Below are 112100 nucleotides of genomic sequence, written 5' to 3'. Positions count from 1 at the left end.
CTCCCGCATCCGCGACACGTTCTGCGCGACGTTGACGAATGTGCCTGGATCGGAATTCCCGAGCCGAAACAAGCCGCCCGCAACAGAAATGGCATGAAGCACGGTCATGCCGGGCGTGAAAGGATAGGAGCCGGCTTTTGTCACGTCCCCGGTGACGAAGACGGGGCGCCATTCGACAACGTTCACCACAACATGGCCGGCTGCCTTGCCGGGATCCTGCGAAAAGCGCTCGGAGATTGCCCTCGTCAGTTCGCCGACCGTTTTTCCGGCCGATTGAAAGGTGCCGAGGACGGGCAGGGTGATCGTGCCGTCCGACTGTATGTTCACTTCGCCGGAAAGGTCGGCATTGCCAAAGAAGCTGATGTTCAGCCTGTCGCCAATCCCGAGTTCATCGCGGGAACCGCCTTCCCGGCTCTGGCCCGTCGTTGGCGATGCCGTCGCATCGGCCGCAAATGCATCCAGTCCCTTGAAGTGAAAGATGACAAAAGTTGCGAATAAAAAAGCCAACACTTGACGCATTTTACGCATCCTTAAGTCAAAATTTGCATATATTAACCTCATCTATGCAGGGCCAATGCAAGGTTAACGTCGGTATCCAAATTTTACTGCTATCGTTCTGATGTGAAATAGTCAACTCACTAATTTGAAACCACGTCACGGAAATCGGATAATATTCTTTGTCGTTTTTGATCAAATGGACTAGCCTGCTCTAAACTTAGACAGAGTCTGGGGATGCCGTAAATTGCGGAATTCAGCGAATGTGCGCCTCTTGATCGCAGGAGATGCGGCGAAGTTTTCGCCGGAATGGCCAGACGAAGCCTTGAGGCGGAATGCTAACGGTGTGGTTTGCGTCGAGACCGGTGCCGATCAGCATTTCGGCTCGAAGAGCGATCCGCATGCCGAGGAGGATATCAGCCAAAGCTGGCTTGCGACATGGCTGGCCTGGAGCTTGGGCGCGATGGTTGGCATAGTCTTCTGGGTGTTCGTAGCGTCCCTCTTGCTGTAACCGCATGCCGATAATTCGGTGCGTGAGCAGGCATTCGGCACCGTTAAGTATTCGCTATCGAAAATCTGGTGGTTAATGGGGCGTTCGTTTATGCACGGCCCATGCAACGTCGATCGCCTCAGCTCAACCGTTATCTGCGGGTGGGCCAAAGACGCGTCGAAGGTTGGCTCGACCCCTTCAGCGCGCGATATATAACGGAACTCATCTTCCTTATGCGAGAAAGCGGGCTCTGTGGGCCGTGCGCTGAAATAGGCGTGCATCACGGACGCCTGTTGATCTTGTTACACCTCGCGAGCGGGGCGGATTGCGTCGCCATCGATGTATTCGGCGACCAGCATCTGAACACCGACAAGTCCGGTCGTGGCGACCGGGACAGATTTCTCGGAAATCTCAAGCGCTGGGGCGGCGACCCGTCGAAGATCGCGATCCTTCAGAAATCATCGCTCGAAGTCACCCCCGAAGAGATCCTGTCTGTGGCCGGCCCGGTTTCCGTCTTCTCTGTGGATGGGGGACACACGGTCGAATGCGCGCTGAACGATCTGCGGCTCGCAGAGGCCTCGCTCGATCCCAAGGGAGTGGTTGTCCTCGACGACTTCTTCAACGAAGTCTGGCCCGAAGTCTGTGTCGGCGCGGTCCAGTATTTCGTCGGCGGCGGCCGTCTCAAGCCGTTCGCGGTGGCGCCCAACAAGATTCTTCTGTGCGATCCGCGCTACAACGCGTTTTACCGCACCAACCTGCGCGACCGGTTTCGCTTTTATCACGACAAGGACGCGGAGTTGTTCGGTTCGCCCGTCAGCATCATGGGCGTAGGCCGACATGGCACTTTCGGCAGGCTGAAAAAACGCCTTGCCGCTTCGCCCGCCGGTCCTTTTCTCAAGCACCTTAAAACCGCGCTCCGGCGACCGGCATGAGGGAGAGCCGCACCCTGCTCGGGGTAGACTTCGCGGTGTGTGCGCGCAACGAGGCGGTGGCTCGCATCGACCGCGCTCTCGACGATCGCCGACAGCTCAAGCTCGCCTTCGCGAACGCTCACACGCTCAATCTGGCGACCGAGCGGCCGGATTTCCGCCAGGCCCTTTCGCGGTTTCTCGTGCTGAACGACGGTCTTGGCGTCGACATCGCAAGCCGCATCAAATTCGGCTCATTCTTTCCGGAAAACCTGAACGGCACGGACTTCGTGCCTCATTACCTGAATGCCACGCGCCACGCCCTGCGCATCTTCTTTCTCGGCGGTGCGCCGGGCGTGGCCGAAGCGGCAGCGAAGAGGCTCGTTGCCGCCGGCTCGCGCCACGGTGTCGCCGGCTGTTGTCACGGCTATCAGGACGCTCGCGCGACGGATCATATCCTCGCGGGCATTCGGGCCTCAAGGGCCGATCTCGTCCTTGTTGCCATGGGAAACCCGCTGCAGGAACTCTGGATCGACCGGCACGCCGACGCAACATCGGCTCCGCTCCTGATGGGGGTGGGCGCGCTGTTCGACTTCGTTTCGGGGCGGGTGCCGCGCGCGCCCCGATGGGTGCGGGCAAGCCGGGTCGAATGGCTCTACCGTCTGTCGCACGATCCCCGTCGCCTCGGTCGCCGCTACATCGTCGGCAACTGGCAATTTCTGCACCGCGTCGCCCTAGAACGAGCGCGCGCATCGACTCCCCCGTCGACGTCACCGGAGCCTGAATGATGGATCTGAAGGAAAGCCCGGATTTTTCCCGGGCCGATGCCGAGCCGACCCCCGAAACGGCGCCCCCTCACCGACGCCGATGCATTCTTCACCTGACGGGCGATTATCCGAACATCAACAAGGCGCTTAACACGCTGGCCGTAAAGAACTTCATCGACGCCAATCCAGAGGCGGACCACATCATCGTCACGCTCGACCGGACGTCGCTGCCGTGGCGGGCGCGTGTCACACCCGGAGGCGGCAGCGGCGACAGACGCGTGGTATCCATCCGCTATTGGGGCTTTCCGCTCGGCGTGCAGTTGGCCTCCTCGATGTATCTTGTCGCTCGGCAGATCCGGGACATCCTGAAAACGAGGAGCGATGATTTCGACGTCATCCACGCGCACAAGCTCACTTTCGAAGGGCTCGCGGGCTACTGGCTTTCCCTGTGGCTAGAAAAGCCGCTCGTCTGTTCCGTGCGCGGCGAGGTTGAAAGCAAGGTTCTCGCTGCCAAGCCGCACTACCGTTTTCTTTACCGGCGCGTGGTCGATCGCTGTTCGCGCCTCTATTACGTGTCGGCGTGGTATCGTCCGGCGCTTCAAAAGGCATTTCGCCCTTGTCCCGAAAAGCAGCGGCTCCTGCCCAATTTCGTGCATCTCGACGGCATCGAGCCACACGCGACGAGCCGCCCGAACGCCTTCATTTCCGTGCTGTGCTTCGATGTCTACAAACGCAAGGGGCTGGACCGTCTGCTGCCCGCATTCAAGCGAGCGCTGGAGATTGAACCTGATATGACGCTCGATCTCGTCGGGCGCGGCGATCCCGAGCGGCTGGCTCACATTCAAAGCCTCATCGACAAGGCTGACCTCGGCCGGAGCGTTCGTCTCGTCGGCCCCCTCGAACACTCCGAGCTTCTCAATCGCCTCGGCCGGTATTCCGGTTTCGTTCTGCCCAGCCGAAACGAGACATTCGGCATGTCCTTCATCGAGGCGCTGCTTGCCGGCGTGCCGATCGTCTACTCGAAGGGATGCGGCGTGGATGGATTTGTCGACGGGATCGACGCGGCGGTTCCGGTGGACCCCCGATCCGTCGCGAGCATCAGCAACGGCATCGTTCACGTCGCGGCGCACCAGAGCGAATACCGCGCCTGGCTTCTCCAAAACCGGCGAGACCTCGTAGCGCGCTTCGCGCCGAAAGAGCACATCTCCGGATATAACAGAGACATCTCTGAAATATGCAATGACGAAACATTATGAAGTGGATGGTAAAATGATCAAGGGTGGCGAACAAGTCGAAGTCAGGAGCAAGGCAGAGATACTTGCGACTTTGGACAAGAGCGGCACGCTGGACGGCATGCCCTTCATGCCGCAGATGTTCGATTATTGCGGCCAGAGGTTCACGGTTTACAAGAATGCGTATAAAACCTGTGATACCGTCAGCGGTAAATATATCGGCCTTCACCTCGACGATACCGTGCACCTGCCCATTCGCTGCGATGGGAAGGCGTTTGACGGGTGCCAGGCGGCCTGCCTGCTTTTCTGGCGTACAGCCTGGTTGAAGCCCGTAACCCCATCTGGCGATGCGCCTGCGGCGCCTGTTCCATTTCCGTCCCGCAGCTGTACCGAAGCCGACGTTTCCGCCGCAACCTCCCGCGAAGTCGATGGCCGCAAGCTCTATCGCTGCCAGGCGACGTGCCTGCTCGAATTCACCCGGCCCATGGCGTGGTGGGATGTGCGCCAATATGCGGATGCGTACCGATCGGGGAACTGGAGCATCGCACAGGTTCTGCGAGGGCTGACCTTTCTCGCCTATACCTACGGCACGAGGGCGCATCGCCGAAAAATCGGCGCGCCCGCCCGCTGGCTGTACAACAAGGCCCGCTTTCTCTGGGGAGGCGTCCCTTTTCCTCGCCGTCCCGATCTGTTTCCTCAGAAGAAATCGGCAACCTCGAACGCCGTTCTCGACCTCAAGCCCGGCGAGTTCGTGCGTGTAAAGAGCTTCGAGGACATTCTCGCGACGCTTGGCAAGGACGGCTCTCACCGCGGCCTCATGTTCGACGCCGAACTCGTGCCTTATTGCGGCAAGGTCTTCCGTGTCATGACGCGCGTCGAACGCTTCGTCGATGAAGCCTGCGGCGAGATGCGCTCGCTGAAGACTCCCGCGGTGATCCTCGACGGTGTGGTTTGCCAGTCGAAATACAGCGGTCAGCGGATGTTCTGTCCGCGCGAGATTTACAGTTGGTGGCGGGAAGCGTGGCTTGAGCGTGTCGAGCCCATGGCCCTTGCGCAACATGACGACGAGCAGCGCAAGTCGGCCGCCTGAAGCGTCGCGTGAAGCGCGAGCCTTCGCGGCCTCTCAGGCGAGCGCGAGGATGGACTTGCGAACCGTGAAGGCTTCAGCGAACCCTTCCGCGGCGCGGCACTCCATGCCCCGCAATCGTGCGAGGCCACGGAAAGTCGCAGCGTCGAACCAGTCCTTCGAGCGCTGAGAGCCGAAATGACGCTCAAGAAGCTCGATCTTGCGCTCGACCGTCGCGGCCGGAAGCGGCACGAACATGTTGAGCGGGCGCATGTCGCCGTCCCACTTCGGGATTTCGTATTCGAGGATGGTGTGATCGCGGAAGCTGTTCCAGGTGAGAGCCGACACCTCTCGATGATCCTGATGCGCATCCTCGCGAGCATGGGTGAAGACGATGTCCGGCGACACGCGCCGTTTCAGCCCCTCGAACCAGTCTTTCAGAGCGGCTCCCTCATAGCCGAAGTAGCCGTCGCGAAACGCGTGCACCTCGATCGCAGTCTTCTTCGCGCCGGTCAGGAAGTCCGCGGCGGAGGCTTTCGCCTCGAAGGCGCGCTCGCCGTTCGCTGCCAGAATCGCCCAGTGCACATGCAGTTCCGCCCCGGTCGCGATCCAGTGAAGAAGCGTGCCGCCGACGCCGATCTCGATATCGTCGGAATGTGCGCCGAGACAGAGGATGTGAAGCGGCTGCCTGCGAAGCGCAAGCTCAAGCACGCGAAACCTCCGACAGCGATTGCGACAGCTTGCCCTGTCCCTTGCGCTCGACGCTCCAGGGCATCTGCCCCTTTTCGACCATGTCCTCCAGCGTCTGGCGGTCGCGCAGCGTATCCATCGAGCGCCAGAAGCCTTCATACCTGTAGGCCATCAGTTGCCCGTCGTCGATGAGCCGCTGGAAGGGCTCCAGCACCAGTTCCTCTCCCGGCTGCATATAGTCGAAGATCTTCGGCGTCATGATGAAATATCCGCCGTTGATCCACATTTCGGACCTGTTCGATGACCGAAATTCCCGCACGGTTCCGGCGCTGTCCATATCGACGAGATGATAGGTGAGGGGAGGGCGGGTCGCGAGGAAGCAGGCAACCTTGCCACTCTGCCTGAACTTCTCGATCATGTCGTCGAGATCGACATCGGAGAGACCGTCGCTGTAATTGGCGAGGAACATCTCTTCATGGATGAGATGGGCACGCACCTCCATCAGGCGCTCGCCGATGTTCCGCCAGATGCCCGTGTCGATCAACGACACCGACCAGTCGGCGGGCATGGCATCGAGAAATTCGACCTTTTCACCGTGATTGGACACGACGCAGTCCGTGAAGAGCTGCGGTTTGTAGTTCAGGAAGAATTCCTTGATGATATTCGCCTTGTAGCCGAGGCACAGAATGAAGTCGCGGTGTCCGTAACGGCTGTAATACTGCATGATGTGCATCATGATCGGCTGAGAGCCGACGGGAATCATCGGCTTCGGCACTTTCTCCGAATATTCGCGAATGCGCGTACCAAGACCGCCGCAGAACAGAACGACTTTCATCAATGCACGTCCTTCGGATCGATGATTTGCGGGCTCGGAATGGGCACGATAAATTTGCCGCCCCAGTCTGCGATGTGGCTCATCTGGTGCATGATTTCCGCCTTGAGGTTCCAGGGGAGGATGAAGACATAGTCGGGCTTCACCGCGTCGATCTTCTCGACGGGGAAGATCGGGATATGCATGCCGGGCGTATAGCGGCCGTGCTTGTAGGGATTGCGATCGACGGTGAAATCCAGGAAGTCGGTGCCGATACCGCAGTAGTTGAGAAGCGTGTTGCCCTTCCCCGGTGCGCCGTAGCCGCAAATGCGGCCGCCTGCGTCCTTGATATCGCTAAGGCAGCGCAGGATACCGCGCTTCGTCCGCCGCACCTTCTCGCCGAAACCGGTATAGAAGCCGATGTCCGAAAAGCCCGTCGAAGTCTCGTGCGACTGAAGCGCCTCGACCGCTTCCGTGGCCACGCGCTTCGATGTCTTGCGCGCAAGGTGAACGCGGAGCGATCCGCCGTGCGTCGGCAGTTTCTCGACATCCACGACCTTGAGACCGTGCCTGAGGGCAAGGATCTGGACGGTGGTGAAAGAGAAGTAGGAGAAATGCTCGTGGTAGATCGTGTCGAACTGGTTTTCCTCGATCAGCCGTTCGAGATGCGGAAATTCCAGGGTTGCGACACCTTCCGGCTTCAGCACGATGGCGATGCCGGCGACGAAGTCGTTCAGGTCCGGGACCTGGGCGAGGACATTGTTGCCGATGACGAGGTCGGCCGATCTGCCTTGAGCGACGAGCTTTCGGGCAAGCGCGACACCAAAGAACTCGGTGATCGTCGGAATGCCCTTGTCGATGGCCACCTTGGCCACGTTGATCGCGGGCTCGATGCCAAGACATGGAATATCGAGCGGCAAGAAGTGTTGCAGCAAGTAACCGTCATTGCTGGCCAGTTCCACGACGAGGCTGTCGGGTCCAAGGGAAAGGCGTTTTGCGATCGTGTTGGCGTAGGATCGTGCATGCTCCACCCACGACGATGAATACGATGAGAAATATGCGTACTCACGGAAGATGTCGTCGGGTGAAACATATTCCTTGAGTTGAACAAGGAAGCACTCGCCACATACAAGAGCATGAAGCGGATAATATGGTTCCATGGCGTCTACGCTATCGCCGGCTATGAAACTCTCGCAGAGTGGAGACATTCCAAGGTCGACGAATGTCGTTCTGACAGGCGTTCCACATGAGCGGCACAGAAATATCTTGTCTGGTTCTGAACGTGATTCGCCCATGCGGTTCGCAATCCTTCATAGATCAAAGTTTAATGATCTCTCTAACCCAGGGAAAATATCAAAATCACCCACAACGTGGCCGTTCTCTTGCGCTCATGGTAAACTTAGGCGTTGTTCGTACAAATCCCGAGGCCGAAAATATGCTGTTCCAGCAGGCACTGCTTGAGGGTGCTTTCGTTATCGAACCGGAACCAAGTCGCGATGAAAGGGGCTTTTTCGCCCGAACTTTTTGTACACGCGAATTCGAAGCCAGGGGCTTGGCATCGCATTTCGTTCAGCACTCGATATCGTCAACCGTTCGGAAGGGCACGGTGCGCGGCATGCACTTCCAGAAGCCACCTCACGCCGAGGTGAAAGTGGTGACATGCACAAGGGGCGCGATCTTTGACGCGATTGTCGATCTGCGCCCGGCTTCGCCGACTTTTCGCAGATGGCAGGGCTTCCAACTGACCTCTGACAACCACAGGCGCCTTTACATCCCCGAAGGGTTCGCCCATGGCTTCCAGACCCTGACCGATGAGGTCGAGGTGTCCTATCTCATATCCGCTTTCTACGCGCCGGAAAGTGCCAGCGGCATCCGCCATGACGATCCTGCGATCGGCATCGATTGGCCGCTTTGCGTCAGTTCGATATCGGACAAAGACCGGAGCTGGCCGCCTTTAGACGTCCCGACGGTCCCCATTCCCTCCTGACGAAAGCGTTCCGCCGTCGCTTTATGTCTTGAGAGCGGGTTAGGCGCCCGACTCGATCTCGTCCATGTCGGCGTCGGAGAAGCCGAAATGATGACCGATCTCGTGAATGAGCACGTGGCGGATGACGCGTCTTACCGGCTCTCGGTTGCGGTGGGCGTAATCCATGATGGGAAAGCGATAAAGGAATATCCTGTCCGGCAAACTCACCGGATCCCACACGCTTTTGGAAGGCAGTCCGACGCCATGATACAGCCCGAGCAAGTCGTAAGGATCACGAATGTCCATTGTGTCGAGGGTTTCCGCGTCGGCGAAATCGGCGATTTCCACCGACACATCGCCCAGCGCCGCGCGGAACTCCTCGGGTAGTCCGGTCAAGACCGCCCGAGCGGCCGCCTCGAATTCCTCGTGAGTCCTAGGGCTGCCCCACGGCATCGGTAGCCTCCATTCTCGCAATCGATGTCTGCGCACACGGAATCTGGGCCCTTCTCCCTGAAAACCCAAGATCCCATGCGTGCCTTGTCGCGAGCGAGAGTTCGCGGCCGCAGGCATTTTGGCAGGGAACGCTTCACCCAAAAACCCTTTCTTCCTTCGATGGACCTTAAGCCCGCGAAGGCCGTTATCGGATCGTTGCATCGATCCGTGCACCCCGAAAGGAGCCAGAATGATCGCCGTCAATCGCAGAACCTTTCTCACCGGAGCAGCGGCATTTTCCACGTACATCATGATGGACCGCTCATTCGCTCAAGCGTCCGGCCCGTTCAAGCTCCCGCCGCTGCCTTATGCATTCGATGCGCTTGAGCCGACGATCGACGCGAGGACCATGGAACTGCATCACGACAAGCATCACGCCGCTTATGTGAACAACCTGAACGCCGCGCTGAAGGATCATCCGAAGATCGCGGAATGGCCGCTCTCGCAGATCCTCGCGAAACTCGACGAGATCCCCGACACGATCCGCACGACTGTGCGCAACAACGCAGGCGGCCACGCCAATCACACGATGTTCTGGCAGGTGATGGCCAGAGACGGCGGCGAGCCGCAGGGCGACCTGAAGGCCGCCATCGACCGCGATTTCGGCGGGCTCGACAAGCTGAAAGAAGCCCTCAACACCGCCGGGACCAAGGTCTTCGGGTCCGGCTGGGTCTTCGTCACGGTCGACAAGGACGGGAAGCTGGCCCTCGTCGCGGCGCCCAATCAGGACACGCCGCTGATGAAGGAGACGCGCGTCCTGTTCGGCAACGACGTCTGGGAGCACGCCTATTATTTGAAGTATCAGAACAGGCGGCCCGATTACCTGAAAGCGTGGTGGGACGTGGTGAACTGGAAGGCCGTCGGCGACCGATACGCCGCCGCGAGGGCGGGGGGCCTCGATATCTAGGCGGAGCGGGTTCGACACCTGGTCCCGGTTGCGATCTCTCGCTCAAATGTCGAATTCAAAAGCTCCACAAGGATCATGGTGCTGCTGGTGGTTCTTTCGATCCCGGCGTTTGCTCGCAAAGCTCGTGCTGCGAACGATGCAAATGTCGGAATCGGACCGCTGGCGTAAAACCGCGCGAACGCAGGCCGCTGGCTTCGGCTTCGCGCCTCATCCGCCCACCTCCAAAAGTCTGATGCCGAACGTCGCCCGCGCGGTCTCGCGGAGTGCTATCTATCGCGTGATCCGGCGGTTAATGAGCCTTCAATCAATTTTCTACAATGCTCCGTTGCCTGAGAATATGAGGCGGTGGCGGGCATTCGGCTCATTGCGATCCCTGCGTCCGGCGACTACCTCATGCTTGGAACGAGCGCGTAGACCCCACGCGAAACGGCCCCGCAATGCCGTCCGCTGCGACCGGAAAGGAAATCTCTCATGATCGGCTTTCTGTTCATCGTCCTTGCTGTCGCGGCGGCCTTCGCTCTCGCCATCAGGCGCGAGGCACTCTGGACGTGGGCGGTGTGGCTCGCAGGCGTCACGCTTGTTTGGAAGCTCGGTCTTTTCGACGGGGAATTGCAGGGGCTCGACGTCTCGACATGGGCGCTGCTCGGCTGGCTTCCCTCCGCCTTCCTCGGCCTACTCGCTTGGCGCCCGGTGCGTCGCGCCGTGGTGACGCGCCCCGCGTTCAAGACGGTGAAGCGCGTACTGCCGCCGGTGTCGAAGACGGAGCAGGAGGCACTCGACGCGGGCACGATCGGCTTCGACGCCGAACTTTTTTCGGGGCGCCCCGACTGGAACAAGCTGCGCGCCGTCGATCCCGTGGTGCTTACGCCCGAAGAACAGCATTTTCTCGATCACGAAACCGAGGAGCTTTGCCAGAAGCTCAACGACTGGGACATCCGTCACAACCGCCACGGCATCCCCGACGACATCCTGACCTTCATCCGCGAGAAGGGCTTTCTCGGCATGCTCATATCGAAGGAGCATGGCGGGCTCGGCTTCTCGCCGCAGGCGCAATCGGTCATCCTCGGCAAGGTGTCGTCGCGCAACCCGGACGCGTCCATCGTCGTCATGGTGCCGAATTCGCTGGGGCCCGGCGAACTCATCGAGCAGTTCGGCACGGACGAGCAGAAGAAGCGCTGGCTCGAACCGCTGGCGAAGGGCAAGGAAATCCCGTGCTTCGCGCTGACGAGCCCCTCTGCGGGGTCCGACGCCGCCGCAATGCGCGACGTCGGCTATGTCACGCGCGGCACTCATGACGGCAAGGAGACGCTCGGCATCCGCGTGTCCTTCGACAAGCGCTATATCACGCTTGCGCCCAAGGCGACGCTCGTCGGCCTCGCCTTCCACCTGTTCGACCCCGAGAACATCCTCGGCAAGGGCGACGACATCGGCATCACGCTGGCGCTGATCCCCGCCGACCATCCGGGCGTCGAGATCGGCAACCGGCATCTGCCTGCGGGTTCGTCCTTTCCAAACGGGCCGGTGCGGGGCACCGACGTGTTCATCCCCATCGACTGGGTGGTGGGCGGCAGGGACCGCGTGGGCCAGGGCTGGCGCATGCTGATGTCGTGTCTTGCGGCGGGGCGCGCGATCTCGCTTCCCGCGTCGGCCACGGCGGGCGCGAAGCAGCTTCTGCGCGTCACGAGCGCCTATGCCCGCGTGCGCAAGCAATTCTCGATCCCGATCGGGTGTATGGAGGGCATTCAGGAGAAGCTCGCCGACATCGTCGAGGCGGCTTACACGCTCGAAGCCGCCCGCGCGGTCACGTCGGCCATGATTTCGGCAGGGGCCAAGCCCGCCGTCATCTCGGCCATCATGAAATACCAGTCCACGGAGCGGATGCGGAAGGCTCTCGACGCCGCCCTCGACATCCACGGCGGCAAAGGCATCTGCGACGGACCGAAGAACTACCTTCAGGCCGCGTTCCAGATCTCGCCGGTGTCGATCACGGTGGAAGGGGCGAACATCCTTTCGCGCAGCCTGATCGTGTTCGCGCAAGGGGCGCTGCGGTCGCACCCTTACCTTTATTCCGAAATCGAGGCCGCGCAGAACCCGGATCACGCGAAAGGTTTCGCCGCCTTCGAGGACGCCTTCGAGAAGCACGCGGCCTTTTCGGTGTCGAACGTGTTCGGCGCGCTGTTCCAAAACATAACGGCGGGGATCTTCGCGCGCTCGCCCATCAACGCGCCGGTGCCCTATTACTACGCGCAGCTTGAGCGCGCCGCGACCAACTTCGCGCTCGCGGCCGATTTCTCGGTGATGACGCTCGGCGGCGGCCTCAAGGTCAAGCAGCGCCTCACGGGGAGGCTCGCCGACGCGCTTTCCGAGCTTTACTTCATCGCCTGCCTCTTGAAGCGCTATGAGGACGATGGCGCTCGGCCGACGGAGAGACCGGTGTTCGACTACGCCGTGAAGTCGGCCTTCTATCGGTTCTATGCCGCGCTTTCCGACGCCTTCGATAATTATCCGTCCAGGGGCGGGGGCTATTTCCTGCGCGCGCTCGTCTTCCCCGTCGGCAATCACTGGGCAAAGCCGTCCGATGCGCTCGCGAAGGAAGTCGTGACGTCGGTGCTGGAGCCGGGCGAGCTTCGCGACCGTCTTACGCGCTACATCTATGTGTCGAAGGATGAGAACGACCCGACCGGCGTGCTCGAAGCGGCGTTCCTGAAGACGTTCGTCAGCGAGGAGGCGGACAAGAAGCTCGACAAGGCCGTGCGCGCCGGTCTCGTGAAGCGTTATCTCGGCAACGACTGGTTCAAGGAGGCCGTCGACAAGGCGATTCTGACGCCCACAGAAGCCGACGCGCTGCGCGAGGCGGAGCGGCTCGTGGCGAAGGTGATCGCCGTGGACGACTTCGAGCCCGCCGAGCTTGAGCCGCATTACACGAGGGAGCGCAAGGCAGCAGAAGGCGCGTCGGACAAACGCGCGCCCGACCGCGTCACAGCGGATGCGCCCGCCGCCGAATAACATAGAGGCGCCGCAAGGCCGCCCCAACCCGCCGTTTCATGCGGGGATCAGAGACGAACGAGGGAGTAGGAACGGACATGTCAGCCGATATCGCGAACCTCAAGCACTGGCAGTACACGGTCGATCTCGAAAAGATCGCCTGGGCTACCTTCGACGTGAAGGGTCAGTCGCACAATACGCTCGGCCGCGAGCAGTTCGAGGAACTCGACCGCATCGTGACGGCGGTGGCGCATGGCGCGCAGGATTGCTCCGTGCGCGGCCTCGTCATCCTGTCCGGCAAGGACAAGAGCTTCATCGCGGGCGCGAACATCAAGGAATTCGACGACATCAAGACCGAAGAGGACGTGATCGAGGCGGTCCGCGCAGGAACCGCCGTGTTCGACCGCATCGAGGCTCTGCCGGTGCCTGTGGTCGCCGCGATCAACGGCGCATGTCTCGGCGGCGGCCTCGAATTCGCGCTCGCCTGCCATTATCGCATCGCGACGCGCGAGGACTCGACCCGCATCGGCCTGCCCGAGGTCAAGCTCGGCATCATTCCGGGGCTGAACGGCTCGGCGCGGTGGCTGCGTCAGGCCGGCCCTCTGAGCGCGCTGCCTCCCATGATCGCGGGCAAGCTGCTCCGGCCGGGGCAGGCAAGGGCGGCGGGGGCGGTCGACCAGCTCGTGCCGACCCGCCATGAACTGAAATGGGCGGCGCGCAAGGCCGTGCTCAAGAACGCCCGCTCGCAGCCTTCGCGCGCATGGCAGCCGCTTCTCATGTTCGAGCCGGGGCGCGCGATCCTCGCAAGCCGCATGCGCAAGGAAACCGCCGCCAAGGTGCGCGCGGAGCACTATCCCGCGCCGTTCCGCCTGATCGACCTGTTCGAGAAGCACGGCGGCAGCTTCGACGACATGAAGCGCGCCGAGACGAAATTCTTTGCGCCGCTGATGATTTCCGACCAGTCGCGCAATCTGCGTCGCGTGTTCCGCTTGTCCGAGATGCTGAAGGCCGAGGCGCCGAAGGATGGCTGGCGTCCGGCGCGCGTGCATGTGATCGGCGCGGGCACGATGGGCGCGGATATCGCCATGGCCTGCGTGCGCGAAGGTCTGGAGGTTTCGCTTCAGGACAACTCGTCCGAAGCGGTGGAGAAGGCGTTGAAGCGGGCCGATGCGTTCTTCAGGAAGCGCATGCGTTCGCCTCTCGAAGCGGAAAAGGCGAGGGCGCGGCTTCTCGCCGACCCGCAAGGCGCGCAGATCCATCGCGCGGATGTCGTGATCGAGGCGATCTACGAGAATCTCGATGCGAAACGCGCGCTGTTCGCCGAGGTGGAGCCGAAGCTGAAGCCGGGCGCGCTGCTCGCCACGAACACTTCGTCGCTCCAGATCGAGGACATCGCGAGCGCGCTCAAAGATCTGTCGCGCCTCATCGGGCTGCATTTCTTCAATCCCGTCACCGTGCTTCCGCTCGTGGAAGTGGTGAAGGGCGCGGAGAGCCGCGAGGAGGAAATCCGGCGCGGCGCGGCGTTCGTCGCGCGCATCGGCAAGCTGCCGCTCATCGTGAAATCCTCGCCCGGCTTCCTCGTGAACCGCACGCTCGCGCCCTACATGTTCGGCGCGATGCAGAAGCTTGCCGAGGGCACGCCGAAGGAGAAGATCGACGCGGCGGCGGAAGAGTTCGGCATGCCGGTCGGCCCGATCGAGCTTGTCGATATCGTGGGCCTGGACGTGGCGCTGAGCGTGGCAAAAATCCTCAAGCTTCAGACGCCGGACGATCACCCGCTGATGCAGCTCGTCGCCGAAAAGAAGCTCGGCAAGAAGACGGGCGAAGGGTTCTACAAATGGGTTGACGGCAAGCGCGAGAAACCGGCCACCGCGCCGAATTTCGCAAAAGCCGATTTATCGGTGCTCGGGCGTGAGCTGATCGCGCCGCTGATCGACGAAAGCGAGAAGGCGCTGGCCGATGGCGTGGTGGCAGATGCCGATCACGTCGACGCGGGCGCTGTGTTCGGCGCGGGCTTTGCGCCGTTCAGGGGCGGCCCGCTGCATTACCGCGCGTCGCTGAAGGCGAAGGAAAACGGCGCGGCGAAGACCGGCGGCGAGCCGGTCCACGCGCGTTGACGTGCCAGTGGTCCTTTCGATTCCGACATTTGCTCGCAAGCGTGCTGCAAACGGATGCAAATGTCGGAGTCGGACCACTAGATGGCGAAGCTTTCGGGCGCGGTCGCGCCCTGACCACAACAGATGTGCGGGGAGAGTTCCATGGGTGAGACATTACGCAAGGTGGCCGTGATCGGCGGCGTCCGCACGCCCTTCTGTCGGGGCAATACGGGCTATGACGATCTGACCAACCTCGACCTTCTCACGGCGGCGCTGAACGGACTCGTCGAGAAGTACCATCTTCAGGGCGAGCATATCGACGAGGTGGTGGGCGGCGCGGTCGTCACGCACGCCCGCGACTTCAACCTTACGCGCGAAGCCGTCATCGGCACGAAGCTTTCCGAGGACACGCCCGGCATCACGCTGAGCCAGGCTTGCGGGACGAGCCTGCAGGCGGCGCTCGGATCGGCGGCAAAGATCGCCATCGGCGCCATCGACAGCGCGATCGCTTGCGGCACGGACACGGTTTCCGACCCACCCATCGAGCTGAAGCGCGCGCTTGCGAAGCGGCTCGCCAAGGTATCGAGCGAAAAAACGGTCAAGGGCAAGGCGACGTCGCTTCTCTCCGGCTTTTCGCTGGGCGACATCTCCGTCAGCCCGCCTGCGGTGGCGGAGCCGCGCACCGGCCTTTCCATGGGCCAGCATTGCGAACTCATGGCGAAGGAATGGCAGATCCCGCGCGAGGAGCAGGACAAGCTCGCCTATGAGAGCCACAGGAACGCCGCGGCGGCCTACGACGCGTCCTTCCTCGACGATCTGATCGTGCCGACGGCGGGCGTCTACCGCGACAACAATCTGCGCCCCGACATCAGCCTCGAAAAGCTCGCCACGCTGAAGCCCGCCTTCGACAAGGAGAACGGCACGCTCACCGCGGCGAATTCCACGCCGCTGACGGATGGCGCGTCCGCCGTGCTGCTGGCCTCCGAAGATTGGGCAAAGGCGCATGGGCTCACGCCGCAAGCCTACCTCACCTTCGGCCAGCACTGGGCCATCGACTTCGTGGACGCCGGGAAGGGTCTCCTCATGGCACCGACCGTCGCCGTGTCGAAGATGCTCGACCGCGCTGGCCTCACGCTTCAGGACTTCGACTTCTACGAGATCCACGAGGCATTCGCCGCGCAGGTGCTGTGCACGCTGAAGGCCTGGGAAGATGCCGATTATTGCAAGACGATGCTCGGCAAGGACAAGCCGCTCGGCTCCATCGACCGCGCGAAGCTGAACGTCAAGGGATCGAGCCTCGCCTACGGTCATCCCTTTGCGGCGACGGGCGCGCGCATCATCGCCCAGCTCGCGAAAATCCTCGAAGAGAACGGCGGTGGGCGCGGGCTGATTTCCATCTGCACGGCGGGCGGCATGGGCGTCTGCGCGATCCTCGAACGCCCGAAGGGCGATGTGCGCCCCGAACAGACGAAGCCCGCGCATGAGGGCGAACCGGCCGAACCGAAGGCGACAGCGGGCGAAGCGGCAAGCGCCGAAGTCGCGAACGTTCCGCCGCCGGTGCCGGACGAGCAGCCCGCGCCGCCCGAGGTTCCCGGCGATCCGACGAGCGAGGCCGTCCGCAAACAGCTTTATTGATGGGAGGAGGGCGGCGCTGGCCGCCCTTCGTTCCTGAGGGGCGCATCCCGTTCACCGTGGAAGGGCGGCTTCAAACTTTTCGCGCTTCGCTCTCGAAATTGCGCTTCCGCATAGGCGCATCAACCTTCTTGCCGCGCTTTTGCGTTCGCTCTAATGCTAGGGCAATTTTCCTATGACCTGCGGCGCACGCGCCGCGTTAGGCTATTCGATGACGAAGAAAGACGAGGCCGCCCGGCCGACCAAGAACGGCCCGGCGAAGGAAGACGCTGCCCCTAAGGCGAAGAACGCAGATGCGACCGAGGGCGGGCGCGACTGGTCGAAGACGCTGTTCCTGCCGAAGACCGATTTCGGCATGAAGGCGGGGTTGCCGAATCTCGAACCGAAGCTTCTCGACCGCTGGGAGAAAATGGGCCTCTACAAGCGCCTGCGCGACGAATCGGCGGGCCGCGAGAAATTCGTGCTGCATGACGGCCCGCCCTACGCGAACGGCAACATCCACATCGGCACCGGCCTCAACAAGATCCTGAAGGACGCCATCGTCCGCTCGCAGCAGATGCAGGGCAAGGACGCGAATTATGTGCCGGGCTGGGACTGCCACGGCCTTCCCATCGAATGGAAGGTGGAAGAGCAGTACCGCGCGAAAGGCAAGAACAAGGACGAGGTGCCCGTCAATTCGTTCCGCCGCCAGTGCCGCGAGTTCGCGCAGAAGTGGATCGGCGTGCAGATGGCCGAGTTCAAGCGGCTCGGCGTCGAGGGCGACTGGCCGAATCATTACTCGACCATGGCCTTCGGGGCCGAGGCGGTCATCGCGGGCGAAGTGATGAAATTCGCGATGAACGGGCTACTTTATCGCGGCTCGAAGCCGGTGATGTGGTCGGTGGTGGAGCGGACCGCGCTCGCCGAGGCCGAGGTCGAGTATCACGAACACGCAAGCCCCGCGATCTATGTGAAGTTCCCGGTGGCGCACTCCCTTGGTAAGGGGGAGATCGACGGCGCGTCCATCGTCATCTGGACGACGACCCCGTGGACCATCCCGGCCAACCGCGCGATCTCCTATTCGCGCCGGATCGGCTACGGCCTCTACGAGGTGACTGCCGCGCCGGAGGACAACTGGACGAAGGTTGGCGAACGCTTCATCCTCGCGAAGTCGCTCGCCGAGAATTTCTTCAAGGCCGCGCGTGTTGACGAATGGACGCTTGTCGATGACGTCGATCCGGCTGGCCTCGTCGCCGCGCATCCGTTCCACGCGAGCGAGGGCTACGGCTTCAAGGTGCCGCTGCTCGAAGGCGATCATGTCACCGAGGACGCGGGCACGGGCTTCGTGCACACCGCACCCGGCCACGGCGCGGACGACTTTGAAATCTGGATGGCGAAGGGCCGCGAGATCGCTGCCGCGGGCATCGACACCACGGTTCCCGACACGGTCGGCCCCGACGGCTACTATCGCGCGCATGTCGGCCTGTTCGGCGGCGCGGAGCCGAAACGCGTGGTGGACGACAAGGGCAGCTTCGGCAAGCTCGACGATACGCGCTACGCCAACGCCGCCGTTGTCGAAGCGCTGAAGACGGCCGGCGCGCTCGCGTCCATGAACCCGCGCCACAAGCACGACTACCCGCATTCATGGCGGTCGAAAGCGCCGGTCATCTTCCGCAACACGCCGCAGTGGTTCATCGCGATGGACAAGCCGGTGTCGGTGCCGGGCGAAGTCGCCGCCGGACAGGACGCGACCTTGCGCGCGTTGGCGCTCGCCGCCATCGACGACACGCGCTTCGTGCCGCCGCAGGGACGCAACCGCATCGGCGGCATGGTCGCGGACCGCCCCGACTGGGTCATCTCGCGCCAGCGAGCCTGGGGCGTGCCGATCACCGTTTTCGTGCACAGGGAGACGGGCGAGGTCATCCCGAACGCGGGCTTCAACGGCGCGGCCGAGCTTCAGAAACGCATCGTGAAGGCGTTTACGGCCGAGGGCGCGGATGCGTGGTTCGCGGATGGCGCGGCGACGCGCTTCCTCGACGGCCTCGTCGCCAACCCGGACGAGTGGGAGCAGGTGCGCGACATCCTCGACGTGTGGTTCGACAGTGGCTCCACGCACGCCTTCGTGCTCGAAAAGCGCCCCGATCTGAAATGGCCCGCCGACCTCTATCTCGAAGGCTCGGACCAGCATCGCGGCTGGTTCCAGTCGTCGCTGCTGGAGGGCTGCGGCACGCGCGGGCGCGCGCCCTTCGACACAGTGCTGACGCACGGCTTCGTCAATGACGAGCAGGGCCGCAAGATGTCGAAGTCGCTCGGTAATACGGTCGCGCCGCAGGACGTCATCAAGCAGTCGGGCGCGGATATCCTGCGCCTGTGGGCGCTGTCCTCGGATTATACGGAAGATCTGCGCATTGGGCCGCAGATCATTCAATCGGCGGTCGATGCCTATCGCAAGCTGCGCAACACGCTGCGTTATGTGCTCGGCAACCTCGCGCATTACGAGCCGGGGAACGATATCGCCGTGGCAGACATGCCGGAGCTTGAGCGCTACATCCTCAATCGCGTCGCCGAGATCGACGCCGAGCTTCGCGCGGCCTACAACGCCTACGATTTCCGGAAAGCCTATCGACTGCTCGCGGAGTTCTGCTCGAACGACCTCAGCGCGATCTATTTCGACATCCGCAAGGACACGCTTTATTGCGAGGCATATTCGAGCCCGAAGCGCCGCGCGGCGCTTTCCGTGCTCAACACGCTGTTCGAGGCGTTGACCGCGTGGCTCGCACCGATCCTGCCGTTCACGGCGGAAGAGGCGTGGCTTGCGCGGCACGGCGCGGACGCGGACGGCTCGGTGCATCTGAGCCGCTTCCCGGCCATCCCGCCGGAGTGGCGCGACGACGCGCTCAGCGACAAGTGGGAGAAGATCTTCGCCGTCCGCCGCGTCATAACGGGCGCGCTTGAGATCGAGCGGCGCGAGAAGCGCATCGGGTCGAGCCTCGAAGCCGCGCCCGACATCTACATCGGCAACAAGGAGCTTGCTGCGGTGGCGAAGGCCGCCGACTGGGCCGAGATCGCCATCACGAGCGGTTTTGCGATCAAGTCAGGCAACGCGCCCGCGGGCGCGTTTACGCTCGACGAGGTTGATGGCGTGGCCGTGGTGCCGAAGCGAGCCGAAGGGCGGAAATGCGCGCGTTCATGGCGCATCACCGACGATGTCGGCAGCGATCCGGCCTATCCCGAGCTTTCGGCACGCGATGCGGCTGCGGTGCGGGAGCTAGACGCGCGGGGGTAGGGCGGCCCGCGTCCGGCGACGGACGCGGATAAGCTGCTGTAGCTCTTCAGGGTGATCTAAAACACGCCGCAAACGCGGATATGCCTATCGACGCTTGCAGGCGCGCAATCTAGCCTTGTCGGCTTCAAGAGTGAGCCCCTGTTCTGCGCGTGCAAGTGCATCCTCCGCCTGATGATGGGCCGCAGCGCGGAAATCCTGCGGACCGATGGATGCCAGCGCAAGAAAGCTCTTTCGAAGTCGCAACTGCACTTCGATGTGCGTAGCGCCGTCGCGGCCGAGCGCCATGAAAGCGTCTTCGAGAAGATCTTCGGAGCGGATTGGCGGCACATGCACGCGCGGATATTTCGGCTCGCCCGCTTCCCGTAAGACGCCGTGCGCCCAAAGGGTCATCAGCCGGGACGTTCTGCCGACAATATCGATGGCGGTGCCTGGATCGTTGATGGCGGGCGACAGGGCGCGGGAACCGATTTCGCTCAGCACGGCGAGGCCGAAGCGCGGGTCTTGATCGTAACTGCGCTCGCTGCGGATCGTGAACGCCTTGTGAACGCGCTCCGCGATCTTTTCAGAGTCGCTGGTGCGTTTAAGTCGGGCGAGGGGCGTTTCGCTGTAGACGAAGGTGCCCGGAAGCGCGGTCACGTAGATGTCGGCGTCTGCCTCGTCGGCGCATTCGGCCAGCGCTCCCATGTCGATATGCTGAATATAACCGACGTCATCGGCGGGTACAGCAAGCGTTTCCGAGGGGATCGCAGCTTCGTCCATCAACGGCGCGCCGCCGAGAAAAGGCTCTTCGATCCGGCATTCAAGCGCCAGTCTTGCAGCGCTTTCGACGCGCTCAGTTGTTTCGAGCACGCGTCCGAGCCTCGTGAGATGATCGATCCAGCGCAACAGTGCCACCACGATCAGCATGATGATTGCGATGGTGACGGCGAAAAGCACGCTGCGCCCGTGCTCGCCATAGGCTCCGGTTTGCAGCACCACGAGCCCGACGATGGCGAACAGGAAAGAGCCGATAAAAGTGGAGAGCGTGTTCTGGGTGACGGAGTCCTCCATCAGGAGCTTCGTCGCGCGCGGTGTGACTTGGCTCGTGGCCGCGCCATAGGCCGATGTCATCACGTTGAGCGAAAAGGTCGTCACCGCCAGCATGCTTGATGCGATGATGGTGAGGATGCTTGAGACGGCGTCCTGATTGATCGACACCGGCAGACGCCAGGGGAAGACCTTATCCGCGACCGTCGCCAGCAGTGCCGCGAGAACGCCCGCCGCGCCGATGAGTGTCGCGCGAAACCACAGTTGCCTCGTGATGGTGATTATAATCCTGCGCCAGCGCGACATCGTCCCTCGCGTCCGATTTTCAGCGCGCCCCGACAGCGGCTTCGCAAACAGACTGGCGATCAACACTCAAAATGCCGTTTAGGACGCAGTGCAAAGCGAGCTACCGGCGGCGACGGGGAAGAATACAAAAAAGGCCGGGACATGCCCGGCCTTCGACGCGTCTGCCATGCCTCGCGGCGGTTCAGCCGACGATCTCGCTTTCCTGGAAGACGAGGCCGATTTCCTGCGCGGCGTTGTCAGCGCTGTCCGAGCCATGCACGGAGTTGCGCTCGATATTCTCGGCGAACAGCTTGCGGATCGTGCCTTCGGCGGCGTTCTCGGGGTTCGTCGCGCCCATGATCTCGCGATACTTCGCCACCGCGTTCTCGCCTTCGAGCACCTGCACCACGATCGGGCCGGACGTCATGTAGGTCACGAGGTCGTTGTAGAAGGGGCGGGCCTTGTGCACGGCATAGAAGGCCGCCGCGTCGCCCGCATCCCACTTGACGCGCTTCTGCGCGATGATGCGAAGGCCCGCGCCCTCGATGACGGCGTTGATCTTGCCGGTGAGGTTACGCTCGGTGGCATCGGGTTTCAGAATGGAAAGGGTGCGCTCGACGGCCATGTGCTCGCTCTTGTTTCGGGTTGGTCGGGATGTTGGCGTTCGTCGGATGTAGTGCCGACGGTGCGAATCTTACAGGGCGGTGTATAGCGGAGCGGCGAAAGTCGGGCAAGCCGCTCCCTTCAACGTCCCTTTTGCCTTTTCGCCTTGTTTGAGCCGTGCTTATGCCGCGTCGCCTTGATAGCCAGTTGGCTGCGGGGGTGTGCATCCATTAAACGGGGCAATTATGGATATTTTGCCGTTTTCGTACGATCGCTATTTATGGGTTATCCTTGCTGTGATAACCGGCTGGCTTGTCTTCGACGCGTTCTTCGTCGTCAAACAGCAATCCGCTGGCGTGGTGCAACGCTTTGGCCGATTTGTCCGCGTTGCCCACCCGGGCCTCAACGCAAAAATTCCACTGATCGAGCGCGTGTCCGGCCATGTCAGCTTGAGGGTCGATCAGCTTGAAGTCTCGGTGGAAACCAAGACAGAAGACAACGTCTTCGTTCATCTTACTGTTTCTGTTCAGTATCTTGTCAGGCAAGACAAGGTCTATGAGGCATTTTATAAGCTAAGAGACTCGGATGCGCAGATCACATCTTATGTCTATGACGTCGTTCGAGCGCGTGTGCCGCGCATGAAGCTGGACGACGTCTTCGAGAAAAAGGATGAAATCGCCGACGCCGTCGAGTCCGAGCTTTCGATTACGATGAATGCGTTCGGTTATGATATTGTGAAGGCTCTGGTCACCGACATAGAACCCGACGCAAAGGTGAAAGCTGCGATGAACGAGATCAACGCGGCGCAGCGCTTGCGGGTCGCCGCGTCGGAGAAAGGCGAGGCTGAGCGCATTCTACGGGTGAAGGCGGCAGAGGCCGAGGCGCAGAGCAAGGCGCTTCAGGGCAAGGGTATAGCCGATCAGCGCCGGGCCATTGTCGACGGCTTGCGCGAGTCGGTGAACGACTTTCGGGATAGCGTGCCCGGTGCCACTACGCAGGACGTGATGACGCTGGTGCTCATGACGCAGTATTTCGATACGCTAAAGGAAATCGGTGCTGCCTCGGAAACGAACACGATCCTTCTCCCTCATTCCCCGAGCGGCCTTGCCGACATTGCGGGACAAGTTCGCGAAGCCATAATCGGCGCAGCCCAAGTCCCTGGCGCCGCGCCGCGAAGAGAGGAAGTTTCGGCCTAAAAGTTGGCTTAGTTTGAGAGAAGGCGGTGATCCGCAGACACTACAGCGGAAACACCGCGACCTCGTTCTTCCTGATGCCGAGCGCAAGGCGGCCTTCCTTCAGCGCCAGCGCCTTGTCGCCGAACAGCGGACGGCGCCAGCCCTTCAGCGCGGGCACGTCCGGCTCGTCATATTGCGCGAGCTTTTCGAGATCCTCGGCGCTGGCGAGAAGCTTCGGCGCGATGTCGAGTTCGGCGGACACGGCCTTGAGCAGCACGCGCAGAAGCTCGACCGTGGCGGACGCCGTGGCCGAAAGATCGACATGCGCGGCGGCGTTCACGACATCCCCCGGATCGCGGGCCAGCGCCGCCTCGACAGCGCGCAAAATCGCATCGCCCCGCGACCTCACGCTGTCGCGCACGGAGCGCAGCCGCGACAGGGTTTCGAGCGTGCGCGGCGCGTGTTTCGCCACCTCGTAAATGGCTTCGTCCTTCAGCACCCGCCCGCGCGGCACGTTCTCGTCCTGCGCGGCGCGCTCGCGCCAGGCCGCAAGCTCCATGATGATGGCGCGCGCCGTGCGCGACTTGCCGCCAAGCTTCAGGCGCTTCCAAGCGTCGGCCGGATCGAAGGCGTAGGTCTTTGGATCGGTGAGGACGGCGACTTCTTCCTCAAGCCACGGCTCACGGCCGGTCTGTTCGAGCCGCTGCTTCAGCTTGGCATAGACGTCGCGCAGATAGGTGACATCGCCGAGCGCATATTCGAGCTGCTTCGGCCCGAGCGGGCGCTGGCACCAGTCGATGGCCTGATAGGTCTTGTCGTGGTTCTTCTTGAGCAGCTTCTTGACGAGGGCGCCGTAGGAAATCGCCTCGCCATGGCCGAGCGCCATCGCCGCGATCTGCGTGTCGAACAGCGGCGTCGGTATCACGGACGCTTCCTGCCACACGATTTCGATGTCCTGGCGGGCGGCGTGAAAGACTTTCACGACGGAGGTGTTTGCCATCAGCGCGTAAAACGGCGACAGGTCGAGGTTCGGCAGCGGATCGACGACGGCTTCGATGCCGGGCGCGGCCATCTGGATGAGGCAGAGCTTCGGGCGGTAGGTCGTCTGCCGCATGAACTCGGTGTCGACGGTCACGAAGGGCTGTCGGGAAAGCACATCGCAAAGCGTCTTGAGATCCTTGACGGAGGTGATGACGGGCGGCAGATCGATCATTCTCTTAATGTAGCTCGGGCTGTGGGGCGGCTCTCATGACAGGCTCGCATTCTTGACAAACATCGCGGTCCATGCGCTGGTTTGTCCCGCGATTCAAGCGCTCTGAAACAGTGGGCGACCATAACTGTGTCTCTTTTAAGCCGCTTTGCCGCCATTCGGTCAAGAATTGCTGAACGGCGCCGGCTCCGATCCTGAAGGATGACTTCTGTGGAAAAAACCGCGTCTGGCGGGCGGGCGAAGTCCGCCATCTCCGGCAAGAAAACGAAGCAGGAAACCGACGTGCAGGCGGTCGACGCGAAAGGCGCGGGGTCGAACTCTGGCGCGGCGAAGCTGCATGCCTATCGCTCGACGACCTGCGGGGCGCTTCGCAGAGCCGACGCGGGCAAGACGGTGCGGCTCTCGGGCTGGGTGCATCGCGTGCGCGACCATGGGGGCCTCCTGTTCATCGACCTGCGCGATCATTACGGCCTGACGCAATGCGTGGTCGATCCGTCCGCGCCGGCCTTCAAGGCGGCGGAAGCCGTGCGCGCCGAATGGGTGATCCGCATTGACGGCGAAGTGGTGATCCGCGAGGGCGACACGGTGAACCCGAACCTGCCGACGGGCGAGGTCGAGGTGCGCATCGGCGCGCTCGACGTGCTGTCGAAGGCCGAGGAACTGCCGCTGCCCGTGTTCGGCGAGCCGGACTACCCAGAAGACGTGCGCCTGCGCTACCGTTTCCTCGACCTGCGCCGCGAGACGCTGCACAAGAACATCGTCCAGCGCACCAAAATCATCGCCGACATGCGCAAGCGGATGGTGGATGCGGGCTTCACCGAATATTCGACACCGATCCTTACCGCGTCCTCGCCCGAAGGCGCGCGCGACTTCCTTGTGCCGTCGCGCATTCACCCCGGCAAGTTCTACGCGCTGCCGCAGGCGCCGCAGCAATACAAGCAGCTCCTCATGGTGGCGGGCTTCGACCGCTACTTCCAGATCGCGCCGTGTTTCCGCGACGAAGACCCCCGCGCCGACCGGCTGCCCGGCGAATTCTACCAGCTCGACCTCGAAATGAGCTTCGTCACGCAGGAAGACGTGTGGGACACGATGGAGCCCGTCATCCGCGCCGTATTCGACGGCTTCGCGGGCGGCAAGCCGGTGACCGACGTCTTCCCGCGCATCGCCTATGATGACGCGATCGCGAAATACGGCACCGACAAGCCCGACCTGCGCAATCCCATCGAGATGCAGGACGTGAGCGAACACTTCCGCGGCTCCGGCTTCAAGGTGTTCGCAGGCATGCTGGAGAATGACAAGAAGGCGCGCGTCTGGGCCATCCCCGGCAAGACCGGCGGCAGCCGCGCCTTCTGCGACCGCATGAATTCCTGGGCGCAACAGCAGGGCCAGCCTGGCCTCGGCTATATCTTCTGGCGGAAGGAGGGCGACGCGCTCGAAGGCGCTGGCCCTGTCGCGAAGAACATCGGGCCGGAACGCACGGCGGCGATTGCCGCGCAGCTTTGCCTCGGCGATGGCGACGCGGTGTTCTTCGTCGGCGGCGACCCGGCGAAGTTCTATAAATTCGCGGGCGAGGCGCGCACCCGCGTCGGCGAGGAACTGAACCTCGTGGACCGCGACCGCTTCGAACTCGCCTGGATCGTGGATTTCCCGTTCTACGAATGGAACGAGGACGAGAAGAAGGTCGACTTCGCGCACAACCCGTTCTCCATGCCGCAGGGCGGCCTCGAAGCGCTCGAAACGCGCGATCCGCTGGAACTCAAGGCGTATCAGTACGACCTCGTCTGCAACGGCTTCGAGATCGCCTCCGGCTCGATCCGGAACCAGTCGCCCGAGACCATGGTGAAGGCGTTCGAGAAGGTCGGCCTCACGAAGGCCGACGTGGAAGAGCGTTTCGGCGGCCTCTACCGCGCATTCCAGTTCGGCGCGCCGCCGCATGGCGGCATGGCGTTCGGCATCGATCGCATCGTGATGCTCATCACCGGCGCGAAGAACCTGCGCGAAATCTCGCTCTTCCCCATGAACCAGCAGGCCGAAGACCTGCTCATGGGCGCGCCGTCCGAGGCGAGCGCGCGGCAGCTCCGCGAACTCCACATCCGGCTCAACCTGCCGAAGAAGGATGCTTGACGTAAAGCGCTCTTCTATGGCATCTTTACGCCATGGCTACGGCGGAACAGATCAAGGCGGCGCGCGCGCTCCTGCGCATGGAGCAGGACGAGCTTGCAAGGCGGGCGGGCGTCTCCGTGACGACCGTCCGGCGTCTCGAAGCGAGCGGCGATTATCCGGTCGCCGAAGAAACGGCAAGCGGTGTGCGGGCGGCGCTGGAGGAGGCAGGCGTGGAATTCATTCATGACGGCGTCAGGCTGAAGCCCGCGCATGACGCGGATGCGCTGTTCGCGAAACTCTACGCCATCGCCGAGACAAGCGCAGAGGCGCTTCGGAGAAGGCAGCCGCTCACGGATGCCGACCTCTATGGCGACGACGGGCTGCCCGCGTGATCGCGGTCGATTCGTCGGCGCTCGTTGCAATCCTCCGGCTTGAGTCCGACGCGAAGGCGCTGCTTGGCGCGCTTGTCGCGGCACGGGGGCGTGTCATGTCCGCGCTGAACGTGCTTGAAACGTGGCTGGTGCTTGCGGGCCGCGAAGGCGACGGATCGGTTTTTGCCCCGCTCGATGCGTTTATCGCGGAAGCCGGGATCGAGATCGTCCCCTTCGACGCCGAGCAGGCAGGGCTGGCGCGCGCCGCCTTCCTGCACTACGGCAAGGGACGCCATCCCGCAGCCCTCAATTTTGGCGATTGCGCCGCCTATGCGCTCGCCCGTTCGCGCGGCGTTCCGCTCCTCTATAAGGGCGCGGATTTCGCGAGAACCGACGTCGTGCCCGCGCCTGCGGTCTGAGCCGCGCCCCAGGCTCTCCTGCGCTGCGGCCTTCCGGCGGCAGTGTCGGGGCTATATTGCGCAAAAAGGGATGCGACGGGAAAAGTGTTTTGTCTGCGTGACGCAAAAACGCAAATAAAACGTACAGCCTCGGTTCTTTCCGAAAAGCAACGACGGCTGTGATGCGATTTTTATATTGCGAAGATCCTTCGTATTGCGTAATACGGATCATATCTTCCGTGTACCGTTATCTTTGCATTAGGAGTGTTGCTACATTCAAAGCGTCTCCCGTTTCATAAGCTTCAGTGCTGGAATATCTTGTAAAGACTCGAGGCCCAAAGTTGTCGAAGTAGCGTAGCGCTACGCAACAACAGGGTGAAATTGTATGCGTAAAATCCTTGCTCTGGCGGCTTTCGCCGCCCTTTACGGCCCTGCCGCTTCTGCGGCGCCTGTAGCGGCTCTCGCCGGTATCGACACTGCCGCTGTCACGGAAGCGACGCCTCTCCGTCAGGATGTACAATATGTCTATCAGGCTGAAACCCGCCGGGTGCCGGTTGTGGTGGAGCGCGACGTTGTTGTGTTGCGGCCGGTTCGCGTCCGTCCGGTCGTGGTCGCGGCAGCTCCTGTAACGCCGATCTTCGCGCCCGTCGCGGAAATCGTCGCGCCCGCGCCCGTCCCGGCGCGCGTCGCCGTGGTTCGCGCCCCGCGCCGCGTCTATGCGGCTGCTCCGGTTGCCGTCGTTCCTCGTCCGACCGCTTTCGTTGCGGCCCCGGTTGTGTCGGTTGGCTTCTTCGGCGGCTTCTGACGCATCAGGCTTTCGGTAAGGCGGGGCGGCCTTCGGTTACCCCGTTTTCCTGCCGACCAATGGCGATCTCGCTTGAAGCGCGGCATGGCGGATAGAGCGTTTCCGTATCGCGAATTGCTCTGACTTACGCAATTCCGGTTGGAAAACCGGTTCCAACTTTCCGCTCAATTGCTCCAGGCTATCCGCCACGCTGGCTTTGAAGCGCCTTCGCGATGCGGAGGAAATCCTCCACCGCGAGGCGCTCCGCGCGTTCGGCGGGATCGATGCCGGCTTCGGCCAAGAGACGGGCCGTGTCAGCTCCGAGCGATGCGAGGCTTGACCGCAGCATCTTGCGACGTTGTCCGAACGCCGCTGCCGTCACCTTTTCGAGCCAGAGCGTCGGCACAGCATCGGGCGCTTGCGGGCGCGGCACGATTTCCACCAGCGCCGAGGCTACCTTCGGCGGCGGCGTGAAGACTGACGGCGGCAGGGTGAACAGGATGCGCGGCCGCGCCCGGAACTGGGCGATCACGGCGAGCCGCCCGTAATGGTCGCCGCCGACCTCCGCCGCGAGCCGCTCGGCGACCTCCTTCTGCACCATGACGACGATCCGGTCGAACCACGGCGGCCAGCGTGTCTCGGTCAGCCAGCCTACGATGAGCGGCGTCGCTATGTTGTAAGGGAGGTTGGCGACGATGCGATTTGCGCCCGTCTCGGTGGCGAAAGCGGGGTAGTCGATACTCATTGCGTCCGCAAAGGTGACGCCGAAGCGACCGCCGCTCGCCTCCGCAATCTGGTCGAGGGCGGGACGAAAGCGCTCGTCACGCTCAATCGCGATGGCACGGCTTGCACCTTCGATCAGGAGCGCGCGTGTGAGGCCGCCGGGGCCCGGGCCGATTTCGAGCACGGTTGCGCCATCGAGCGGCCCGGCCGCGCGGGCGATCCTGCGTGTGACATTGAGGTCGAGAATGAAATTCTGGCCGAGGGACTTTCGCGCGGACAGCGAAGCGTCCTTGATGACTTCGCGCAGCGGCGGCAGAGCTTCGATCGCGGCGGCGCTCACGGGCGATCCTCCGCACCGGCTTCAGCCGCGCTTGCGGCCATCCGCCGGGCGAGGTGAAGCGCTTCGGCAAAACTCCGCGGGTTGGCCTGCCCGGTGCCGGCAAGCGCGAACGCGGTGCCATGGTCGGGCGATGTGCGGATGAAGGGCAGGCCGAGCGTCACGTTCACGCCGTCGTCGAAGGCGAGCGTCTTGAACGGGATCAGCGCCTGATCGTGATACATCGCAAGCACCGCGTCATAGGTTTCCCGCGCCGCATCGTGGAAAAGTGTGTCGGCCGGGTGCGGGCCCGAGGCGCGGATGCCCTCCGCCCTGAGGCGCTCGATTGCGGGCGCGACGATGTCCGTTTCTTCGTGGCCAAGCGCACCATTTTCGCCCGCGTGTGGATTGAGACCGCAAATGGCAAGGCGCGGGCGCGCGACACCGAAGAAGCGCGTCAGCCCTTCGGCGGTGGTTCGCGCGGTGTCGATAATGATTTCGCGCGTCAGCGCGGCAAAAACTTCTTTCAGCGGGATGTGCACCGTGACCGGCACCGTTTTCAGGCGTGGCGATGCCATCAGCATGACGGGCGGGCGCGGCGGATGGCCGTGACGCTCTGCGAGTTCGGCGAGAAATTCGGTGTGGCCTGCGTGAGGAAAGCCGGTTTCCATGAGAACGAATTTCGCGATCGGCGCGGTGACGACGGCGGCGGCGCGGCCGGTCAGCGTGAGAGAGACGGCTTCCTCGATCGATTCGATGATGGCGCCGGCGTGAGCCACGGAGGGCTTGCCGGGCACGACAGGAACGAGCGGCGAGCGAAGGGGCAGGACAGGCAGCGCCATGCCGAAGACAGCAGCAGCGTCTTCCGGGCGGGTGATGCGCGCGATGGGCGCGTCGATACCGAGGAGCGCGGCGCGAGCCTCCAGAAGGGCAGGGTCGGCGATGACGAAGAACGGGGGGAGCGCGCATTCCTGGCGCCGCACCCATGCCGCGAGCGTGACGTCGGGACCGATCCCGGCGGGGTCACCCATGGTGACGGCGAGTGGCGAGTCGGGAAACGCGTGGGAAACCGCCAAGGATAGGCTCCGGGCTAGATCAGACTGCGTGAAATCGGACCCGATGTGACGCAGAGGCTGACCGACATTTGAGATATTCAGCGTCGAGCTGCTTCCAGGCTTGCGGCGACGACGCGGCAGGCAAACGGGCGCAAAAAGGCCGCGCGTTTGAAGGCCTCGATTATAGCGTGTTCGGCAGCAGCTTCAAACGACCCTGAGAGAAAACGGCGCCGAATTGCGCGGGCGTGCAGAAGTTATGCCGCGACCTGATTCGGTTGCGCGCGCCCTGCGCATGCATTTTGCGAGCGTATGCGCCTCAGGATCAGGCCTTTCCGAGCCCGACGAGATGCCGTGATCCCTCAGTCTACCTTCGTCCGGTAATCGATCGAAGCCGACTTCTTCAAATCCTGCAGATAGCGGCGCGAGAAGCGTTCAAATTCCTGCTGTCTCGCATCGGGCTTGTTCTCGGCTGCGGCGTTGGGCTTGAGAACGATACCCTTCTTGCAGATCGCATACGATTCCACCGCACCGGAGACGAGGATCGGCGGGGTCATCTGGCCCTCGCTGGCCTTGAGGATGAGAGGCTGCGCGTCCTTGTTGAACGAGGCCAGCTTCGCCTTGTCGACTGCCTTTACGGATGCATCGGCAACAAGCTTCGCGCGCTTGGGCAGGTCCGCGCAGGAGGTGAACTTGCTGCGGAGATTTTCAGCTTCCATCATGCGCTGGCTCACCGCACGTTCGTCAGAGCCCGTGACCGCCAGCCTCAGAACGCGCACGTCGAACTGGATATCGCCATCGGCGGGCTTCTGGTCGTCGGAGGGCAGCGCCGCAAGCATGGCCGCGATACGCGGACCGTACTGGCGACGGATCACGTCACGCCAAGCGAGTTGCGCGCGGATGATATTCTGCACGGTCTTGCGGCTGATGCCGTCGGCCTCGAACTGCTGGTAGAATTCGTTGAGCTGCGGCTTCTTGCCATCGCCGCCGCCGGCGCGCTGCGCCAGAACCTCTTCGACCTCCTTGTCGGTGATCGTGATATCGAGCTTCTTCGCGGCCTGAAGTTTCAGCTTGTCTTCTATGAGCGTTTCAATGACCTGCTTGCGCGAAGTGCCGCCGCCTTCGGACAGCACGCGGCCCTTGGCTTCCTCGATGAGCTGCTTCTTGATGCGCTCGGCGGTCTGCTCAGCCTCGGCCTGCGAGCGGGGATTCGCCTGGATCATGAGCTGCCGGAAACGTTCCTTGATCGCGTCGCCGGTGAGCAGCGCTTTCATGCGATCGCCGAAACCGCTCGTGCGCGCCATCCATCGCGTGCGCTGCGCGATGTCGCCTGACGTGATCGGCTCGTCGTTGACGAGGACGACGATGTTCTGCGCTCTGGCCTCCGGCCCGGCCAGCGCCAGCACCGTCAGACCTGCGGCGACCGCGAGAGCAGCGGCGCGATGAAGCTTTGCGATTCTCATGTCGGAAACTTGGATTTCATTTGCGGCAAGAGTGTGCCTGCCTTTGCCATAATCCCCGCCTCGGTTGCGGCGGCGGGATGTGCCGCCGGGATCGCCCGGACGTATCGCCAAACGCGAATGGCGCCCCGTTTTCCGAAATGACGCAGCCGGGGCGGCCTTTCGCTGTGGCGCCATGCTCGGCGCCAGCCGTCTGGATAAATGTCGAAGCCGGACGGCCGCAGACGCGCGAGAATTCTAGCGGAACGCCGCCGCTTCAGGCGAAAGATCGGCGATCGAACTTGGCGTTGTCTGCTGACCGAAGCCCTTGATGCCGATGCGCACCATCACGGACGTATCCGGCTTCAGGTCGGCATATTCCACGAAGGTCTGCTGATAGGTGACCGAGTAAATGAAGCACTCGTCCGCATACTGGACGCCCACGCTGTTGCGAACGAATTGCGACAATTCGAGGTTGTAGCGCGCATCGCCGAAGACGGTCCACTCGTCCGTCAGCTTGACAGCCGCGAAACCGGCGACTTCCTCGCGTGGCGAAGTGAAGCCAAGCTGAGGCTGTGCCGCCACCGCGACGTAGCTCAGGGCGCCTTCAAAGATGCCAAGCTTCGCTTGAGCGCTGTAATCCTGACGGGCAACGCTGAAGTCGCTCTCGTTGAGACGGAACTGCGTCACGAAGCGGAACATGTTGAGGTAGTCGACGTAGCCGCCAACCACGTAATCCGAGCGCGTGTTATAGAGACCGGTCGTCGGATCGTAGGAGTTCTTTCCCGCAACCTGGAAGCTCTCGCCGCCAACCGCCCGAATGCTTACCCCGTTGTAGGTCTGCATCGTGTACTGCAGGCCCACATTGGCGCGCGTTCCGGTCTCGATTCGGTCGTAGCCGGAGAACTTGTTGATATCGAAAAGAAGCGTGTCGTCGAAGACGAGGCTCTGCGCGTCCTCGTTGGGCACCTTGTCGTTGTTCGCGACATTGGTGCGTGTGATGATCTGCCCAACGGGTTCGATGACGTGCGAAGCCGTGTCGGTATGCGCAACGAAGGGATAGCGATAGTCGAGACCGCCGCCCACCATCTGGCGGGTGAAGGTGTCGCTGTCGCCAAGGTCGCCGTTGACGTTCTGGAAGCTCGATACGTTGTAGATATCGCCACGTCCGAAAACGAACGGTGTGAAACGCTGGCCCAGGTCGTCCGTCAGCGTTCGCCGCCATTCAGCCTGCGTGACCACGTGGTCGGTGCGGCCGAAATAGGGGCTGGTGGTGCCATTGGCATTATAGGTGCGCTGGTCGTTCGAAGAAAGCGCGAGCGCATTCACATCGAACTTGAACTCGCCGCCGAACACCGGTTTGTCGTGGACATAATTGTAGTCGATGCTCGGATAGGCCCATGACGACTGGCTGTCGATGTATTGTCCCGTCGAGTAGTCGTAGGGCTGTCCGCCGAGGTTGCCGTAACGATTCACGGACATGTTGAAGTAGTTACGCTCACCCATGCCGGTCAGGTAGATGGACGACACACGTTCGGTCGAATAGATACTGTCGAGGTGATAGAAGCGGCGGAATGTGTCATCGCTTTCGAGGATCGCATTCCAGCCGACTTTCCAGAACTTGTTCAGCTCGAACTCGCCCTTTGTCGCGATGCTGCCGCGCCACTCGCGCTGGCCGACGAAATCGTTCGCATTATCGTTGTAGACGCCCGCGAACTTCACCTCGTAGGCGCCGTTCCACAAGCGCTGCCGCCAGTCGGCCTCCACCAGATAGCCCGCCTTGGTGGTGAAGGTGGGCGACAGAGTCAGGTCGTAATTCGGCGAGATGGCGTAATAATAGGGAACCGTCAGCGCATAACCCGTCATCGAATCGTGCCGGTATTGGGGCGCGAGGAAGCCGGAGCGCTGTTTCACACTCGGATCTGGAATATAGAAATAGGGAAGCCACGCGATCGGCACGCCGAAGAGTTCGAAGCGCGTGTCCTCGAAATAGATGTTCTGGTCTTCCTTGTCCTGAATGACGCGAGTCGCCTTGATGCGCCAGACGGGCGGACGCTCGGGATTGGCCTCGCAAGGCTTGCAGGAGGTCACCACACCGTTCTCGTAGACGGTCTTGCCGTCCTTGCGGTAAGCGTTCGAGGCGGCGATGCGGCTGTCGTCCTGCGTCAGCGCCTTCATCGACCGGATGAAGCCATCGCGGAAATTCGAGCTGAGTGTAAGCCGTTCGGCGTTCACCACCGAGCCGTCCGCCTCCTTGAGACGGACGTTGCCGATGGCCGTCAGCGTGTTCGCGGACTTGTCGTAGATGACTTCGTCGGCAAGCAGGATGTTCTCGTCGTAATAGATTTCGACGTTGCCGCGCGCAACCACGCGGTTGTTGCGGTGATCGTAAACAAGATCGTCGGCCTGCAGCAGCAGAGGCGATGCCTTGTCGGGCGACACCTTCTTGGCCACGGTGGTTTCGCCACCGCGCGTCTGATTGCTTGGCGTCTGCGCACGCGCGACGCTGCCCAGGCACATCAGGCATGCCAACATTGCTGCCAGCAGTTTGCTAGGCATCGCTCGCCGCTCTCTTACTGAAGACCACCACTCTCAAGCCCCCCGGTCGACTCACACCTCTGCTCCTGATTACCCGTCCTCCTGGTAGAGAAGGACGGTTGCCGAAAGAAGAAGGGCAACAAGCGCCGGTCCCCAAGCCGCCACCGTAACAGGGACTAATCCCGACGCGCCCACCTTTCGCGACAGTTCAGAGAATATGAAAAAACCGAACCCCCCGGTTAATCCCGTCAGAACCATAGTTTGGATTTTGCCAAAACGAAAGGCTTTCAGCGAGCAGGTTGCAGCGATCAACACCATCGCGGCCATAAGAATAGGACGCACGAGAAAAAGCTGGTACTGAAGTTCATACTGTGTCGTTGGAAGACCGGCTTTTTTTGCAAACGTAATAAATCCAGGCAAATCCCAAAAAGACAGGGTTTCCAATGACCCGAGACTATTCATTATCTGAGCAGCACCAAGATATGTACTTACAAAATATTCATCGTAATGCCGAATGGCCTCGCCGGAACCTTGCACAGTTACGTTTTCGAGGCGCCAAAAACCTTGCCGCAGTTCGGCCTTGTTCGCTTGTATTTGTTCATAAAATCTGTTGGCGGGATCAAATTGCAACAGCGTCACGCCAGCCAGCGTCAATCCTCTGTCTGCTGACGTCTTGGCATGCAGGATCGTCGGCCCGTCCACGCTCTCCTGACGCAGCCAGGAGCCCGTGCCGCGGGAGGTCGCGAACGATTTCTCCGACTGGAGAACGTCGGCCAGAAGCTTCTCCGACTTCGCTTTCATGGCGGACGCCACCGGGTTGTAAATGGTAACGGCGAAAATGCCGAAGAGCATCGCGACGACAAGCGCCGGCTGGACGAACTGCCAAACGGAAAGCCCGGCAGCCCTTATGATCGTCAGCTCCGAGGTGCGGCTGAGACTCAGGAAGGCGGCGATGGTGCCGATCAGGATCGCAAAGGGCAGGGTGAGTTCCGCGAAAACGGGAATGCGCAGAAACGTGATCAGCGCGAGTGTGCCCGCGCTCACGTCCTTTCTCGCGCCGCTTCGGAGCACCTCGACGAAGTCCACGAAAAATATGAGAAGCAGCGTCACGAAGAAGACGCCGAGGATCGTCATGGCGAACCGTTTCGCCATGTAGCGTCCGACGGTGGTGAAAATCATCATGACGCAAAATCCTCAGGACGCCGACGCGGCGGGTGCGGAACCGCCGCGTTTCAGAAACGAGGGCAGGCGCAGACTGGGCAGCGCTATGACGGGCGCGCCGATGTCGAACCGCAACATCACAAGCCCTCCAGCGATCACTGCCACGGGTATGCCGTAGATCAGGCCTAGCGCCCATGCCTTCTTTCCCACGATATTCACGCCCGCGATCCCGACGATGCGGATGGCGGCACCGAGCGCGAAGGCCGTGAAAAGATTGCCCGCGCGGCCCTCGCGCGTGGTCTTCGGGCGCCCCAGATACAGCACGGCGATAATGGCGAAGGCGATCGGATAGATCGCACCGGAAAAGCGCTCGTGGATTTCAGAGCGGAACGCTCCCTTGTTGTTCGTATAGGCGGCGCTTTCCTTGTCAGGGTAAAGAAGCTCGCCGATATCGCGCTCTCGCGGCTTTCGTTCGCGAACGCCTTGTTTCGCGGAAAAGTCGCCGATGTCGAAGCCGTAGCTCGTGAAATCCACGATCTGCGCGGCAGTCTTACCGGCCTGCTGGCGAATGATCTTGCCGTCGTGGAGCATCATGGACGCCCGCCCTTCATCCTGAAGGATCTGGCCGCGCTCCGCGATGACGGTCGTCACCGACTTCGGATCGCGCTCGTCGCGCACGACGACGCCCAGAAGCTCCCCGTCGTCGCTCTTTGCGCGCATGTGGAAGGTCAGGCCCGGTTCGAGGTCGGAGAACTCGCCCGGCTGGATCACCTGCGAAAGCACATCGGCGCGTACTTGCGACACCGTATCGCCGAGAAGCCGCGCCGCCTTCGGCAGCACGAACAGATTCGCCGTCAGCACACACATAGACACCACGACCGCGAGGAACAGATAGGGCGAGAGCAACCGCCAGACCGACGAGCCTGCCGCCGACAGCACAATGAGTTCGCTATCGCCCGAAAGACGGTTGAGGCTGTGAAGCGCGGCGATCAGGAAGGCAACGGGAGCCACCGTGACGATCAGGTTCGGGATGGCGAGCGCGGTGATCTGGAGAAACAGAAGGAACGTCTGTCCCTGCGCGGTGAGAAGCTTGATCTCGCGCAAGAGCGACGTCAGCCAGACGATGAGCGTCAGCGAAACGAGGATCATGATGAGCGCCGACGCCGTCTGGCGGAAGATATACCGGCTAATCAGCATTCAACGATCACTCCAGCGGGCGGGGCACGCTCCGGCTTTGCCCGATCAACGAGCGGTCCTGTTTCGGCATCCGGCGCCCGGTAAAGGCGCGTTCGAGGCGATTCAGGTTCGAGGCTTCACTACACATGGGTTCATGGCGCATTTTCGGCGCGATTTCGAGGGATGTTTCCTTTGGACGCGGACTTTGCAACGCCGCGCGTTTCCTGTACGCTTTCCGAACTCGATTTCCCGCCAGAACGGTCCGCTCACTCGATGACAGAACTTCCAGCCGTTTCGTTCGCCTCGTTGCAGCCGGAGCCGAAAGGCTCGACCGTCGTGTATTTCGTGACGGAGGGCGAAGACCTTCCACCTCCGATCAAGCGGCTCGACAAGACGAGCGCCGGCGCCGTTTCGCGCGCAATCGAGGTGTCCGGGTTCAAGCCGAAGCGCAAGAATCTGCTGGAAATTCTGGCGCCGCATGGTCTCAAGGCGGCTCGGCTCCTGCTCGTTGGCATCGGCGACGCCAAGACGCTGACGCATCGCGACTGGATGGACCTCGGCGGCGTGGTGCGGGGCAAGTTGCCGAAAAAGACGACCGAGGTCGACGTGGTATTCGCGGGTGTCGATCACCTGCCGGAAGACGCGCCGCTCGGCTTCGCGGCCGGCTTCAGCCTCAGAAACTACACCTTCAAGAAATACAAGTCGAAGGTCGCCAAAAGTCCGGAAGGCGGCGACGAAAACGAGCCGGACGAAGGCCGCGCTCCGCCGAAGCTTTCTATTTTTTCCTGCTGGGGCGACAAGCTCGCGGCGAAGCTGGAACACACGCAGGCCGAGCTTGCGGGCGTCTATCTCGCGCGCGATCTCGTCAACGAGCCGGCAAATATCCTGACTCCGCCCGAATTCACGGCTCGGCTGCGCGCGCTCGAAGCGCTTGGCCTAACTGTCGAAGTGCTGGACGAGGTAAAGCTCAAGTCGCTCGGCATGAATGCGTTGCTGGCGGTGGGGCAGGGGAGTGCGCAGCCGACTTCGGTCGTCGTTCTGAGGTGGAACGGCGCGGTCGGTCGCTCGGCGGGCGACGGCAATCTCGTGTTCGTCGGCAAGGGCGTCTGCTTCGATTCAGGCGGCATTTCCATCAAGCCCGGGGCCGGCATGGAGGACATGAAGGGCGATATGGGAGGCGCGGCCGCGGTTGCAGGCGCGATGGCAACGCTTGCGCTGCGCAAGGCACCTGTCAACGCGGTCGGCATCGTCGGACTCGTCGAGAACATGCCGAGCGGCACCGCGACGCGGCCCGGCGACATCGTCACCTCGGCTTCGGGCCAGACCATCGAGATTCTCAACACCGACGCCGAGGGGCGTCTCGTGCTGGCAGACCTTCTGTGGTATGCGCAGGAGTATCTCGAACCGAAACTGCTGATCACGCTTGCGACGCTCACGGGCGCCATTCTCGTCGCGCTCGGCAAGGAGTATGCCGGGCTGTTTTCAAACGATGACAGGCTGGCGAACGAAATCATCGAGGCGGGAGCGCAATCTGGCGAACTCGCCTGGCGCATGCCGCTTTCCAAGAAATATAACAAGCTTATCGACGGCAAGTTTGCCGATATCAAGAATATCGGTGGGCGCGACGCCGGTTCGATCACCGCCGCACAGTTTCTGCAGCGTTTCGTCAAGAATGGCACGCCGTGGGCGCACCTCGATATTGCCGGGACAGCTATGGCATCGCCCTCGACCGACATAAATCAAAGCTGGGGGTCGGGTTATGGCGTCCGGTTGCTGGATCGCTTCTCGGCGAAATTCCACGAAACGCCATCGGCAGAGGCGTAACTCAGTCTGAGCCGCCGATCGAGGCGGACAAGCTGTTCCACATCAGCGATCTACGCGCGGTGCCGTCGTCCGATTAATGGCGGCAGCTGTCGGTGCATCTCAAGCTATGGCATTCAGGGAATTCGGAACGCGCTTCAACGGGAGCGCGTTTTTGTTTCTGGCGTCTCGCCTCGGCATGCTCGTGAACGCGACGAGTAAGCCCCGTTGAGAAGGGCAACGGCCAAGCCTCGCTAAAGTGGTGCATATGGCCATCGTCGCTCGCCGAGCCCAGCACCACGCCTGAACCCTTGCATGTGTCGGCAGCCACATTTCCAGGTTCCCTGAAGCCGGAGACGGAAAGACCGCGAACGATGAGCGGGCTTGTGAGAAGTCGCGTCCAGCCTCTGACGGGTCTCAAGGCAATCGACCCGGCTTTGTGCGATTCGCATAAGATGCATTATGGAAAGTTTCCGTAATGCAGCAACGACCGGCCGACAACCCGCGATTTCCCAGCTGGCGCATCCGCTGCACACCGCCACGACATCATCGAGCGTCCTGTCTTTGTTCTCGCCCTGTCTCATGCGCCTGCCATTCACGGGCGCCTGCGCACGGCAGGCTCGTGTTTTCGCGTTGTTTTTTGGCGTGAACGTAGCGGCTGTCCCACGTCGCGGGAACAGAACGGAATTCATTAAAATTTTAAGTGACAAAATGCGGTATACGGAACTTTTCGAGAACCCGGACTCGCCTTTCATAAGGCAAAACGATATCATCTACGTCTCGGATCTCTCCGAAAAATAGGCAACACCTCACCTTCTCGTGCAAACCGCTATTTCAGGCGACGATCCAGGCTGGAAAACCGAATTTTATGGCGAGGGCCCCGCAAGCCGGACCTTTCGTTGGGTCGAATCACCGGGCGCTGACGCGGCTCCGGCGGCGGCTAAGGACAAAAAGTGAACGCGGGAACGGCGGTCCTGTTGTCCTTTGTTCCCATCGAGGAGGGCCGATGGCAAACGGTCCGAAGAAAAAACGTGCGCGGAATGTCTGGGATGCCTGCTTTCCACGGAATGCAAAATCGAGGGAACGCGCGATCGTGGGCTTCAGATCGGCCTCCGCCAAGGCGGCATCGCTTTGGCGAAGGCAAGCTTGCCGGCAACACCAATCGACGGCGTCATGCGGCGTCCGGCTTTCGGGAGGATGCCGCAGGCGGCCTGGGATCGGGATTTCCGGCGTCGTGGCGGGCGCTTCGCCGACGGAATGCGACGGCGCGGCAGCGGGTATGCTCACTCCGTGCGGCCGGGACGCGACGCGCGACAAGGCGGATATCGTCCGCAGACGATGGATCGCCCGATAAAGGAAGCGGAAGATTGATGCGACGACCCGCATGACGCGTCCTTGCACGTCTTTTGCCGAAGGATATAAACCGTAGGGTGATTTGGTCTTGACCGTCAATCGCCCCTGGGCACGGAGGAAGCGTGACGAACGAATCGGAAACTCGGGCGAATGACACCCTAGCGGAGGCGCCCTCTTCCGCCGAGGAGCAGCTTTCGCGGCTGATCGCCATCATGGCGCGCCTGCGCGACCCCGAACGCGGCTGTCCGTGGGATGTGCAGCAGAGCTTCGGCACCATCGCGCCCTACACGATCGAGGAAGCCTATGAGGTCGCGGACGCGATCGAGCGCGGCGACATGGACGACCTCAAGGATGAACTGGGCGACCTGCTTTTGCAGGTGGTCTTCCACGCGCGGATGGCCGAGGAAGCCGGGCATTTCGCCTTCGTCGATGTGGCGCGCGCGATAAGCGAGAAGCTCATTCGCCGCCATCCCCATGTCTTCGAGGGCGCGGGCGGCGCTTTGGACGCGAAAGCGACCTGGGAGGCGATCAAGGCCGAGGAACGCAAGGCGAAAGCCGAGAGGCGGGGCACGTCCGGTGCTGCGGATCCGGAAACTTCGCCGCGCGACCTGTTCGATGGCATCGGCGCCGGTCTGCCTGCGCTCCTTCGCAGCACGAAACTGCAGGGTCGCGCCGCGAGCGTCGGTTTCGACTGGCCGAACGTCGCGCCCGTTCTCGACAAGGTGGATGAGGAACTTGCGGAACTGCGCGCGGAAATAGCCGCACCTGCGGGCCCCGAGACCGACAAGCGCCGCTTCGAGGAATTCGGAGACCTGATGTTCGTCGTCGTCAATCTCGGGCGCTGGCTCGACATCGATCCGGAAGCTGCGCTTCGCTCGGCCAACGCGAAGTTCATTCGCCGCATGGGCGAGGTTGTGAAGGGCGCGGAGGAGGAAGGCCGCAAGCTCGAAGAGATGCGCCTCGACGAGATGGGGGTGTATTGGGACCGGGCAAAGGCCAGGGAACGCGAACAAGGCGGGAAGTAACCGGTTGCTTCACACCATCATACGACGCGACGGGTGTCGTCGAATTGGTCGGCACCTTGTCGCGTGACAGCCGGGCGGGAGAAGCCCTGCCGACAGGGGCAGACTTCTCCATTCCTGAACGACGGAATGACGCACATTACCTGTCGTCCAGCGCCCGTGTGATCGCAGCGCGGGCGTGAATCGTTGTGGTATCGAAGAGGGGCACGGAGCAATCCTCTTCCGAGATGAGAAGCATGATTTCCGTGCAGCCCATTATGATGGCCTGTGCCCCGCGCTCCACCAGACGCGCCATGATTTCACGATACGCTCGACGCGAGGCGTCGTTGACCCGCCCGGCGACAAGCTCGCGATAGATCACGTCATGCACGAGGCTCCGGTCTGTTTCGTCGGGAACCAGCACTTCCAGTCCGAAACGGCTCGAAAGCCGATCCTTGTAAAAGGTCTGTTCCATGGTGAAAGCCGTGCCCAGCAGGCCAATGCGGGTATATCCAGCCGCCCGGACTCTCTCGCCGGTCGGATCGGCAATATGCAAAAGCGGAATGGAAACGCTCGCAGCCACCTCGTCCGCCGTTCGATGCATCGTATTCGTGCAGAGCAACAGGAAGTCCGCGCCTCCCCGCTCAAGGCGCTTCGCCGCATCGATCATCTCGGCGGTCAGCGATGCCCAGTCGCCATCGTGCTGCAGGCGCTCGATGTGGGCGAAATCGACCGAGAACATGAGGATCCGGGCCGAATGAACACCGCCCATCCGTTCTCTGACGCCCTGATTGATGATGCGATAGTATTGGGCTGAACTTTCCCAACTCATTCCGCCGATAAGGCCGATGGTCTTCATAGCGTTTATTCCGCGTGGGCCGGCCCGGCCGAACCGGGCCCCCCTGTTAATCCCCGTCAATGCGGCTTCGCAACCTCCTCCGCCTTCAGCTCCTTCTTCGAGAGCTTGCCGATCAGCGTCTTCGGCAGTTCGGCGCGGAATTCGATGTCGGCTGGAAGCTCGATCTTTGAAATGCGCTCTTTCAGGAAATCGAGCATTTCTTCCTTTGTGACCTGCTGGCCTTCGCGCAGTTTCACGAACGCCTTCGGCGCTTCGCCGCGATACTTGTCCGGCACGCCGATCACGGTCACCTCGTCCACCGCGGGGTGCTCGTAGATCGCCTCCTCGATGCGCCTCGGATAGACATTGAAACCGGAACAGATGATCAGATCCTTGATGCGGTCGACGATGTAGGTGAAGCCGTCCTCATCCATATAGGCGACATCGCCGGTGCGGAAAAAATCGCCGACGAAGGTGTCGGCCGTTTCCTTCGGCTTGTTCCAGTAGCCTTTCATAACCTGCGGGCCGCGAATGCAGATCTCGCCTTTTTCACCGAGCGGCACTTCCTCTTTCGGATCGCCGAGCTTTCTGAGCGACATCTCGGTACCGGGCACCGGCAGGCCGATGGAGCATTCCTTTTTGGGACCGTTCAGCGGATTGATATGCGTGACGGGCGAGGTTTCCGACAGGCCGTAGCCCTCCACGAGGCCGCATCCGGACACGCGTTCGAAATCGCGGCGCACTTCGAGCGGAAGCGCCGCGCCGCCGGAAATGCAGAACTTCAGCGACGAAAGATCGTGATCCTTGATGTCCGGCACCTTTGCCATGGCGTTGAACAGCGTCGGCACGCCCGCCATGATGGTGGGCTTCGTCTGGTCGATGGTCTTCAGAGCGAGTTTCAGTTCAAAGCGCGGCAGCATGATCATCTGCGCGCCCTTGAGGATCGCGAAATTCATGAGGCCCGTCATCGCAAACGAATGAAAGAACGGGATCACGCAGAAAAAGCGCTCTTCACCGGGGATGGCGAGGCCCGGAAACCAGGCGGCCGCCTGCTGCACGTTGACCGAGAGGTTCGCATGGGTGAGCATCGCGCCTTTCGGGGTGCCCGTCGTGCCCCCCGTATATTGAAGCGCCGCGACGGATTGCACGTCGATGGCGCGGCGGTCGTAATTGCCATCGTTGTTCAACAAGTCCTGCGCCGAGACGATACCCTTGCCGGGCGTCCACTTCGCAAGCTCCTTGCCCTTGAAGAGACCGAAGAGGAAGCCCTTCAACCCCGGCAACATCTTCTTGAATGAGGCGACGACCACCGTTTCGAGCGTCCCCTTATCGACGAGCGACTTCGCCTTCGGAAGCGTGGCCGCGAGATCTGCCGTCACCACGATGTTCGCGCCCGCGTCCTTAACCTGATGGGCGAGTTCCGGCACCGTATAAAGCGGGTTGAGGCTCACAACGGTGCCGCCCGCCTTCAGCGTCGCATAATAGAAGATGACGAAGGCCGGACAGTTCGGAAAAAGCAGGCCCACGCGCGTTCCTTCGCGAACGCCGAGGCTTTGCAGCCCCTTGGTTGCGCGGTCGACGGCCGCGCCGAGTTCGGCGTAGGTCATCGTCTTTCCGAAGAACCACGAGGCTGGCTTGTCTGGAAAGCGCGCCACCGTCTCTTCGAGCGTAACCGGCAGGGGCTTCGGTTCGAAGGCTTCAAACCAGTCTACTCCCGGCGGATAGGATCGAAGCCACGCCCGAGACGTCGCCGTCGATTCCTCCTGAATTTCCTTGTCGTTCGTTTCCAAAATATGCGGTTGATCGTGCCCGTCCATGGCCGTTTCCATCCCCTGACAACATGCGTTTTCTTATTTTTTCGACGCGTACGGTATCATCTAAGTAATGAGGCCGAAATGCCTACCAACGGCGAACGTTCATCTCTGCGACATCGACAGCACGCCGCTCGCTCTACACGGGGCGATCCATATTTCCCCAGCCCGGACCGCCCCCGCCGCGAGTTCACTGGACTTGACCCCGGATTGCCGCTAATCGTTCCCGACGCGCCATAAGGAATCGAAACCGCAGCATGAATTGCGGTTCCGCCAGGGAGCCTCGAATGGACGACGTCGCCGAAAAAATCATAGCAATCCTGCGCAAGAACATGCGCCATCCGGAGAAAGAGATAACCCTCGACACCAGGCTGACCGATCTTGAAATCGAGTCGCTGGATCTTGCCGTTATCGTTTTCGATATCGAGGATACTTTCGGAATTCAAATTCCATACAACGCCAACGAGGAAGTGGCAGATTTCGCCACGGTCGGCTCGGTGGTCGACAAGGTCACGGCGGTGCTCGCATCGCAGAACGCGTCGGGCGCGGCGGCTTGACGGCCCAGCGCGGCCGGACCGGGCCGCGCTCCCGCCCATCTGTCAGTCCTGGGGGAGTCCCGAATGAGCGAGAGGAATAGCGGTCGCCGCGTGGCGATCACGGGGACGGGCGTCGTCTCGGCTCTCGGCACGGGCGTGGAGAAATTCTGGGACGCGATCAAGGCAGGCGAGAACGGCATCGCGCCGCTGGCCGGTTTCCCGTTGCAAGACCTTTACATCACCATCGGCGGCGAGGTGAAAAACTTCGATGCGCGCGAGCTATGCAAGAGCCGGGGCGCGCAGCTTTCCGACCGCTTCACCCAATACGCCTGCGCTGCCGCGTGGGAGGCCGTGCGCCAGTCCGGGCTTGAAGGTCCGCTCGGCGAACGGGCAGCATGCATCGTCGGGTCCGGCGGGGGCGGGCTTACGACACAGGAAAAGGCATACGAAGACATCTTCGTTCATAAAAAGAAGGCGACGCACCCTCTCACGCTCCTGAAGACTATCAGCAGTTCGTCGCCCGCGCATATCAGCATCGAGCACGGCATTACGGGGCCGGTGTTCGGCACGGTCAGCGCCTGCTCGACGGCGGCGCATGCGATCGGCCTCGCCTTCCAGATGATCCGCTCCGGCCTGGTGAATGTGGCGGTCGCGGGCGCGTCGGAGGCGTCGCTCAATTACGGCTGCATGCGGGCCTGGCAAGCGATGCGCGTGCTTTCGCCGGAAGGATGCTTCCCCTTTTCCAGTCGGCGCAACGGCACGGTGATCGCCGAGGGCGCGGGCATCCTCCTGCTCGAAGACCTGGAGCATGCGAGAGCGCGCGGCGCGGCGGTGCTCGGCGAAGTGCTGGGCTTCGGCATGACCTCCGACGCCGCCGACATGGTCAACCCCGATATCGAAGGTCCGACGCGGGCGATGCAGATCGCGCTCGACGACGCGAGGCTCTCGCCGGGCGACATCGACTATCTCAACGCCCACGGCACCGCCACGGCCGCGAACGACATCAACGAAACGCGCGCCATTCGCAAGGTTTTCGGCGCGCATGCGGACAGCCTCGCGGTGTCTTCAACGAAATCGATGCACGGCCATTGCCTCGGTGCGGGCGGAGGCCTGGAAGCGGTGGTCTGCGTGCAGGCGATGCGGGACGGCTTCATTCCGGCAACCATCGGGCTCGATGAACCGGGCGAAGGCTGCGACCTCGACTATGTGCCGAACGAAGGACGCCATCGCGCTCTCGGCTACACAATGTCCAACTCCTTTGCCTTCGGAGGGCTCAACGCCGTTCTGGTTTTTGGCCCCGCCACTAATTGACCACAATTCAGCCGATTTCCAGCCTTATTCATCCCATGGTCTGGATAGGTCGCGGTGGAACTGGAAGGTCACCATCGCGGCACCCAATTCAGGGAGCGACAAGACGACCGCCGTGTTAATCGGTGTCTCGCGGATTTGTTCGCCCCGTTCGTCTCGTCCGACCGCCGCGATTTTGCAGGCCCTCAATCCGCGATCCGGACGGCAGTCAGGCGTCGCTTAAGCGCTTCTCGGATAAGACGAACTGAAGCAACCGTGAACGCGTGCCCTTATTAAAGGATCCTCGTTTCGATGTTTGAAGAGCATTCCATCTGGGCGTGGCTTGGATTCACGGCCCTCATTCTCACGATCCTCGCCGCCGATCTCGGCCTGTTCCACAGGAAGGCGCGCGCTATTCCCGTGCGGGAGGCGTTGATCATGACCGCGGGCTATATCGCGCTCGCGCTCTGCTTCAACGCCTGGATCTATTTCGAGTTCGGCAACCAGAAAGCGGTCGAATTCCTGACCGGCTACTTCATCGAATACGCCCTGTCGATGGACAACATTCTGGTGTTCGTCATCATCTTTACCTATTTTCAGGTGCCGTCGCATTTGCAGATGCGGGTGCTCCTGTGGGGTATTCTCGCCGCTCTCGTGCTGCGCGGGGCGTTCATTCTCGCGGGCTATGCGCTGATCGAAAACTTCCACTTCACCGTGCTCTTCCTCGGCGCGTTCCTCGTCTATACCGGCTTCAAGACGATGGCGTCCGGCGAGGAGGCCGTCGACCTCGAAAACAGCCGCATCGTGAGATGGACACGGCGCGTGCTGCCAATGACGACCGAATATCACGGCGAACGGTTCTTCGTTCGGCTCTCCGGCACCGGCAAGCGCGTGGCAACGCCGCTGTTTCTTGTGCTCATCGTGCTGAACATCACCGATATCGTCTTCGCCCTCGATTCGATCCCGGCGATCTTCGCGATCACGCGGGACCCGTTCATCGTCTACACTTCAAACGTGTTCGCGATCCTCGGCCTTCGCGCCCTGTTCTTTGCGCTGCGCGGGATGGTGGACAAGTTCCGCTATCTGAAATACGGGCTCTCCCTCACGCTTGTGTTCATCGGCATCAAGATGATCTTCAACTATCCCGAAGAATTGCCGGACATCCCGACCGAATGGGCGCTTGGCGTTACGGCGCTTCTGATCTTCGGATCGATCGGGCTGTCGCTCGTCAAAAACCGTGCCGAAGAAAAGGCGGCCTCTCAGTAGGCGGCGGCGCAGCAAAAAAACCGCCTGGCGCTCCTCCGCGCGGTTTCAGGGCGTGGCGTCTGACGGTGCTGCCCGCCGATTGAGTCGATCAATGCGGATGCGCCTGGTGGAATTCCGACGTTTGCATCCGTTTGCAGCACGCTGGCGAGCAAATGTCGGAATCGAAAGAACCCTGGCAACCGGTGGAGCTTTTGAATTCGACATTTGAGCGAAAGCAGCAGCAACCAGGTCTCAAATGTCGAATTGCTCAATTAGAAGAAATATTTTGCGGTGATTGCGACGCGCGTGTCGCCCGCGATTTCAAAGGCGCTTTTGGCGAATTCCGGCTTGCCGTAGAGCATCGGGTTGTTAGAAACGCCGATGCCCTCGGTCGGGATGCCGACAATATTGGTGTCGAGCTTGCCGTCGCCGTTCTCATCGTGAATGGACGCCACCGCGTAGACGCCCGGCTTTAGGCCGCTGTACGTCACCACGACCCTGCCGCCGCGAATGATGGCGCTGCCCTGCTTCACCGGCCGCCCCGTGACACAATCGGGAAAAACGGCCTTGTTGGATGTCTCGGCCGAGAAAACGCAGAGCTTGACCTCGCCCCTGTCGGACCGAAGCCCGTCGATGACGATCGTCAGGTCGGCGGCGGCGGCACTCGCCAGACCGCAGCCGAAAAACGCAGCCACGGCCGCCGGAAGAATACGCACTGACATGAAAGACCTTGAAATCGTGAAGGAGGGCCTTCAGCCAAGCCGGATTATCCCCAGAAGTCAAGGTTTGTCGGGTGTCATGTCGCGCAGGTCTTCGCCCGAGCCGGCCCGCCGATAGCGCGTGCGTTGTCGGGAAGTGGACGCCCGGCCGGTGTGGCCCTGCAACGCCGGCAGCGCGCCTCTTTCGCATCCGTCACGCGGCATGGCACGGGATCATGAACGGCCATTCAGCACGCGTTACATCCCGTTACAGTCCGTTGCGCCTTCGCACCGCCGCCAACACGTTTAGCCTTCGTTACGGCGAATTCCAGCCGGAATTTTCTGGCATTCATTACGCTCAGATTCGCTCGCGCCGGTTGAGGCGCGCGCGCCCGGAGACTTCGATGTTCAAGCCCGCAAAATACGTGTTTCTCGCCGGTCTGGTTGCCGGCTCATCGGCGGCCGCCGCAGCCGACCTGCCGCCCGAAATTCTCGACAGCGTCATGCAGACCTGTCGGCCCGATTATCATCGGCTTTGTTCCGATGTTCTTCCCGGCGAGGGCCGGGTTGGCCGCTGTCTGCTCGACAACGAGGCGCAGCTCAATCCCGGCTGCCTCAAGGCGATCAAGTTCGCCTATGCCATTGAAGTGTGCATGCCGGACTATCGCCGCTTCTGCAACGGCGTTCAGCCCGGCGGCGGAAAGATCGTGGAATGCCTCGGCGACCGCATCGAGAGCCTGAATTCCGAATGCCGCCGCGTCGTGATCGCGAACCTGCCTTATTCGTCGCCGCGCCGCGACTACAGCTATTACAGCGGTTACGACCGCTTCTCCCGCGAGGAACGCTTCGGCGGCGAGCGTTATCGGGATGTTACGCCCCCTCCCCCGCCCGCCTACGACTCGGACGGGGATGAAGGGCCGGACGATGACGGCGATCCGATCAAATAGATTTCGCACCGCCGCGCGTTGCGCGGAGCGACCCGATTAGCCGGCTGGGCTGCCGCCCCTTTCTCCCCGCGAGAGGAAGGGGCGGATTTCGTTTTGTTTCATGCATTCCGCTAATGGTCACAAATTATCCTGCAATATCATCGTTATTGAGCCGCGATAGCCGGTTATGGTATGGCTGACGGCACCGACCTAGCCGGGATAAATGTTTACCTTAGAGTGCACCTTGGATGGCTAGGTACACGGCGGAAGCATGGCCATCAAACTCACAGCGACAGCAATCACCGCGCTCAAACCGAAAGATAAAGCCTACGAGCTCAGCGACGTGGAATCGGGTCTCCGCATCGTAGTGCGTCCATCCGGCTCGAAATCGTTCGTGGTGCGTTATCGATTCGGAAAGCGCTTCGGAAAGGTGACGCTCGGGCCGTGCTCTGACCTATCATTGACGGAAGCCCGGGAACGAGCTCGCAACGCCATGAAGCTCGTCCGCCAAGGCGTCGAACCGGCAGAGCAGAAAAAAGCAGAACGGGCCACCCGCCTTGCGGCCATGGAGGAGAGGCGGGCATCGGCGAACCTGATAGAAAATGTGGTCGACGCCTACGTCCAGCGCCACGTCCGCAAATTGAAGTCAGGGGCCGAGGTCGAGCGCACCTTGCGCCAGCATGTGGTGAAGGCATGGGGCGGCCGCCGAATTGAAAGCGTCACCCGAAGAGACATATTGCGGCTTACCGACCCGCTGATGGAACGCGGGCACGCGGCGACAGCAAACCAAGTATTTGCCAAGGCACGCGCGCTCTTCTCCTGGGCGCTCGCCCGTGATCTGCCGGGCTACGAACATTCACCTTTCGAGAAGCTTAGACCCCCCTCCCCTCGATCATCGCGTGAGCGCGTTCTCAGCGACGATGAACTCGGCGCCGTGCTCGCTGCCTCGAGTGCCTTGGGAACTCCTTGGCGTGAGTTTGTACGTTTATTGATCTATACCGGAGCGCGTCGCAACGAGGTGGCATCCGCACCATGGGTGGAGTTCACCGGGCTCGACACGGCCGATCCGCGCTGGGAAATCCCCGGCGAACGCACAAAGAACGGCCGCCCGTTACTTCTTCCCCTGCCCCGCGACGCCGCTAAGATGCTGGCGGACATGCCTCGCATTGGCGAGCACGGGCTCGCGTTCACGGTCACCGGAGGCACCCCCCTTGTTGCTTTTTCCGACGCCAAGGAGCGACTCGACGCGGCCATGCTCGCCATCGCGCGCAAGGAAGCCGCCGAACTCGGGGAAGACCCGGAGAAGATTCAGGCCCTCCCTCGTTGGACATGGCATGACCTGCGCCGCTCGACGGCCACAGGCATGGCAGGCCTCGGCGTGCAGCCTCACGTCATCGAAGCTGTGCTGAACCACGTGTCGGGCGCGAAGGCTGGTGTCGCTGGGATCTACAATCGCCACGCCTACTTCGCTGAGAAGAAGGCTGCGCTCGCCCTATGGGCGAAGCATGTCGCCGAGGTGGAAGGCGTAGCGCCGTCTATGGCAAATGTCGCGCCGCTCCACGGATAATCGTTGACATATGGCAAACCTTGTCACATCTATTTGCAATGGAACGATACAATATGAGGCAGATATGTCCAACCCACCAAAGGGGAACCTGATCACCTCCGCCCGCGTCCGAGAGATTTGCGGCAACGTCTCAGACTCAACGCTCTACCGTTGGCTACGAACCGAATGCCTCGGCTTTCCGAAGCCGTATTATATTCGCAAGCGCCGCTACTGGGATGTTGAGGAAGTCCGCCAATTCATGGGCACCCAGCGCACGGCAACCTGAAAGCGGGCGCCGACTATGCTCGCTTTTTCTTCGCTCTGAAGGTTTACAGTATGCAAACTTTGATGCCTATGGAAAAGCCTACTGTCGTCTCCCACCGCGAGGCCCGCGAAATCGCGCTGCGGCTTATCTCCGGCTCGTTTCGTCGCGACCGAGAGAAACTTCCGCCCGCCAGCAAACCACGCCTCTCGGTGCCAATGCGTGCCGACGACGATGACATGCGGCTGCTCTCCTACATCGAACAGAACGAAGCCGCAGTGCGTCGCTTCCCGTTCGAAGGCGGGCGGACCGAACTTCAAGAAGCCCTTCACCGCGCAGCGGCGGCTGAGGCAAGTCTGGCTAATCTCACCGAATGCCTGCACCGGCGACCGGCGACGAAGGACGCATGACCGTCCGGAGATAGAGACTTATCTCCGGACGGGGTCCATAGACCTCGTTCTGAGGTAGCCCGGAAGAGGCTGAGAACGACATGAAGAATGTTTCGGGGAAGACACGCTTCTTGTTGCTACGGAAGACCAGATCAACCAGAAGCCGCAACAATCCAATTACACAGCCCAAGATGAAAAGGGTTGAATCATACCTTGGTCGTGACATAACAATTTTATGCTCACGAAACGTCCATAGCAGTGGCTTCAAGATTACTCTTGTTTGCATGCAACAAGGTTATGGATCATAATAAATATCAACTTGATCTATGCGCCGCTATCTTAACCAATAACTAGGGCAAAATATCGTGACAGCGAACAAGCCGCGCCGCGCAAAAGGCCCAGGCGCCTCAGACAAGGCTTCATTGATCTCTGAGGAAACCAACTCCCTTCACGCTCCACGGTTCGCCAAGAACTCGTCGTCCCTCATCGTCGGCGTAGGGGCGTCGGTCGGCGGCCTGGAGGCGTTCAAAACCTTCTTCGAAAATATGCCGTCCGACAGCGGCATGGTCTTCGTGCTTGTTCAGCACCTTGCCCCCGACCACAAAAGCATGCTTGCAGACATTCTGGGCAAGACCACCGCCATGCCTGTGACAGAGGCGGTGGACGGAAGCGAAGTCCTGCCGAACCAGGTGTTCGTCATCCCTTCAAACGCCACCCTCACCGTCGCGAATGGACGTTTTGTCGTTATTAAACCTGCGCCGCCACGTGGGATTCGCCGCCCGATCGATACGTTCATGTTTTCCCTCGCTCGCGATCAGGGCGAGAATGCCGTTTGCGTGATCCTCTCCGGAACCGGAAGCGACGGCTCTCTCGGGTTGGTCTCGATCAAGGAACACGGCGGCCTCACGATCGCACAGGGCGAAGTCGAACATCAGGCCAAGCTTGGCATGCCGCGCAGCGCGGCGGCGACAGGCTTCGTCGATTATGTCTTGCAGGTGAAGGACATTCCGGCGAAACTGCTCGAATATAAACATCATCTCGTGAAGGCGAAGGCGCACAAGAATGCCGAAGGCATCCGTGAAGATGCAGCCAAGCATCTGCTTGAGATAGCCGCGTTGCTTCGCAACGCGGTCGGCCATGATTTTTCAGAGTACAAGGAAAAAACTTTCGTGCGACGTATTCAGCGGCGCATGCTTGTACTGCACCTTGATAGCATAGAGGACTATCTCAAAGAACTGCAAGGCAATCCAAAAGAACTTGAATTATTGTTTCGCGATCTCCTGATCGGGGTCACTCAATTCTTTCGCGATCCAGCCGCCTTCGAGGCGCTGGAGACGAAAGTCATACCGGGTCTCGTTGCGGGCAAAGGCGTCGACGATCAGGTGCGTGTCTGGGTCGCGGGATGCGCCACGGGTGAGGAAGCCTATTCGATCGCCATCCTTTTGATGGAAGCCGTCGCAAAGCTGCCCTCCGCCCCGAAAATTATGATCTTTGCGACCGACATCGACGATCGTGCGATAGCGCACGCCCGCGCCGGACGATACCCACGCGCGCTGCTGGACTCCGTCTCGCCGCAACGGCTCCAACGGTGGTTCGTTCGCGAGTGCGATCATTATGCCGTCTCGCCGGAGCTCCGGGAAACCATCGTTTTCTCGGTTCACAACGTGCTTCGCGATCCGCCCTTCTCCAAACTCGATCTGATTTCCTGTCGAAATCTCCTGATCTATCTCGATACAGCGCTGCAAGACCGACTTATCCCGATCTTCCATTATGCACTTCGTTCGAGCGGTTATCTCTTTCTCGGGCCATCCGAAAGTATCGCCCGGCAGGAGCATTTCTTTACCGAGGCAGACAAGAAACATCGTCTTTTCGCGCGACGCAACGACACTCCCGCTGCGCTGCCGAGTCTGCCCTTGTCGTCCGCTGCGTCGAGAGGCATGATCGCCTCTGCGGCTGGCGCACCTAATCGGCCTGCAGTGGAAAGCGGCATCGAAAGAGGCGCGCGGCGTGTGATGGAGAGATATGCTCCGGCCCATCTTCTCATCGACCAGAAACATCAGGTGATCAGTTTTTCGGGACAAACCGGAAAATATCTCGATCCGCAGCCGGGTGCCGCCAGCTTTAACCTCTTCAATCTCATCCAGAATGCTCTGCGTCCGGCGGTTCGCTCTCTACTGCAAAAAGCAGCAGCGACAGGGTTCAGGGCGGTGCAAGAGAACGTCCCGATTGAAATTGCAGGCAAGAGCGATTCCATAAACCTCATTGTGGAGCCGGTTCTTCCTGGCGTGGGTCAGGCCTCGCACTACATCGTCATTTTTCAGGAAATAGAGACACTGAAAGAGCCGGCGGAAGCACGCGACAAGGAAGACCGGAGCAGTGGCAGTCGAGAACTCGAAGCCGAACTAAGGGCCATCAGGGTACGCCTTCAGGCGGCTCTCGACGAGGCGGAGCAGGCGAATGAAGACCTGAAATCTGCGAACGACGAATATCAGTCTCTCAATGAGGAACTGCAATCCTCCAACGAAGAGTTGGAGTCATCAAAAGAGGAAATGCAGTCGATCAACGAGGAGCTGCAAACCGTAAATAACGAACTCAGCGAAAAAAACACCATTTTGCATCGATTGAACAGCGATCTTCAAAATTTGCTGGAAAGCACGGACATCGCCATCCTGTTCCTCGACAACGATTTATGCGTGCGCACTTTTACGGCCGCTTGCACGAAACTTTTCCACCTGCGCGAAGCCGACCGGGGACGCCCCGTTATAGAGATCGCCAGCCGTCTTAGCTATCACGCCATCGAAGCGGATGTTCGGCGCGCCCTGGCGGCGCTGTCCGTTGTGGAGCGCGAGGTTCACATGCCCGATAACGGGACAACGTTCCTGATGCGCGTAAGGCCATATCGGACACTCAATGGTGTCGTTGATGGGGTCGTTATCACGTTCGTCGACATTTTCGAACAAAAGCGCCATCAGGAAACCCTTGCGTTCCTGGCCGCGATTGTCGAATCCTCGGATGACGCGATCATCGGCCATTCGCTTGATGGCATAATTTCCAGCTGGAACACGGGTGCGGAGAAGATTTTCTACTACACTGCGGAGGAGATAGTGGGTAAGCCGCTTTCCACCCTCGTCGCCCCGGGTGAGAAGGACGAGATACCCGGCGTTCTGGAGAGGGTGAAGACTGGCGAGGCGGTCAAGTGCCTTGAAACCCTGCTCGCGGCGAAAGACGGAAGACACATCCCTATGTCGATAACCGTCTCTCCCGTGCGCAACGCGGATGGCAGCATCGGCGCCGCATCGATCGTGGCGCGAGACGTTAGCGAAACGGTTCGCTCGGAACGGCAGCGAGACCTGCTAATGAAAGAACTGGATCATCGAACCAAAAACACTCTTGCGACTGTGGCTGCGATTTCGAGAGAAACCGCGAGACACGCGACGACCCTTGCCGAGTTCGCCGACGCCTTCCAGTCTCGTCTTATGGCGCTTTCGAAAACGCACAATCTTCTTACCGAGAGCCATTGGAAGGGCGCTTCCTTGCGACGCATCTTCGCTTCGGAGCTCTCGCCCTACGATCAAGACTGCGATAACCCACGCTTTACGCTCGATGGCGAGAGCGTGAACTTGACACCTGGGCAAGCCCAAATGCTCGGGATGGCTGTTCATGAACTGACGACGAATGCCGCGAAATATGGCGCGCTTTCCACCAAGTCAGGCAGGGTTGAGGTCACCTGGAGCGTCGACAGGAGCGGGGCGGAAGAGGTCGCGCGGATTCAATGGGTCGAGATTGGGGGGCCGCCGGTGAAGCCGCCGACGCGGTCTGGATTCGGGTCTGAACTGATTGAAGACGGCCTCTCGTTCGAAACAGGAAGTGACGTTCGTCTGGAGTTCGCGTCTGCGGGTCTTAGATGCTCGATCGCGATGCCGCTCATGCGCGCCGAAAAGTGAGGCCAGCCTAACCCCAATTTGACGCTTCGCTATCATTGAGCAGGACGAGACCGGACTCCCTTTTTAACCCGACAATTTCGCGCCGTCGTGTTCGCTCGATCCAAGTCTGAACTCTGTAGAGACGGATGCGACAAGCGCGCGGATAAAAATGCTGCGCAGAGTGCGCGAAGCAAAGGGAAGGCAAACCCATGAGCAGAAGAGAATGAGCAGCCCGGCATAGTGCCGCTTCGGTTAGTGATTTTCAAAATTCGTCATTTTGCGAATGTATTTAAGACGACGCTCAAGATTATGAATTCGCGCGTTGCTCACCTTCTGGGCGGCGTCAAACGCGTCTTTTAGTCGGACGATTTCTTTGTCTAGCCGTGCTTTCGCTCCGTTAAAGCCTTTTTCATAGACGGCATGGCTTGCATTGCGGAGTTGTTCGTTTTCTTCTTCTAATTCCTCACGCGTTTTCATGACGGCTTTCTTTCCAGAAAAATCAGCGAGATTTAATGATTGTTAGGCGGCTTTGTTCCCGGGTGTGGGCGCCCCCAGCTTTCGATTGTTAACTCTGTCCTAATAGCTTTCATAGCAGGCGAACTAAAAAGCGGCTCGCGCGCGACTTTATGAAAACCACCTCCGCCGCCCCTCGATCACACGGTCGAGGCGATCCGCCAGCCGGTTGATCGCCTCCACGACCTCGGAGCGGACGCCGGCGAGCGTCTCGTCGGTCGCAAACCTTTTGGCGGCTTCGATCTTGAATTCGGCCAGTTGCCTTTCGAGCTCGCCCGCTTTCTTGTTGGCCGCGTCGGCTGTTTCCTTCGCCGCTTCTGCCGTCCTCTTGGTCAGCGCCCAGGCAGCCGCCACCGAACAGATGGCGGTTATGAGCGTGAGGAGGATCGTGAGAGGCAGGGTCACTTCCTGCATGGTTACCTCTGTGTGCGGCGGTTCTGGACGGGCGCCTTCTTCTGCGCCTGCACCTGCCGCTCCTTGATCTGACCGGCCTCAAAGCCGCGCTGATGAGCGGTTTCGTCCACGTGCTGCCACGTGAAGAACGCGCCGATAGCAAGCCCCATGCACAAGAGGAGCTTTCGCCCCTGCGGATCCTGAGCCCATCCCGCGAGCACCTGAAGAAACAAATAGAGGACGTTCGTCGCGAAGGTGACGAGCACGAGGACGATCTGGCCGATGGGAAGGCCAAGCCACGACAGTCCGTTGAGCTTGCCGAGCCAGGTGCTGGCCGCGCCAAGGATCGGCAACAGCCACGGGAGCGCTTTCGCGATGGCGATCATTGGCGCACCTCATCCGAAGGGATGGCGCCCTGGTAGTCGTTATTGCGGTAGGCGTCCCTCAGCTCTGTCAGAACCCACCGGATCAGCAAGGCGGCGAGAATGAAGCCCGCCACGATGATGAGCGCCTTGTTGTCGGCGATTATCTGCCATACGCCATTCAGCGCAGAGAACGTGCCGGTGGCTTGGCTCGCCGCGTCCGGCAGAGAGGCCGCCGCGCCTCCGCCTAGGCCGAGCCACATGAGGATCTTCTCCACCCATGAGAGCTTCTTCGCGAGCGGATCCGTGGCCGTAAGCTGTCGCGTCTTCGTGGCGGATCGTTCTGCGGGGATGACAGACTGCGCGGTGTCGAGCGTATCGTCGTAGCGCTCGTACCAAACGCCTGCATCGCCCTCGAGGCCATGGTCGCGCTGGAAAGCAGCGATGCCGCGCGCGGAAGCTCGCCCGTGAAGACCGTCGACAGCGCCGACAGGATAGCCGAGCGCGCGGAGCCGAGCCTGCACCTGGCGGAACCGCGCGTCAAAGTAAGGAGCGGTGGTCGGCCGGCTTACGTAGCCTTCGGAGGCGTCGTCGCTCTCATCCGCGACGCGGCCCGATGCGATGGCGCCAGACTGCCACATCTTGACTTCCTCGCGCCGCCGGCGGGATAGGCCAGAAAGTTGCTTGCCGCCGGTCGTCCGGCTGAACTTCGGCAGATCTCTGACGGGGGCGTCGTAGTCGCCTTTGTTCAGGGCCTTGATGAACGAGGCTTGCTTGCTTCCACGCCGCCCCGTAATCCAGCCGGTGCCGACGTTATAGCCCCACGACACGAGCGCATCGAACTGGTTCTGGCTGAGCGGAACCCGCACCGCGGCGTTCACAGCGGCGGCCACGCGATCCACCTCAAGCCTGAGCTGTCGCTCCGCTTCGGCCCGCGTGATCTTTTCGCCAAGCTTCACCGGCCTCGTGAGATCCCATTTCGTGGTGCCCCAACCGATGGTCGGCACGTTCGCCGGGCAAAGATACGCGTTTGCGTAGAAGCTCTCGAAGCTCTTGATGAAATCGATGCACGCTTGTGATGGCTTCATGGTCATGTTTCCCCTCATTTCGGCAAGTTGATGGGGTCGCCGCCGGTCGGTTCCGGTGGCGCGTTCGGATCAATCTTGTCGTCTTTGGACGGCTTGGTTTTGGAGACGTTGCCGGCCGCGTCTTCCTGCTTTTCGTCGAAGAGTTCGGCCGTGATGTTCGTCGTGTAGCCGCCGCCAGGCTCGAAGCGGTGCGTGCAGCTCTTGATGCGCCAAAGCTCCGGGATGTAGGCGCGGAAGCTCGCCAGAACGAGCTTCGCCTCGGCCCGGATCGTCGGTTCGCCGCCCACCTGGCAGGAGAAGCCCGCCTTCCCGCGACTGGACTTGTTCTTGTAGGCCGAGACGGCGGCCTTCGCTTCGGCCTCGTTGTGGTGCGTGTAGCGCAGGTCGTGATAGGGCGCCTTGCCGATGGTGACAGCCTTGCGCTCGCTCGTCCGGATGTCGTGCCAATGCGCGCGCACGCCGCCCTTTTCACCGACGGCAGGGGTGTCGCTCGGCAGGTTGATGGTGTCGCCACCGTCCAGCTGATCGGACGGCGGCAAGCGGCTGTCGCCCGCCACCTTCTGATCGGTGCCCCCGCTCCCGCCCATGCCGGCGGCCTCGCCCGCTTCGTCGCGGGCGCTGTACTGGAAACGCCATTGCGAGCACATCGATTCCGTGAGCGTCACAACGGGCAGTTCAGCGCCCGTCACGCTCTTGCCGGTGCCCTTCTTCGCGACCGCGAGCTTTCCGTCGACAGGGCGAGCAACACCGTCATGCAGCCCCGCAAGGCGCGTTGCGAAGGCCATGTCGCTTTCGTTGTGCTGGTCGATGTGGCGAACGACGATACGAGCAAGGGCCGGGTCAACCTTCGGCTCGTAGCCGCTTCGCTCGGCCACCTCCTTCATGATCGCGGCGATGGTCTTCTGGTGGTAGGACTGCGTGCGAGGCGTGCGGTAGCTCTTCGGCATCTTCGCCGCGCGTCCGGTCACCGTGAGCGTGCGCGGCGGGCTCTCGACCGAGATGTCGTCAATGAGGTATGTGCCCATGTGGGCTTTGACGCCGTCCTTGTATCCGAGCAGCACCTCGATCGTCGTTCCGACAAGCGGGATTTCCACCAAGGCGCCATCGAGGAAGCGCGCGCGGTCATCGAGCTTGATGCTGACGCGGTCGCTCTTGTCCTCGGCTTCGTCGTGCACCTCCACGGACATGAGGCGGTCGGCGAGCCTGTCGAAGATATTCTCGCCGTTGCTGATGATCTCGCAGATCAGCTGCATCGCTACCCCCATATCCTGATGATGGGTGTGGCGGCAGGGCGCGGCAGATCCGGCAGGATCACGAGCGTCCCGGCCGGGAGCTTCGGCCCCAGCACGGCGAGGCGACGGTTGGCCTCGTAGACGCGCTCGACCGCGAGGGCTTGCTGACCCTTCTCGTAGTAGCGCCAGCAAATCTCATCGATCATGTCGCCGTTTTTGGTGAGGTACGTGTCGGTCATCACAAGCCCCCATCCTCGCCGTAGCTTTTGATTTCGAGCTTGAACTCCTGCTTGCGCGGCGTGCCGTCGGCGAAGAAGTGGGTTTGCGTCTCCTCCACGTTCATGATGACGAAGCGGCCGAAGATCTTCCCGGCGCCGGACACCAGCACGTGAGGCGTCCCCTTCGACGCGGCGGAGCGCATGGCGTCGATCTGCCGGGCCCCGCCCTTCCACGTGGGATAGACGGTCCCTTCAAGCCGGATTGTCGTGTGGCCCTGCCCGATGAACTGCATCGCCGGATGGCGGCCGATGCGCTCCTGGCTTTCCCAGCGATATTCATCGGTGCGCTGCAGGTTCGTGTACGCCGCCGTGTCTATCGAGAAGCGGTAAGGACCGAGGCCCATCATGATCGCTGCCATATCGCCTCCCTCAATCCGAAAGATGCGATTGAACAGCGGCGCGCTGCTGCGCGGCCTGAGCGGCGAGCGCGGAACGGATCGCGGCCTGCATCTCGGCAGGAGTGCCGGAACCGCCCTGCACGTTGATCGCGCCGACGTGCACCGACGCATCGATGCTTTGCGGCTTGTGGACGACGAGAGGCTCGGGGATCGTCAGCTTCTGCGCTTGCACCGTCCCGGCTTGAACCGTCTGCGTTTCGACTTGGCGAGATTGCCCGAACGGAACAGTCGGAACCTTCGGCGCTGTCATGGTCGACGCACGGCTCTCAGGCAGCGGGCTGAGCCACTCCGGCGGGCGTTTCACCCAATCGGGTGCCCAGTCCGCCCCTCGCCCTTCCGGCGCGGGGGCGACAAATGCAGGCGGTACGACTGAAGGCGCGGCTGGCGTTTCCACCTTCGTATCGCCACCCGTGATCCAGTCCGGCATCCAGGCAGTGAGTGCCGACACTTTCTCGCGGAGCCAGTTCTCGATGCGCGCCCAGCCCGCCTTCATCCCTTCCCACAGGGAATCGATGAGCTTCGAGCCCGCGTCGATCAAGGACACGCCCGTGAAGTATTCGATCACCGCGTCGATGCCGCGGGCGATGTGCACGAGCGGGTTGAACCCATGGAGCAGCTTCAACACACCGACGATGAAGCCCTGCTCGAAACCGGACGTCGCTCGGGTCCAGAGGTTGTCCCAGTAGGCGACGAACGCGTCCCATTTCTGGTAGAGCACATAGGCAGCGCCAGCGATGGCCGTGATGCCGATCAGGAACCAGCCGACCGGCGTCATCAGAAGCGCTGATGAGAGCTGAATAACGCCAGCCACCGCAAGCGCCAGCGAGCCCACGAACGGACCGGCAATATACACCCCAACGGCGATCATGGCCGCGTTCAGCGGCCCGCCGAGGAAGTCGATTACGGGCTGGATCCGCTGCGCCCAGCGCATGAACTCATCGCCAATCGCCGCAATGCGCTGGCGCAGATCGGAGGAGGGATTAAGGAGATCGCGCACGACGCGCGTGATCTTCCCCGCCCATTCTTCGATTTTTGTCTGGATGAGCTTGCGGTTCGCTTCGAGCCATTTCAGAGAGGATTCCGCCGCGTCGTTGAGCACGGGCAGCAGCTGCGCGCCGAGGCGGTTGCGGAACGATTCCAGGCGGCGCTCAAGCGCGTCGAGGTTCTCGCGATAGACGGCAGAAAAGGCCACGACGTCGTTGCCAAGGATGGTCCCGCTTTCGCGCGCTTCGACGCGAAGCTCACGGATCTGTGCGGCCGTCAGGCCGATCATCTTCAGCATTTCTTCGCCGCCGAAGAGCCCTTCCACAACCTTGATGCGGTCCATCTCCTTCAGCTTGCCGATGCGTTCGATGATCTCCGAGAAGAGCGCGGCCGGCGTCTGCATCTTCGCCTTCAACTCGCCGGCGCGGTATCCGAGCTTCTTGAACGCTTCGGCGCCCGCGCCTTCGCCCGTCTCCACGAATTCGAGCGCGCGGCGGCGCAGATCCTTCAGGCTCGCGGCCATCAACCCAGTGTCGACGCCGCTCTTGCGACCGGCATATTGAAGTTCTTGAAGCACCTCGGCGCTTATGCCCGCCGCCTTGGAGAGCTTGTCGAAGTCTTCGGACAGGGCGGAGACATGCTTGCCAAGCGATGTGGCTGCCGCGATCGCGCCGCCACCGCCCAGGCCGAGCGCCGCGATGAAGGCGCTGAGCCGCCCCATGCTCTGGCCGAAGCCGTCACGCACGCGGGCGAGCGCCTCGCCGAGGCGGCGGGCGGCTGCCGTCACGCGGTCGAGGCCGATGGCGCGCGACAGCGAAGCGAAGCGCTCCTGAATGCGCTGGATGCCCGCCGACACGCCATCGAGGAGCGTCAGTTTGACTTGGGCTTCAGCTACGTTCGCGGCCATCTTACTTCGCCTTCACTCTTTCTTCCGCGAGGCCCCGCCAGAAAAGAAGTTCCTGCGGGGTCAGTTCGAGCAGTTCGGACAAGGGCCAGTGAAAGACGGTCGCGAGATCCGCAATCAAGCTTGAGGCGGCTTCCCAACTCAGCGCCGAGGCCGCTTCTTCCCGATAAAACCCTCGATGATCGTCGCAACCCCCTCGATATCGGCGGCGTCCATTTCCTCGACGCCCTCGGGCGGCCAGCCGGACAACCGCGAGATCAGAAAGAACGTCTGCGCGCTGCCAGCGTCCTCGCGCTCGAGATCGCGGATGTCGCGCGCCTTGACGCGGCGCAGCTTGATTTCGGTGCGCTCGCTGCCCTCGAACGTGACGGGCACGAGGAGTTTGTAGATCGTCTCTTTGGCCGGTGCTGCCATGGCTTCCTCTACAGTCCGATGTTCGTGCGATGCGCCGCCAGTTGATCCACGCCGCCGATGGTGCGGATCATGTTGTCGATGTCGATTTCGCAGTACTCGACATCCTTCTGGCGGTAGCGGAAGTAGCTGAGGTCGACGTTCACGGTGCGCGAGCTCTTCGCTCCGAGCGTCCAGGCGGAGCTTTCCAGCCCGCGAAACAGCCCGCGCATATTGATGACCACCGGCTCCGCGTCAGAGCCTTGCGCCTGCACGGAGCCGCGCGCGACCACCGCCACGCCATCCTTGCCGAGCAAGGAAAGCATCTGCGGGCCGAGGTCCGAGATGACGAAGGAGAGCTTCAGCTCTTCCATGCCGAGCTCGATGCCGCGCGGCGCATCCATGCCGCCTGCGCGGTGCTTCTCGACCACGAAGTTAAGGGCTGGAAGCGTGATGGTGTCCGCCTTGCCAGCAAAGGACTCGCCATCGACATAGAGGTTGAAGTTCTTCAGCTGGCGCGGGAGAGCGATGAGAGCCATTACACCAGATCCTCGAGGTAGTCGTTGACAAGGTGCGAGCGGAACGTGACGCGCTCGGCCGGATAGGGCGGCGTGAAGTCGAAGTCGAAGACAGCGTGTCCATCAGAGATGCTGTCGGGCGTGTTCAAATCCGGGTTGGGCCAGCAATCGCCGCCGAGGATGGCACCGAGCGATGTGAGCGTGCGGAGGTAGGCGCGAACGCTTTCGGACACGTCATCGAAGTAGGTCTTCGTGATACCCCGGTCGACCGCCCACAGATGCGCGCGCAGGATGGAATCGTTGATCATGTCGGCGGTGCGAACCACGGCCAAGAAAGCGTATTTGGCGTCGGATGAAAGCGTGCGGTTGCCCCACAGCCGGTAGCCGTCCTCGCGAATGACGGTCGCGACCTTCATCTCGTTGAGGAGGTTCGCGCGGCTATTCGCATCGCTAAGAGCGAAGTCGATAGGCCGTGCGGTGCCGAGGATGCCGTTGATATTCTGGTTCGACGGCGACCACCAGAAGCCCCGATCATTGTCGCTCTTAGCGATGAGGCCCGCCACACAGGCGCTCGTCGGCACGTTGACGATGTTCGTGGCGCGCTGAACCTTGACGAACGGATCGACCAGATAGACGCGCTTCGACCCGAAGTCGCCCGCGTACTGAACGGCCGCTTCATCGGTGGTGTTCGGGCCGTCAGCGATGACCACCGCGCGCAGACGCTCGGCGATGCCGACGAGTTCGGCGACAACCGGGTTTGCAGACGGGCCGGTGACGGCCGTTGCGGCCGCGCCCGCGCCGTCGCCCGCGATGGCCACAGCAGGCGCGTTCGTGTAGCCGCGCCCCGGCTTGGTGACCACGATGGATGTGATGATGCCGCCGGAAATGACGGCTTCGGCTTCGGCGCCCGTGCCGCCCCCGCCCGTGAGCGTGACGGTCGCGTGCGTATAATTCGCGCCGCCGTTCGAAAGCTGGATGCGGTCCACGCCGACCGGCCGGTCGCCGGTGAAGCCAGGCGCGATCAGAATGCGCGGGGTGACACCGAGACGAGACTGAGCGCCGAGCAGCGCGTGCACGCCCTTGTAAGAACCATCGGGCGCAACGCCGCCGATGACGTTCGCTACCGTCTCGTCGCCATCATCGCCTTCGGCGACGCGGATGACGACGACAACCGCGCCGATCTGGTCGAAGATCTGGTCGAGCGCACCGGGCAACGTTCCAAGTCCAGTTCCGACCGTATCGAGGAGCGCAGCCTTGGCGCGCGAGCCCGCGATCTGCACCGGGGTGTCGAGCGGGAATTCGGAAAGTTTGGCATTTTCGGCGGTGCCGACGATGCCGATAACGGACGAGCGGACGGTGCGAACCGGGCGCGGGCCGTCGTCAATCTCGATAACCTCAACGCCGTGCAGAAAGTCCGTCGTCATGTGTCGACTCCAATAGTCCGAGTTGACACGGTGTAAACGAGGCGCGCGCGCCGCGCATTCCACGATATCGCTTAGAGCGTCGCGGCAAGCCGGAAGATGTTGTCGACCTCGACCGCGCTCTTGCCGAGTGCGCTCGCTACTGAGGCAACCATCGGGTCGTCTCGCTCGATCTCGCGGGCGAGAGCGAAATCCTCGCTCGCCTCAGAGTTCGCCGCGAGCGCCGCCTCGAACGCCTCCTTGAGGCCCGCCCGCCGCAGCGCGCGAACGAGCTGCAGCGGCGAGACGCTCGACGGCACCGGCTCCGGGATTTCGGGCGTTGGGGCGGGCGTGTTCCCCGCCGCCAGCCACTCCTGATAGCGCTGCCAGTCCGAATTCGCCTCATCGGCTGGTATCGCGGCTCCATCATCGCGGCGAACAGCACCGCTATGTGTCAGTGTATACATTTTATAGTTCCGCCGATAATTCAATGATCGCCTTATTATACGCCCCCAATACTTTGGTGGTTGGCGGCCAAATCACAACTCTATCACTAAATACCTCCGTATTTAGCACAGTAGGGCTGTCCCAACTCGACGCAGACGTGGAAACGACGCTGAGCACAGTGGGTGCCGCCCTCATCTGTATGGGGACAGTTACCACACACCCGCCGAACGCGGTTGCGCCGTTAGATAGTAAATTCGCGGGCACAGTTGAGTAGTACCGTGCCGCCAGCGTTTTCTCTATTGCGGGGTCGCGCGTTTCCGGAGGTGGCGGGGCGCTATTCGGCCCCGTCGCAATACCCGGTGAGGCGCGGATATCCGCGCGCCCGATCTGGACGTAACCGCTCGCGGCGTTGAGCGCTGGCCCGAATTGCAATTGGATTTGCAGCCCGTTGGCGATGCTGACGCCCGGCGTAAACGTGTAGGAGACAACACCCGCCGCGCCCGCCGCGATTGGCTGCAGATTGGTCGCGTCGAGGTCCGACGTCACTGTCCCGAAATTGTCTCGCGCCGAGGCGTAGCCCGCCGCTATCTTTGGCGTGATCGCCGTCGCGGTGCCATTATAGACTACCCATTGCACCGTGACCGGTTGCGCCACAAGCGCGTAGGTCAGCAATTGGGCCGATAGATAGCTCTCGATGCGCTGTTGCAGCGTGCAGGCGGTCAACCCCGAGGCGCGGTTGATCCGGAGCGACGCGCCCGCAATCCCGGTATTCCAAACCTGCGACCAAGCAGCCGCAGCGCCACCCGCCGAGATCTGCCAGCCGTCGAGCGCGTAGGCTGTCGCGCCGGCGGCGACCGAACCCGACGTGCCGCGCTGTGCGACGGTAAAACCCCCGTTGCGGAAGGCGTTTACAAACCCGCGAGCGCCAGAAGCTATCGCGATGGAGGTGCCCGCCGCGTCCGCTTTCGAGGCTAGCGCGGCGTTGGTGGCCGCTGCGTCCGCCTTGAGTAGGAGCGCCTCCGCCACATCCGCAGACGCAGCTTTTGTCGCGACGAGGGTATTTAGCGCCGACAAGGCGGCGCTCGTCGCCTCCGCGTCCGCCTTTGCCAGCAAAGCAGCACCAAGCCCCTTCACCGTGCCCATCGGCACGCTGCCGCGGATCAGTGCCGCAATAACGTCCTCGGCCTCGTGCACGTCGCTCTGGAGCTGCGATATAGTCGCGGTGAGCGCCGCGAGATGAGGCTCGACGTTCTCGCGGATCACGGCGAGCGCTTGGCCTGTGCCAACCGAGATCAGACTTTCCCAGTCGGCCTTGACAGCCTCCAGCGCGCGGAGCCGCTCGCCTATGCTTCCGAAGACCGCATCCCAAACGGCGCGCGACAGGTCGAGTTTATGCGGCGCCTTATAGTCGTCAGACGCGCTCGGCAGAGACGATGACATCGGCTCCGTACTCCTCGATGATTTGCGTGAGCGCAGCCCCCTTCACCGTGATCTCGCCGCGCGGCGGCAAAGCTACAGTGCCGCCCAGCTTGACGAGCCGAGCAAGGGTGATGCGGTAATCGACCTCCGCCTCGTAGGCTGACGCTTTGGCAGGTTTGGTTTTCGCAGCCATGAAGCCCTCACAATGCGTAGTACGCGATGTTCTGGATAAACGGGATGTCGGTCACTTCGGTCGTCGTCATGTCGAGCCGGACCCGCGCAGATGTGGCAGGCGCGCCGAGCAAATACGTCGCGAGCCACGTTTTTTTCTTGTCGCTCACAAGGTCCGGCGTGATGACGCAAGTCGTCGGCGTCAGCACCGTGCCGCCGACGATCAGTTTCGGTGAGACCGTGTGCTTCTGCGGATCGTATTGGTCGATGACCGCCTCGACCTGGATTGTCTGCGACGACAGCCCGAATTGGTGCTCGATCGACACCGCCTGCATGTCGCCGCGGGGTCGGAACGTCATGCCGCGTGCATAGGCGTCGAGGATGATCGCCGGTTGCAGGTCTGTCGTGCCCGTGAACACAGCTCGCAGGCGCACCAAAGGCGGCAGACCGGCGAGCGGTGTGCGCTCTCCGATGGTATCGTTCAGCGGCCGCCACTCATCCGCGTCGCTCGGGCGGATTTCCCACGTCATAGCTGTGCCGCCGAGCGTCCAGCCCGCGTGCAACAGGCGGATGTCGGTCATGCCGTTTTCGAGGATCAACGGCTGGAACTCGACCACGGTGCGGGTCGAAGCGAAGGAAGCCGCATTGAGACGCATCGCGAAGTCGACAGTCGTCGAACCCTGCGCCCATGCACCGTCCGTGACATGAAACTGCGAGCCTTGCGCGAATTTGTTGCCGGAGACCGTCTCGAGCGCATGGTTGCCGGTCGTGACCGTGAACCACGCATAGCGCTTGCCGCTCTCCAGGGGGCTCGGCCGGATCGAGAATTTGTTCCAGCCGGTCGTCAGTAAAGCCGCTGCAATCGTCGTGTTCGCGATCACGAGTTCGTAGAGGGTTTTGACCCTGCGCGCGTTGTCCATCTCGATGGCGACAATGCCGGTCGTCGAGAGTTCGACGAAGCCGAGACAGCACTGATCCGCTGCAACCACCGGTTTGACAGGCGTTGGTGAGGTAAGACCTTGTTGAACGACGCAGACGATCTGGCGAAGGCCGGTCTTTGGCGTCATGCGCTCAACCGTCTCTTCGGTGTCGGCATCCACCTCGAACAGACGGCTCTCCTGCTCCGTTTTCTCCTCGCCGCGCAAGAGCAGCGCCACATAACGCCTGTCGCCGGTCACGAGAGGTAGATAAAGTTGCAGGTTGACTGAGATCGGCTCCTCGTTGCGGTAGACGATACCGCCCGTGAAAAGCGCGCCTGGATTGATGGCTATCTCGATAGCGCTCGTCTGCGAGATCGAATGTCCAGCCCAATGGTGCGGGTAGCCGATAGCGCCGCCGACAATCGCCTCGTCGCCCTCGCGTGCGTAGAGTGATGCGTTTTCCCAGTCGCTGGACTCGGCAACCTCAGCCTCGCTGAAATGTACCACCTTCGTCATGGCGTCCTCACAATTTTGAGCGCGGCACGAACTGGCCGAGATAATGGGTGCCGTCGAGAGGCGGGGCGTCGGACAGCGCCAGCGGTCGCATATGGGCGAGGTCGACGCGGTATTCTGTCTCCGGCGATTTGGCGGCGCGTAGCGCGGTCAGCACGCGGTTGCGCTGCATGCGGTCTGGCGTTTTCAGAAATGCTCGCCCGCCTGCCGAACGGCCGATCACGAACGCGCGAGAGGGCTTGACCGTCCGGATGCGGACGAGATAGCGCGCGAGGAATGGCCCGTGGCCGATGGGCGTGCGACCGAGTACGGCACGCCCCATGACGAACCGAGCCGGATAAGCCACGGCGTCAACGAGCGTACCGTCGACGTAGCTGAGAAAGCGCACTGCCCCTGCGCGCGCACCGACCTCGAAGTTTGCGGCAAGACTCTCTGAAACGACCCGCCTCTTGCGAGCCTCGGACCAGTTCGGAAACCAGAGCCGCACGCCGTCATGAACGGCGAGCCACGGCAGAAAATGCACCGGCGCCGTCCGCGGATCGGGCACCTGCTCGATCGGAACCGGCAGGTCGTCGGTCATGGCCGCCGCGAGAGAAGCCTTGAACGGCTCCGGCGCACCCGGCAGAATCTCGCGAGCCCCAGCACGCCCGGTCATCCTGCCACCTCGACGGATAGCTCGATCACGCCCGGAATCGGGATCGTGTAGGGATCGGCCGGGATATCGGCGGGCGAGGTCAGATCCACCCGCGTGACGGACAGACCGTAAGCAGCACCTTCGAGTGCCGAGCGAGGCACCTGTGCCCCGATCAGCATGCGCGCCTGCCCGGCAGCAAGAATACGCGCCTCAGCCTCGGCGCGAACGGCCTCTGCATCAGGCCCGGTCGGCACGATGATCGTGCCTGTCACATCGTAGACGCCGCGCGTGGCCCGCAGCACCGAAAGGCTGGTAGCCTCGGGTTTCACGGTCGTGTTGTTCGTGGCGGCGCGCACGAGCGCGAGCTCGTCGTCGGTCGCGTCGCGCCCCGAAGGCCCCGCGATCACGAGATCGACATCGCCGCGCCGGCCGTGCACCGCACGACCGATCACCGCCGCGTGGTGGAGCTGCGGCCACGCCGTCATCGCTTCATAGATGTAACGCTCCGCGCTGCCCGCAGCAGGTCGCGTGAAGGCGAGCAGATAGCGCGCGAGCAACCGCGCGTCGCTCTCCATGACCGCTTCCGTTGTGGCGGTCGCGGCCACGACGACAAGCCTCTGCACGCCGATGCGCGCCACAACGTTGTCGAGATCCGCATCCGTTGCCGTCGGCGCGAGCACGGCCCGCACGGCATCGTTGACCCGCTGGCGGTCAAGCAGCCGCAGATAGCTCCACGCTTGCGAGACAATGACGACGGGGTCGGAATTAAGCCCTGCTACATCGTAAGATGGCAGTGAGGGGTCTTCGGCGCGAGCAGCGCTCCAAACCACAAGGAAGCGCTGCAGAAATAACGCCTGCATCGTTTCGTAATCGAGCGGCTCGACCGCGTTCGGCGATGGCAATCGCGACAAATCAATAGCAGTCGTCATTTGACCACCACCCCTTCGAGCCTCACGGCGCGCCCATCAGGCAAGTAAATGCCCTTGAAGGTGAACTCGATAACACCGTCGCCCTTGGCGACGAATGCAGTTTCTCGCAGCGCGAACCTTGGCTCCCACTTCGCCAACGCCTCGGCGACCGCGATGTAGAGATCGACGGCAAAGAAGTCGTTGACCGGCGAGTCGATGACGTTCGGCACGTTGGAGCCGTAATCGCGGCGCATCACGCGCGTGCCGATCCGCGTGGTGAGGATGTCACGAATGGACTGGCGCAGATGGTCTATGCCGTTCAGCGGCTTGCCCGTGGTGGCGCTTACCCCTGTCATGCCGGTGCCCCGGTCAGTCCGCTACCCGGCATGACGTCCGTGTGCTTGTGGTCGAAGGAGATGTTCTTGCCGTTGTGCGTGAGCGTCGGGCTTTCGAGCGTGATGCCGCCGGGCGCCTTCAGCGCGAGCTTGTCACCAGTCGCGACAAGCGAGACGCCTTCTCCGATTTCGAGCGTGAACGTGCCGCCCTTGGCGACCGCCATCTTGTAGGCCTTCGCTTCGTCGTCATATTCGATGACCGTTCCGTCGGGATAAATCAGCCGATGGATGCTGCCTTTGTCGGCAGCCTGCTTTTCTTCGGTGTGGATGCTGCCGACGATCACGCCCTGCGAAGGGTCGCCGGAAGGCGAAACGACAACGACCTGCTCGCCCTTGTCTCGCCCCTCATAAGTGCGCGTCCGCCCGGCCCTCGCTTGGGTGTCTGGGATCCAATCCGTTTCAAGATCGCCGGCCTTGACGCGATAGCGGGCGAGCTTGTGGTCGTATTGCGAGATTGTGCCGATCAACACCGTATTCGACACGCGCCGCGCGAGGTCGGTTATCTCGGCGTCTCGCCGCTCAAACCCCTGCATCGTCGCCCCCATCGTCGTATGGGTGCGTGTAATAGGTCACGTCCCAATGCATGACGGCTGCATGGAGCGCGAACTCCCCCTGAGCCGCGAACGCCATGTCGGTATTGATGAGGCGCGTGGTCAGCGCGAGGTTGCCAAGCGTCGGGGCTGCGCGCAGCGCGTTCTCAACCTGCCAGGCCATTTCATCGACTGCGTCTGCCCCGTCGTCGCCGGTGTGGTAGCACTCGACGCGCATGTCCATGACGCGCCGCCGCAAGCCGCCCTCATGCTGCTGATCGGAATCGATGCGCTCGCCGAGCGTGTAAACGACGATAGCCGGTGTCGAATTGGTGTTGAGCGTGAAGTCGCGGGAGTTGTAAACGCGGTGGGCCGCGTCGGTCCCGGCGGCGCGGATGATCTCGACTGCGGCGGCGCGCAAGGTTTTTCGCGGATGCATGTCACACCTTCCGCAGATGCGCTTTGATCATGCCAGAGGATGAGGCCTCGGCGTCGATGACGCGGTAAAGCCGCTCCCCGATCAGCGCCGTGTCGTCCTGCTCCGGCTCGTGACCGCCTATGTCGGCGATGCGGATGTCGAGCACCGGCCGCGTGATGGTGACGGGAATACTGCCGCCCGCCTCGACTGACGCGTAAGCTGGATCGAACGGCGCGACGATGTCGAAGACCTCGCCCGTCGCCGCCCGCGTGTAGGTTACGGCCTGCCCGAAGGTGTCCCGCACGGCAGCGGTCATGTCATCGAGAAGGCCCTTCCACATTACTGGCTCTTCCCGGTGATGAGCATGTCAGGGCGCGTGCAGATGAACAGCGGGTAGCTGTACACCTCGGGGCGAACCCAGAAGTTCCGCTTCTCGTCGCGGATCAGCATCTGATAGAGCGGCCGCCCGATGGTGTTCACCATGTCGAAGGCCTCGCCTGGCGCGAAGGCTTTCTGGAAAACGCCAGGAGCATTGACCGGCAAGAACTTGGCCTTTTCCTTGCCGATGCCGATGGCATTTCGCGTACCCTTCGCTGCACCATCGTCAAAGGTGTCGACGCCGCGATAATTGACGAAGGTGATGCCGCCGTAGTCGAACACGGCGTAGCTACCAGCCTGCAGCGCGGACTGCGTCGCAACGCCGAAAGCACGGTTGAGGGTCTGCGCCTGCGCCGTATTCAGGTAGGTTTCGCGAACCTTTTTGTGGTTCGTGAGCTTGTCGAAGAAGTTGTCCCCACACAGTGCGAGAACGCGAGTCCCCATCGTCCACGCGCCTTGGCTCGCGACCATCATCTTCCGAATGATGCCGCGGCAGATCTTCTCGACATCGGTGTCGTCGTTTCCGAGCGCGAAGTTTACTTCCGCCGGAGCGGCAATACTCCATTCACTGAACCAGTCGACAATCACCGCGCCGTTGGCGTCGTAGACGACACCCTGCACAGCGCCGAGCATCATGTTTTCCCAAGTCAGCTCGACGTCACCAACAAGCTTCGCCGAATACCGGGCAACGTACTGGATCATGGTTTCGAGTTCGGACTCTTCGCCGAACGCGCGGACGTTCTGGATTTCCGAGGCCTTAATCGTCTTGCCCTTGGCGATGCGGCTCGTCTCGAAGGTGCGGAGGTTGCGCCTGTCGGTGACGCCTTCCTCAAGCTCCGCGCCGCGCTCGCTCGTCTGGATGATCGACAGCGTGTTACCGCGCCGCTCGACCGAGATGCCCGTGGTGGAAATCGGCACATCCTCGAAGAGGTTGAGCGAGCCGATCAGATCGGGCTTGAATTCCCAGTCTTCGAGCGCCCGGGTCATCGTGACGGCCGAGAACGCATCGTCGTTGAAAATGTCCATATGCATGGCGAAAGTCCCCTGCCGCTTGTCGCGTTATCGCGCCTTGATGTGCTTTGCCCTGAGCGCCGTGAGCGCTGCCGTCTTCTGCGCTTCCGTGATGCCTGCCGGCCAAAGCAGCTCCGCGGCGCTGACGGCCGTGAGGCGCTCGGTGATGACGCCAACGGCATCAGCGGCCGAGGCGTCGACATGTCCGAACGAGATGCCGTCCGCCGTCTGCGAGCCATCGTTTTTGGAAGGATCGAGCGGCACATACTTCTCGCTGGCGGTGACGCGCGCGACTACGGTGCCAGGCTCGACAACCGCGCCAGAGGCGAACGTCACAGTTTCCCGGGAGAGATACTCGACCTCGCCAACGATATAGGCGCCCGGATGCCGCCCCTCATGAAACACAGTCATTGCGTGTATCTCCCTTAGCCGTAGCTCAGCGCTTCAGCGCCTTCTTCCAGGTCGCCAGCTTCGCGTCTTTCGTGAGGGAGCGCCTTGTCGCGCCCTGCGATCCACGCCGCGTGATCGTGTCGATCTCGCCCGCATCTGTCGCAGCCGCTGCGGCGAGCACGCGCGCTCGCGCCACACTGAGGCTCGTGCCATTCGCGATGGCCTTGGCCGCGTCGAAACGCACTCCGAGGCGCTTGGCCTGCTTGGCAAGGTTGGTGATGCCGGCGCAGCGCGCGCGTTCAGTGCGTGCAGCCTTGGCCTTCGCTTTTCTCGTCTTCGGCTCTTCCTCGCCTCCAGCCGCGGGCTCGTCATCTTCGCCCTCGGCAGAAGGATCCTCGTCCTCGCCTTCGGCATTCACGTCCTCGTCTTCGCCTTCGGCGGTCGGATCGTCGTCTTCGCCTTCGGCCTCGTTTTCGGGGAGATCGTCCTCGAGCTCGTCTTCGGGCTTGGGTTCCTCCGCACGGCGGCGGGCTGCGCTGACGGTCCTGCGTCGAGCCATGACGTTCCTCGCTTGCTTGCCATCGCGGTCCCTCCGGATGTCGACATATTGTCAACGCACCGGACAAGCGCCGCCACTGCCTGATCCAAAGTTCCTACCCGGTCAGCGAGGCCAGCAGTGATGGCCGCTTCTCCCCGGAACATATCGGCTTGAGTATCGCGGATCGCCTGAGGCGTCATTCCACGATATTGCGCCACGTGGGCAACGAACATCTCGTAGAGGGCGTGCACGTCGGCCTGCAGCGCCGCTTCGGCTTCGTCGTCGAGCGGCTCGTGCGGGTTGCCCCACGTCTTATGATCGCCCTCAAAGATGAAGGTCCAGCGCAGCCCCGCCTTCGCGTCTGCCTGCGACTGGTCGAGATGCGCGCAGATCACGCCGATGCTTCCAACCTCGCCCGTTCTCGCAAGCCATATCCGATCGGCGGCGCAGGCGATGGCATAGGCCGCCGATGCGGCACATTCGTTCGCATGCGCCCAGACCGGCTTTCGATGGCGCTTCGAGAGGGCTCGGATCTCATCTGCGAGGTCGAACACGCCGCCGGCTTCGCCCCCGTTGGAATCGATTTCGAGGAGAACTGCCTTTACGTCCGGCTCGGCGAGGGCCTCGGCGACGCAGTCCTTCAGCCCGGAATAGCTCGCCAATCCAGACGCGGCATCGAGCCACGAGCCTCGGCGCACGAGCGTGCCCAGGACAGGGACGATCGCGACGCCATTTTGCACGGTGAAGCCCTCGTTCGGCTCGCTTCCGTAATCGTCTTCGTCAGCAAAAGCCCTGACCGGTAACGCGCCGCTGTGAAGCTTGGGAGCGACCGCGGCCAGAATGACGTCGAGCTTCGACCGGCGGATCATGTGCGGCGTGTCGAACAGCGTTGCCGCCAGATGAGGGAGATCAAGCCGCCTCACGGTAGCCCCCTTCATCCCGGATGCGCTCCGCTATCGCTTCTTCGTCCGGCTCCGTTGGCGTCTCGCCTTTGGCGTGCTCGATGTCGAACTTGATCCCGCGTGTCTTGGCTTCCTCGCGCTCGACGGCGATTTCGTCGTCCACATCCTCGCGGTCGTAGCCGCGCTCGGCGAGCGCCATGGTGCGGCTCTTGAGGCCAGCGCGCAGCTCTTCCTTCTCGGCCTGAACGTCTTTCAGCGGGTCGATCATCTCCATGCGCGGCATGAGAGAATCGCAATAGAGCCAGCCACTATCGGGCTTGTCGAAACCCGGCAGCGTGATCGCCTCGGAGATGACGGCAAGGTCAACGAAAGTGCGCCAGACAACGCGGTTGAGCTGGTAGGCCAGCACGTTGTACTGCCACTGCCTCACCCGCCGGCGAAACTGGATGATCGCGGTGCGCACGTTCGAGAAATTGCCGCGCGTCACATCTCCCGAGACGATGGCGTAAGGCATTCCAAGTCCCGCGCAGATCTTCAAGATGTTCCGATACTGGAACGGCTCGTAGGAACCGCCCACTTCGGCGGGCGTCGAGAACTTCACGTCCCGGTCCTCGCCGAGGTCGACGATCGCGCCAGGCTCGAAGGTCGGCGCAATCTCCTCGTCATCGTCGTCATTGCCGCTATGGAATGGAGGCTCTCCGCGTCCGGTGAGGAAGGCCGTGAACAATGCCGCCGTCTTTTTGCGATCAAGCTCGGCATCGTCGTAAACCTCCAAGCCGAACGTCTTGACGAGCACGCGCGCGACGCGGGGTACGCCCCGGATCTGACCGCCCTGGCGGGACTCATAAACGTGAATGACCTGATCGGCCGGAACGCGCACGCGTTCGTATAGAGCGCTTATATGCGGGGGTTGGTAGTCGTTCGGGTTCCAGCGCCAGAAGTGATAGGCAACGCGGCGGCCGCGCGCGTCGAACTCGATCCCCATGCGGATATAGTGATCCGGGTTTTCGGGCGGCCCTTCATACGACAGGTCGAGCATTTCCGCCGGCAGGATCTGCAACTGAAACGGCACGGTCGCCATTTCTCCGGGCCGCGCATGGCGAATGCGCACGAAGCACTCCCCCGCCAGAAAGACCTCGCGAGCGATCCGCTCTTGCATGCCGTAGAAATCCGACACGCCGTCCGCGTCTGCTTCCTCGGCCCAGCGCCAGAACAGGTCGAGCAGCGCGCTCACCTTGGCCTTGTGGCCCTTCACGCGGGGGCGCAGCTTTACACCCTCGGCCACAGCCGTGGCAGCCCATTCATCTACGGCGTTGCCGCAAATGCCGTCGTTCTCATAAAGCCACCGCGCGCGGGAAAGAATCGTATCGCCTGCTGCCTGGATGGCGCGGTTGACGTGGTTTCGAGGCGGGTTGAACCCTGAGAGTCGGCGCCCACGCCCTGCCGCCTCGAATGACGGGTTGCGCCCACCGGCGGAAAGCGTGAAAGGGTCGGCCATTAATACCCCCGCTGTGCGTTGACATAGGTCACGCGCGAGCGCCGCTTGCCGGATACAAGGGCGATTGCTTCATCCAGAGCGGCGAGCGCCTTCTTGATTTCCTCCACGCTGCGATACGTGACCTGCTTGTCGCCGTGCCGCACCTGGAACGCGCCGGTGCGGAGCGCGCTCGTCAAGGCCGTGCGCTGCGCCTGCATCTCTTCGAGGGTCTCGGCCACGTGTCCTCCGTCATCGGACGGCGTGCATATACGGGCTCACGATGACGCGCCGCCGCTTGCGCTTTATCGCAGGAGGCGGGGGCTTCGGCATTGCGGGTTCTTGAGCGGGCTGCTCGGCTGCACTCAGCGCCGTCACGACCGCCTGCATGTTCTCGGCGAGTTCAACGAGCGGAGACACCGACGGCTGCGGAAGCTCAACGCCGCGCTCGGCAAGCAGAGCCTCGATGCGGTTCGCCTCCCTGTTCAGGCTGAAGCCTGCGATGATGAGCCCATTCAGCGCCGCATAGGCATAGACGCGGCAGTCGAGCGCCTCGTTGCGGGCGTGATCGGGCTTCGTCCATTCGATGATCCGGAAGCCCTTGTGGTAGCGGGTCACGCGCCGCTCCGCCGTCAGCTGGTCGAAATACTCCTGATCGCGCTCCATATGGAAATGGCATGCGCCGGCGCCGTGCGCGCCGGGCCCGGCTTTCGCAAGGCGCGCCATGATGACTTCCTTCGCGCCGTCCACGCCGATCACGTAGAGGTTCACTTTCCCCTTGTTGTTTCGGCTCGGCCGCTTCGGCCAGATCGGGCGGCGCCCGGCCATGCCCTTGATCGCCCAGATCCGGCGGCCCTCACGTGGGCGCACGAAGGCATACGCCGACAGCGTGTTCGCGCCGCCGGTGTCCACCGCGGTCGCAGAGATCCGCATGCCGTTGTCGAAGGCCGGATGAGGCCATCGCTTTTGCAGATACTCGTCGAGCTGATCCCAAACCTCGTTCGAGGAAGGATCGCCAGCGAACACCTGATAGTCGATGTTCCAGCTTTCCTCATCGCGGCCCCAGGCGACGACCTCACATTCGAGACGGTCGGGCTGCACGTCCACGCCCGCCGTGACGAGCGCCGCCCGAGCCGGTAGCAACTCGTACTCTTCGCGCTTGCCGAACAGCGTGGCCGGATCCGCCTTTTCGCCGGTCTTGTCTTCCCATTCCTCACCGAGCACCGTGTTCACGAACGGCTGCAAGAGAGCCGGATCGTCCTTTGCGGCGATGAAGTCATGGGCGCATTCGGCCCAGGTGTACCAGGGCGAGTAGAGCGCCGAGAGGTGATAGGAGCGCAAGTTCGCCCGCGCGTTGTCTGCGGTCGGTATCCAGCAGGCTCCGCGCGCCTCGTCCATAAGCGCGCCCTTGCGGTGCTCTTCATGGCGATGGCCGCAATGCGCGCAGTGGAAAGTCGCCTTGTCGGGCTCGCCCGCCGGCCACTTGATCTGCGCCCAGACGATCGGCTGCAACACGCCGCACGCGTCGCATGGCACGTTGTAGTAGCGCTGATCGCCCCGCCGGAACTCCTTGCCGATACGCGACGTGTCCTTGTTTGCGGGCGTGGACAGCATGAAGATCTTCCGGCGCACGAAGTTCGCCGTGCGCTTGATCGCCAGCATGACCGGATCGCCCTCCTCGTCCACGCTCGCGGGATAGGCGTCCACCTCGTCGAGCACAAGGAAGCGGATCGGCATCGAGCGCAGGCCTGCCGCACTGTTCGCGCCCGTCAGCAGCAGCACGCCGCCATCGAACTCCTTCGAGTACATCGTGTTGCCGCTATCGCGCGCCCGGGCCGGATTGATCCGAGCGCTGAGAGCGGGGCTCGCTTCGATCATCGGGTCGAGACGGGTCTTCGACAGCTTCTTCACCGTCTCCACGGTGGGCATGACGTAAAGCGCCGGGCCAGGGCTGTGCTGGATGGCATAGCCCATGAAGTTCAGCCCTGCCTCGGAGAAACCGACCTGGGCGCCCTTCATCACCACGGTGCGCTCAATCGGCGAGTAGGCAGACAGGTTGTCCATGATCTCGCGCAGGTAGGGTGTGCGGGCCGTTCGCCACAGCCCCGGCTCCGCGCTCGCGACCGTAGAGAGGTGCCGATTGCGGTCGGCCCACTCCGAGACGGTATAGGGCGGGTCCGGCTGGCGCGCCTCGTAGGCCGCGAAGGTGAAGAGCTCGGAACCGCAGACTTCCGGTTCGTCCGTCATTCGCCACCGAGAGCGGGATCATCCGGCTCATGAAACGGCACCGGGATGCCGACCGATTCGAGGAGCGCGTCACGCATGCGAGCGTCGATCAGGCCGATCAGCGTCGCTGCATCGCATCCGGCGGCGGCGGCGATCCCAGGTCCGAAGCGGTTCGCGAAGTTCAGCATCTGGTCGCGGTGGGCTCGCCCGAAAGCACGAGCCGCGCGGCGGACTTCTTCGCGGTCGACCGTACTGCGCTTCAGCTTCTCGAGTTCGAGCGTCTCCTTTTCGAGCGCGACACGCATGCGCTGGAGCTTCAGCTCGAACTCGCCTGCCGCGTCGTTCGCCTCATCCGCGATGCGGGCCGTGCGTTCGGACGGCGGCACGAGGCGACGCTTGCGCTCTTTCGGCGGTTCTCGCTTCCAGAGCCGTGTCGCCAGCTCTTCGTTCAGCGAACCGTCGTCATACACCGCCTCGGCGAGACGCCCGCTGCGGATACGCGACCGCACCGCGTTATCGGCCACGCCCATCTTCTTCGCGAAAGCGTAGACTGCTATGCCTCGCCGCTGTTTGTGATTTGCCACGCCTGATCTTCTCCGCCACTCGTCGACAAGCAGTCAACACGCTTTCGCTTCGGCGGCATTCCGTGAAATTGCTGTGCGTACTCTTTCATCGCGGCAAACAGTCAGATACGGCTGAATTCACAGGCGTTTTGGTGGTTCTGTCGCTAGCGAAGTCCCGCGCCGCCATGGCCCCCGCCTTCCCGCCCCCCTCGGGAAGAACCTAGAACCGAGAGCCGCGCGAAATTTTTGCGGAGAGCGAGCCTGGCGCGGCGGTCGAGCGAGCGGGCGCGGAGGGCTTCGAGGCGAGCGACGCGGTGTGTGGCAGGGCTCATGACCGGCCTCGGCTGCGTGAGTAGCGATCAAGCTGGCGCTTGATGTTCGCCATGAGGCGCTCCTGGCCTTGCGCCACAAGCGCTTTGGTGATCGCGTCCTGGACGAAGGCTTCGGCGATGGATGCGCCCGCTTCCTTCCTGATCGGGAAACGCCTGGACCCGGCGCGCTTGAAAACGTGCTCGCCCATTTGGAGGGGCACACGCGCGGGAAACCTCCCCCCTCGGATAAACGCCCCGGGGTATAATTTTTTCTGCCCCCAGATCGACGCCACCACGCCTGCGGGCGTCTCCTTGGCCTTGAACGCCTTGAGCGGGATCTGGCTTTTGCTGCCTCGCACAGTTGCCGTGAGCGTTTCTGGGCGCGAATAGGGCATGATCCAGATGCCGCGCCTGGCGCGAGCAAGCTTGATCGAAAGCTGCTTGGCGATGAGGCTGGCCGCGAACCGCTGCACCTGCCTCGCGCTGTTGTTGACCGCGACCGAGAGCGCGCGGCTGAGGCGCGGCTCTTGCAGTTTCGCCATCAGGGCGCGGACTTCGGCAGTCTCCCAATCGACCCTGATGACGAGCGAGGACATTACGCGGCCTTCCCTTCGATGGCCGCGAGGATCGTGGCCTTGGTGTCGGTCGGGTTGACCTCGATGCCCTTGGCCTTGGCGTGTTCGACGAGTTCAGCCTTGGTGGCCCTGTCGAGGTCGATGGCGTCGGCCTTCGGCTCCTCGGTCGGGGCTTGCTGCTCGGTCCCGACGACCGTGAGCTCGCCGCGATAGATTTCGGCAGCCCCTGCCCGCTTGAGGCGACGGTAGACCGCGTCGGAGATTTCCACGAACGGCGTGTCCTTCGTGGGGGCAAACTGGCGTGGCGAGCCGGTGTCATCGGCGACGACCATCTTGCGGGTGATGACTGCCTTCATGGTCGTTACTCCACCTTCGCCGGTTCGTCATCGGTGAGCGCATCGGCGACGAGCAGCCCGACCGCGATGCCGGCGAGCACATAGCCGACGAGACCGCCGGTGTAAGCGCCAAGACCGACGACGGTGATCAGGGCGGCGCGTTCCCTGTTCGGGGCGCCAAGGGATTGGATGCGGGAGAGCAGCTGGTCGAGGTTCATGGCCGTGATCCTTTGAGGCGCGATTCGAATTGCGCGCTCAAATGTGCCAGCATCGTTTTCACAATGTCAACGGTGGGACAGCGAGAATTTAGCGTCCCACCCTTTGTCCCACCCCTTGTCCCGACCCCTATTATTATTAAACTATTGATTTTAATATATAATATAATAGGGGAAAGCGTAGTGGGACGGTGGGACGCCAAAATATACGCCTCGTGTGCGTGGGCGCTCGCGCGCGGGCATGCGCCCGCACATGCGCGTCGCGCGTCATGAGGGCATGGTTTTTGGCGTCCCGCGTCCCACCCCTGAGCCACAATATAAAAAATCAATATAAATCAACGCTTTAATACCAGAAATGGCCGGGACAAAGGGCGGGACAAGCGTAGGGACGGAGCATTTGCAAACGCGTTCGTTGACATGATGTGAATAGTTTTGATACTCGTCTTCCAAGCGGGCGCGCTGGTAGGTCGTTGCCCGTTGACGAGTGCGAGGATCAGAGCCTATGTTGTTGGCGGTGCTCAACACACCTTCTTACACTAGGCGGAGCCGCGCCCGTCAGTTTATCGCGGTTTTTTCGTGCCCATGGGAATTGCAACACCTCCTCGCTTGGAGGCTGTTCGCCTATGGCCGGGTGTCTGCGGCCATACAATACCCGCAAGGGGAAAGCCGTGGGCCGTGCCTAGTGACGGTGTTGAACCACCCGGTCTTCCCCCTCTTCAACAAGGTGGAGGATCGCTTCAACAACACTAGGAGCCTCCAATGGCAATTTCACTCGCAATCCCTTCTGAACATCGTGAAGCGGCGCCTCTGCTTGGCGATCCCCTTGAATCGCTCCACCGCGTCGCGAATTTGCTGCTGACCACCCTCGAAAGCCGCGCGTCCGATGAGGACCGCTGGGCATGCATCGACCTCGCCACGGAGATCCTCTTCGGCGCCGTCGCGAAACTGGAAAACACCCGCGACGGGAGGGAGGCATGAACACCGGCAACGCAATCGTGCCGTTCGATTTTGAGGGGAAAAACGTTCGCATCATCAACCGCGATGCCAATCCGTGGTTCGTGCTCGCCGACGTGTGCTGCGTGCTGGAGATCGCGCAGGCCGCCAGCGCCAACCGCCGCTTGGATGCGGACGAGAAGGATGTGCTTACTATGCACACCCCTGGCGGCGTGCAGCAGATGACCGTCATCAACGAGTCCGGCCTTTACAGTCTGATCCTCACGAGCCGCAAAGAGAGCGCCAAGCGCTTCAAGAAGTGGGTCACGTCGGAAGTTCTGCCATCGATTCGCAAGACGGGCTCATACAGCGCCCGCCAGGCCGAGGAGCCGCGCCGGGGCGAACTGCCCCTCGCGGACGAAGTGCTCGCCTTGAAGCGCTTGATGCTTTCAACCACCGACTATGCTGTTGGCCTTGAGAACCGGATCATGGACCTGGAGCGCAAGGCCTGGCAGATGCCGGTAGACGGCTGGGCCCGCGATTGGTTCGAAGCAAGGATGACTGCGGCCGGGATCAAGAGCTTCACCGAACTCGCCGAGCGGGTGTGCGTGTCGAAGAGCATGCTGTCCTTCATGCTGGATGGCAAGCGGTCGACGGCTCTGCCGGTTGCGCGGGGCCTCGCCCGCGAGCTAGGAGTGCCGCTCATCGAGATCGCGCGTCGCACTACGGGGCCGGCCATGGAGGCGCTGCTTGAGGGCGAAGCGCTTCGCGCAGAGAAAGGGCGCCGCGCCGGCAGCGCAGCCTGACGCCCGAGCAAGAGGAACTGGCGGTGGCCCTGCGTAGACAAGGGCTGTCCATCCGGGAGTGCCACAAAGTGCTGAAGCAGGCCGGCGCGATCTCCACCCCGCACATGACGCTGCATCGGTGCTTCGTGCGCCACAGGCTCAACCGCCACGCGTGAGAACCAGCAGGCCGGGAAACCGGCCTGCTCTTCCCTTTGACGCGGACACGGGACGAGACGACGCTTTCAAGCGAGTCCAATCGGAGCTCTTTTAAGACAAGGCAGCAAAAGGCCTTGCGCAGACCAGTATGCAGATATCAATACCGCGGTTGGAAGAAGAGCCGCCATTTTCCTTTTGTGAATGTTCGTGTCGGCGTAACTCGGCCGGAACCTATTCAGCGGCTGCGTGTTGAAGTACACTTGTTGCATCACATCGACTGGGTGACAACGGCGTCACCGCAGGCTTACCGCCTGCACCAATGCAACCTGAGCTCCGCTGTGTTCCGTTCGTTTTCCTATTCGCAAATACTCACAAGACGGTGATTTGTGTTTTGTATTTAAGTTCGTTATCTTCTATCAAAACACCACTTTGTTGCTTGGCATCTAAGCGCTCGCATTTCTATCTGCTTACAAATTAAGTTGGTGGTCCAATGCGTAACCTAACCTTTCCTGATGCGTTCGTGCGTCGAGCTTTTCTCCGCGATACACTCGCGTTGGCAGCCACTGCCTGCCTACCAATCACGTTCAGTACCGCTCAGACCTCAGCGCAACTGTTCGAGGGTTATCTGGGAAATCTTGAAACTGATCCCAGTCTGTCCATTTCCAATCGAGCGCGCGATGAGCTTGACCGCATTATCGAGTATGGCCTGGAACGCGCGCCCTTACGCATCCCGAAGTCCCGCACACCGATCTCTGAGCGGGCGAGTAGGCTGATTATCGCCTCCGAGGTATCTAGTAAAAAGAAATACCTGCAAAACTATCGTAGGCCGACTTGGCCCAAAGGAAAATCCGGCGTAACAATCGGCATCGGTTACGATGTAGGTTACGTTACTGTTTACGAATTAGGCGAGGACTGGAAGGGTTATATTCCCGAAGCTCAAATAGAGAAGCTTGCGGAAGCATGCGGCAATACAGGGAGTGTAGCCGCTTCGCTTGCCCAAAATCTACAGGATATCTCGATCGACTGGGAGCCCGCCCGCAACCAGTACGTCAATGAAGGGCAACCTCGCTACGTAGGCATGACTGAAGCGGCACTTCCTAATACGAGAATGCTCAGCCCAGACAGCCTGGGTGCGCTTGTCTCCCTCGTTTACAATCGCGGGCCCTCTTTCGGCATATCGGAAGCCAAGGATACCGAGGGGCGTTACCGTGAAATGCGTAATATTAAGAGGATGATGACGGAAAAGAACCTTAGTGCTATACCAGCCGAAATCAGATCTATGAAGCGCATCTGGGAGGGTGTACCTGACATGCGCGGCTTATTAACAAGAAGAGATGCTGAAGCTTCTCTCTTCGAAATTGGACTTGAACATCAGTAAATCGCGAGCTGACTATGGCTTTAGTTCATCTATGTGCGTTCATTTTCTTATTGAACTGTGTATACGTTAGTTCGGCCTTTTCAGAGCCTGTCGATACCCACTCCCTGGAGTCGTCTTCTTCTCAACCCATAGACAACTACGAGCAAATTAATAACATGGGTCCGCGCGACCCGTTTCGAAGGGCAGCGAGTTCTGTTGGAATCATAGCGTTCGACTTGGTGAATGGTAGCTACATTAGCTGTTCGGGCCTGCTGATATCGCCAACCCTTGTCCTTACAGCACGTCACTGTCTCTATCGCAGTATTCCTGGAACGGGGGAGCTTGAACGTTATTATGCGAGGAACGTTACCTTCACTTTGGATTATACGAAGCCTGCCAGAGGTTTAGATGTCGAGTTGGAGACCGAGCCGGCCGAAATTGGTGAGGGTGAACTTGACTATATGCTTCTAAAGACAAAAACGCCGGTATCTCTTGAAAATCGATGGGTCCCAAACGGGGGGGCTGATCCAGATCCTAAGGATGAGCTTTACGTGATTCATTTTCCTTCTAGTCTGCCGCTCAGGTTGACTCGGAAGGACTGCCATGCAGCGGATCCAGCGCTGAGCAATGTGAATTTCAACCATCTATGCCAAACGGCTCAAAGCAGTTCTGGCGCACCTTTCTTTGATTTTAGTTTTCGGCTAATTGGGATCCATACGGGCGGTGGCTTCGGACCTACCGGAGGCACTAACCAAGGTGTCCGCCTAGTCTCGATTTTGCAGCGAAGTAGCCTCCTCCGCACGGCATTAGCGCAGCATGGGAGGGCCATGGATGGGTTCACAGCCTCCATTTCACCGAGACCTGTGGAGGCAACAAAGCTAATCAAACTCGCTACCGGTGATATTATTGCAAACGACCCTAATGGCTGGTTTCGCACAGTCGGCAGTGGCGACAATTCAAGACGTGTCGACCTAAAAATTCAAAGTAGCGCTGCTCAATCTAATGAAATACAGCTTTGGGATCCCACACAGGATGTTATTTACAAGATTTCGCCTGACCAAAAATCTGTGAAACTCAAGCAGGGAAATGCGCCATCATGGTCGAGCATAGGGGTCAGGTAGACTCGTTTTTGCGATACCTCCGTAATGTGGGCATGACATTACACGCAGGGAGCACCGCCTTGCGTGTCGGAGCTGTCTTGTTACTCAACCCCTTGCTGGATGCCTATGCGGAGCCAGCTAGTTACGTATTCACCCAGGATCTTACAGACACGAGTCTGCCGTCAGGGATTGAGAAGAGACTTGCGCCAAGTGCCAGTGAGGAGCAGCGTGAAGAATTTCTCCGGACGCAGCCCTCATTGACACTTGATGGTATGACCTTACGCTTTACACCGCCTGCCCAAGGAGGAAGCAAGGCTTTTATGTTTAATAAGCTTGAGCTCAAACGGGGTGCGCGAATTGTTACTAACGGCGTCGATGTTGAAATCAACGCCCTAACGTTGATTTCCGATGGAGGCCACTTACTCTCTTTCGAGCCTGCTCAACAGCCAACTAACCAGGCTTCCGTCGGGAACAATGGGGCATCGGGCTTACTAGCGGGAACTCTTGTTCTGCAAAGTTTCATCAAGGATAATGGTATTTTGCACGTGTCACTGCGCGGTCAGAACGGACAAATCGGTGGAAAAGGCATGCAGGGCCCGAGAGGTGCACCTGGACCGCGTGGCGAGAATGCCGCGGACCATTTATTCGACTGCGCACATGGCGGGGGCAACGGAGGTCCTGGTGGGCGTGGAGGGTCGGGAGGACAAGGTGGCAACGGGGGCGCTGGGGGCGATGGCGGGCGTCTTGTCTTGAGAGGGCCTATAATCAACCAGCGAATGCAGATTGACTTTGAGGCACCCGGCGGAAAGGGCGGCAAGGGTGGTGAAGCCGGGCCAGGTGGGGATGGCGGCCTGGGGGGACAAGGCGGCAGTGGAAGCACTTTTTGCAGAGGAGGCATCGCTGGGGCTACGGGTTCTTCGGGAGAACCAGGAAGTCCCGGTAAGGAGGGGCAAAACGGTCATGACGGCATCATAACCGTTGAATAGGGTAATAAACATCGCGCTCTTGGGTGCCGAGATCGGCTTCAATGGGATACCATCGAATGATCAAGCTTCCATTTCTATGTATTTCTGCGGTGTGCGCAGGTGTGCTGTTTTTGCGTTACGACACCACCGCCGCGCCCTGCGAGCCTGCTTGTATCACGAGCGAGGCTGGATTGACATCGCAGCCACAGGCTCGCGTAGTTTCAAGTCCCGCATCTGACTCATCAACTTCTGACTGGTCACTGATTACCGAGGAAGAAATCGTTCGCGACCAAGGCGTTCATCCTCCGGAATTTTACCCGAAACCTCCTATCGGGGCACCAACTATAAAGGTGAATCAACCGGATGCAAGTAAGCCTATAAAGTCCCCCGTAACCATCGAGATAGAATTTCAAGCCGAAGATGGCGCTACTATTATACCATCATCAATTAGAATAACTTATGGATGGCTCGAGATCGACATTACACAAAGAGTGCTCGCACATGCCAAATTAACACCAGAAGGTCTGAGGGCTACCAACGCAAAACTTCCGCAAGGGCATCATAGCGTAACTCTTAAAGTAGCTGATAGTAAAGGTCGTGTGGCCAGCAAGGTGTTGGAGTTTACGGTTGTATAGTCTAGTCAGGAAAATCTGTCACTGTTTTCTTCCTCGCATGTTCGAGAGAGGTTTAAATGAGAATAAATCGCAGGGATATGCTCGTTTCCGCTATTTCATCTTTGGCTTTGATCCAGACAACGAGCTTCGCTCAAACCCCTACAACTCCGGATAGTTTAAGGATCAGCGAACTTCCCCCCCTACCCGCCGACCTCGCTTCGCAGGCTAATGAGCCGCCAGCGCCCTATGCCGAAACTGCGCCTATTGGCACGACAGAACCCAGTGATGACGAAAAGAGCAAAGCTTACGAAATACTACTGCAATCTCCTTTTGGCGTGGCTCCCATCGACGTTGCGCAATATTTCCTAGCGGTTGGTGCAGGGGCATACGGCGCTGAGTACCGACCTTTGGTTCGAGAATGGCCTGTTAGGGCTAATCCTCTAATTTGTCACTTTTTCTCCGCGACGCTAACAAAGCCTCAAGGCGACACAACCGCATGGTGTGCCGCTTTTGTGAACTGGTGCCTGCTCCGTTCGCACGCTACGACGCCCGACGAGATCGGTGCATCGCCGGGATATTACTCTGTTAGCGGAACGAGATTTCCTGACGAGAACCTGCGCAAATTCAGCACCAATAGTGCCAGCTCGGGCTCATTCCGATGCTGGGCCGGAACAAGTTCGCCAAAGCGTGGGGACATTGTCGTCTTTAAGAATGCGGGGACCGATAGTCTGACGGCTGCTTGTCAAGGTCAGGGCCACGTCACATTCTTCCTCAGCATACCAAAGGCGGGTTGGGTGCGTGTGCTTGGCGGAAATCAAAGCGATCCAGGCAGCAGCGGGGCAATTACCGTTGCTGAAAGGCGCACAAGCCCCGGCAGCAACTTTATGAAATTTGTAAGTGCGAAATGAGGCGCATCATGCGGGCGCGATTTTGGCTTTCAAGTTGTTGTCTTCTGGTTGCTCTGACGACGGAATCGCGCAGCGCTGCATATGCGGACAGCTTGAAACGGATCGTTGAAACGTCGTTTCGAAACGCGATTGTCAAAATTGACGTGAGCAGCAAGATACCGGTGATAAGGGATGGGAAAAACCTTTGTCTCTCAGAAGGCACCGGTTTCCTTGTTTCATCATCCTTTGTTGCGTCTGCAGGACATGTATTTGAACTCGATCCCGGATGCGGTGAACTAACAATTGTTTTAAGGTCCAGACGCAATAACGTTGAGCGCGTGGCAAAGCTTATCGAGTCAGCCAATGATGTCGCCCTGCTGAGCGTTGAGGAACCGTTTCAGAGTCCGATGTGCTTTGTTACTTTAATGTCAGACGTTTTTGACATCGACGGTTTTCGGATCGGGATTCCAGGGGGGCTCCAGGATCCCGTCCCAAAGGAGGTCGTGATAGGCCTAGATGGCGAAGAATGGAAACCGCTTGTGTTATTAACGCCAACACCGGTGGAACATGGCGAAAGTGGTGGACCTATCATCGTTGATTTCAACGTCGTCGGCATCATGAAAGCTAAGCATATGACGTACAGCGGCTATAGCTTCATGATGAAAGGGAGTATTCTTCGAAATTTGATGCTGAAATATAAGGTGCCTTCGAACGGACAGATGTGCAATCCCGTCACTATTAGGATGGTCGGCAACTCGGCAAGTGTTCAAGCCGACAGCGATTTGAGCCCAGCCGATCAAAGCATAGTCCTGAATCAGATTAAAAAAGTAGTTACGGAGAAAAAAGCGTCAGTTCAAAACAAAGTACAGGTAAACCAGGTTGGGTCGTCCGTAAACATATCAGGAGGTCCGCAAGTTATCATTCGACAACATTGCACAAACATCCTATTTGGCCAGCTTTGCACCTCCGTGCCCGAGATGGTTTATGACCCTGCTGCAGCAAGTGCAGCCGCAAATAAGGTCGCATCAGAGATTAGGGAGCAGGCAGCCGTGGAGCTTTGGAGCAAATTAAAAAACTAAACCAAAATGCGAACCGGAGCGACCTCCGTTCCGGGGTCTTATCGCCATTTTTGAATCTTCTTGGTTGGCTGGCAACTCTGGTCCTTTTCCGCTTCTTGTGGTTCTGCTGCCAGTTCGAAAAACATGAACGGCGGGAATCGACCCAAATGTGTCTTGAATCGCCGCATAGCGAGGGCGAGGCGCTCTCTCACGCAAAGACGGCGTCGATTATCGACATCGCGTGTCGGACGCCGTGCGCGGCTGTCCATCCGTGAGTGCCACAAGGAGCTGAAGCAGGTCGGCGCGATCTCCACCTCTCACACGACCTGCATCGGTGCTTCGTGCGGCGCAGGCTCAACCGCCACGCGTGAGAACCAGGCAGGCCGGGAAACCGACCTGCTCGCCTTTGCCGCTGACCTGCTTCGAGACGAACGTTCTTACGCGGTTTCCAAAGATGATCCCGCTCCCGGCTTGAATCCCGTTCAAAACAAGGTCGCAGAAGGAAGAAAGCCGAAGCTTATTGGTAAAACCGTTTTTCTGCTGCCAAGGGTAATGCGGCTATTCGAGCGTTCCACGATTCCAATGCATGCTTGGAGTACGCTTGTCTAGGCATTCTACGGTGCGGCAGAATACCTTAGCGATGTTTCTTAATAATCTATCGAGCAGGAAGCTCATGCGCGGCGACAATGTCGTCAGTGAGAACCTTCGACCTGTCCCGCGCCGCTAGGTCGTAAAAATCAATGAGAAACTCTCTGAGCACGGACGTCCATTCAGTAGCATCAAAGCTCTCCACCGAATACGCCCGGGAAATGTACTCCTTGCGGATCGGACCCGCATAATCCCCCGAGGAAAACTCGACGCTGGGAACGAGCAAGAGTTGATCGGTCAGACCAACAGCTCCGAACTCTACTGTAAAGGGCGGACGTAACTTAAGTTCTCTCTCATAGACAAGGCGGTAATTCTCCAAAGCCGCCACGAAGGCCTTTTCGACATCAATCGCTACTAGAAAGGGCGGGTTCCCATTTCGGAATGGCTCTTCGCTTGCTCCCCAGAGCTCGCCCGTCTCGAAAATCTGGGTAAAGCTCGTGATGCCGTCACCGTGCGGCTGAAGATTGATGGCTCCCCAGCCGTTACGATTGCACGAGGAACTGATCAGCCGCTGCAGAGGCATCAATTGCTGGGCAACTTCGATTACCCGGGTCAAGCCAACCCGAGGCTGATCCGCATAAGTCGGATAAAGCCGCAGAAAGATGGCCCTGCTTCTTTTGAAGCGCATCTCCTGCTCGCCAGGGTAGCCGAAGTTCACAAGCACATCCTCCGGCTGAAAGAAAAATGCAGGTGGCCTCACTGGCGCTATGGGCGCGAAGGGATCATCTGAGCGCTTCTTGTTGAGAGCATTTTGGGCCATTAGCCTCAAAATGCCTTCTAACTCTCCAGAGAGTTTTGTCCGGGCAGCACGCCGATCTCCATCGGGGCTACCCGGCGGCAACTCATACTGCGTGGGATGCCGAACGTGACCCAGATCGAAGGGTAGTTCGGTCGGCGGGCCATAGTGCGTGTTCATAATGGGCATCATAGCCTCGAACGTCAGCGAGCGAAGCGCATAGCCGTATTCAACCATAACGTTGGGATTGGGAACTCGCTTGCCGGCATCGGTTTTTGCGACGAAAGTGAGATCAGGCACAAAAATGTCGGATGACCGGATCTTTGCGAGGATCGTTTCAGTAACCGCAGGAGTGCCAACAACGCCCTCTGTATCTGCGTCGATTTTAATTCCAACTCCAAGAGCATTATCCTCATTTATGCGGTTCGCTGCATCATCTAGAGCCCGACGTATGAAGTGCCGATTTCCCTTCTGATCCCTATCGCTCTGCCAAGCATAGAAAACATTGATTACCCGCTTCGCCATTTTACTTCATTCCCGCTTATACCTGTATTTCGGCGTTGATGCTGGCATCGAGTTTCCGCTTGCTCTCCGCAGCGTCCGACCTTGACCTCTTCGTCGTTACGCGCTTCCCCGTGGCCAATTTTGTCGGCCAGAATAGCCCTTAGCCAGCGAACTGAAAAGCGTACAGCGCGGCGTCGGCTTGATGCGATCCCATCTCGACCTTGGCGGCCGAGAGTAATGGAGAGATGGCTTCCTGGCCCGATCCTGAAAGGGTTAGGCGAGAAATCGGCCATGGTACGGAGTGTAGCCAGATGGTTTCCACCTTATTCCGACATGTATCCTAGGATAGCCTGCGCGGCCGGTGTCTACAATCTCACGGTGACAGTTTTGCACTCTCCTCATACAGCCACCGTCGAACTCTAACGTCGGCGGGTCTGACCGTTTGCTCTGGGGCTCGTTCTTTCTGCGGAATCCCGCGCGAAGCTAGCCCACCAACTGCCTTCAATACTTTTTGCAACACGTCTCTATCACATTGACATCGCGACTTCAACGCTATACCTAAGCTGCATAGCAACCCTTGGCGGGAGTATCGGAATGGAAGAGAAGGATGCGGTTGTCGTGTTCACGGCTAGAAGCCCTGACCGGATCATAAATGAGGGAGGCTCGCAGGCGTGGGTTCTAAATCCCGCCCGCGCCAAGCTCGCGAGGTGGCTGGTTTGCACGCAAAACCGGCACAATCCCAATTACGAATTTTCCGACGCGACGGAGCCGCATGGCGCGGCTTTTTTGGTTGGCAGAATATCGGGAGTGCGGCGATCACCGGAGGAAGGGTCAGAAGATCGCTGGATCATCGAAATTGGCGAATTTGCTCTCGTGAGCGTCCCGGATGTTTGGAAGCACTGGCGAAACCCGGTGCGCTATATGTCGATTAAGGAGCTCAGCATCGACGTAAAGTCCCTTTCATTCGAGCCTATGCCGAAAGTGTCGGAAGCGACAGCGGTTCCTCCAGTCGCCGCAAAGGCTTCGGGTGCGCTAACGATTGCGGAAGCCAAAAAAGGCATTGCACTGACATTCGGCGTGCATCCCGATGCCGTCGAAATCACGATCAGGGGTTGATGAGAAGGTTGATGTCGAACTGTGATAGATCTGTGACCTTGACGGGTAACGACTTGAATATTGATCGCTTTGCAATGGCTTCGGCGTTGGTAGAACGGGCGCAATCGCACAAGGAGTGGATCGGCGACGATCATGGCGACCGCTACGAGGAGGCCTTGGTTTCCGGGGCTATTCCGGAAGAGATGCAGATTGTGATCAAGGAAATCTTCGATCATCTTAGGGCCGCATTAGATTATTGCGCCCAGGAGGTCTGGAGGCATTTTTCGGGAAATCCGCAAGGCGCTAAGGTTTACTTTCCGATCGCCAAAAAGGGGACGAGAGAAAATGAATTTCTGTCAATTATGAACCGACTTATGCCAGGCGTAGCAAGGGCCTCGTCCCCAGCTTACGAGGCTTTCAAAAGCTTTCAAGCCTTTGCGGACCAAGATAATTCATGGCTTCCTGAGCTGGCGACGGTCGTTAATCAGACAAAGCATTTCCATTTGCAAGTGGCTTCTATTCCTCAAAGGAGCATCGTATTTGCTCACAATGGAAACGGTGTTTCGCTAATGTCATTTGCGGAGGGACACGCGCCTAGCCGAGGAACGGCACCATGGATGATGATCAAGGCCACGCAATCTGAAATCGAGCGCGGAGGGACATTTGATGTCGCCTTCCTCCAATTGACGGATATACAAATGGAGCTGCGTTTATTTCTTCATGAAGCGATCTCTGGAGTGAGTCGTGTCATCGAGGAATGCCGAAAGCTTGTTACTTAAGCCACGCTCCCTCAAAAGCAAATGGACTAGGTCACCGACCCGCCTTCGGCACCTCGGTCGATTTCGTTGGCGACAATCGCGTGATTTTCGATATTGGCGGCAACAAATTCCGCCTGATCGTGCATTTCGCCTATCCCTACCGCCGCGGGCTGATCAAGCTCGTCGGCACCCACAAGGAGTATAACAGGATCAACCCGGAGGCGATCTGATGGATATTCGACCGATCCGCACTGCTGAAGATCACGCATGGGCGCTCGCCGAGATCGCCCGTTACTTTGAAGATCAACCCGCGCCCGGAACACCGGAGGCGGATCGCTTCGATGTGCTGGCCGATCTGATCGATGCGTACGAGGCCCGGCACTTCCCGATCGAGGCGGTCGAGCCGATTGACCTGTTGCGGACGCACATGGAGGTGACCGGAAAAACGCAGACCGATCTGGCCGCGCTGCTCGGATCGCGCGCACGTGCATCGGAGGTGCTGAACCGCCGTCGGGCGCTGACCGTGGACATGATCCACAAGATCAGCACCGGTTGGGGCATCCCGGCAGACTGCCTCGTGCGGCCCTACCATCTGAACGCGGCTTAATCGGGCGGGTTCTCCAGGCCGTTACACCCGCGCTGACGCCTTTATATTGATGCCGAACACGGGCGAAGCGCACGCTCCACCCGCGCCCTTTGCTTCACGAAAGCCTCTCGCGCATTTCCTTGATAGCCGCTCCCAGGAGGACAGTTTCAGGCGTCAGGTTGGCTTGTTCTGTGAGGGCTTTGAGCTCCACCATCATGGAGAGAAGGAATTCGAACCGGTCCAGATCGGTCGGCGTTTCTTGCGTAGCGGGATCCGCACGGAAGGCGGTCTCGGAAAGAATAGCGGTCATCGAACTCATCCTCACAAACTCGGTACAGGTTCATTTGATTAAATATGGAAAAATTGATTTGTCGATATGGAATCTATAGTTAACTTCCATAAGGGAGAGGTCCGCGAGGCGCTTGTGCCTTTTTTGTCAATAATTTCAATGTAGTCGGCGCTTCGGTTGTAGCTTATCGGTGCGCTCTCCTTTCTTATGAATCTGGATCCAATATGATCGGTTCAACGCCTGTGGGAAAATCCACCGGTAAGCTGTTGGCCTGTCAAGAAACGGTGTTTACATATTGTGAACAGCGGGACATGCCTACATGCGCGCGGAGCTTCCGCGTAGGCAAAGGCACTTGCAGGGGGCACCATGAACCTCACGACTGGCGCGGCGAAAGAGAAAGAGCACCGAGACATCATCGAAGCGCTGCGCGAGCGGCTCGCGCGTTCGCGCGTCCAGATCGGCCCGCACACCCTTTACAATGCGGACTGCCGGCTCGCGTTGGCGGAGTTGGGCGGGTTTGACGCGGTCATAACGGATCCGCCCTACTCAAGCGGAGGCTCCACACAGGCCGCGCGCAACCAGGCGCCGAGCAGAAAGTATCGCTTTACGGGGACGAAGAAGACCGATCCCGACTTCGGTGGCGATAACCGCGACCAGCGCTCGCTCACGCTTTGGTGCTCCGATTGGATGGCCGAGTGCCTGCGGGCAACCCGCCAGGGCGGCGCGCTCATGTGCTTTATCGATTGGCGGAACCTGCCGGCGATCATCGACGCCTGCCAGGTTGGAGGGTGGGTTTATCGGGGTATCGTCCCTTGGGACAAGACCGAGGCGGCGAGGCCGAACAAGGGGTGGTTCCGCACGCAGGTCGAATACATCGTGACCGCCACCGCGGGGCCGATCACGCGGGACTCCAGCGCGCAAGGGATCTGCCAGACGGGCTATATCCGCACCCCGGTGATCGCTAAAGACAAGCACCACATCACCGGGAAGCCGGTGACCTTGATGCAGGAGCTCCTGCGCACGCGGGACGACTGGCAGAACGTGCTCGATCCGTTCATGGGCTCGGGCACCACGGGCGTGGCGTGTGTGAAGATGGGGCGCATCTTCACCGGAATAGAGTTCGAGCCCCGATATTTCGACATCGCGTGCCGCCGCATCGAAGACGCGATGTCGGAGCAACATGCAGAAGTCGCGTAGCAGCGAGCCCACAGCTCAAGCCGCGACGTCGACATCATAGGCAAACGCCAGCTTGTCGTAATTGAAGCACACGCCATCGCTTGTTCGCTCGATCACGCCTGCGTTGATGAGCCTTGTGATGTCGCGATGCACGGCCTGAACATCGCGGCCAACGCGTCGAGCCACCTCGCGAATTGCGAGCGGGCCTTGCCCGGCAAGCGCCTTCACGATGGCGATGCGGGATGGCGCAAGAACCGTGTGCATATCGTCGTAGCTGGCGAAGCTCACGGCTTCATAAGGCACTTCGCGTCGCTCGCCGGCTTTTACCGCGTCGAGCGCACCGGCAAACGCCTTCCCGAAGTCGGCAAGGCTTTCGATTCTGATGTGAAGCGTCTTCATTTGATGAGCCTTTGCACTTCGGTGTTGTGACGCGTAACAACGTCTGCGTTGTCAACAATGACATCATCATGCGAAGGAGACTAAAAAAAAGGCGCTCGTTTACCTATTTGCGATATGATGCGGTGCTTGTGACACGCTCGTCAAAAACCTAAACGTGTTGAAAGTGAAAGGCCCGTACCAATGCCTTCCCTGCAGATTGAGCCTCAAAATTCCGCGCATTCAGTAGATGACTTTTTTCTGGCCATACGTTTTGCAAGACCAGTATCTGAAAGCGCTCATTTAAATGCAGTTATATTAGGAAGGAAACTAGCAGAGGGACACGATCTTCCGGCTGAAACATCTGAGGCCGGATTATCAATAACTATAGATCCATTTTCCGGCTTGCAACCGCACAACGCAGGAGCCCCAAGCAGGATATTTAGAAGATTTACTCCCATGGGCAGCGTAGAGGAAGAGCTTCGAATTGAGAGGAACCTTGTCGGCTATCGCACAGGAATATATGATCGATGGAGTGGAATAGTCGAGAAACTCGAAACGTTGGTATTTCCACTTGTCGAAATATACACAAATGAAGTTCCTCTACTTGATTCCGTAATTTTGCAGTATGTTGACCGCTTCAAAGTCAAAGGTAAGCGCGAAGTGGATTGGAGTGAGCTCTTTCGACAAGACACCCCCTGGGTTGTTAGTGGCATGCTTCGCACACGGACGGCATGGCATTCTCATTGCGGTCGCTTCGAAGAGCAAAATTCAAAAGCGGGAGAGCGGCGTTTGGTCAACGTTAATGTCGATGTCGGGGAGCCAGCCGAAACGCTCGGCGGCGAACCAACAAATTCGCTCGCCATCTTGACTCTGTGCTCGGATAATTTTATCCGACGAGGAGTAGCTCCCGTCCTGATGGACAACGCAACGATCGCGTCCAACTTACGGGCGCGCTTTGACGCACTTCATGTGCGATCAAAAGATATCCTGAAAGAAGTCATTGCTGACGCCTATATTAAGCGAATCGGTCTGGACAAGGCTCCTTCGACATGAGCGGCACACGAACCTATTTCGTTCCCACGGCTCCGGCATCGCAAACGTTTGCGGTTGAACCGTTACCGGATGATCGCCCCAACCTATCGGTTTGGAGTGACTTTACGTCAGGTGCCTATGCAAATAATTTGGTATGGGTTTCCGGCTTAAGTCCGAGTGTAACCGATTACGTTGCTGATCTTAACTCGCCAATATCTGAGTTTAGGCGGCATTTATTTGCAGAGCATTTGGCACAAATACTGCCCCAAATCGAACGTCTTAATTCGATGAAAGAGGCCGCATCCGAATGGGATGGCTATAATGCTGTTCCACCAAAAGGTGGAACTTTAGATCGAGCAGAAAATCTGCTTTTTCTTTTTGCAGACCAAGGACTGCCGATACCGACAGCCTCGGTTTCCTCGACAGGCAACGCAACGTTAGTGCGTAACGACAGCACTTATCTTGACCTAGAAGTTCACGAGAACAACACGATAAGTTGGCTTGTGCAGCTTCCCAACGGACCAGAAGTCGAAGGTGATGAGCCTTTCGACGGGACGAGGAGAGCTCTACGTATTCTTAATATCCTCAAACACGCTCCTGGCTCAAATACATGACATCTTGCCGTGAACTATTTTCAACAAAAGGTTTAGAAGGAAAAGACTTACAACAAAAAGTGGAGGAGCAGTTTCCAAACGGAGCATGCGAGGCTGAAGCAGTAAGCGAATGCTCGTCTGGGCCCGTCGACAATTCTGAAACAATGGCCCGTCTCATTTTCTCCCCCATCCACTTGGATGAAAGAGGAGACATAGTTTCATCTGCATTTAGTGATGCCTGGAACAGCGATCTATCGGTTTTTCGTGAAGAAAAGGCATCTCGCGAGGAATTAGATTACGCAATTACCAAGGTAAAAGAAATCGGCCTCGCCAAAGTGCCGCCTAGGCCGCGCGAGTTGGTGGCCGTAGGAATGGCAAAGGCTAGTGTGGTTCGAGCCATTCGAACGAAATCAAATTCAAATGCGTTCAGAATTTATGATACAGCGAACGCCAATGCTCCAGATCATGCGTCTGTATTTGTAACAAAGGCTGGGCGTTCGGAAATGTCCGAGAAGCAAGTACGTCGCCGCCTTTTTGAGGTATTCGTAAGATCAAAAAAATATCGAGACATTCTCTAATCTGCTACATTTCTCGTGACGATTTAAGACTGGCACCAACATCATATTAATCTACAACCCCCGCCGCCATCAGATCGATAGCGAGCGCCCGAACCTTCCCATGCCCACTAAAACGCACGGGTTGAGGCCATGACCGCGCCGCCGGATGCTGGCGCAGTGTGCCGAGGTTAAACGGTTGCGCACGGAAAATCCGCTCAAGCTCGGCGTGGCTGTTCGCCACGACCAAGACCGCGCCGCCGCCTTGCTCTTCGGGCGTCATCACCCGCAGCCCGTGGCGGTTCAGAACCGCTGAGCATGTCTCCACGGGCAACTCTGAGTTCTGCCCTCCGTCCAATACGGTCGCGACCAACTCATCGACAGTGCGCATCTTGCTCCCATCGAGCCGCAGCGACGCCTGCAGAAGATGCGTGAGGGCCGCGTCGTGATCCGCGTCGGTCTTGCCGCGCGCGATGGCGCCGCCCAGCCACCGCCATTGATCGAGGCGCTGCATGGCCACTTCAGGCGTTATGACGGCCGTCGTGTGTAGCGACATCCATCCGGCGAGCGGCCCCGCCAAGGTGTCGCCGAGGCGGCGGCTCCCTGTCTTCTTCGCAATAGCCGCGGCGAATGTCTCGGCGTTCTGGAGTATCGTTGGGACGAGCGCGAGCGTGCGCAGGAACAGCCCGCGCCCGAACGCTGGTGTAATGATCCGCTCGGCGTCGGCCTTCAGCTTCGCGAAGTGCTCTGCCCGTGCGCGCTTGTCATCATCGTCATCGAAGGGGCTCGTCCCGCGCAAGGATAGCGTTATGATGCGGCTTTCGTCGGCGGGCTGGGTGCCGTTTTTGTCGATGCTGGCGAACAGGAACGACGAGCGCACGTGAAATGCTGCTGATGCCTGCCCGCCACCTGCTTTGATAATGGGCGCGCCGTTCGCGCTCGACGCCTGCCTCGCGAGCGCCAGAACCCCTCCGATGCGGTGCTTGTCGGCCTCGGTCTTTGCCTCGCACTCATCGAACAGTACGGGCAGAATGTCGCCGCGCAGCGCGCGTCTTATCCCCGGTTCCGTGGTGTTGCCTTGCACCTCGATCGCAAACCCCTTGAGCACGCTGGCTGCGATCTGCTCCATGATGTAGGACTTGCCTGCCCCGCGTTCCGCGGTGAGCCAGATATGCGATCTCCAATTCAGCGCACCGCAGATCGGGGCGATGGTCAGCCAGCCAGCCAGGATCCGCCCCATGTCGGGCTCAGTCCATGATGGGCGCGTCAGTAGCGCCTCGAACTCTCGCGTGGTGGCTGTATCAAGCGGTTCCGCCTTGCCTAGGCAAAGTTCTGGTCGCTTGGTGTAGATCCAGCGCGCTCCCGGCAGGCTCAGACCGTGCGGCTTCCCGTCCACGAGGAGGCGGTTCCCGAGATGGGCAACGATGCGCTCGCGGTCGATTATCACGCCCCGTCCGACCTTCACGGATGGGTCAAAGACGCCTTCCCGCTCGCACAGACGTAGCATGGCGTTCGCCGCTGCGTCCCAATCGCACCCGCTCTTGGCCGGGTAATTCATCTCCCACCACGACAGCGGGGCGATGCCCAGGAGCGCGGATTTTGTGTGGCCTGAGCCTGGGATTGTCGCCACCTGCCCGCGCCCAGGCACCCAGTAGTAATACGTGCCTTCATCTTGCCCGAGCGGGCGAGGCGCCACGCCGTCGTCGGAGAAATCCTCCGCAACCGCGTCGAACTGCCCATCGAACGGCATGTCGTCGGGCGGCGGCGGGAGTTCCTTGACCGAAGGATTGAGCAGGGCGTCGATGGCTGCGCGGATGCACCCGTCGCCATGGATCTGGTAAAGGTCATCGAAGTCCGTAGCTTTATCTTCGCCCTGCTCGAACTGCGGGATCACGATGGGCGCACCGATGGCTTCGGCCGCCTCGCGGGCATAGTGCACGCCGGGATTGTTCAGCGGCTGCGTTGTGAAGCGGTCGTTGTCCGCCATGACGATGAAGCGCGCCGCCGGATATTTCTTCTTCAGCGCGAGCGATGCGGGCGTCAGGTTCCCAGCGTCGAAGCACGCAATGGCCCGATCGTTCGTGTCCTGATGGATGCGAGCGGCAGTGGCGTAGCCCTCGGCGAGGTAGATCGGCGCATCGGGCGCGCGGTGTTTCCCGACCGAATGAAAGGCACCCTGCTTCGGCGTCCCCCTAACGAACAGCTTCTTGCCGTCACCCCATATCATCTGCACGCCGACGAGCTTCGCGTTGCCCTCGGTCGTGTGGTACATCGGCACGATAAGCGTGCCCTTGCGCGCCGTCTCCTGCCCGCGTTCTGGATCGATCACGTAGCACACATCGCGCATGAGCACGCGCGCACCGGGAAACGCAGGCAACCCCTTCTCAGCGAGGTAAGGGTGCTCTTTGACCGGGACGCTGTTCTCCTTCGTCATCATGCGCGCGGCGACATCGGCGGCGGCGACCGCCATGCGTGCCGCGTATTCCTCGCGCTGGCGTCTCGCATCATCAAGGCGCTGCTTGATGGCTGCGCGCTCGGCGGGGGTCATCTCTTTGATGCTGCGCCCGCCGGTCCAGTTGTCCTGAATGCCGAGTTTGAAATGTCCGAACGTGCCCGATGGTGGCTCATCTACATGCAGGACGTACCAGACGTGCCTCTTCTTCTGGCCGCCCTTATCCGTGGAGTCGGCACGATGCAGCACGCCATCGGCAATCGGATGCCCACCGCGGTTCGAGGCGCAGTCCATGTGCACGCCGCTCGCGCGCATCGCGGCGAGGAAGGCTTCCTTGATGTCCGCTTCGTTCACCGTCGCCTCGTGAAGACCGCTTGCAATGCCTCATCGACCGAACGCACGACAGCGGCCACGCCGCCGCGATCCTCGACATGGTCGAGGAAACGCCGCTGCGGCGTGGAGAGACGGCCAGAGCCGTCCTTGACTTCCCAGGCGTGAAAGATCGCGACCGTCCGCCCGACCATGTCGGGCGTGATCGTGACGGCCTCGATCCCGACGATGTCGGATGAGCCTTCGCATAGCCCTGCCCTGACCGGGCGCGCGTTGAAAACGACGCGTTCGCCGCCCCGCGCGCGGTAGATCTCGCCCGGGCGAAGCGAAAGGGATTTGCCCGCCCACCCGACAGCGGTGTTGTTCCGCCAGACGGTGAGGCCCGCAGCCGATAACGCGATCAGCACGCGGTTCATGAGCGCGGTGCCGGTGGAGCTCATTACCGCCTCGCCGCAGTCGTCTGGCGTTCGCACACGGCTGCATAGTGGCGAAAGACTTCGCCTGCGCCGCTCGGGCCGAACCACTGGACGAAGCGAACCGCCAGGCCGTCGAGGATACCGAAGGCGTAGCCTTCATGTCTCGCCTTCGGCGATGGCGGCAGCATCGAGTCCATCGTGTGGCGCCCGGACTCGCGCATGCGCTGCGCGCCGGCCGCTTCGGCGATATCCATTCGTCCGGTCTTGACCAGATCAAAGTAAGTCTTCGCCACAAGTCCCCCTTAGCGAACGTATCGAGTTTCTGTCTTTTGCTTGCGCGCCCGGAACACGTGTTTGGCCCACCCGCGGGGGCTCTTCATGCCCCTCGCCTTCCCCAGCGCGATCAGCTCGTCGAGGCTCTTCGCCTTGAACTGTTCGCGCGCGCGCTCGACACGCGCCGACGATCGGTCGATCTCCTGTAGCTCGCCTTCCAACTCTTCGATGGTGCGCCCTGTCGTTGGGTAGGAATGGCCGCAGTTCGGGCAGACGGGCGCGGGCGCATGAACGCGAAAGCACATCGGGCATTGCCGCGTCGGAACGCTCTCTTCGTCGTCGGCCTCGCTTGCCCGCTTCTTGGCAGCGCGCCCTTCGAGGGACCAAATCCTGTCCTCGTCCGGCAGCCCGTGTCCGCGCCCGCCTTGTTCGCGAGGCAGGCTGTTGCCAGCATGGTCGAGGATGATGGCCTCGGTTTTTCCGGGGTGCGTGCGAAGCGCCCGGCCCACCTGTTGGAGGTAGAGCGCCAGGGACTGCGTCGGGCGAAGAAGGATCGCGCATTCAAGCGCCGGCAGATCGAAACCCTCCGAGACGAGATCCACCGAGCACAGGATTTGAATCTGACCGGTCTCGAAAGCGGCGATCAGCTCGTCGCGGTTCTCGGACTTGCCGTCGATATGCGCGGCCCGGAAGCCGGCGGCCTGGAAGCGCTCCACCACGCTCATCGAGTGCTTGATGGATACGCAGAACACCATGGCGCGACGGCCGCGCGCAAACCGCGCGTAATGCTCGACCGCATTGCCGGTAATAGCCGAGGTCGAAGCCCGTTCCTCAAGCGCAGCCTTGTTGAAGTCGCCAGCCATGCGTTTGATGCCGGTGACGTCGATGGTGCCTGGAGCGAAGAGCCGATAAGGGGACAAAAAGCCGTTTTCGATGAGCCAGGCCGTGCTGGGGCCGTGGACCATCGTATCGAACCAGCGGCCAAGTCCGGTGCCGTCGAGGCGTTCGGGGGTAGCCGACAGGCCGACCGTTTTCGTTCCCCGGCGCGCGAAGCTGTCGATGACCTCGGCCCATGTCGCGGCACCGGCATGGTGCGCTTCATCCGGCACGTAGAGATCAGGGGCCGGGTAGCGGTCGAGCCGCTTGGCGAGCGTCGGGATGCTGGCGATCTGAATGGGTTGACGAGGATCCGGCGTAAAATCGGCAGCGATGACGCCGAAGGGGATGCCGACCTTCTGAAAGGTCTTCATCGTCTGCTTGATGAGTTCGCGGCGATGGCACCCGAACACAACGCGCTTTCTGCGCTTCGCCGCGCTACCCGCCATATAGGCGGCGATGGCCGTCTTGCCGCCGCCGGTTGGCAGCTGCACGAGCACGGATTTCACTTCGCGAAGAGCATCGCGCGTGTCCGTGATCAGCTGGGCCTGGTAGGGGCGAAGCGCAAATGCCATCAGACTGCCACCCCAGCTTCCCGGGATCGCTCAGCCATGAGCCTGGCGTGATAAGGGCAATAGCTCAGGCCGTGAGCCGTGGGCTCCCCGCAGCACAGAGCTCGCGCGGAAGACAGATCGCCGTTTGTCTCTATCGGATACTCGCAAAGCCCGGGCCTCATGAAATAGGCGGGAACCCCGCAGGTTCCGGGCGCAGCCAGATCCGCATCCGTCGGCGGAAAATCCAATGCGGGTTCGTCAAAGTCCTGGGGGTGATGGCTGATCAGATCTCTCAGATCAGCGACACTTACGCTCGTGTAGCGAGCGATCACGATTAGGGAGGCGCCCAGGGCCCAAAGATAGCTCGCTTTCCCTAAGATGAGATGGTGCATTTCTATGACCTTGATGAAACTTTTTTACGTTTGGTGCCGATTTTTTACTTTGTGGTTCTCACTCCTTCTGCTCTCGAACATCGGGAAATAGCGACAAGCCGCCGTGATGCGCTGTGACAGTTCTCGCGCGCATTCTCTCTCCCGGTTGGCGAGAACTAGTTGCATATCTGTTGATAATCTGTTTCCGGTTCGGTCAACGTGAGCTGGCATGAACCGTCGCTCTGCCATCGGACCGTCATCATGGAATTCGGCTGCATCCGCACACCCTCTTTCGTTTTCAGGTTGTCAACCATATAGGCGCGCCGAATTACCTGCGCCGGCAATCTGGCACTTTCCTCTCGCAACTCCTCACCCGAAGCACGCGAGACAAGTGGTGACATATGGTAAACGACCATGCAAGAGGTTTGTTGTTGCGCAAACGCCGGCACGCTGAGCAATCACAATCGGTTAATGATAATCGTTGACAATCCGAGAACATTTCCGATAATCCGGCGCATTAAACTGTAGGCCTGGAGGTCGTTTGTCCTACGATGGCAAAAAACATAGATCGCAAATGGTTTGAACGCCGCATCGCCGAGCTGCGAATCCCCTCGCAGGCGGAGCTTGCACGGCGTCTTGGCATATCAAAAAGCCTGCTTTCCCTCGTGCTCGACGGGAAACGATCCGCAAATCTCGAACTGGCACAGGGGCTTTCCAGAGAATTGCGGATGCCGCTTCTTGAGATCGCTCGCCGCACTTCCGGAGACATGATGGATGCCATAGAGGCTGTGGCAAAATTGGAGCGCGGCGTCACGCTCGAAGTGGCCGGGACCATCGGCGGCGATTTCGCGGTGGATCTCTATCCGCCAAGCAGGCGTCGTACGATGGTGCGGCTTGAGATCGATGCGCCGGCAGGCGCCCAGGCGCTTGAGTATCGAACCGCCGGCACGCAGGCGGCCATGTTCGATGGCTCCATGTGTGTCGTCGGTTCGCAACGGCCGGTCGACCCCGAAGCGATGGTCGGCCGCTACAACATGGTGTGGCTCGCCGACGGCCGCATTCTCATGCGCTTTGTCGACCGCCTGGAAAAAGAGGGCTATTTCCTTTCGGCGGTTGGCTGCGAAGACATCACCTCCAAACTGGATGCCTACGCGCCGGTGATCGCCATTCTGGCGGGATAGTTAAGACCTATCATTTATTGTTGACATTTTGCGAGTCGGTTTGCATGATGTAAACATCAGCAACGGCAAACCGGCTCCACCACATGGCACCCCCTATTCAGTTCGGCGCGTTCACGCCGATTCCCGGCTTCTCGAAGTTTCGGCTCTGCTCCCTGCTCGACAGGGAGGGGATTTAGCATGACCGCATCGTTGACAACCTGCAAACCATATTCAAGCGATGCGGAATGGTTCAAGCCGAGCACCGAGCGGGCCTGGCTGGCGCTCCGCGAAAGCGACATCACAGCCACCCAGGCCGCGGCGCTCTTCGGCGTCTCGCCCTACCAGACGCCTTTCGACCTCTATCAACAGCTCGCCGGAACGCTGCGTGTCGAGTTCGAAGAGAACGAGCGCATGCGCTGGGGCAAGCGCCTGCAAAGCGCCATCGCGCGCGGCATCTGCAAGGACAACGGCTGGAAGATCATCGACGGGCACCGCTTCCTCTACGCTCGCTCGAAGGACCATCCCGGCCTCGGCTGCTCTCCCGACTACATCATCTTCGATCCTGCGCGCCCCGCACTCGGTTATGGCTGCCTCGAAATCAAGAACGTCGACTTCTTCGTCGGCAAAGACGACTGGGCCGAGGATGAGGCCCCGCCTCACATCGAATTCCAGCTCCAACACCAGATCGGCGTTTGCGGCTTCTCGTGGGGCGTGATCGGCGGGCTCGTCGGCGGCAACACCGTGAAGCTCTTCGAACGCCAGGCCGACGCCGAGGTCATCGAGAAGATCTTCACAGCCGCCCGCGAAATGCGCGAGCGCGTCGCGCGCGGCGAGCCGCCGGCCCCGGATTATCTCAAGGACTATGAGACGCTGCGCGCGCTCTACCGCAATGCGGAGCCGGGCAAGAGCATCAACCTCGACCAACCCGAGCCGGATGTGGACCGGGACAAGCTCACAAAGCTGATCGAGGCGGCACACGAGGCCGAGGTTGCCGCGAAGAAGGCGGACGACCTGAAGAAGGCCAGCCGCGCCGAGCTTCTCGATTTCCTGAAGGACACCGAGACGGTCTTCGGAGCGGGCTGGAAGGTCTCCGCCACCACGACACATCGCTCTGCGTCCGTCGTGAACTATCCCGCCACAACCTACCGCAACCTCCGCATCACCCAGCCAAAGCCCAAGAAAGGCAAGTAATGACCGAAACCACGGCCTTAACCGTGCATCGGCAGGAGCCGCTCAGCGTCTTCTCCGGCGAAGAAGCATTCTCGACCGCGCAGCGGATCTGCCGGGCGCTCTGTTCATCGAACCTCGTGCCGGAGAGTTACCGCGGCGAGAACATGGGCAACGCGCTTATCGCGCTCGACATCGCGAACCGCATGCGGATCCCGCCCCTGATGGTGATGCAGAACCTGCATGTCATCGAAGGGCGTCCGTCCTGGGCGTCGAACTTCATCATCGCGGCCCTGAACGCCTGCGGCCTGTTCTCGCCTATCCGCTTCCGCGTGACGGACCTCGGCGAGCGCGACGCGACGACCTACGAATGGACCGGGCCGAAAGGTGCGAGAGAGCGGGTCGCCAAGAACGTCAAGATTCACGACAAGGAATTCATCGCCTACGCGGTCGAAAGGGGCACCGGCGAGGTGCTCGAAGGTCCGCCCGTTACGCTCTCCATGGCGGTTTCGGAGGGGTGGTATTACCGCAGCGGCTCGAAGTGGCCGTCGATGCCCGATCTTATGGGGCGCTATCGCGCCGCTGCTTTCTTCGGTCGTCTTTACGCACCGCACGTCCTGAACGGTATGCCCGCCGTGGACGAGGTACAGGACACCGCTTTCGATACTGTGCCGCTCAAGGGCGAGGTCATCGAGGCCGACCCTGTCGCGAAGCCCGATGAAAAGCCCGCGGGCCGCCCGAAAGGCGTGCACGCCGCGCTGAAGAAAGCCGAAGAGGCAAAACAGGCTGTCGAAGAAAAGCCCGCAGAGAAGAAGGCTGCGAAACGCCCGCTTTCTGAACCCGAACCTGCGCCGAAGGACGAAGCCCCTGCGCAGGACGCCTCTGCAGGCGAAATCATTGATGCCGACTACACAGACGCGGACGACGTCTTCGACGCGCCCGGCGAAGACGACGGCTACTCCCCAGACTGAGAGGACTGAACGATGTCAGACGCAGAGCTTCTGCGAACGCCAGAGCTTGCGACGCGCCTTGGCGTGTCGCAGGTCACCCTTGCCCGATGGCGCCGGCTCGGAACGGGCCCCCGATTCCTCAAGCGCTCGGGCATCATCTTCTATCGCGCCGAAGACGTAAGCGAATTCGAGAGCAAGCGCGACCGGATCCGCACGAGCACGCGGGAGGCGAACTAAGCCATGCCCCCGGACCTCGACGCTTTCAAAATATGGTTGTCCGGCTGCGGCGGCGAGGTGCTCGGGCCCGTGAACGAATGGGAAGTCATTCGCGTGCGGACGAGCGTCGGCATCCTCGTCGCGCATCGAACGAGGCGCGGCCGGCAGATCTGGCCGGCGGCGCTTCTTGCCCTCGCTCAGCAATTCGAGCGTGGGGAGATCCCCGCCCTCGCGGCAACGAGGCGCGGGCGCACGCCTTCGCGGCTTCGGCAGCGGTTCGCCGCGCTTGCTGCACGCGATGGCGCGGGCTGCTTCTTCTGCGGCCACGCCGTGCCCGCGCCTGGCGTGACTTGCGATCCAGATATGTCGCCAACCATCGAACATCTCGTGCCGGTCGCTCACGGCGGCCCGAACCACCTCTCGAACTGCTTCCTCGCCCATCGACGCTGCAACGCCGCCGCCGGCAACACGTCTGCGGCCGAGAAAGTTCGGCTGCGCGATGCGATGCGTGCGGCATTGAGGAGTGTTTGATGGGCGGAGGCAACAAACGCGCTGCGTTCGCGGAGCGCGGCAACGATCTCTACGAGACGCCACCGGAAGCCGTTTGGGCGCTGCTGAAACATGAGCGCTTGCCAGATGAGATCTGGGAGCCTGCTTGCGGGCCGGGATCGATCGCGCGCGTTCTGCGCGAATCCGGTCACGGCGTGTTCGCGACCGACCTCGTGGATTACGGCTGGTTTCAGCAGGACATGAGCGGCGCGGATTTCCTGATGGAGCGCGAAGCACCGCGCTCCCGCGTCTGCGATGGGGCTATCGAGTGCATCGTAACCAACCCGCCGTTCAAGATCGCTGCGCAGTTCGTCGAGCACGCTATCGAGCTGTGCCCGCGCGTCTACATGCTTTTGCGCCTCGCCTTCATAACGGCTGGCAACAAGAACGACGCGGAGGGCCGCGCTCGACGCGCCGTGCTCGATGGCGGCCATCTGGCGCGCGTTCTCGTGTTCAGGAACCGCCTGCCCATGATGCACAGGGACGGCTGGACGGGACCGCAAGCATCATCATCGACGGATTTCGCTTGGTTCGTCTGGGACCGCGAGCACAGCGGAGAAACTACCATCAAGAGAATTAAGTGGGAGCCGCTCCGCGCAGCAAGGGAGGTCGCATGACGGCCCCAGCACTCACCGAAATCAGTCTTACCAACCAGCGCCCAGCCATCGCGGCCTTGTTTGAGGCGCGCCGCCGTATCGGCATCCGAAACGACGAGCTTCGGGCGCGGTCGGGCGTTGCGATCAACTCCGCTCAATATTGGCTGGCGGGCAGGTCTGCCCCCACCATGGGAAACCTTGTCGCCTTCGCCCGCGCGTTAGGCTTCGAGGTGGTTCTTCGCCGCGAGCGCCCGCCCGCTTGCGAGATGGCCTTCAACGACCAGTCGGACGTGATGGCGATGCTTCTCGCAGAGAGGAAGCGTCTCGGCATGAGTTTCCTGGATCTCGAGTCGCGCAGCGGGATCAGCGTCAACGCCATGTTCGCGTGGCGTGCAGGGGCAAGCCCTCAGCTTGCCAACCTGGTCGCCTTCGCTGGCGCGCTCGGCTTCGAGGTCGTGCTGCGTCCGATTTCGGAGGTGGCCCGATGATCAGCTATGCCTTCAGGGGATTTCCGGCGAAGGGCGAGGACGGTCGCGGCGGCCTCTTCGACGGTATCGCCCGTCTCGAGCGTACAGGCCCCGACTACCGGGGCGAACGCTGGACCTGCACCGAAATCATCAGCGCGAAGCGACAACGCGACGGAGCTTCTATCGCGATCGATTTCGAGATCGAGATCGCAAGGTGGCTCGCGTCGAAGGCAGCCATAGCGCGGGACATCGAAGACACCTTGGCAGCACAAGAGAGGGCCGCAAATGCAAAGTGCGCTTGATATCCCAGGCTATGAGGGACTCGTTTCGAAAATTGCCGAGAGCGTCACGCCGCGCGATATCGCGCTTACAATGATAGGACGCGCCGCGTTCGCGGCCGAGAGCGGAACCGCCTTCCTGGACGCTTTCACGGCGGAGCTTTCGGCGCTTATCGCCGCGAACGACGAAAAGCTTCGGGTGGCGCTCGACCGCTCGGCGTGGCGTCCCGTGAGCGAGGCGCAGTACGACACCCCATACTTGCTCACCTGGTTCGAAGATTGGCCGTCGCCCCGCTGGGTGTGCGAGTACGCCGTTTATTCCGGGCGGCGAGCGGATGGCGGCGAGCGGATGGCGGCGAGTGGAGGCATGGCCGCGCGACGCACTTCATGGAGGTGACCTCGCCCCTGGTCAAGCAGCCCGCCCAATGAACACGCTACCGCACGCGGCGTGCGGACAATCCGCCATTAAGCTTATCGCGGAAGACCCCGCTCGCGCCGCCGCCCCTTTTCATAGGCCAAGACAGGCATAACGCTTAATGAGAGACGCCGCGTGTACCTGTGAGTGTACCTTTACAGGATAAAGGATTCGGCGCTATTTTATAGTGACTTGAAATATAAGGATATTTCTTTCCGCATAAGGCTACACTCATCTCTCCCCGCGAGAGAGGGGCGGATTTGTTTCAGGAGCCTGGTTGTCTCGATGCGTTCGGCGCCGCCTACTCCATCCGTGGGCCGGGCTCGCCTCCGCTTGCGTTGAGCCGCTCCACCCTGAAGCCGCGAAGGCGGAGTTTCCCGATGATTTCCTCGGCGTGAAGCGCGTCCTTCGTTTCGATGACGATATCCACCAGCGTCGATTTCGCGGGCACATAAAGATAGAAGCGGCGGTGATGAACTTCGAGGATGTTCGCGCCGCAGCGGCCAAGCTCGCTCGCGAGTTCACCGAGCATGCCGGGCCGGTCGTCGACCTGGATGCGCAGCGACAGAATCTTCGATTCACGTTCGAGACCGCGAATGATGATGGCAGCGAGCACGCGGCTGTCGATGTTCGCACCTGACTGGAAAAGGCCGACCCGGCGCCCGTGGAACCGCAGCCGATCGGAAAGGACAGCCGCGAGCCCCACCGCGCTGGCGCCTTCGGCAACCGTCTTCTGAAGGCTGGCGAGCAGGAAGACCGCGCTTTCGACCATGGACTCACTGACGAGCACCACATCGCTCACGAGGTCGCGGATGACGGGCAACGCATGCGCGCCCGGTGCTTTCACCGCGATGCCTTCGGCGAGCGTCGCCCCGCCGCATTCCGCGATACGTCCGCGCAATGCCGCGTAGGTCGACGGATAGCTTTCCACCTCGACGCCGACGATCTCGATATCCGGTTTCAGCGCCTTCGCCGCGATGGCGACTCCCGAAATGAAGCCGCCGCCGCCCACCGGCACGATGAGACAATCGAGGTCCGGGCAGTCTTCCAGAAATTCGAGCGCGGCCGTCCCCTGCCCCGCGATCACGGCCGGATCGTCATAGGGATGAACGAGGGTGAAGCCCTGCTCGACGATGAGCCTGTCGGCAGCGACGCGCGATTCGGCGACACTTTCGCCGTAAAGGATCACCTTCGCGCCAAAGGCTTCCGTGTTGCCGACCTTGTTGAAGGGCGTTCCTTCCGGCATGACGATGGTTGCCGGAATGCCGAGCCGCGCCGCGTGGTGTGCGACGGCTTGTGCGTGATTGCCTGCCGAAATCGCGATCACGCCGCGCTCGCGCTGCGCCGCGTCGAGCGACAGCAGCTTGTTCAACGCGCCCCGTTCCTTGAAGGAGCCGGTCGCCTGCATGTTCTCGTATTTTATGAAGATTTGCGCGCCGGAAAGCGCGGAAAGCTTCGGCGCCTCCACGGCAGGCGTGCGGATGATCGAGCCGCGAAGAGCCTCGCGCGCTGCCCGAATATCTTCAAGGCTGACGCGCGGCTCTTCAGAAACCGCGACGGCGGAAAAGGTCATCCACGCATCTCCTCCGGCGGCGTAAGCGCCACCCAACAAGTGCGTGGAAAGATGACCTTCGCCGCCTACGCCTTCAAGAGTCGTGCGGCTTCGGGCGCGAAATAAGTGAGGATGCCGTTGGCACCCGCACGGCGGAACGCCATCAGGCTTTCGAGCACCACCTTCTCGCGGGTGAGCCAGCCATTCTGGAATGCCGCGAGCAGCATCGCGTATTCGCCCGATACCTGATAGACGAATGTCGGCACCTTGAACTCGTCGTGGACGCGGCGCACGATATCGAGATACGGCATGCCGGGCTTCACCATCACCATGTCCGCGCCTTCGGCAAGATCGAGCGCCACTTCGCGGATGGCTTCGTCCGAGTTCGCAGGGTCCATCTGATAGGTGCGCTTGTCGCCCCTGAGCGTGCCGGATGAGCCGACCGCGTCGCGGAACGGGCCGTAGAACGCGCTCGCATACTTCGCCGAATACGCCATGATCTGGGTATTGTAGAAGCCGCGGGCTTCGAGCGCGGAGCGGATGACGCCGATGCGGCCGTCCATCATGTCGGACGGCGCAAGCACATCGCAGCCCGCTTCCGCCTGATTCATCGCCTGACGCGTCAGCGCTTCCAGCGACAGGTCGTTGACGATCTCATTGCCGACCATCAGGCCGTCCTGACCGTGGCTCGTATAGGGGTCGAGCGCGACGTCGCAGATGATGCCCATGTTCGGCACGCGGGCCTTGATGGCGCGCACCGCGCGGCAGACGATGTTTTCGGGATTGAAGGCTTCGGTCGCGGCTTCATCGCGAAGATCGGGCCGCGTATAGGGAAAGAGAGCGACAGCCGGAACGCCAAGCTCCGCAGCCTGCTCGGCAGCTTCGGCGGCGAGATCGACAGACATGCGGTCGACGCCAGGAAGCGACGGCACCGGCTGCTTTTCACGCAGGCCGTCCATGACGAAAATCGGCCAGATCAGGTTCGACGCGGACAGCGTGTTTTCGGCGACGAGTGCGCGCGACCAGGGCGCCTGTCTCGTCCGGCGCAATCGGGTGAGAGGAAAACCGCCCGCCTGGGCGTTCTGAAGCGCTGCACCTGCATCGTAATATGCGTTTGGTTTTTCTTTCTTCACAGCCGGCACCTCTCGAAAAAGTGGCTGTTCTGTACGCCCGAATTCCGCTTGACACAAGCCTGAACCGGTTATAGAACAAAAGAAGAACATCGGTGGTGGCCGCAAACTCCGTCCGATGGTTGCAGCAAGCAGGCGAGCCAGAACACCGGCGCTCCCCCATCGAAGCCGGCATCGTGCGCTCTACGCCCCCGCGAGAGAACGATACGCCCCACTGGCCGCTTGCTTGCTTTTTTTTCCAATTTGCGCGACACCAGCCTCCTCCGCAGCAAGATCATCAGGGCCATGGCAAAGATAGATATCATCGGGGCGGGCGCCGCCGGGATGTGGCAGGCGTTTCTCCTGTCACGCCAAGGACATAAGGTTACGCTTTACGATCCCGCGGGCACCCCGTCGCAGAACTGCGCGAGCGGGTGCGCGGGCGGTATGCTCGGCTCCTATTGCGAGGGTGAGCCGGGCCACGAAGAGGCCCGCGACCTCGGCCTCGAAGCGATGGAAATTTGGAAGGAACATTATCCGTATCTCAAGCTGAACGGCACGCTCGTCGTGGCGTCCCCGCGCGATGTGGCCGACCTTCAGCGCTTCGCAGCGGTCACGCAGGGCCACACCCGCGTTGGCGCAGACGAGATTTCCGCGCTTGAGCCCGCTCTCGAAGACCGCTTTCGCGACGGCCTTTTCTACAAGGACGAGGGCCATATCGAGCCGTTCGTCGCGCTGGAATACTTTATCAAGGAAGCAGCGGCCCAGGGTACGAAGCTCGTTGCCGAGGCTTGGGAGGAGACCGACGCTGACGTCGTGGTCGATTGCCGGGGTCTCGCCGCACGCGATCATCTGAAGACGCTGCGCGGCGTGCGCGGCGAGCGCGTCGTGGTGGATTGCCCGGGCGTCACCCTTTCGCGCCCCGTGCGCATGACGCATCCGCGCATTCCGTTCTACATCGTGCCGTGGTCGAACAACCAGTTCATGATCGGCACGACGGCCATCGAGAGCGACGACCGGGGCCCGGCGACGCTTCGTTCCGTGACGGAGATCATGGCAGCGGCCTATGCGCTGATCCCTGCGCTCGGTGAGGCGCGCATTGCTTTCATGGATGCGGACGTGCGCCCGTCCTTCCCCGATAACGCGCCCCGGATCATCATCGGAAAAACGCAGTCAGGCCGCCCCCGCCTCTACGTGAACGGCCTTTTCCGTCACGGTTTTCTGCTCTCGCCTATCCTCGCGAAGATTACGGCCGACTATATAGAGTCAGGTGCAAAGGCTCCGGGAGTTCTGCTTGAAGATCACGGTGAATGGTGAGGCTCTGGCGACCGATGCGGCGACACTCGATTCGCTTTGCCGCGAACTGGGTTTCGCCGACGCGAAGATTGCAACGGCTTTGAACGGCGCGTTCGTGCCGAAAACCGAACGTGCAACGGCGGCGCTCGCCGATGGCGACGCCGTCGAAATCCTGTCGCCCCGGCAGGGAGGCTGAACATATGACACTTGCTCAAACCAAAACCGCCGACTCACTTTCGATCTATGGCGAGACTGTCGGTTCGCGGCTGCTGCTCGGCACCTCGCAATATCCTTCGCCCGACATCCTCAGGCGGTCGGTCGAGGCGAGCGGCTCTGAGATCGTCACCGTCTCGCTCCGGCGCGAATCGAGCGGCGACGGCAAGGCGGGCCAACGCTTTTTCGACCTTCTGAAAAGCTTCGGCGCGCGCGTCTTGCCGAACACGGCGGGCTGCCACACCGCGCGCGAGGCGATCACCACGGCGCACATGGCGCGCGAAGTGTTCGAGACCGACTGGATCAAGCTCGAAGTCATCGCCAATGACGACACGCTGCAGCCGGACGTTTACGGCCTCGTCGACGCGGCGGAAAAGCTCACGCGCGACGGCTTCAAGGTGCTGCCCTACTGCACGGAAGATTTGAGCGTCGCGCAGCGGCTCGTTGGCGCGGGCTGCCAGGTGCTCATGCCATGGGCGGCGCCCATCGGCTCGGCGCGCGGGCTCATGAACCCCTACGGCCTGAGGACGCTGCGCGCGTTTTATCCAGACCTGCCGCTCATCGTGGATGCGGGCCTCGGGGCGCCGAGCCACGCCGCGCTGGCGCTCGAAATGGGCTATGACGGCGTGCTCATCAACACGGCCGTTGCAAAGGCCGCCGATTCGGTGGCGATGGCGGTCGCCTTCGCGAAGGCCGTGGAGGCTGGCCGTCTCGCGTATCGGTCGGGCATCATGCCGCCGCGCGACATGGCGAGCCCGTCGTCGCCCGTGGCGGGGCTCGCGCTGCTTTAACGCGGCAATGAACAGGCCGCGCGTCTTGTTCTGAAGCTCGCCTACATCGATAGCGAGGTTTACCGATGACAAACGCCCTGCCCCGTTTCTATCCGGTCGTGCCGGATGTCGTTTTCGTCGAGCGTCTCGCGCGCGTCGGCGTGAAGCTGATCCAGCTTCGCATGAAGGATGCCGACCCCTCGGACATCGCGCCCGCGATCACACAAGCGCTTGAAACGTGCCGCTCGCATGGCGCCGCGCTCGTCGTCAACGATCACTGGCGCGAAGCCATCGACTGCGGCGCGCCATGGGTCCATCTCGGCCAGGGCGACCTCGATACCGCCGATATTCCCGCGATTCGCCGCGCCGGGCTCAAGCTCGGCCTTTCGACGCACAGCCATGAGGAACTCGACCGCGCGCTCACCTTCGATCCCGATTATGTCGCGCTCGGCCCCGTCTATCAGACGACGCTCAAGGTCATGCCATGGGCGCCGCAAGGGCTTGGGCGCGTGGGCGAATGGAAGGCCCTCGCGAAACGCCCGCTCGTCGCCATCGGCGGCATCACGCTGGAACGCGCGCCCGATGTCTATGCGGCGGGCGCGGACAGCATCGCGGTCGTGTCCGACGTGGTTTTCGCGCCCGACCCGGAAGCGCGCGCGAAGGATTGGCTTAAGCTGATCGCCTAGAGCCGGGAAAACGAGAAGGATCTGCCGACTCTGGCCCCAGTCAACCGGGCATGGCGACAAGCAGTCCCACGGATAGTGCGGGCAAGACGAAGGAAGCCATGGGCGCGCTCCTCGCTGGTCGTTCAATTTCGCGGCGGCTTTTTTCGCCTTTTCCGCCTTGTCGCTCGCGATTGTTTGTAGCGCGAAAGGTTGCGAAACCGCGAAAAGATCTATCTTCTTCAGGATAGGGTTGCAACGTGTCGCGCCGATCGTTTCGCGCGCCGGGAGACAGGATGGCTTGGCAATTCCTCGGGCTGACGGCGGCGCTCACCGCGATCATCGCGGCGCGCTATCTCCTGCTCTCCGGTCTGTTCTACTGGCTCCTGTGGCAGCGCGGCGGCGAGAAGCTCAGCGCGAAGCGGCTCAACCGCGACAGGCCGATGCGCGCCATCGTCATGAAGGAAATCCGGCTGTCGCTGCTCTCGTCTGCGGTTTACGCCGCGCCCGCCGCCCTCGCACTTGCCGTTTTCCTGAACGGCGGCACGGCGATCTACACCGACTGGCGCGCCTATGGCGGCGTGCCCTATCTCCTCCTCAGCTTCTTCCTCTATCTCGTGGTGCAGGACACTTATTATTACTTCGCGCATCGGCTCATGCATCATCCGAGGCTGTTCCGCTGGATGCATGCGGGCCATCACCGCTCACGCCAGCCGACGCCCTTCGCCTCCTTCGCGTTCGATCCGGCAGAGGCGGCGCTGACGGCTTGGCTCATCCCTGCGATGGTGTTCGTGGTGCCGATCCATGTCGGCGTGCTGATCGGGCTTCTTATGTTCATGAGCTTCGTGGCGGTGTGGAACCACTCGGGCTGGGAGGTGCTGCCGCGCTTCCTCGTGCGCGGGCCGGTCGGCAGCCAGCTCATATCGGCCACGCATCACAGCTATCACCACATCCGCTTCGACCGGAATTACGGACTTTATTTCCGCTTCTGGGACAAGGTCATGGGCACGGATACGATGCCCGATGAAGCGCGCGACGGTTCGCGGCTTTCGATGCGACCCGAGCGGGCTTGAGGTCGTTGCCGCTTGTTCCGAGAGTTCAGGGGGCATCGGGTGGCGTCTTTCTCACCGTATGATACGACGCTTTTCACGCGTCGCTCAGACCCCGTCCGCGCCCTTGCGTCCGAAGCCCATACCGAACTTGTCGGCATGAAGTTCTCCCCCCGTCGCCCAGTTCTCGCGGTCGTATTCCTCGATCAGCACCGTCACCCACTCAGCAGGCACATCGAGCGCTTCCGCCGCCGATCTGGTCAGCGCGGCTGCAAGCGCCCGCTTCGTTTCGGTTGTACGTCCCTTCGCAATGCGAACGGTTATGATCGGCATGACGGATACCCTTTTACGCCGCCGGGGCGATCTGTCCCCAACGGCGCGTCCAGTGCCTCAAGGCCGCTTCTCGATGGTGCCGTTCGGGTAGATGTTGACGCTGAAATAGCCGGGCGAGCTTTGGTCGCCGGTGCCGCCCGCGCCCTGGCCCTGCCAGAAATCGAGGCTCTGCCGCTTCAGCGTATATTCGCAGGAGAACTCGCAATAGACCCACGAACCGCCCGGCAAGCGCACCTGATCGCCATGTTCGGCGCGGCGAACCGGCGCGATCACGCGCTCGAAGCCATACCAGCTTTCGGCATAGATGACGCGGTAAGCGCCGCAGCAGTCCT

Annotated in this window: 114 protein-coding genes and 2 pseudogenes (2 of these 116 only partly in view); 55 read left to right on the top strand and 61 right to left on the bottom strand. The window is 61.1% G+C overall.

Going from position 1 to position 112100, the window contains the following annotated elements; all coding sequences use genetic code 11:
- Window positions 1–519, bottom strand: the 5' end (the start) of a protein-coding gene (locus tag EK416_RS03430; RefSeq protein ID WP_164729833.1) for a polysaccharide biosynthesis/export family protein. 777 nt of this gene lie to the left of the window's left edge; 519 of the gene's 1296 nt are visible here — the first part of the coding sequence; it begins with the start codon at window positions 517–519; the stop codon falls past the left edge of the window.
- 241 nt (window positions 520–760) lie between these two features.
- Here EK416_RS03430 and EK416_RS03425 point away from each other — a divergent pair, with 241 nt between their 5' ends.
- The 5 genes from EK416_RS03425 (at window position 761) to EK416_RS03405 (ending at window position 4982) form a co-directional block, all read left to right on the top strand.
- Entirely contained in the window at window positions 761–1006 is a 246-nt protein-coding gene (locus EK416_RS03425; protein WP_127076071.1) for a hypothetical protein, read from the top strand.
- Between the two features lie 254 nt (window positions 1007–1260).
- The gene (locus EK416_RS03420) at window positions 1261–1917 is read left to right on the top strand and encodes a class I SAM-dependent methyltransferase (RefSeq protein WP_210210964.1); all 657 of its coding nucleotides are present in this window, start codon (window positions 1261–1263) and stop codon (window positions 1915–1917) included.
- Window positions 1914–2681 carry a WecB/TagA/CpsF family glycosyltransferase gene (locus tag EK416_RS03415; protein WP_127076069.1) on the top strand — a complete coding sequence of 256 codons (768 nt, stop codon included), beginning with the start codon at window positions 1914–1916 and terminating at the stop codon, window positions 2679–2681. Before EK416_RS03420 ends, EK416_RS03415 begins: the two co-directional genes overlap by 4 nt.
- Window positions 2678–3916: a glycosyltransferase family 4 protein gene (locus EK416_RS03410; RefSeq protein ID WP_127076068.1), complete on the top strand. Its 1239-nt coding sequence runs from the start codon at window positions 2678–2680 to the stop codon at window positions 3914–3916. The genes EK416_RS03415 and EK416_RS03410 overlap by 4 nt, the downstream gene beginning before the upstream one ends.
- A complete protein-coding gene (locus tag EK416_RS03405) occupies window positions 3900–4982 on the top strand; it encodes a hypothetical protein (RefSeq protein ID WP_245433922.1) in 1083 nt (360 codons plus the stop codon). Before EK416_RS03410 ends, EK416_RS03405 begins: the two co-directional genes overlap by 17 nt.
- Window positions 4983–5015: 33 nt before the next feature.
- Here EK416_RS03405 and EK416_RS03400 read toward each other — a convergent pair whose 3' ends face one another.
- From EK416_RS03400 to EK416_RS03390, 3 genes are read right to left on the bottom strand one after another with little or no spacing between them, the layout of a single operon-like run.
- Window positions 5016–5669 carry a PIG-L deacetylase family protein gene (locus EK416_RS03400; protein WP_127076066.1) on the bottom strand — a complete coding sequence of 218 codons (654 nt, stop codon included), beginning with the start codon at window positions 5667–5669 and terminating at the stop codon, window positions 5016–5018.
- Entirely contained in the window at window positions 5662–6483 is an 822-nt protein-coding gene (locus EK416_RS03395) for a glucose-1-phosphate cytidylyltransferase (protein WP_127076065.1), read from the bottom strand. Before EK416_RS03395 ends, EK416_RS03400 begins: the two co-directional genes overlap by 8 nt.
- On the bottom strand, window positions 6483–7754 hold the full coding sequence (locus EK416_RS03390; protein WP_127076064.1) for a class I SAM-dependent methyltransferase: 1272 nt from the start codon (window positions 7752–7754) through the stop codon (window positions 6483–6485). Before EK416_RS03390 ends, EK416_RS03395 begins: the two co-directional genes overlap by 1 nt.
- A 140-nt stretch (window positions 7755–7894) precedes the next feature.
- Here EK416_RS03390 and rfbC point away from each other — a divergent pair, with 140 nt between their 5' ends.
- A complete protein-coding gene (gene rfbC, locus EK416_RS03385; RefSeq protein WP_127076352.1) occupies window positions 7895–8446 on the top strand; it encodes a dTDP-4-dehydrorhamnose 3,5-epimerase in 552 nt (183 codons plus the stop codon).
- Between the two features lie 39 nt (window positions 8447–8485).
- Here the strand turns inward: rfbC and EK416_RS03380 are convergent, their stop codons facing one another.
- The gene (locus EK416_RS03380; RefSeq protein ID WP_127076063.1) at window positions 8486–8878 is read right to left on the bottom strand and encodes a metallopeptidase family protein; all 393 of its coding nucleotides are present in this window, start codon (window positions 8876–8878) and stop codon (window positions 8486–8488) included.
- A 229-nt stretch (window positions 8879–9107) separates the two neighbouring features.
- On the opposite strand from EK416_RS03380, the gene EK416_RS03375 reads away from it, so the two are divergent.
- The 5 genes from EK416_RS03375 to ileS all read left to right on the top strand — a co-directional run bounded on the left by EK416_RS03375 (window position 9108) and on the right by ileS (window position 19802).
- Entirely contained in the window at window positions 9108–9824 is a 717-nt protein-coding gene (locus EK416_RS03375; protein WP_127076062.1) for a superoxide dismutase, read from the top strand.
- Window positions 9825–10295: 471 nt separating this feature from the next.
- Window positions 10296–12830, top strand: coding sequence for an acyl-CoA dehydrogenase (locus tag EK416_RS03370; RefSeq protein WP_127076061.1), 2535 nt, complete (start codon window positions 10296–10298; stop codon window positions 12828–12830).
- Window positions 12831–12907: 77 nt separating this feature from the next.
- A complete protein-coding gene (locus EK416_RS03365; protein WP_127076060.1) occupies window positions 12908–14926 on the top strand; it encodes a 3-hydroxyacyl-CoA dehydrogenase NAD-binding domain-containing protein in 2019 nt (672 codons plus the stop codon).
- Window positions 14927–15067: 141 nt separating this feature from the next.
- Window positions 15068–16540, top strand: a complete 1473-nt coding sequence (locus tag EK416_RS03360) for an acetyl-CoA C-acetyltransferase (protein WP_127076059.1) — start codon at window positions 15068–15070, stop codon at window positions 16538–16540.
- A gap of 208 nt (window positions 16541–16748) precedes the next feature.
- Window positions 16749–19802, top strand: coding sequence for an isoleucine--tRNA ligase (gene ileS / locus EK416_RS03355; RefSeq protein ID WP_127076058.1), 3054 nt, complete (start codon window positions 16749–16751; stop codon window positions 19800–19802).
- A gap of 84 nt (window positions 19803–19886) precedes the next feature.
- Here the strand turns inward: ileS and EK416_RS03350 are convergent, their stop codons facing one another.
- Both EK416_RS03350 and ndk read right to left on the bottom strand, forming a co-directional pair.
- On the bottom strand, window positions 19887–21134 hold the full coding sequence (locus EK416_RS03350) for a DUF2254 domain-containing protein (RefSeq protein ID WP_127076057.1): 1248 nt from the start codon (window positions 21132–21134) through the stop codon (window positions 19887–19889).
- A 181-nt stretch (window positions 21135–21315) separates the two neighbouring features.
- A complete protein-coding gene (ndk, locus tag EK416_RS03345; protein WP_127076056.1) occupies window positions 21316–21738 on the bottom strand; it encodes a nucleoside-diphosphate kinase in 423 nt (140 codons plus the stop codon).
- Between the two features lie 223 nt (window positions 21739–21961).
- On the opposite strand from ndk, the gene EK416_RS03340 reads away from it, so the two are divergent.
- Window positions 21962–22912, top strand: coding sequence for an SPFH domain-containing protein (locus tag EK416_RS03340; RefSeq protein WP_127076055.1), 951 nt, complete (start codon window positions 21962–21964; stop codon window positions 22910–22912).
- Window positions 22913–22952: 40 nt separating this feature from the next.
- On the opposite strand, the gene rnd is transcribed toward EK416_RS03340, so the two are convergent.
- Window positions 22953–24104 (bottom strand): ribonuclease D, encoded by a 1152-nt coding sequence (rnd, locus tag EK416_RS03335; protein ID WP_127076054.1) that lies wholly within the window; start codon window positions 24102–24104, stop codon window positions 22953–22955.
- A 330-nt stretch (window positions 24105–24434) separates the two neighbouring features.
- On the opposite strand from rnd, the gene aspS reads away from it, so the two are divergent.
- From aspS to EK416_RS03315, 4 genes are all read left to right on the top strand, one after another.
- Window positions 24435–26225, top strand: a complete 1791-nt coding sequence (gene aspS / locus EK416_RS03330; protein ID WP_127076351.1) for an aspartate--tRNA ligase — start codon at window positions 24435–24437, stop codon at window positions 26223–26225.
- A gap of 32 nt (window positions 26226–26257) precedes the next feature.
- On the top strand, window positions 26258–26596 hold the full coding sequence (locus tag EK416_RS18160; protein ID WP_127076053.1) for a helix-turn-helix domain-containing protein: 339 nt from the start codon (window positions 26258–26260) through the stop codon (window positions 26594–26596).
- Window positions 26593–26994 (top strand): type II toxin-antitoxin system VapC family toxin, encoded by a 402-nt coding sequence (locus EK416_RS03320; protein WP_127076052.1) that lies wholly within the window; start codon window positions 26593–26595, stop codon window positions 26992–26994. The genes EK416_RS18160 and EK416_RS03320 overlap by 4 nt, the downstream gene beginning before the upstream one ends.
- A gap of 364 nt (window positions 26995–27358) precedes the next feature.
- Window positions 27359–27778: a hypothetical protein gene (locus EK416_RS03315; protein WP_127076051.1), complete on the top strand. Its 420-nt coding sequence runs from the start codon at window positions 27359–27361 to the stop codon at window positions 27776–27778.
- A gap of 178 nt (window positions 27779–27956) precedes the next feature.
- Here the strand turns inward: EK416_RS03315 and rsmA are convergent, their stop codons facing one another.
- From rsmA to lptF, 6 genes are all read right to left on the bottom strand, one after another.
- On the bottom strand, window positions 27957–28820 hold the full coding sequence (rsmA, locus tag EK416_RS03310; protein WP_127076050.1) for a 16S rRNA (adenine(1518)-N(6)/adenine(1519)-N(6))-dimethyltransferase RsmA: 864 nt from the start codon (window positions 28818–28820) through the stop codon (window positions 27957–27959).
- Entirely contained in the window at window positions 28817–29872 is a 1056-nt protein-coding gene (gene pdxA, locus EK416_RS03305; RefSeq protein ID WP_127076049.1) for a 4-hydroxythreonine-4-phosphate dehydrogenase PdxA, read from the bottom strand. Before pdxA ends, rsmA begins: the two co-directional genes overlap by 4 nt.
- A 338-nt stretch (window positions 29873–30210) precedes the next feature.
- Complete coding sequence (locus EK416_RS03300; RefSeq protein WP_164729831.1) at window positions 30211–31311, bottom strand: SurA N-terminal domain-containing protein; 1101 nt, start codon at window positions 31309–31311, stop codon at window positions 30211–30213.
- 234 nt (window positions 31312–31545) lie between these two features.
- The gene (locus EK416_RS03295; protein ID WP_164729830.1) at window positions 31546–33807 is read right to left on the bottom strand and encodes an LPS-assembly protein LptD; all 2262 of its coding nucleotides are present in this window, start codon (window positions 33805–33807) and stop codon (window positions 31546–31548) included.
- 108 nt (window positions 33808–33915) lie between these two features.
- Complete coding sequence (lptG, locus tag EK416_RS03290) at window positions 33916–35007, bottom strand: LPS export ABC transporter permease LptG (RefSeq protein ID WP_127076046.1); 1092 nt, start codon at window positions 35005–35007, stop codon at window positions 33916–33918.
- 12 nt (window positions 35008–35019) lie between these two features.
- Window positions 35020–36183, bottom strand: coding sequence for an LPS export ABC transporter permease LptF (gene lptF / locus EK416_RS03285; protein ID WP_127076045.1), 1164 nt, complete (start codon window positions 36181–36183; stop codon window positions 35020–35022).
- A gap of 252 nt (window positions 36184–36435) precedes the next feature.
- On the opposite strand from lptF, the gene EK416_RS03280 reads away from it, so the two are divergent.
- Both EK416_RS03280 and mazG read left to right on the top strand, forming a co-directional pair.
- Window positions 36436–37986 (top strand): leucyl aminopeptidase, encoded by a 1551-nt coding sequence (locus tag EK416_RS03280; protein ID WP_127076044.1) that lies wholly within the window; start codon window positions 36436–36438, stop codon window positions 37984–37986.
- A 1451-nt stretch (window positions 37987–39437) separates the two neighbouring features.
- Window positions 39438–40340: a nucleoside triphosphate pyrophosphohydrolase gene (gene mazG / locus EK416_RS03275; protein ID WP_127076043.1), complete on the top strand. Its 903-nt coding sequence runs from the start codon at window positions 39438–39440 to the stop codon at window positions 40338–40340.
- Between the two features lie 136 nt (window positions 40341–40476).
- On the opposite strand, the gene EK416_RS03270 is transcribed toward mazG, so the two are convergent.
- Together EK416_RS03270 and EK416_RS03265 are read right to left on the bottom strand one after the other, a co-directional pair.
- Entirely contained in the window at window positions 40477–41175 is a 699-nt protein-coding gene (locus tag EK416_RS03270; protein WP_127076042.1) for an aspartate/glutamate racemase family protein, read from the bottom strand.
- Window positions 41176–41231: 56 nt separating this feature from the next.
- Window positions 41232–42971 carry a long-chain-fatty-acid--CoA ligase gene (locus EK416_RS03265; protein WP_245433921.1) on the bottom strand — a complete coding sequence of 580 codons (1740 nt, stop codon included), beginning with the start codon at window positions 42969–42971 and terminating at the stop codon, window positions 41232–41234.
- A 281-nt stretch (window positions 42972–43252) separates the two neighbouring features.
- Between EK416_RS03265 and EK416_RS03260 the strand changes: the two genes are divergently transcribed.
- The 3 genes from EK416_RS03260 (at window position 43253) to EK416_RS03250 (ending at window position 46054) form a co-directional block, all read left to right on the top strand.
- A complete protein-coding gene (locus tag EK416_RS03260; RefSeq protein ID WP_127076040.1) occupies window positions 43253–43522 on the top strand; it encodes an acyl carrier protein in 270 nt (89 codons plus the stop codon).
- Window positions 43523–43585: 63 nt separating this feature from the next.
- Window positions 43586–44812, top strand: coding sequence for a beta-ketoacyl-[acyl-carrier-protein] synthase family protein (locus tag EK416_RS03255; RefSeq protein ID WP_127076039.1), 1227 nt, complete (start codon window positions 43586–43588; stop codon window positions 44810–44812).
- 288 nt (window positions 44813–45100) lie between these two features.
- Window positions 45101–46054, top strand: coding sequence for a TerC family protein (locus EK416_RS03250; protein WP_127076038.1), 954 nt, complete (start codon window positions 45101–45103; stop codon window positions 46052–46054).
- 251 nt (window positions 46055–46305) lie between these two features.
- On the opposite strand, the gene EK416_RS03245 is transcribed toward EK416_RS03250, so the two are convergent.
- Window positions 46306–46755 carry a DUF2141 domain-containing protein gene (locus EK416_RS03245; RefSeq protein WP_127076037.1) on the bottom strand — a complete coding sequence of 150 codons (450 nt, stop codon included), beginning with the start codon at window positions 46753–46755 and terminating at the stop codon, window positions 46306–46308.
- Window positions 46756–47135: 380 nt separating this feature from the next.
- Between EK416_RS03245 and EK416_RS03240 the strand changes: the two genes are divergently transcribed.
- The 4 genes from EK416_RS03240 (at window position 47136) to EK416_RS03220 (ending at window position 53798) form a co-directional block, all read left to right on the top strand.
- Window positions 47136–47678 (top strand): cysteine rich repeat-containing protein, encoded by a 543-nt coding sequence (locus EK416_RS03240; RefSeq protein ID WP_127076036.1) that lies wholly within the window; start codon window positions 47136–47138, stop codon window positions 47676–47678.
- Window positions 47679–47928: 250 nt separating this feature from the next.
- Window positions 47929–49224, top strand: a complete 1296-nt coding sequence (locus tag EK416_RS03235; RefSeq protein ID WP_127076035.1) for a tyrosine-type recombinase/integrase — start codon at window positions 47929–47931, stop codon at window positions 49222–49224.
- A gap of 333 nt (window positions 49225–49557) precedes the next feature.
- A complete protein-coding gene (locus EK416_RS03225; RefSeq protein WP_127076033.1) occupies window positions 49558–49875 on the top strand; it encodes a hypothetical protein in 318 nt (105 codons plus the stop codon).
- Window positions 49876–50219: 344 nt separating this feature from the next.
- Window positions 50220–53798 (top strand): CheR family methyltransferase, encoded by a 3579-nt coding sequence (locus tag EK416_RS03220; protein ID WP_127076032.1) that lies wholly within the window; start codon window positions 50220–50222, stop codon window positions 53796–53798.
- A 231-nt stretch (window positions 53799–54029) separates the two neighbouring features.
- Here the strand turns inward: EK416_RS03220 and EK416_RS03215 are convergent, their stop codons facing one another.
- From EK416_RS03215 to EK416_RS03055, 33 genes are all read right to left on the bottom strand, one after another.
- Entirely contained in the window at window positions 54030–54254 is a 225-nt protein-coding gene (locus tag EK416_RS03215; protein WP_127076031.1) for a hypothetical protein, read from the bottom strand.
- A 147-nt stretch (window positions 54255–54401) separates the two neighbouring features.
- Window positions 54402–54704, bottom strand: coding sequence for a hypothetical protein (locus EK416_RS03210; RefSeq protein ID WP_127076030.1), 303 nt, complete (start codon window positions 54702–54704; stop codon window positions 54402–54404).
- A 2-nt stretch (window positions 54705–54706) separates the two neighbouring features.
- Window positions 54707–55069 (bottom strand): hypothetical protein, encoded by a 363-nt coding sequence (locus EK416_RS03205; RefSeq protein WP_127076029.1) that lies wholly within the window; start codon window positions 55067–55069, stop codon window positions 54707–54709.
- Complete coding sequence (locus EK416_RS03200) at window positions 55066–56133, bottom strand: glycoside hydrolase family protein (RefSeq protein WP_164729829.1); 1068 nt, start codon at window positions 56131–56133, stop codon at window positions 55066–55068. Before EK416_RS03200 ends, EK416_RS03205 begins: the two co-directional genes overlap by 4 nt.
- Window positions 56134–56147: 14 nt before the next feature.
- Entirely contained in the window at window positions 56148–57386 is a 1239-nt protein-coding gene (locus EK416_RS03195; RefSeq protein ID WP_127076027.1) for a phage late control D family protein, read from the bottom strand.
- 2 nt (window positions 57387–57388) lie between these two features.
- Window positions 57389–57604 carry a tail protein X gene (locus tag EK416_RS03190; protein ID WP_127076026.1) on the bottom strand — a complete coding sequence of 72 codons (216 nt, stop codon included), beginning with the start codon at window positions 57602–57604 and terminating at the stop codon, window positions 57389–57391.
- A complete protein-coding gene (locus EK416_RS03185; RefSeq protein WP_127076025.1) occupies window positions 57604–58002 on the bottom strand; it encodes a phage tail protein in 399 nt (132 codons plus the stop codon). Before EK416_RS03185 ends, EK416_RS03190 begins: the two co-directional genes overlap by 1 nt.
- A gap of 10 nt (window positions 58003–58012) precedes the next feature.
- Window positions 58013–59932 (bottom strand): phage tail tape measure protein, encoded by a 1920-nt coding sequence (locus EK416_RS03180; RefSeq protein ID WP_127076024.1) that lies wholly within the window; start codon window positions 59930–59932, stop codon window positions 58013–58015.
- Between the two features lies 1 nt (window position 59933).
- Window positions 59934–60050: a GpE family phage tail protein gene (locus tag EK416_RS03175; protein ID WP_245433920.1), complete on the bottom strand. Its 117-nt coding sequence runs from the start codon at window positions 60048–60050 to the stop codon at window positions 59934–59936.
- 20 nt (window positions 60051–60070) lie between these two features.
- Window positions 60071–60343 carry a phage tail assembly protein gene (locus tag EK416_RS03170; protein ID WP_127076023.1) on the bottom strand — a complete coding sequence of 91 codons (273 nt, stop codon included), beginning with the start codon at window positions 60341–60343 and terminating at the stop codon, window positions 60071–60073.
- An 8-nt stretch (window positions 60344–60351) separates the two neighbouring features.
- Window positions 60352–60858, bottom strand: coding sequence for a phage major tail tube protein (locus EK416_RS03165; RefSeq protein WP_127076022.1), 507 nt, complete (start codon window positions 60856–60858; stop codon window positions 60352–60354).
- A complete protein-coding gene (locus tag EK416_RS03160; protein WP_127076021.1) occupies window positions 60858–62261 on the bottom strand; it encodes a phage tail sheath subtilisin-like domain-containing protein in 1404 nt (467 codons plus the stop codon). The genes EK416_RS03165 and EK416_RS03160 overlap by 1 nt, the downstream gene beginning before the upstream one ends.
- 71 nt (window positions 62262–62332) lie before the next feature.
- A complete protein-coding gene (locus EK416_RS03155; RefSeq protein ID WP_127076020.1) occupies window positions 62333–62704 on the bottom strand; it encodes a hypothetical protein in 372 nt (123 codons plus the stop codon).
- A gap of 1 nt (window position 62705) precedes the next feature.
- A complete protein-coding gene (locus EK416_RS03150) occupies window positions 62706–64124 on the bottom strand; it encodes a hypothetical protein (protein WP_127076019.1) in 1419 nt (472 codons plus the stop codon).
- Entirely contained in the window at window positions 64096–64296 is a 201-nt protein-coding gene (locus EK416_RS03145) for a hypothetical protein (RefSeq protein WP_127076018.1), read from the bottom strand. The genes EK416_RS03150 and EK416_RS03145 overlap by 29 nt, the downstream gene beginning before the upstream one ends.
- A 7-nt stretch (window positions 64297–64303) precedes the next feature.
- Window positions 64304–65710, bottom strand: a complete 1407-nt coding sequence (locus tag EK416_RS03140) for a hypothetical protein (RefSeq protein ID WP_127076017.1) — start codon at window positions 65708–65710, stop codon at window positions 64304–64306.
- Between the two features lie 7 nt (window positions 65711–65717).
- Window positions 65718–66362 (bottom strand): phage tail protein I, encoded by a 645-nt coding sequence (locus tag EK416_RS03135; RefSeq protein ID WP_127076016.1) that lies wholly within the window; start codon window positions 66360–66362, stop codon window positions 65718–65720.
- Window positions 66359–67270 (bottom strand): baseplate J/gp47 family protein, encoded by a 912-nt coding sequence (locus EK416_RS03130; protein ID WP_127076015.1) that lies wholly within the window; start codon window positions 67268–67270, stop codon window positions 66359–66361. The genes EK416_RS03135 and EK416_RS03130 overlap by 4 nt, the downstream gene beginning before the upstream one ends.
- Window positions 67267–67605 (bottom strand): GPW/gp25 family protein, encoded by a 339-nt coding sequence (locus EK416_RS03125; RefSeq protein ID WP_127076014.1) that lies wholly within the window; start codon window positions 67603–67605, stop codon window positions 67267–67269. Before EK416_RS03125 ends, EK416_RS03130 begins: the two co-directional genes overlap by 4 nt.
- The gene (locus EK416_RS03120; RefSeq protein ID WP_127076013.1) at window positions 67602–68177 is read right to left on the bottom strand and encodes a phage baseplate assembly protein V; all 576 of its coding nucleotides are present in this window, start codon (window positions 68175–68177) and stop codon (window positions 67602–67604) included. The genes EK416_RS03125 and EK416_RS03120 overlap by 4 nt, the downstream gene beginning before the upstream one ends.
- Window positions 68164–68613, bottom strand: coding sequence for a hypothetical protein (locus EK416_RS03115; RefSeq protein WP_127076012.1), 450 nt, complete (start codon window positions 68611–68613; stop codon window positions 68164–68166). Before EK416_RS03115 ends, EK416_RS03120 begins: the two co-directional genes overlap by 14 nt.
- A gap of 1 nt (window position 68614) precedes the next feature.
- Window positions 68615–68932, bottom strand: a complete 318-nt coding sequence (locus tag EK416_RS03110; protein ID WP_127076011.1) for a head-tail joining protein — start codon at window positions 68930–68932, stop codon at window positions 68615–68617.
- A complete protein-coding gene (locus tag EK416_RS03105; protein ID WP_127076010.1) occupies window positions 68932–70002 on the bottom strand; it encodes a major capsid protein in 1071 nt (356 codons plus the stop codon). The genes EK416_RS03110 and EK416_RS03105 overlap by 1 nt, the downstream gene beginning before the upstream one ends.
- A 27-nt stretch (window positions 70003–70029) precedes the next feature.
- On the bottom strand, window positions 70030–70392 hold the full coding sequence (locus tag EK416_RS03100) for a head decoration protein (protein ID WP_127076009.1): 363 nt from the start codon (window positions 70390–70392) through the stop codon (window positions 70030–70032).
- 25 nt (window positions 70393–70417) lie between these two features.
- Window positions 70418–70789, bottom strand: a complete 372-nt coding sequence (locus EK416_RS03095) for a hypothetical protein (protein WP_127076008.1) — start codon at window positions 70787–70789, stop codon at window positions 70418–70420.
- Complete coding sequence (locus EK416_RS03090) at window positions 70786–71847, bottom strand: S49 family peptidase (RefSeq protein WP_127076007.1); 1062 nt, start codon at window positions 71845–71847, stop codon at window positions 70786–70788. The genes EK416_RS03095 and EK416_RS03090 overlap by 4 nt, the downstream gene beginning before the upstream one ends.
- Window positions 71819–73309: a phage portal protein gene (locus tag EK416_RS03085; protein WP_127076006.1), complete on the bottom strand. Its 1491-nt coding sequence runs from the start codon at window positions 73307–73309 to the stop codon at window positions 71819–71821. Before EK416_RS03085 ends, EK416_RS03090 begins: the two co-directional genes overlap by 29 nt.
- Window positions 73309–73527 carry a phage head-tail joining protein gene (locus tag EK416_RS03080; protein ID WP_245433919.1) on the bottom strand — a complete coding sequence of 73 codons (219 nt, stop codon included), beginning with the start codon at window positions 73525–73527 and terminating at the stop codon, window positions 73309–73311. The genes EK416_RS03085 and EK416_RS03080 overlap by 1 nt, the downstream gene beginning before the upstream one ends.
- 10 nt (window positions 73528–73537) lie before the next feature.
- Window positions 73538–75532, bottom strand: a complete 1995-nt coding sequence (locus EK416_RS03075) for a phage terminase large subunit family protein (protein ID WP_127076005.1) — start codon at window positions 75530–75532, stop codon at window positions 73538–73540.
- A complete protein-coding gene (locus EK416_RS03070; RefSeq protein WP_127076348.1) occupies window positions 75529–76041 on the bottom strand; it encodes a hypothetical protein in 513 nt (170 codons plus the stop codon). Before EK416_RS03070 ends, EK416_RS03075 begins: the two co-directional genes overlap by 4 nt.
- A gap of 361 nt (window positions 76042–76402) precedes the next feature.
- Entirely contained in the window at window positions 76403–76981 is a 579-nt protein-coding gene (locus tag EK416_RS03065; protein WP_127076004.1) for a hypothetical protein, read from the bottom strand.
- Complete coding sequence (locus EK416_RS03060) at window positions 76981–77316, bottom strand: hypothetical protein (RefSeq protein ID WP_127076003.1); 336 nt, start codon at window positions 77314–77316, stop codon at window positions 76981–76983. The genes EK416_RS03065 and EK416_RS03060 overlap by 1 nt, the downstream gene beginning before the upstream one ends.
- Window positions 77317–77321: 5 nt before the next feature.
- Entirely contained in the window at window positions 77322–77513 is a 192-nt protein-coding gene (locus EK416_RS03055) for a hypothetical protein (RefSeq protein ID WP_127076002.1), read from the bottom strand.
- A 756-nt stretch (window positions 77514–78269) separates the two neighbouring features.
- Between EK416_RS03055 and EK416_RS03050 the strand changes: the two genes are divergently transcribed.
- The 8 genes from EK416_RS03050 to EK416_RS03015 all read left to right on the top strand — a co-directional run bounded on the left by EK416_RS03050 (window position 78270) and on the right by EK416_RS03015 (window position 85386).
- Entirely contained in the window at window positions 78270–78488 is a 219-nt protein-coding gene (locus tag EK416_RS03050) for a hypothetical protein (RefSeq protein ID WP_127076001.1), read from the top strand.
- Window positions 78485–79249 carry a BRO family protein gene (locus EK416_RS03045; protein ID WP_127076000.1) on the top strand — a complete coding sequence of 255 codons (765 nt, stop codon included), beginning with the start codon at window positions 78485–78487 and terminating at the stop codon, window positions 79247–79249. Before EK416_RS03050 ends, EK416_RS03045 begins: the two co-directional genes overlap by 4 nt.
- Window positions 79250–79272: 23 nt before the next feature.
- Window positions 79273–79404: a hypothetical protein gene (locus EK416_RS18075; RefSeq protein ID WP_281023856.1), complete on the top strand. Its 132-nt coding sequence runs from the start codon at window positions 79273–79275 to the stop codon at window positions 79402–79404.
- A 470-nt stretch (window positions 79405–79874) separates the two neighbouring features.
- Window positions 79875–80762 carry a lysozyme family protein gene (locus EK416_RS03040; protein ID WP_127075999.1) on the top strand — a complete coding sequence of 296 codons (888 nt, stop codon included), beginning with the start codon at window positions 79875–79877 and terminating at the stop codon, window positions 80760–80762.
- A 14-nt stretch (window positions 80763–80776) separates the two neighbouring features.
- Complete coding sequence (locus EK416_RS03035; protein ID WP_127075998.1) at window positions 80777–81862, top strand: trypsin-like serine peptidase; 1086 nt, start codon at window positions 80777–80779, stop codon at window positions 81860–81862.
- 1021 nt (window positions 81863–82883) lie between these two features.
- Window positions 82884–83441, top strand: coding sequence for a hypothetical protein (locus EK416_RS03025; protein WP_127075997.1), 558 nt, complete (start codon window positions 82884–82886; stop codon window positions 83439–83441).
- Window positions 83442–83497: 56 nt separating this feature from the next.
- Window positions 83498–84328 carry a CHAP domain-containing protein gene (locus EK416_RS03020; protein ID WP_127075996.1) on the top strand — a complete coding sequence of 277 codons (831 nt, stop codon included), beginning with the start codon at window positions 83498–83500 and terminating at the stop codon, window positions 84326–84328.
- Window positions 84325–85386, top strand: a complete 1062-nt coding sequence (locus EK416_RS03015; RefSeq protein ID WP_164729828.1) for a S1 family peptidase — start codon at window positions 84325–84327, stop codon at window positions 85384–85386. The genes EK416_RS03020 and EK416_RS03015 overlap by 4 nt, the downstream gene beginning before the upstream one ends.
- 634 nt (window positions 85387–86020) lie before the next feature.
- Here EK416_RS03015 and EK416_RS03010 read toward each other — a convergent pair.
- Complete coding sequence (locus EK416_RS03010; RefSeq protein WP_127075994.1) at window positions 86021–87274, bottom strand: hypothetical protein; 1254 nt, start codon at window positions 87272–87274, stop codon at window positions 86021–86023.
- 573 nt (window positions 87275–87847) lie between these two features.
- On the opposite strand from EK416_RS03010, the gene EK416_RS03005 reads away from it, so the two are divergent.
- The 4 genes and pseudogenes from EK416_RS03005 (at window position 87848) to EK416_RS02990 (ending at window position 89713) form a co-directional block, all read left to right on the top strand.
- Window positions 87848–88369, top strand: coding sequence for a hypothetical protein (locus EK416_RS03005; RefSeq protein WP_127075993.1), 522 nt, complete (start codon window positions 87848–87850; stop codon window positions 88367–88369).
- Between the two features lie 38 nt (window positions 88370–88407).
- Window positions 88408–89127: a hypothetical protein gene (locus EK416_RS03000; protein WP_164729827.1), complete on the top strand. Its 720-nt coding sequence runs from the start codon at window positions 88408–88410 to the stop codon at window positions 89125–89127.
- Between the two features lie 44 nt (window positions 89128–89171).
- Window positions 89172–89336 (top strand): annotated as a pseudogene (locus EK416_RS02995) (type II toxin-antitoxin system HigB family toxin); the annotation flags it as partial.
- Complete coding sequence (locus EK416_RS02990; protein WP_164729863.1) at window positions 89333–89713, top strand: helix-turn-helix domain-containing protein; 381 nt, start codon at window positions 89333–89335, stop codon at window positions 89711–89713. The pseudogene EK416_RS02995 and the gene EK416_RS02990, both read left to right, overlap by 4 nt.
- Before the next feature lie 94 nt (window positions 89714–89807).
- On the opposite strand, the gene EK416_RS02985 is transcribed toward EK416_RS02990, so the two are convergent.
- The gene (locus EK416_RS02985; protein ID WP_127075989.1) at window positions 89808–90002 is read right to left on the bottom strand and encodes a hypothetical protein; all 195 of its coding nucleotides are present in this window, start codon (window positions 90000–90002) and stop codon (window positions 89808–89810) included.
- A gap of 345 nt (window positions 90003–90347) precedes the next feature.
- Here EK416_RS02985 and EK416_RS02980 point away from each other — a divergent pair, with 345 nt between their 5' ends.
- A complete protein-coding gene (locus tag EK416_RS02980) occupies window positions 90348–91178 on the top strand; it encodes a DNA-methyltransferase (RefSeq protein WP_127075988.1) in 831 nt (276 codons plus the stop codon).
- Between the two features lie 15 nt (window positions 91179–91193).
- On the opposite strand, the gene EK416_RS02975 is transcribed toward EK416_RS02980, so the two are convergent.
- A complete protein-coding gene (locus EK416_RS02975; protein WP_127075987.1) occupies window positions 91194–91556 on the bottom strand; it encodes an HVO_A0114 family putative DNA-binding protein in 363 nt (120 codons plus the stop codon).
- Window positions 91557–91736: 180 nt separating this feature from the next.
- On the opposite strand from EK416_RS02975, the gene EK416_RS02970 reads away from it, so the two are divergent.
- Genes EK416_RS02970 through EK416_RS02960 form a run of 3 tightly spaced genes read left to right on the top strand, consistent with a single transcriptional unit; the run spans window position 91737 to window position 93738 of the window.
- On the top strand, window positions 91737–92588 hold the full coding sequence (locus tag EK416_RS02970; RefSeq protein ID WP_127075986.1) for a hypothetical protein: 852 nt from the start codon (window positions 91737–91739) through the stop codon (window positions 92586–92588).
- Complete coding sequence (locus EK416_RS02965) at window positions 92585–93181, top strand: hypothetical protein (RefSeq protein WP_127075985.1); 597 nt, start codon at window positions 92585–92587, stop codon at window positions 93179–93181. Before EK416_RS02970 ends, EK416_RS02965 begins: the two co-directional genes overlap by 4 nt.
- A complete protein-coding gene (locus EK416_RS02960) occupies window positions 93178–93738 on the top strand; it encodes a hypothetical protein (protein ID WP_127075984.1) in 561 nt (186 codons plus the stop codon). The genes EK416_RS02965 and EK416_RS02960 overlap by 4 nt, the downstream gene beginning before the upstream one ends.
- Window positions 93739–93784: 46 nt before the next feature.
- On the opposite strand, the gene EK416_RS02955 is transcribed toward EK416_RS02960, so the two are convergent.
- From EK416_RS02955 to EK416_RS02940, 4 genes are read right to left on the bottom strand one after another with little or no spacing between them, the layout of a single operon-like run.
- Entirely contained in the window at window positions 93785–96520 is a 2736-nt protein-coding gene (locus EK416_RS02955) for a toprim domain-containing protein (protein ID WP_127075983.1), read from the bottom strand.
- Window positions 96517–96936, bottom strand: coding sequence for a VRR-NUC domain-containing protein (locus EK416_RS02950; protein WP_127075982.1), 420 nt, complete (start codon window positions 96934–96936; stop codon window positions 96517–96519). The genes EK416_RS02955 and EK416_RS02950 overlap by 4 nt, the downstream gene beginning before the upstream one ends.
- Window positions 96936–97205 carry a hypothetical protein gene (locus tag EK416_RS02945; RefSeq protein WP_127075981.1) on the bottom strand — a complete coding sequence of 90 codons (270 nt, stop codon included), beginning with the start codon at window positions 97203–97205 and terminating at the stop codon, window positions 96936–96938. Before EK416_RS02945 ends, EK416_RS02950 begins: the two co-directional genes overlap by 1 nt.
- Before the next feature lie 9 nt (window positions 97206–97214).
- Window positions 97215–98636: a DEAD/DEAH box helicase gene (locus EK416_RS02940; RefSeq protein WP_127075980.1), complete on the bottom strand. Its 1422-nt coding sequence runs from the start codon at window positions 98634–98636 to the stop codon at window positions 97215–97217.
- Window positions 98637–99537: 901 nt separating this feature from the next.
- Between EK416_RS02940 and EK416_RS02935 the strand changes: the two genes are divergently transcribed.
- From EK416_RS02935 to EK416_RS02895, 9 genes are all read left to right on the top strand, one after another.
- Window positions 99538–100167 (top strand): helix-turn-helix transcriptional regulator, encoded by a 630-nt coding sequence (locus EK416_RS02935; protein ID WP_127075979.1) that lies wholly within the window; start codon window positions 99538–99540, stop codon window positions 100165–100167.
- A 177-nt stretch (window positions 100168–100344) separates the two neighbouring features.
- Window positions 100345–101337, top strand: a complete 993-nt coding sequence (locus EK416_RS02930) for a YqaJ viral recombinase family nuclease (RefSeq protein ID WP_127075978.1) — start codon at window positions 100345–100347, stop codon at window positions 101335–101337.
- Entirely contained in the window at window positions 101337–102284 is a 948-nt protein-coding gene (locus EK416_RS02925; RefSeq protein WP_127075977.1) for a hypothetical protein, read from the top strand. Before EK416_RS02930 ends, EK416_RS02925 begins: the two co-directional genes overlap by 1 nt.
- A 12-nt stretch (window positions 102285–102296) precedes the next feature.
- Entirely contained in the window at window positions 102297–102500 is a 204-nt protein-coding gene (locus EK416_RS02920; protein ID WP_127075976.1) for a helix-turn-helix transcriptional regulator, read from the top strand.
- Window positions 102501–102503: 3 nt separating this feature from the next.
- Window positions 102504–103010 (top strand): HNH endonuclease, encoded by a 507-nt coding sequence (locus tag EK416_RS02915; RefSeq protein WP_127075975.1) that lies wholly within the window; start codon window positions 102504–102506, stop codon window positions 103008–103010.
- Entirely contained in the window at window positions 103010–103645 is a 636-nt protein-coding gene (locus tag EK416_RS02910) for a class I SAM-dependent methyltransferase (protein ID WP_127075974.1), read from the top strand. Before EK416_RS02915 ends, EK416_RS02910 begins: the two co-directional genes overlap by 1 nt.
- A complete protein-coding gene (locus tag EK416_RS02905) occupies window positions 103642–104112 on the top strand; it encodes a helix-turn-helix domain-containing protein (protein WP_127075973.1) in 471 nt (156 codons plus the stop codon). The genes EK416_RS02910 and EK416_RS02905 overlap by 4 nt, the downstream gene beginning before the upstream one ends.
- Window positions 104109–104393 (top strand): hypothetical protein, encoded by a 285-nt coding sequence (locus EK416_RS02900; RefSeq protein ID WP_127075972.1) that lies wholly within the window; start codon window positions 104109–104111, stop codon window positions 104391–104393. The genes EK416_RS02905 and EK416_RS02900 overlap by 4 nt, the downstream gene beginning before the upstream one ends.
- On the top strand, window positions 104377–104766 hold the full coding sequence (locus EK416_RS02895; protein WP_127075971.1) for a hypothetical protein: 390 nt from the start codon (window positions 104377–104379) through the stop codon (window positions 104764–104766). Before EK416_RS02900 ends, EK416_RS02895 begins: the two co-directional genes overlap by 17 nt.
- Window positions 104767–105085: 319 nt before the next feature.
- Here EK416_RS02895 and EK416_RS02890 read toward each other — a convergent pair whose 3' ends face one another.
- Complete coding sequence (locus EK416_RS02890; protein ID WP_127075970.1) at window positions 105086–106357, bottom strand: threonine ammonia-lyase; 1272 nt, start codon at window positions 106355–106357, stop codon at window positions 105086–105088.
- Between the two features lie 65 nt (window positions 106358–106422).
- Window positions 106423–107469, bottom strand: coding sequence for a porphobilinogen synthase (gene hemB, locus EK416_RS02885; RefSeq protein ID WP_181952111.1), 1047 nt, complete (start codon window positions 107467–107469; stop codon window positions 106423–106425).
- Between the two features lie 282 nt (window positions 107470–107751).
- Between hemB and EK416_RS02880 the strand changes: the two genes are divergently transcribed.
- The 5 genes from EK416_RS02880 (at window position 107752) to EK416_RS02860 (ending at window position 111459) form a co-directional block, all read left to right on the top strand.
- On the top strand, window positions 107752–108762 hold the full coding sequence (locus EK416_RS02880; RefSeq protein WP_127075969.1) for an FAD-dependent oxidoreductase: 1011 nt from the start codon (window positions 107752–107754) through the stop codon (window positions 108760–108762).
- Window positions 108740–108937 (top strand): sulfur carrier protein ThiS, encoded by a 198-nt coding sequence (thiS, locus tag EK416_RS02875; RefSeq protein WP_127075968.1) that lies wholly within the window; start codon window positions 108740–108742, stop codon window positions 108935–108937. The genes EK416_RS02880 and thiS overlap by 23 nt, the downstream gene beginning before the upstream one ends.
- Window positions 108938–108941: 4 nt before the next feature.
- On the top strand, window positions 108942–109745 hold the full coding sequence (locus tag EK416_RS02870; RefSeq protein ID WP_127075967.1) for a thiazole synthase: 804 nt from the start codon (window positions 108942–108944) through the stop codon (window positions 109743–109745).
- 65 nt (window positions 109746–109810) lie between these two features.
- Window positions 109811–110410 carry a thiamine phosphate synthase gene (locus tag EK416_RS02865; protein ID WP_127075966.1) on the top strand — a complete coding sequence of 200 codons (600 nt, stop codon included), beginning with the start codon at window positions 109811–109813 and terminating at the stop codon, window positions 110408–110410.
- Between the two features lie 272 nt (window positions 110411–110682).
- The gene (locus tag EK416_RS02860) at window positions 110683–111459 is read left to right on the top strand and encodes a sterol desaturase family protein (protein ID WP_127075965.1); all 777 of its coding nucleotides are present in this window, start codon (window positions 110683–110685) and stop codon (window positions 111457–111459) included.
- Window positions 111460–111543: 84 nt separating this feature from the next.
- Here EK416_RS02860 and EK416_RS02855 read toward each other — a convergent pair.
- Window positions 111544–111771 (bottom strand): annotated as a pseudogene (locus tag EK416_RS02855) (tautomerase family protein); the annotation flags it as partial.
- 54 nt (window positions 111772–111825) lie between these two features.
- A protein-coding gene (locus EK416_RS02850) for a hypothetical protein (protein ID WP_127075963.1) crosses the window boundary here: on the bottom strand, window positions 111826–112100 show its 3' portion. The gene runs 169 nt beyond the window's last position; the window shows 275 of its 444 coding nt (coding positions 170–444); its start codon lies off the right edge, out of view; the stop codon is at window positions 111826–111828.

The sequence above is a fragment of the Rhodomicrobium lacus genome (assembly GCF_003992725.1).
GTDB classification, from domain to species: domain Bacteria; phylum Pseudomonadota; class Alphaproteobacteria; order Rhizobiales; family Rhodomicrobiaceae; genus Rhodomicrobium; species Rhodomicrobium lacus.
The sequence above is the reverse complement of the archived record's forward strand: the minus strand, read 5'-3'. Positions and strand labels throughout refer to the sequence as shown.

What these genes read in the sequence shown, in the direction of transcription:
- EK416_RS03415 (WP_127076069.1), top strand. Translation starts at nt 1,914, where the DNA reads ATGAGGGAGAGCCGCACCCTGCTCGGGGTAGACTTCGCGGTGTGTGCG.
- EK416_RS03410 (WP_127076068.1), top strand. Translation starts at nt 2,678, where the DNA reads ATGATGGATCTGAAGGAAAGCCCGGATTTTTCCCGGGCCGATGCCGAG.
- EK416_RS03405 (WP_245433922.1), top strand. Translation starts at nt 3,900, where the DNA reads ATGACGAAACATTATGAAGTGGATGGTAAAATGATCAAGGGTGGCGAA.
- EK416_RS03395 (WP_127076065.1), bottom strand. Translation starts at nt 6,483, where the DNA reads ATGAAAGTCGTTCTGTTCTGCGGCGGTCTTGGTACGCGCATTCGCGAA.
- EK416_RS03390 (WP_127076064.1), bottom strand. Translation starts at nt 7,754, where the DNA reads ATGGGCGAATCACGTTCAGAACCAGACAAGATATTTCTGTGCCGCTCA.
- rfbC (WP_127076352.1), top strand. Translation starts at nt 7,895, where the DNA reads ATGCTGTTCCAGCAGGCACTGCTTGAGGGTGCTTTCGTTATCGAACCG.
- EK416_RS03380 (WP_127076063.1), bottom strand. Translation starts at nt 8,878, where the DNA reads ATGCCGTGGGGCAGCCCTAGGACTCACGAGGAATTCGAGGCGGCCGCT.
- EK416_RS03375 (WP_127076062.1), top strand. Translation starts at nt 9,108, where the DNA reads ATGATCGCCGTCAATCGCAGAACCTTTCTCACCGGAGCAGCGGCATTT.
- EK416_RS03370 (WP_127076061.1), top strand. Translation starts at nt 10,296, where the DNA reads ATGATCGGCTTTCTGTTCATCGTCCTTGCTGTCGCGGCGGCCTTCGCT.
- EK416_RS03365 (WP_127076060.1), top strand. Translation starts at nt 12,908, where the DNA reads ATGTCAGCCGATATCGCGAACCTCAAGCACTGGCAGTACACGGTCGAT.
- EK416_RS03360 (WP_127076059.1), top strand. Translation starts at nt 15,068, where the DNA reads ATGGGTGAGACATTACGCAAGGTGGCCGTGATCGGCGGCGTCCGCACG.
- ileS (WP_127076058.1), top strand. Translation starts at nt 16,749, where the DNA reads ATGACGAAGAAAGACGAGGCCGCCCGGCCGACCAAGAACGGCCCGGCG.
- EK416_RS03350 (WP_127076057.1), bottom strand. Translation starts at nt 21,134, where the DNA reads ATGTCGCGCTGGCGCAGGATTATAATCACCATCACGAGGCAACTGTGG.
- ndk (WP_127076056.1), bottom strand. Translation starts at nt 21,738, where the DNA reads ATGGCCGTCGAGCGCACCCTTTCCATTCTGAAACCCGATGCCACCGAG.
- EK416_RS03340 (WP_127076055.1), top strand. Translation starts at nt 21,962, where the DNA reads ATGGATATTTTGCCGTTTTCGTACGATCGCTATTTATGGGTTATCCTT.
- rnd (WP_127076054.1), bottom strand. Translation starts at nt 24,104, where the DNA reads ATGATCGATCTGCCGCCCGTCATCACCTCCGTCAAGGATCTCAAGACG.
- EK416_RS18160 (WP_127076053.1), top strand. Translation starts at nt 26,258, where the DNA reads ATGGCTACGGCGGAACAGATCAAGGCGGCGCGCGCGCTCCTGCGCATG.
- EK416_RS03315 (WP_127076051.1), top strand. Translation starts at nt 27,359, where the DNA reads ATGCGTAAAATCCTTGCTCTGGCGGCTTTCGCCGCCCTTTACGGCCCT.
- EK416_RS03300 (WP_164729831.1), bottom strand. Translation starts at nt 31,311, where the DNA reads ATGAGAATCGCAAAGCTTCATCGCGCCGCTGCTCTCGCGGTCGCCGCA.
- EK416_RS03295 (WP_164729830.1), bottom strand. Translation starts at nt 33,807, where the DNA reads ATGTGCCTGGGCAGCGTCGCGCGTGCGCAGACGCCAAGCAATCAGACG.
- lptG (WP_127076046.1), bottom strand. Translation starts at nt 35,007, where the DNA reads ATGATGATTTTCACCACCGTCGGACGCTACATGGCGAAACGGTTCGCC.
- lptF (WP_127076045.1), bottom strand. Translation starts at nt 36,183, where the DNA reads ATGCTGATTAGCCGGTATATCTTCCGCCAGACGGCGTCGGCGCTCATC.
- EK416_RS03280 (WP_127076044.1), top strand. Translation starts at nt 36,436, where the DNA reads ATGACAGAACTTCCAGCCGTTTCGTTCGCCTCGTTGCAGCCGGAGCCG.
- EK416_RS03270 (WP_127076042.1), bottom strand. Translation starts at nt 41,175, where the DNA reads ATGAAGACCATCGGCCTTATCGGCGGAATGAGTTGGGAAAGTTCAGCC.
- EK416_RS03265 (WP_245433921.1), bottom strand. Translation starts at nt 42,971, where the DNA reads ATGGACGGGCACGATCAACCGCATATTTTGGAAACGAACGACAAGGAA.
- EK416_RS03260 (WP_127076040.1), top strand. Translation starts at nt 43,253, where the DNA reads ATGGACGACGTCGCCGAAAAAATCATAGCAATCCTGCGCAAGAACATG.
- EK416_RS03255 (WP_127076039.1), top strand. Translation starts at nt 43,586, where the DNA reads ATGAGCGAGAGGAATAGCGGTCGCCGCGTGGCGATCACGGGGACGGGC.
- EK416_RS03250 (WP_127076038.1), top strand. Translation starts at nt 45,101, where the DNA reads ATGTTTGAAGAGCATTCCATCTGGGCGTGGCTTGGATTCACGGCCCTC.
- EK416_RS03245 (WP_127076037.1), bottom strand. Translation starts at nt 46,755, where the DNA reads ATGTCAGTGCGTATTCTTCCGGCGGCCGTGGCTGCGTTTTTCGGCTGC.
- EK416_RS03240 (WP_127076036.1), top strand. Translation starts at nt 47,136, where the DNA reads ATGTTCAAGCCCGCAAAATACGTGTTTCTCGCCGGTCTGGTTGCCGGC.
- EK416_RS03235 (WP_127076035.1), top strand. Translation starts at nt 47,929, where the DNA reads ATGGCCATCAAACTCACAGCGACAGCAATCACCGCGCTCAAACCGAAA.
- EK416_RS03225 (WP_127076033.1), top strand. Translation starts at nt 49,558, where the DNA reads ATGGAAAAGCCTACTGTCGTCTCCCACCGCGAGGCCCGCGAAATCGCG.
- EK416_RS03215 (WP_127076031.1), bottom strand. Translation starts at nt 54,254, where the DNA reads ATGAAAACGCGTGAGGAATTAGAAGAAGAAAACGAACAACTCCGCAAT.
- EK416_RS03210 (WP_127076030.1), bottom strand. Translation starts at nt 54,704, where the DNA reads ATGCAGGAAGTGACCCTGCCTCTCACGATCCTCCTCACGCTCATAACC.
- EK416_RS03205 (WP_127076029.1), bottom strand. Translation starts at nt 55,069, where the DNA reads ATGATCGCCATCGCGAAAGCGCTCCCGTGGCTGTTGCCGATCCTTGGC.
- EK416_RS03200 (WP_164729829.1), bottom strand. Translation starts at nt 56,133, where the DNA reads ATGAAGCCATCACAAGCGTGCATCGATTTCATCAAGAGCTTCGAGAGC.
- EK416_RS03195 (WP_127076027.1), bottom strand. Translation starts at nt 57,386, where the DNA reads ATGCAGCTGATCTGCGAGATCATCAGCAACGGCGAGAATATCTTCGAC.
- EK416_RS03190 (WP_127076026.1), bottom strand. Translation starts at nt 57,604, where the DNA reads ATGACCGACACGTACCTCACCAAAAACGGCGACATGATCGATGAGATT.
- EK416_RS03185 (WP_127076025.1), bottom strand. Translation starts at nt 58,002, where the DNA reads ATGGCAGCGATCATGATGGGCCTCGGTCCTTACCGCTTCTCGATAGAC.
- EK416_RS03180 (WP_127076024.1), bottom strand. Translation starts at nt 59,932, where the DNA reads ATGGCCGCGAACGTAGCTGAAGCCCAAGTCAAACTGACGCTCCTCGAT.
- EK416_RS03170 (WP_127076023.1), bottom strand. Translation starts at nt 60,343, where the DNA reads ATGGCAGCACCGGCCAAAGAGACGATCTACAAACTCCTCGTGCCCGTC.
- EK416_RS03165 (WP_127076022.1), bottom strand. Translation starts at nt 60,858, where the DNA reads ATGGCTCTCATCGCTCTCCCGCGCCAGCTGAAGAACTTCAACCTCTAT.
- EK416_RS03160 (WP_127076021.1), bottom strand. Translation starts at nt 62,261, where the DNA reads ATGACGACGGACTTTCTGCACGGCGTTGAGGTTATCGAGATTGACGAC.
- EK416_RS03155 (WP_127076020.1), bottom strand. Translation starts at nt 62,704, where the DNA reads ATGTATACACTGACACATAGCGGTGCTGTTCGCCGCGATGATGGAGCC.
- EK416_RS03150 (WP_127076019.1), bottom strand. Translation starts at nt 64,124, where the DNA reads ATGTCATCGTCTCTGCCGAGCGCGTCTGACGACTATAAGGCGCCGCAT.
- EK416_RS03145 (WP_127076018.1), bottom strand. Translation starts at nt 64,296, where the DNA reads ATGGCTGCGAAAACCAAACCTGCCAAAGCGTCAGCCTACGAGGCGGAG.
- EK416_RS03140 (WP_127076017.1), bottom strand. Translation starts at nt 65,710, where the DNA reads ATGACGAAGGTGGTACATTTCAGCGAGGCTGAGGTTGCCGAGTCCAGC.
- EK416_RS03135 (WP_127076016.1), bottom strand. Translation starts at nt 66,362, where the DNA reads ATGACCGGGCGTGCTGGGGCTCGCGAGATTCTGCCGGGTGCGCCGGAG.
- EK416_RS03130 (WP_127076015.1), bottom strand. Translation starts at nt 67,270, where the DNA reads ATGACGACTGCTATTGATTTGTCGCGATTGCCATCGCCGAACGCGGTC.
- EK416_RS03125 (WP_127076014.1), bottom strand. Translation starts at nt 67,605, where the DNA reads ATGACAGGGGTAAGCGCCACCACGGGCAAGCCGCTGAACGGCATAGAC.
- EK416_RS03120 (WP_127076013.1), bottom strand. Translation starts at nt 68,177, where the DNA reads ATGCAGGGGTTTGAGCGGCGAGACGCCGAGATAACCGACCTCGCGCGG.
- EK416_RS03115 (WP_127076012.1), bottom strand. Translation starts at nt 68,613, where the DNA reads ATGCATCCGCGAAAAACCTTGCGCGCCGCCGCAGTCGAGATCATCCGC.
- EK416_RS03110 (WP_127076011.1), bottom strand. Translation starts at nt 68,932, where the DNA reads ATGTGGAAGGGCCTTCTCGATGACATGACCGCTGCCGTGCGGGACACC.
- EK416_RS03105 (WP_127076010.1), bottom strand. Translation starts at nt 70,002, where the DNA reads ATGCATATGGACATTTTCAACGACGATGCGTTCTCGGCCGTCACGATG.
- EK416_RS03100 (WP_127076009.1), bottom strand. Translation starts at nt 70,392, where the DNA reads ATGACTGTGTTTCATGAGGGGCGGCATCCGGGCGCCTATATCGTTGGC.
- EK416_RS03090 (WP_127076007.1), bottom strand. Translation starts at nt 71,847, where the DNA reads ATGAAGGGGGCTACCGTGAGGCGGCTTGATCTCCCTCATCTGGCGGCA.
- EK416_RS03085 (WP_127076006.1), bottom strand. Translation starts at nt 73,309, where the DNA reads ATGGCCGACCCTTTCACGCTTTCCGCCGGTGGGCGCAACCCGTCATTC.
- EK416_RS03075 (WP_127076005.1), bottom strand. Translation starts at nt 75,532, where the DNA reads ATGACGGACGAACCGGAAGTCTGCGGTTCCGAGCTCTTCACCTTCGCG.
- EK416_RS03070 (WP_127076348.1), bottom strand. Translation starts at nt 76,041, where the DNA reads ATGGGCGTGGCCGATAACGCGGTGCGGTCGCGTATCCGCAGCGGGCGT.
- EK416_RS03065 (WP_127076004.1), bottom strand. Translation starts at nt 76,981, where the DNA reads ATGTCCTCGCTCGTCATCAGGGTCGATTGGGAGACTGCCGAAGTCCGC.
- EK416_RS03060 (WP_127076003.1), bottom strand. Translation starts at nt 77,316, where the DNA reads ATGAAGGCAGTCATCACCCGCAAGATGGTCGTCGCCGATGACACCGGC.
- EK416_RS03055 (WP_127076002.1), bottom strand. Translation starts at nt 77,513, where the DNA reads ATGAACCTCGACCAGCTGCTCTCCCGCATCCAATCCCTTGGCGCCCCG.
- EK416_RS03050 (WP_127076001.1), top strand. Translation starts at nt 78,270, where the DNA reads ATGGCAATTTCACTCGCAATCCCTTCTGAACATCGTGAAGCGGCGCCT.
- EK416_RS03045 (WP_127076000.1), top strand. Translation starts at nt 78,485, where the DNA reads ATGAACACCGGCAACGCAATCGTGCCGTTCGATTTTGAGGGGAAAAAC.
- EK416_RS03040 (WP_127075999.1), top strand. Translation starts at nt 79,875, where the DNA reads ATGCGTAACCTAACCTTTCCTGATGCGTTCGTGCGTCGAGCTTTTCTC.
- EK416_RS03035 (WP_127075998.1), top strand. Translation starts at nt 80,777, where the DNA reads ATGGCTTTAGTTCATCTATGTGCGTTCATTTTCTTATTGAACTGTGTA.
- EK416_RS03025 (WP_127075997.1), top strand. Translation starts at nt 82,884, where the DNA reads ATGATCAAGCTTCCATTTCTATGTATTTCTGCGGTGTGCGCAGGTGTG.
- EK416_RS03020 (WP_127075996.1), top strand. Translation starts at nt 83,498, where the DNA reads ATGAGAATAAATCGCAGGGATATGCTCGTTTCCGCTATTTCATCTTTG.
- EK416_RS03015 (WP_164729828.1), top strand. Translation starts at nt 84,325, where the DNA reads ATGAGGCGCATCATGCGGGCGCGATTTTGGCTTTCAAGTTGTTGTCTT.
- EK416_RS03010 (WP_127075994.1), bottom strand. Translation starts at nt 87,274, where the DNA reads ATGGCGAAGCGGGTAATCAATGTTTTCTATGCTTGGCAGAGCGATAGG.
- EK416_RS03005 (WP_127075993.1), top strand. Translation starts at nt 87,848, where the DNA reads ATGGAAGAGAAGGATGCGGTTGTCGTGTTCACGGCTAGAAGCCCTGAC.
- EK416_RS02985 (WP_127075989.1), bottom strand. Translation starts at nt 90,002, where the DNA reads ATGACCGCTATTCTTTCCGAGACCGCCTTCCGTGCGGATCCCGCTACG.
- EK416_RS02980 (WP_127075988.1), top strand. Translation starts at nt 90,348, where the DNA reads ATGAACCTCACGACTGGCGCGGCGAAAGAGAAAGAGCACCGAGACATC.
- EK416_RS02975 (WP_127075987.1), bottom strand. Translation starts at nt 91,556, where the DNA reads ATGAAGACGCTTCACATCAGAATCGAAAGCCTTGCCGACTTCGGGAAG.
- EK416_RS02970 (WP_127075986.1), top strand. Translation starts at nt 91,737, where the DNA reads ATGCCTTCCCTGCAGATTGAGCCTCAAAATTCCGCGCATTCAGTAGAT.
- EK416_RS02965 (WP_127075985.1), top strand. Translation starts at nt 92,585, where the DNA reads ATGAGCGGCACACGAACCTATTTCGTTCCCACGGCTCCGGCATCGCAA.
- EK416_RS02960 (WP_127075984.1), top strand. Translation starts at nt 93,178, where the DNA reads ATGACATCTTGCCGTGAACTATTTTCAACAAAAGGTTTAGAAGGAAAA.
- EK416_RS02950 (WP_127075982.1), bottom strand. Translation starts at nt 96,936, where the DNA reads ATGAGCTCCACCGGCACCGCGCTCATGAACCGCGTGCTGATCGCGTTA.
- EK416_RS02940 (WP_127075980.1), bottom strand. Translation starts at nt 98,636, where the DNA reads ATGGCATTTGCGCTTCGCCCCTACCAGGCCCAGCTGATCACGGACACG.
- EK416_RS02935 (WP_127075979.1), top strand. Translation starts at nt 99,538, where the DNA reads ATGGCAAAAAACATAGATCGCAAATGGTTTGAACGCCGCATCGCCGAG.
- EK416_RS02930 (WP_127075978.1), top strand. Translation starts at nt 100,345, where the DNA reads ATGACCGCATCGTTGACAACCTGCAAACCATATTCAAGCGATGCGGAA.
- EK416_RS02925 (WP_127075977.1), top strand. Translation starts at nt 101,337, where the DNA reads ATGACCGAAACCACGGCCTTAACCGTGCATCGGCAGGAGCCGCTCAGC.
- EK416_RS02920 (WP_127075976.1), top strand. Translation starts at nt 102,297, where the DNA reads ATGTCAGACGCAGAGCTTCTGCGAACGCCAGAGCTTGCGACGCGCCTT.
- EK416_RS02915 (WP_127075975.1), top strand. Translation starts at nt 102,504, where the DNA reads ATGCCCCCGGACCTCGACGCTTTCAAAATATGGTTGTCCGGCTGCGGC.
- EK416_RS02910 (WP_127075974.1), top strand. Translation starts at nt 103,010, where the DNA reads ATGGGCGGAGGCAACAAACGCGCTGCGTTCGCGGAGCGCGGCAACGAT.
- EK416_RS02905 (WP_127075973.1), top strand. Translation starts at nt 103,642, where the DNA reads ATGACGGCCCCAGCACTCACCGAAATCAGTCTTACCAACCAGCGCCCA.
- EK416_RS02900 (WP_127075972.1), top strand. Translation starts at nt 104,109, where the DNA reads ATGATCAGCTATGCCTTCAGGGGATTTCCGGCGAAGGGCGAGGACGGT.
- EK416_RS02895 (WP_127075971.1), top strand. Translation starts at nt 104,377, where the DNA reads ATGCAAAGTGCGCTTGATATCCCAGGCTATGAGGGACTCGTTTCGAAA.
- EK416_RS02890 (WP_127075970.1), bottom strand. Translation starts at nt 106,357, where the DNA reads ATGACCTTTTCCGCCGTCGCGGTTTCTGAAGAGCCGCGCGTCAGCCTT.
- EK416_RS02880 (WP_127075969.1), top strand. Translation starts at nt 107,752, where the DNA reads ATGGCAAAGATAGATATCATCGGGGCGGGCGCCGCCGGGATGTGGCAG.
- EK416_RS02870 (WP_127075967.1), top strand. Translation starts at nt 108,942, where the DNA reads ATGACACTTGCTCAAACCAAAACCGCCGACTCACTTTCGATCTATGGC.
- EK416_RS02865 (WP_127075966.1), top strand. Translation starts at nt 109,811, where the DNA reads ATGACAAACGCCCTGCCCCGTTTCTATCCGGTCGTGCCGGATGTCGTT.
- EK416_RS02860 (WP_127075965.1), top strand. Translation starts at nt 110,683, where the DNA reads ATGGCTTGGCAATTCCTCGGGCTGACGGCGGCGCTCACCGCGATCATC.